This window comes from Umezawaea beigongshangensis (assembly GCF_016464305.1).
Lineage (GTDB): Bacteria > Actinomycetota > Actinomycetes > Mycobacteriales > Pseudonocardiaceae > Umezawaea_A > Umezawaea_A beigongshangensis.
On record NZ_JAEIOJ010000001.1, the window covers coordinates 503,984 to 618,066 of the forward strand.

General features: G+C 73.1%; 107 protein-coding genes (2 of these 107 running past the window's edge). 38 read left to right on the forward strand and 69 right to left on the reverse strand.

Annotated elements, in window-relative coordinates:
- From IMZ35_RS02380 to IMZ35_RS02410, 7 genes are all read right to left on the reverse strand, one after another.
- Positions 1-820 carry the 5' portion of a 3-isopropylmalate dehydrogenase gene (locus IMZ35_RS02380; RefSeq protein WP_199439173.1) on the reverse strand. 221 nt of this gene lie to the left of the window's left edge, so 820 of the gene's 1,041 nt are visible here — the first part of the coding sequence; it begins with the start codon at positions 818-820; its stop codon lies off the left edge, out of view.
- A 931-nt stretch (positions 821-1,751) separates the two neighbouring features.
- Positions 1,752-2,261 carry a hypothetical protein gene (locus IMZ35_RS02385; protein WP_199439174.1) on the reverse strand — a complete coding sequence of 170 codons (510 nt, stop codon included), beginning with the start codon at positions 2,259-2,261 and terminating at the stop codon, positions 1,752-1,754.
- Between the two features lie 140 nt (positions 2,262-2,401).
- The gene (gene serA, locus IMZ35_RS02390; RefSeq protein ID WP_199439175.1) at positions 2,402-4,000 is read right to left on the reverse strand and encodes a phosphoglycerate dehydrogenase; all 1,599 of its coding nucleotides are present in this window, start codon (positions 3,998-4,000) and stop codon (positions 2,402-2,404) included.
- A 303-nt stretch (positions 4,001-4,303) separates the two neighbouring features.
- Positions 4,304-4,570, reverse strand: coding sequence for a DUF397 domain-containing protein (locus tag IMZ35_RS02395; protein ID WP_199439176.1), 267 nt, complete (start codon positions 4,568-4,570; stop codon positions 4,304-4,306).
- Between the two features lie 75 nt (positions 4,571-4,645).
- Entirely contained in the window at positions 4,646-5,659 is a 1,014-nt protein-coding gene (ilvC, locus tag IMZ35_RS02400; protein WP_199439177.1) for a ketol-acid reductoisomerase, read from the reverse strand.
- A 46-nt stretch (positions 5,660-5,705) separates the two neighbouring features.
- Positions 5,706-6,212 (reverse strand): acetolactate synthase small subunit, encoded by a 507-nt coding sequence (ilvN, locus tag IMZ35_RS02405; protein WP_199439178.1) that lies wholly within the window; start codon positions 6,210-6,212, stop codon positions 5,706-5,708.
- Entirely contained in the window at positions 6,212-8,053 is a 1,842-nt protein-coding gene (locus IMZ35_RS02410) for an acetolactate synthase large subunit (protein ID WP_199439179.1), read from the reverse strand. The genes ilvN and IMZ35_RS02410 overlap by 1 nt, the downstream gene beginning before the upstream one ends.
- A 299-nt stretch (positions 8,054-8,352) precedes the next feature.
- Here IMZ35_RS02410 and IMZ35_RS02415 point away from each other — a divergent pair, with 299 nt between their 5' ends.
- From IMZ35_RS02415 to ilvD, 3 genes are all read left to right on the forward strand, one after another.
- Positions 8,353-8,877 (forward strand): PH domain-containing protein, encoded by a 525-nt coding sequence (locus IMZ35_RS02415; protein WP_199439180.1) that lies wholly within the window; start codon positions 8,353-8,355, stop codon positions 8,875-8,877.
- Between the two features lie 69 nt (positions 8,878-8,946).
- Positions 8,947-9,408, forward strand: coding sequence for a vitamin K epoxide reductase family protein (locus IMZ35_RS02420; RefSeq protein ID WP_199439181.1), 462 nt, complete (start codon positions 8,947-8,949; stop codon positions 9,406-9,408).
- Positions 9,409-9,511: 103 nt separating this feature from the next.
- Positions 9,512-11,356, forward strand: a complete 1,845-nt coding sequence (gene ilvD / locus IMZ35_RS02425) for a dihydroxy-acid dehydratase (protein WP_199439182.1) — start codon at positions 9,512-9,514, stop codon at positions 11,354-11,356.
- A 62-nt stretch (positions 11,357-11,418) separates the two neighbouring features.
- Here the strand turns inward: ilvD and IMZ35_RS31615 are convergent, their stop codons facing one another.
- Together IMZ35_RS31615 and IMZ35_RS02435 are read right to left on the reverse strand one after the other, a co-directional pair.
- Complete coding sequence (locus IMZ35_RS31615; RefSeq protein ID WP_307867676.1) at positions 11,419-12,159, reverse strand: DoxX family protein; 741 nt, start codon at positions 12,157-12,159, stop codon at positions 11,419-11,421.
- 90 nt (positions 12,160-12,249) lie between these two features.
- Positions 12,250-13,164, reverse strand: a complete 915-nt coding sequence (locus tag IMZ35_RS02435; protein ID WP_199439183.1) for a 2-hydroxyacid dehydrogenase — start codon at positions 13,162-13,164, stop codon at positions 12,250-12,252.
- Positions 13,165-13,192: 28 nt separating this feature from the next.
- On the opposite strand from IMZ35_RS02435, the gene IMZ35_RS02440 reads away from it, so the two are divergent.
- Positions 13,193-14,155 (forward strand): alpha/beta fold hydrolase, encoded by a 963-nt coding sequence (locus IMZ35_RS02440; RefSeq protein ID WP_199439184.1) that lies wholly within the window; start codon positions 13,193-13,195, stop codon positions 14,153-14,155.
- 9 nt (positions 14,156-14,164) lie between these two features.
- Positions 14,165-15,361: a PQQ-dependent sugar dehydrogenase gene (locus IMZ35_RS02445; RefSeq protein ID WP_307867677.1), complete on the forward strand. Its 1,197-nt coding sequence runs from the start codon at positions 14,165-14,167 to the stop codon at positions 15,359-15,361.
- Between the two features lie 30 nt (positions 15,362-15,391).
- Here the strand turns inward: IMZ35_RS02445 and IMZ35_RS02450 are convergent, their stop codons facing one another.
- The 6 genes from IMZ35_RS02450 to gatC all read right to left on the reverse strand — a co-directional run bounded on the left by IMZ35_RS02450 (position 15,392) and on the right by gatC (position 22,259).
- A complete protein-coding gene (locus IMZ35_RS02450; RefSeq protein WP_307867678.1) occupies positions 15,392-18,037 on the reverse strand; it encodes a CHAT domain-containing protein in 2,646 nt (881 codons plus the stop codon).
- A gap of 57 nt (positions 18,038-18,094) precedes the next feature.
- Entirely contained in the window at positions 18,095-18,451 is a 357-nt protein-coding gene (locus tag IMZ35_RS02455) for a hypothetical protein (RefSeq protein ID WP_199439185.1), read from the reverse strand.
- A 266-nt stretch (positions 18,452-18,717) separates the two neighbouring features.
- The gene (gatB, locus tag IMZ35_RS02460) at positions 18,718-20,220 is read right to left on the reverse strand and encodes an Asp-tRNA(Asn)/Glu-tRNA(Gln) amidotransferase subunit GatB (protein WP_199439186.1); all 1,503 of its coding nucleotides are present in this window, start codon (positions 20,218-20,220) and stop codon (positions 18,718-18,720) included.
- Positions 20,217-20,408 carry a hypothetical protein gene (locus IMZ35_RS02465; RefSeq protein ID WP_199439187.1) on the reverse strand — a complete coding sequence of 64 codons (192 nt, stop codon included), beginning with the start codon at positions 20,406-20,408 and terminating at the stop codon, positions 20,217-20,219. The genes gatB and IMZ35_RS02465 overlap by 4 nt, the downstream gene beginning before the upstream one ends.
- On the reverse strand, positions 20,405-21,925 hold the full coding sequence (gene gatA / locus IMZ35_RS02470) for an Asp-tRNA(Asn)/Glu-tRNA(Gln) amidotransferase subunit GatA (protein ID WP_199439188.1): 1,521 nt from the start codon (positions 21,923-21,925) through the stop codon (positions 20,405-20,407). The genes IMZ35_RS02465 and gatA overlap by 4 nt, the downstream gene beginning before the upstream one ends.
- 34 nt (positions 21,926-21,959) lie before the next feature.
- Complete coding sequence (gatC, locus tag IMZ35_RS02475) at positions 21,960-22,259, reverse strand: Asp-tRNA(Asn)/Glu-tRNA(Gln) amidotransferase subunit GatC (protein WP_199439189.1); 300 nt, start codon at positions 22,257-22,259, stop codon at positions 21,960-21,962.
- 320 nt (positions 22,260-22,579) lie between these two features.
- On the opposite strand from gatC, the gene IMZ35_RS02480 reads away from it, so the two are divergent.
- Positions 22,580-23,233 carry an ACT domain-containing protein gene (locus tag IMZ35_RS02480; protein WP_199439190.1) on the forward strand — a complete coding sequence of 218 codons (654 nt, stop codon included), beginning with the start codon at positions 22,580-22,582 and terminating at the stop codon, positions 23,231-23,233.
- A 69-nt stretch (positions 23,234-23,302) separates the two neighbouring features.
- Here the strand turns inward: IMZ35_RS02480 and IMZ35_RS02485 are convergent, their stop codons facing one another.
- The 6 genes from IMZ35_RS02485 to IMZ35_RS02510 all read right to left on the reverse strand — a co-directional run bounded on the left by IMZ35_RS02485 (position 23,303) and on the right by IMZ35_RS02510 (position 30,151).
- Positions 23,303-24,043: a 3-keto-5-aminohexanoate cleavage protein gene (locus tag IMZ35_RS02485; protein ID WP_199439191.1), complete on the reverse strand. Its 741-nt coding sequence runs from the start codon at positions 24,041-24,043 to the stop codon at positions 23,303-23,305.
- Positions 24,044-24,132: 89 nt separating this feature from the next.
- Positions 24,133-26,265 (reverse strand): NAD-dependent DNA ligase LigA, encoded by a 2,133-nt coding sequence (gene ligA / locus IMZ35_RS02490; protein WP_199439192.1) that lies wholly within the window; start codon positions 26,263-26,265, stop codon positions 24,133-24,135.
- A gap of 39 nt (positions 26,266-26,304) precedes the next feature.
- Positions 26,305-26,991 carry a hypothetical protein gene (locus tag IMZ35_RS02495; RefSeq protein WP_199439193.1) on the reverse strand — a complete coding sequence of 229 codons (687 nt, stop codon included), beginning with the start codon at positions 26,989-26,991 and terminating at the stop codon, positions 26,305-26,307.
- 35 nt (positions 26,992-27,026) lie between these two features.
- Positions 27,027-28,052: a methionine synthase gene (locus IMZ35_RS02500; RefSeq protein ID WP_199439194.1), complete on the reverse strand. Its 1,026-nt coding sequence runs from the start codon at positions 28,050-28,052 to the stop codon at positions 27,027-27,029.
- A gap of 380 nt (positions 28,053-28,432) precedes the next feature.
- Positions 28,433-28,822 (reverse strand): hypothetical protein, encoded by a 390-nt coding sequence (locus IMZ35_RS02505; RefSeq protein ID WP_199439195.1) that lies wholly within the window; start codon positions 28,820-28,822, stop codon positions 28,433-28,435.
- Between the two features lie 66 nt (positions 28,823-28,888).
- The gene (locus IMZ35_RS02510; RefSeq protein WP_199439196.1) at positions 28,889-30,151 is read right to left on the reverse strand and encodes a hypothetical protein; all 1,263 of its coding nucleotides are present in this window, start codon (positions 30,149-30,151) and stop codon (positions 28,889-28,891) included.
- 57 nt (positions 30,152-30,208) lie between these two features.
- Between IMZ35_RS02510 and IMZ35_RS02515 the strand changes: the two genes are divergently transcribed.
- Both IMZ35_RS02515 and IMZ35_RS02520 read left to right on the forward strand, forming a co-directional pair.
- On the forward strand, positions 30,209-30,715 hold the full coding sequence (locus IMZ35_RS02515; RefSeq protein ID WP_199439197.1) for a DUF6584 family protein: 507 nt from the start codon (positions 30,209-30,211) through the stop codon (positions 30,713-30,715).
- Between the two features lie 13 nt (positions 30,716-30,728).
- On the forward strand, positions 30,729-31,619 hold the full coding sequence (locus IMZ35_RS02520; RefSeq protein ID WP_199439198.1) for a serine/threonine dehydratase: 891 nt from the start codon (positions 30,729-30,731) through the stop codon (positions 31,617-31,619).
- 2 nt (positions 31,620-31,621) lie between these two features.
- Here the strand turns inward: IMZ35_RS02520 and mnmA are convergent, their stop codons facing one another.
- From mnmA to IMZ35_RS02555, 7 genes are all read right to left on the reverse strand, one after another.
- Complete coding sequence (gene mnmA, locus IMZ35_RS02525; RefSeq protein ID WP_199439199.1) at positions 31,622-32,716, reverse strand: tRNA 2-thiouridine(34) synthase MnmA; 1,095 nt, start codon at positions 32,714-32,716, stop codon at positions 31,622-31,624.
- Between the two features lie 4 nt (positions 32,717-32,720).
- The gene (locus IMZ35_RS02530) at positions 32,721-33,932 is read right to left on the reverse strand and encodes a cysteine desulfurase family protein (protein WP_199439200.1); all 1,212 of its coding nucleotides are present in this window, start codon (positions 33,930-33,932) and stop codon (positions 32,721-32,723) included.
- A 19-nt stretch (positions 33,933-33,951) separates the two neighbouring features.
- Positions 33,952-35,322, reverse strand: a complete 1,371-nt coding sequence (locus IMZ35_RS02535) for an MFS transporter (protein ID WP_307867679.1) — start codon at positions 35,320-35,322, stop codon at positions 33,952-33,954.
- A 4-nt stretch (positions 35,323-35,326) separates the two neighbouring features.
- Complete coding sequence (locus tag IMZ35_RS02540; RefSeq protein WP_307867680.1) at positions 35,327-36,196, reverse strand: lysophospholipid acyltransferase family protein; 870 nt, start codon at positions 36,194-36,196, stop codon at positions 35,327-35,329.
- Positions 36,193-36,975, reverse strand: a complete 783-nt coding sequence (locus tag IMZ35_RS02545; protein WP_199439201.1) for a GNAT family N-acetyltransferase — start codon at positions 36,973-36,975, stop codon at positions 36,193-36,195. Before IMZ35_RS02545 ends, IMZ35_RS02540 begins: the two co-directional genes overlap by 4 nt.
- Positions 36,976-37,123: 148 nt before the next feature.
- Positions 37,124-38,083 carry an electron transfer flavoprotein subunit alpha/FixB family protein gene (locus IMZ35_RS02550; RefSeq protein ID WP_199439202.1) on the reverse strand — a complete coding sequence of 320 codons (960 nt, stop codon included), beginning with the start codon at positions 38,081-38,083 and terminating at the stop codon, positions 37,124-37,126.
- A gap of 19 nt (positions 38,084-38,102) precedes the next feature.
- Positions 38,103-38,885, reverse strand: a complete 783-nt coding sequence (locus IMZ35_RS02555) for an electron transfer flavoprotein subunit beta/FixA family protein (protein WP_199439203.1) — start codon at positions 38,883-38,885, stop codon at positions 38,103-38,105.
- Between the two features lie 259 nt (positions 38,886-39,144).
- Here IMZ35_RS02555 and IMZ35_RS02560 point away from each other — a divergent pair, with 259 nt between their 5' ends.
- Both IMZ35_RS02560 and IMZ35_RS02565 read left to right on the forward strand, forming a co-directional pair.
- The gene (locus tag IMZ35_RS02560) at positions 39,145-39,987 is read left to right on the forward strand and encodes a DegV family protein (RefSeq protein WP_199439204.1); all 843 of its coding nucleotides are present in this window, start codon (positions 39,145-39,147) and stop codon (positions 39,985-39,987) included.
- A 108-nt stretch (positions 39,988-40,095) separates the two neighbouring features.
- Complete coding sequence (locus tag IMZ35_RS02565; RefSeq protein WP_199439205.1) at positions 40,096-40,239, forward strand: hypothetical protein; 144 nt, start codon at positions 40,096-40,098, stop codon at positions 40,237-40,239.
- A gap of 4 nt (positions 40,240-40,243) precedes the next feature.
- Here the strand turns inward: IMZ35_RS02565 and IMZ35_RS02570 are convergent, their stop codons facing one another.
- Positions 40,244-40,648: a hypothetical protein gene (locus tag IMZ35_RS02570; protein ID WP_199439206.1), complete on the reverse strand. Its 405-nt coding sequence runs from the start codon at positions 40,646-40,648 to the stop codon at positions 40,244-40,246.
- A 91-nt stretch (positions 40,649-40,739) separates the two neighbouring features.
- Positions 40,740-41,642, reverse strand: coding sequence for a coiled-coil domain-containing protein (locus IMZ35_RS02575; protein ID WP_199439207.1), 903 nt, complete (start codon positions 41,640-41,642; stop codon positions 40,740-40,742).
- A 414-nt stretch (positions 41,643-42,056) separates the two neighbouring features.
- Between IMZ35_RS02575 and IMZ35_RS02580 the strand changes: the two genes are divergently transcribed.
- The 3 genes from IMZ35_RS02580 to IMZ35_RS02590 are packed head-to-tail and all read left to right on the forward strand — an operon-like array spanning position 42,057 to position 45,564.
- Positions 42,057-42,803 (forward strand): class I SAM-dependent methyltransferase, encoded by a 747-nt coding sequence (locus IMZ35_RS02580; protein WP_199439612.1) that lies wholly within the window; start codon positions 42,057-42,059, stop codon positions 42,801-42,803.
- Positions 42,800-44,290, forward strand: coding sequence for a 1,4-alpha-glucan branching protein domain-containing protein (locus IMZ35_RS02585; RefSeq protein WP_199439208.1), 1,491 nt, complete (start codon positions 42,800-42,802; stop codon positions 44,288-44,290). The genes IMZ35_RS02580 and IMZ35_RS02585 overlap by 4 nt, the downstream gene beginning before the upstream one ends.
- Before the next feature lie 23 nt (positions 44,291-44,313).
- Positions 44,314-45,564 carry a glycosyltransferase family 4 protein gene (locus tag IMZ35_RS02590; protein WP_199439209.1) on the forward strand — a complete coding sequence of 417 codons (1,251 nt, stop codon included), beginning with the start codon at positions 44,314-44,316 and terminating at the stop codon, positions 45,562-45,564.
- Here the strand turns inward: IMZ35_RS02590 and IMZ35_RS02595 are convergent.
- The gene (locus IMZ35_RS02595; RefSeq protein ID WP_199439210.1) at positions 45,557-46,528 is read right to left on the reverse strand and encodes an ArsR/SmtB family transcription factor; all 972 of its coding nucleotides are present in this window, start codon (positions 46,526-46,528) and stop codon (positions 45,557-45,559) included. The genes IMZ35_RS02590 and IMZ35_RS02595 overlap by 8 nt on opposite strands.
- 139 nt (positions 46,529-46,667) lie before the next feature.
- Between IMZ35_RS02595 and IMZ35_RS02600 the strand changes: the two genes are divergently transcribed.
- Positions 46,668-47,054, forward strand: a complete 387-nt coding sequence (locus tag IMZ35_RS02600) for an SH3 domain-containing protein (RefSeq protein WP_199439211.1) — start codon at positions 46,668-46,670, stop codon at positions 47,052-47,054.
- A gap of 64 nt (positions 47,055-47,118) precedes the next feature.
- On the opposite strand, the gene IMZ35_RS02605 is transcribed toward IMZ35_RS02600, so the two are convergent.
- Positions 47,119-47,871: an acyltransferase gene (locus tag IMZ35_RS02605; protein ID WP_199439212.1), complete on the reverse strand. Its 753-nt coding sequence runs from the start codon at positions 47,869-47,871 to the stop codon at positions 47,119-47,121.
- 50 nt (positions 47,872-47,921) lie between these two features.
- Here IMZ35_RS02605 and IMZ35_RS02610 point away from each other — a divergent pair, with 50 nt between their 5' ends.
- Positions 47,922-48,878, forward strand: a complete 957-nt coding sequence (locus IMZ35_RS02610; protein ID WP_199439213.1) for a nucleoside hydrolase — start codon at positions 47,922-47,924, stop codon at positions 48,876-48,878.
- Between the two features lie 15 nt (positions 48,879-48,893).
- On the opposite strand, the gene IMZ35_RS02615 is transcribed toward IMZ35_RS02610, so the two are convergent.
- Genes IMZ35_RS02615 through IMZ35_RS02635 form a run of 5 tightly spaced genes read right to left on the reverse strand, consistent with a single transcriptional unit; the run spans position 48,894 to position 53,041 of the window.
- Positions 48,894-49,250: an antibiotic biosynthesis monooxygenase family protein gene (locus IMZ35_RS02615; RefSeq protein ID WP_307867683.1), complete on the reverse strand. Its 357-nt coding sequence runs from the start codon at positions 49,248-49,250 to the stop codon at positions 48,894-48,896.
- Between the two features lie 45 nt (positions 49,251-49,295).
- The gene (locus tag IMZ35_RS02620; protein ID WP_199439214.1) at positions 49,296-50,471 is read right to left on the reverse strand and encodes a THUMP-like domain-containing protein; all 1,176 of its coding nucleotides are present in this window, start codon (positions 50,469-50,471) and stop codon (positions 49,296-49,298) included.
- Between the two features lie 2 nt (positions 50,472-50,473).
- The gene (locus IMZ35_RS02625) at positions 50,474-51,382 is read right to left on the reverse strand and encodes a class I SAM-dependent methyltransferase (protein ID WP_199439614.1); all 909 of its coding nucleotides are present in this window, start codon (positions 51,380-51,382) and stop codon (positions 50,474-50,476) included.
- A gap of 49 nt (positions 51,383-51,431) precedes the next feature.
- Positions 51,432-52,211: an enoyl-CoA hydratase/isomerase family protein gene (locus IMZ35_RS02630; protein WP_199439215.1), complete on the reverse strand. Its 780-nt coding sequence runs from the start codon at positions 52,209-52,211 to the stop codon at positions 51,432-51,434.
- Between the two features lie 59 nt (positions 52,212-52,270).
- Positions 52,271-53,041, reverse strand: coding sequence for an ABC transporter ATP-binding protein (locus IMZ35_RS02635; RefSeq protein ID WP_199439615.1), 771 nt, complete (start codon positions 53,039-53,041; stop codon positions 52,271-52,273).
- Between the two features lie 169 nt (positions 53,042-53,210).
- Here IMZ35_RS02635 and glgX point away from each other — a divergent pair, with 169 nt between their 5' ends.
- From glgX to IMZ35_RS02650, 3 genes are all read left to right on the forward strand, one after another.
- Entirely contained in the window at positions 53,211-55,331 is a 2,121-nt protein-coding gene (gene glgX / locus IMZ35_RS02640; protein ID WP_199439216.1) for a glycogen debranching protein GlgX, read from the forward strand.
- Positions 55,332-55,630: 299 nt separating this feature from the next.
- A complete protein-coding gene (locus tag IMZ35_RS02645; protein ID WP_199439217.1) occupies positions 55,631-56,209 on the forward strand; it encodes a cysteine dioxygenase in 579 nt (192 codons plus the stop codon).
- Positions 56,206-56,601 (forward strand): rhodanese-like domain-containing protein, encoded by a 396-nt coding sequence (locus tag IMZ35_RS02650; RefSeq protein ID WP_199439218.1) that lies wholly within the window; start codon positions 56,206-56,208, stop codon positions 56,599-56,601. Before IMZ35_RS02645 ends, IMZ35_RS02650 begins: the two co-directional genes overlap by 4 nt.
- Positions 56,602-56,654: 53 nt before the next feature.
- Here IMZ35_RS02650 and glgP read toward each other — a convergent pair whose 3' ends face one another.
- Complete coding sequence (gene glgP / locus IMZ35_RS02655) at positions 56,655-59,228, reverse strand: alpha-glucan family phosphorylase (protein ID WP_199439219.1); 2,574 nt, start codon at positions 59,226-59,228, stop codon at positions 56,655-56,657.
- A gap of 407 nt (positions 59,229-59,635) precedes the next feature.
- Here glgP and IMZ35_RS02660 point away from each other — a divergent pair, with 407 nt between their 5' ends.
- From IMZ35_RS02660 to glgB, 4 genes are all read left to right on the forward strand, one after another.
- Positions 59,636-61,615 carry a maltotransferase domain-containing protein gene (locus IMZ35_RS02660; protein WP_199439220.1) on the forward strand — a complete coding sequence of 660 codons (1,980 nt, stop codon included), beginning with the start codon at positions 59,636-59,638 and terminating at the stop codon, positions 61,613-61,615.
- Between the two features lie 103 nt (positions 61,616-61,718).
- Positions 61,719-63,524, forward strand: a complete 1,806-nt coding sequence (treS, locus tag IMZ35_RS02665; protein WP_199439221.1) for a maltose alpha-D-glucosyltransferase — start codon at positions 61,719-61,721, stop codon at positions 63,522-63,524.
- Positions 63,525-63,529: 5 nt separating this feature from the next.
- Positions 63,530-64,912 carry a maltokinase N-terminal cap-like domain-containing protein gene (locus tag IMZ35_RS02670; RefSeq protein ID WP_199439222.1) on the forward strand — a complete coding sequence of 461 codons (1,383 nt, stop codon included), beginning with the start codon at positions 63,530-63,532 and terminating at the stop codon, positions 64,910-64,912.
- A gap of 3 nt (positions 64,913-64,915) precedes the next feature.
- Positions 64,916-67,102, forward strand: coding sequence for a 1,4-alpha-glucan branching protein GlgB (glgB, locus tag IMZ35_RS02675; protein WP_199439223.1), 2,187 nt, complete (start codon positions 64,916-64,918; stop codon positions 67,100-67,102).
- A gap of 40 nt (positions 67,103-67,142) precedes the next feature.
- Here the strand turns inward: glgB and IMZ35_RS02680 are convergent, their stop codons facing one another.
- Entirely contained in the window at positions 67,143-67,733 is a 591-nt protein-coding gene (locus IMZ35_RS02680) for a TetR/AcrR family transcriptional regulator (RefSeq protein ID WP_199439224.1), read from the reverse strand.
- 82 nt (positions 67,734-67,815) lie between these two features.
- Here IMZ35_RS02680 and IMZ35_RS02685 point away from each other — a divergent pair, with 82 nt between their 5' ends.
- From IMZ35_RS02685 to IMZ35_RS02695, 3 genes are all read left to right on the forward strand, one after another.
- The gene (locus tag IMZ35_RS02685) at positions 67,816-68,931 is read left to right on the forward strand and encodes a carboxylesterase family protein (RefSeq protein ID WP_199439225.1); all 1,116 of its coding nucleotides are present in this window, start codon (positions 67,816-67,818) and stop codon (positions 68,929-68,931) included.
- Between the two features lie 68 nt (positions 68,932-68,999).
- Positions 69,000-70,388, forward strand: a complete 1,389-nt coding sequence (locus IMZ35_RS02690; protein ID WP_199439226.1) for a neutral zinc metallopeptidase — start codon at positions 69,000-69,002, stop codon at positions 70,386-70,388.
- An 88-nt stretch (positions 70,389-70,476) separates the two neighbouring features.
- The gene (locus IMZ35_RS02695) at positions 70,477-71,934 is read left to right on the forward strand and encodes a neutral zinc metallopeptidase (RefSeq protein ID WP_199439227.1); all 1,458 of its coding nucleotides are present in this window, start codon (positions 70,477-70,479) and stop codon (positions 71,932-71,934) included.
- Positions 71,935-72,100: 166 nt separating this feature from the next.
- On the opposite strand, the gene IMZ35_RS02700 is transcribed toward IMZ35_RS02695, so the two are convergent.
- From IMZ35_RS02700 to IMZ35_RS02715, 4 genes are all read right to left on the reverse strand, one after another.
- Positions 72,101-73,081: a tetratricopeptide repeat protein gene (locus IMZ35_RS02700; RefSeq protein WP_438816810.1), complete on the reverse strand. Its 981-nt coding sequence runs from the start codon at positions 73,079-73,081 to the stop codon at positions 72,101-72,103.
- 19 nt (positions 73,082-73,100) lie between these two features.
- Positions 73,101-73,946: an SCO6745 family protein gene (locus tag IMZ35_RS02705; RefSeq protein ID WP_199439616.1), complete on the reverse strand. Its 846-nt coding sequence runs from the start codon at positions 73,944-73,946 to the stop codon at positions 73,101-73,103.
- A 16-nt stretch (positions 73,947-73,962) separates the two neighbouring features.
- Positions 73,963-75,696, reverse strand: coding sequence for a coenzyme B12-dependent isobutyryl-CoA mutase large subunit (gene icmA / locus IMZ35_RS02710; protein WP_199439229.1), 1,734 nt, complete (start codon positions 75,694-75,696; stop codon positions 73,963-73,965).
- A 138-nt stretch (positions 75,697-75,834) separates the two neighbouring features.
- A complete protein-coding gene (locus tag IMZ35_RS02715) occupies positions 75,835-76,131 on the reverse strand; it encodes an MTH1187 family thiamine-binding protein (protein ID WP_199439617.1) in 297 nt (98 codons plus the stop codon).
- Positions 76,132-76,206: 75 nt separating this feature from the next.
- Between IMZ35_RS02715 and IMZ35_RS02720 the strand changes: the two genes are divergently transcribed.
- Positions 76,207-76,710 (forward strand): MarR family winged helix-turn-helix transcriptional regulator, encoded by a 504-nt coding sequence (locus IMZ35_RS02720; RefSeq protein ID WP_199439230.1) that lies wholly within the window; start codon positions 76,207-76,209, stop codon positions 76,708-76,710.
- A 70-nt stretch (positions 76,711-76,780) separates the two neighbouring features.
- On the opposite strand, the gene IMZ35_RS02725 is transcribed toward IMZ35_RS02720, so the two are convergent.
- From IMZ35_RS02725 to IMZ35_RS02740, 4 genes are all read right to left on the reverse strand, one after another.
- On the reverse strand, positions 76,781-77,104 hold the full coding sequence (locus tag IMZ35_RS02725) for a DUF3817 domain-containing protein (protein ID WP_199439231.1): 324 nt from the start codon (positions 77,102-77,104) through the stop codon (positions 76,781-76,783).
- Between the two features lie 69 nt (positions 77,105-77,173).
- Positions 77,174-78,217, reverse strand: a complete 1,044-nt coding sequence (locus IMZ35_RS02730) for an ABC transporter permease (protein ID WP_307867686.1) — start codon at positions 78,215-78,217, stop codon at positions 77,174-77,176.
- Complete coding sequence (locus IMZ35_RS02735; protein WP_199439232.1) at positions 78,214-79,131, reverse strand: ABC transporter ATP-binding protein; 918 nt, start codon at positions 79,129-79,131, stop codon at positions 78,214-78,216. The genes IMZ35_RS02730 and IMZ35_RS02735 overlap by 4 nt, the downstream gene beginning before the upstream one ends.
- A gap of 86 nt (positions 79,132-79,217) precedes the next feature.
- Positions 79,218-81,578, reverse strand: coding sequence for a GH92 family glycosyl hydrolase (locus IMZ35_RS02740; protein WP_307867687.1), 2,361 nt, complete (start codon positions 81,576-81,578; stop codon positions 79,218-79,220).
- A 523-nt stretch (positions 81,579-82,101) separates the two neighbouring features.
- Here IMZ35_RS02740 and IMZ35_RS02745 point away from each other — a divergent pair.
- Positions 82,102-83,085, forward strand: coding sequence for a LacI family DNA-binding transcriptional regulator (locus tag IMZ35_RS02745; protein ID WP_199439234.1), 984 nt, complete (start codon positions 82,102-82,104; stop codon positions 83,083-83,085).
- Positions 83,082-84,104, forward strand: a complete 1,023-nt coding sequence (locus IMZ35_RS02750; RefSeq protein ID WP_199439235.1) for a class I mannose-6-phosphate isomerase — start codon at positions 83,082-83,084, stop codon at positions 84,102-84,104. The genes IMZ35_RS02745 and IMZ35_RS02750 overlap by 4 nt, the downstream gene beginning before the upstream one ends.
- Before the next feature lie 159 nt (positions 84,105-84,263).
- Here IMZ35_RS02750 and IMZ35_RS02755 read toward each other — a convergent pair whose 3' ends face one another.
- The 7 genes from IMZ35_RS02755 to IMZ35_RS02785 form a co-directional block, all read right to left on the reverse strand.
- On the reverse strand, positions 84,264-85,265 hold the full coding sequence (locus tag IMZ35_RS02755; protein WP_307867688.1) for a hypothetical protein: 1,002 nt from the start codon (positions 85,263-85,265) through the stop codon (positions 84,264-84,266).
- Positions 85,266-85,335: 70 nt separating this feature from the next.
- The gene (locus IMZ35_RS02760) at positions 85,336-85,989 is read right to left on the reverse strand and encodes a response regulator (protein WP_199439236.1); all 654 of its coding nucleotides are present in this window, start codon (positions 85,987-85,989) and stop codon (positions 85,336-85,338) included.
- Entirely contained in the window at positions 85,986-87,653 is a 1,668-nt protein-coding gene (locus tag IMZ35_RS02765; protein WP_229369271.1) for a sensor histidine kinase, read from the reverse strand. The genes IMZ35_RS02760 and IMZ35_RS02765 overlap by 4 nt, the downstream gene beginning before the upstream one ends.
- Positions 87,654-87,770: 117 nt before the next feature.
- Positions 87,771-88,181: a pyridoxamine 5'-phosphate oxidase family protein gene (locus IMZ35_RS02770; protein ID WP_199439237.1), complete on the reverse strand. Its 411-nt coding sequence runs from the start codon at positions 88,179-88,181 to the stop codon at positions 87,771-87,773.
- Between the two features lie 197 nt (positions 88,182-88,378).
- The gene (locus IMZ35_RS02775; RefSeq protein ID WP_307867689.1) at positions 88,379-88,957 is read right to left on the reverse strand and encodes a hypothetical protein; all 579 of its coding nucleotides are present in this window, start codon (positions 88,955-88,957) and stop codon (positions 88,379-88,381) included.
- A 40-nt stretch (positions 88,958-88,997) separates the two neighbouring features.
- Positions 88,998-89,966 (reverse strand): methylmalonyl Co-A mutase-associated GTPase MeaB, encoded by a 969-nt coding sequence (gene meaB / locus IMZ35_RS02780; protein WP_199439239.1) that lies wholly within the window; start codon positions 89,964-89,966, stop codon positions 88,998-89,000.
- 3 nt (positions 89,967-89,969) lie between these two features.
- Positions 89,970-91,157 carry an acetyl-CoA C-acetyltransferase gene (locus IMZ35_RS02785; RefSeq protein WP_199439240.1) on the reverse strand — a complete coding sequence of 396 codons (1,188 nt, stop codon included), beginning with the start codon at positions 91,155-91,157 and terminating at the stop codon, positions 89,970-89,972.
- Positions 91,158-91,277: 120 nt separating this feature from the next.
- Between IMZ35_RS02785 and mce the strand changes: the two genes are divergently transcribed.
- From mce to IMZ35_RS02800, 3 genes are all read left to right on the forward strand, one after another.
- Positions 91,278-91,721 carry a methylmalonyl-CoA epimerase gene (gene mce, locus IMZ35_RS02790; RefSeq protein WP_199439241.1) on the forward strand — a complete coding sequence of 148 codons (444 nt, stop codon included), beginning with the start codon at positions 91,278-91,280 and terminating at the stop codon, positions 91,719-91,721.
- A 196-nt stretch (positions 91,722-91,917) separates the two neighbouring features.
- Positions 91,918-93,249: a crotonyl-CoA carboxylase/reductase gene (gene ccrA, locus IMZ35_RS02795; RefSeq protein ID WP_199439242.1), complete on the forward strand. Its 1,332-nt coding sequence runs from the start codon at positions 91,918-91,920 to the stop codon at positions 93,247-93,249.
- Positions 93,250-93,330: 81 nt separating this feature from the next.
- Positions 93,331-94,617: a coiled-coil domain-containing protein gene (locus tag IMZ35_RS02800; RefSeq protein WP_199439243.1), complete on the forward strand. Its 1,287-nt coding sequence runs from the start codon at positions 93,331-93,333 to the stop codon at positions 94,615-94,617.
- Positions 94,618-94,628: 11 nt separating this feature from the next.
- Here the strand turns inward: IMZ35_RS02800 and IMZ35_RS02805 are convergent, their stop codons facing one another.
- A complete protein-coding gene (locus IMZ35_RS02805; protein WP_307867690.1) occupies positions 94,629-95,333 on the reverse strand; it encodes an alpha/beta hydrolase in 705 nt (234 codons plus the stop codon).
- 203 nt (positions 95,334-95,536) lie between these two features.
- Positions 95,537-95,845: an Rv1322 family protein gene (locus IMZ35_RS02810; RefSeq protein ID WP_199439244.1), complete on the reverse strand. Its 309-nt coding sequence runs from the start codon at positions 95,843-95,845 to the stop codon at positions 95,537-95,539.
- A 50-nt stretch (positions 95,846-95,895) separates the two neighbouring features.
- Here IMZ35_RS02810 and IMZ35_RS02815 point away from each other — a divergent pair, with 50 nt between their 5' ends.
- Positions 95,896-96,285: a hypothetical protein gene (locus IMZ35_RS02815; protein ID WP_199439245.1), complete on the forward strand. Its 390-nt coding sequence runs from the start codon at positions 95,896-95,898 to the stop codon at positions 96,283-96,285.
- Between the two features lie 7 nt (positions 96,286-96,292).
- Complete coding sequence (locus IMZ35_RS02820) at positions 96,293-96,502, forward strand: FmdB family zinc ribbon protein (RefSeq protein WP_199439246.1); 210 nt, start codon at positions 96,293-96,295, stop codon at positions 96,500-96,502.
- Here IMZ35_RS02820 and IMZ35_RS02825 read toward each other — a convergent pair.
- The 7 genes from IMZ35_RS02825 to IMZ35_RS02855 all read right to left on the reverse strand — a co-directional run bounded on the left by IMZ35_RS02825 (position 96,499) and on the right by IMZ35_RS02855 (position 104,244).
- A complete protein-coding gene (locus IMZ35_RS02825) occupies positions 96,499-97,095 on the reverse strand; it encodes a DUF3558 family protein (protein WP_199439247.1) in 597 nt (198 codons plus the stop codon). The genes IMZ35_RS02820 and IMZ35_RS02825 overlap by 4 nt on opposite strands.
- 50 nt (positions 97,096-97,145) lie before the next feature.
- Positions 97,146-98,921: a 3-hydroxyacyl-CoA dehydrogenase family protein gene (locus IMZ35_RS02830; RefSeq protein WP_307867692.1), complete on the reverse strand. Its 1,776-nt coding sequence runs from the start codon at positions 98,919-98,921 to the stop codon at positions 97,146-97,148.
- 131 nt (positions 98,922-99,052) lie between these two features.
- A complete protein-coding gene (gene dhaM / locus IMZ35_RS02835; protein ID WP_307867693.1) occupies positions 99,053-99,760 on the reverse strand; it encodes a dihydroxyacetone kinase phosphoryl donor subunit DhaM in 708 nt (235 codons plus the stop codon).
- A complete protein-coding gene (dhaL, locus tag IMZ35_RS02840) occupies positions 99,757-100,398 on the reverse strand; it encodes a dihydroxyacetone kinase subunit DhaL (RefSeq protein ID WP_199439249.1) in 642 nt (213 codons plus the stop codon). The genes dhaM and dhaL overlap by 4 nt, the downstream gene beginning before the upstream one ends.
- A gap of 1 nt (position 100,399) precedes the next feature.
- Complete coding sequence (gene dhaK / locus IMZ35_RS02845) at positions 100,400-101,401, reverse strand: dihydroxyacetone kinase subunit DhaK (RefSeq protein WP_199439250.1); 1,002 nt, start codon at positions 101,399-101,401, stop codon at positions 100,400-100,402.
- A gap of 224 nt (positions 101,402-101,625) precedes the next feature.
- Positions 101,626-103,155 carry an aldehyde dehydrogenase family protein gene (locus IMZ35_RS02850; protein WP_199439251.1) on the reverse strand — a complete coding sequence of 510 codons (1,530 nt, stop codon included), beginning with the start codon at positions 103,153-103,155 and terminating at the stop codon, positions 101,626-101,628.
- 78 nt (positions 103,156-103,233) lie between these two features.
- Entirely contained in the window at positions 103,234-104,244 is a 1,011-nt protein-coding gene (locus IMZ35_RS02855) for a DUF3558 family protein (protein WP_199439252.1), read from the reverse strand.
- Positions 104,245-104,411: 167 nt separating this feature from the next.
- Here IMZ35_RS02855 and IMZ35_RS02860 point away from each other — a divergent pair, with 167 nt between their 5' ends.
- Positions 104,412-104,570: a hypothetical protein gene (locus tag IMZ35_RS02860; RefSeq protein WP_199439253.1), complete on the forward strand. Its 159-nt coding sequence runs from the start codon at positions 104,412-104,414 to the stop codon at positions 104,568-104,570.
- A gap of 16 nt (positions 104,571-104,586) precedes the next feature.
- Here the strand turns inward: IMZ35_RS02860 and IMZ35_RS02865 are convergent, their stop codons facing one another.
- From IMZ35_RS02865 to nucS, 3 genes are all read right to left on the reverse strand, one after another.
- Complete coding sequence (locus tag IMZ35_RS02865; protein WP_199439622.1) at positions 104,587-104,811, reverse strand: hypothetical protein; 225 nt, start codon at positions 104,809-104,811, stop codon at positions 104,587-104,589.
- Positions 104,812-104,878: 67 nt separating this feature from the next.
- On the reverse strand, positions 104,879-106,564 hold the full coding sequence (locus tag IMZ35_RS02870) for a sodium:solute symporter family protein (protein WP_199439254.1): 1,686 nt from the start codon (positions 106,562-106,564) through the stop codon (positions 104,879-104,881).
- Positions 106,565-106,904: 340 nt separating this feature from the next.
- Positions 106,905-107,564, reverse strand: a complete 660-nt coding sequence (nucS, locus tag IMZ35_RS02875) for an endonuclease NucS (protein WP_199439255.1) — start codon at positions 107,562-107,564, stop codon at positions 106,905-106,907.
- A gap of 309 nt (positions 107,565-107,873) precedes the next feature.
- Here nucS and IMZ35_RS02880 point away from each other — a divergent pair, with 309 nt between their 5' ends.
- Positions 107,874-108,416, forward strand: coding sequence for an NUDIX domain-containing protein (locus tag IMZ35_RS02880; RefSeq protein WP_199439623.1), 543 nt, complete (start codon positions 107,874-107,876; stop codon positions 108,414-108,416).
- Between the two features lie 15 nt (positions 108,417-108,431).
- Here the strand turns inward: IMZ35_RS02880 and IMZ35_RS02885 are convergent, their stop codons facing one another.
- Positions 108,432-109,412, reverse strand: a complete 981-nt coding sequence (locus tag IMZ35_RS02885) for a GlxA family transcriptional regulator (protein ID WP_199439256.1) — start codon at positions 109,410-109,412, stop codon at positions 108,432-108,434.
- Between the two features lie 72 nt (positions 109,413-109,484).
- Here IMZ35_RS02885 and IMZ35_RS02890 point away from each other — a divergent pair, with 72 nt between their 5' ends.
- A complete protein-coding gene (locus IMZ35_RS02890) occupies positions 109,485-110,039 on the forward strand; it encodes a cysteine hydrolase family protein (RefSeq protein ID WP_199439257.1) in 555 nt (184 codons plus the stop codon).
- Positions 110,040-110,084: 45 nt separating this feature from the next.
- Here IMZ35_RS02890 and IMZ35_RS02895 read toward each other — a convergent pair whose 3' ends face one another.
- Entirely contained in the window at positions 110,085-112,112 is a 2,028-nt protein-coding gene (locus IMZ35_RS02895) for a protein meaA (RefSeq protein WP_199439258.1), read from the reverse strand.
- 139 nt (positions 112,113-112,251) lie between these two features.
- Between IMZ35_RS02895 and IMZ35_RS02900 the strand changes: the two genes are divergently transcribed.
- On the forward strand, positions 112,252-112,545 hold the full coding sequence (locus IMZ35_RS02900) for a hypothetical protein (protein ID WP_199439259.1): 294 nt from the start codon (positions 112,252-112,254) through the stop codon (positions 112,543-112,545).
- 7 nt (positions 112,546-112,552) lie between these two features.
- On the opposite strand, the gene murA is transcribed toward IMZ35_RS02900, so the two are convergent.
- Positions 112,553-113,821 carry a UDP-N-acetylglucosamine 1-carboxyvinyltransferase gene (gene murA / locus IMZ35_RS02905; protein ID WP_199439260.1) on the reverse strand — a complete coding sequence of 423 codons (1,269 nt, stop codon included), beginning with the start codon at positions 113,819-113,821 and terminating at the stop codon, positions 112,553-112,555.
- Positions 113,822-113,918: 97 nt separating this feature from the next.
- Between murA and IMZ35_RS02910 the strand changes: the two genes are divergently transcribed.
- Positions 113,919-114,083 carry the 5' portion of a cob(I)yrinic acid a,c-diamide adenosyltransferase gene (locus tag IMZ35_RS02910; protein ID WP_199439261.1) on the forward strand. It continues 408 nt past the right edge of the window, so only the first 165 of its 573 coding nucleotides appear in the window; its start codon is at positions 113,919-113,921; the stop codon falls past the right edge of the window.

Genomic DNA, 114,083 nt, shown 5'->3' on the forward strand with positions numbered 1-114,083 from the left:
CGCTGCCGTGCACCGGCTCGAACATGCTCGGGTTGCGCCGGGTCACGTCGAGGTTGCCGCTGGCGGCCAGACCGATGCCGCCGGTCACCGCGGCGGCGAGGTCGGTGAGGATGTCGCCGAACAGGTTGTCGGTGACGATCACGTCGTAGCGAGCGGGATCGGTCACCAGGTGGATCGTCGCCGCGTCGACGTGCTGGTAGGCCACCGTCACGTCGGGGTGCTGCAAGGACACCTCCTCCACCACGCGCGACCACAGCGAGCCGGCGTGGGTGAGGACGTTGGTCTTGTGCACGAGGGTCAGGTGGCGGCGCGGACGGTTGGCGGCGCGGGTGAACGCGTCCCGCACCACCCGCTCGACGCCGAACGAGGTGTTGATGCTGACCTCGGTGGCGATCTCGTGCGGGGTGTCCTTGCGCAGCAGGCCGCCGTTGCCCGCGTACAGGCCCTCGGTCCCCTCGCGCACGACCACCATGTCGATCTCGGGCGGGTCGGCGATTGGGCTCTTCACACCGGGGTACAGCCTGGCCGGGCGGAGGTTGACGTGGTGGTCGAGTTCGAAGCGCAGCCGCAGCAGCAGGCCGCGCTCCAGGATTCCGCTCGGCACCGACGGGTCACCCACCGCGCCGAGCAGGATGGCGTCGTGCTGGCGGAGTTCGCCCAGCACCGACTCCGGCAACAACTCTCCCGTGGCGTGCCAGCGCGCCGCGCCGAGGTCATAGCGGGTGATCTCCGCTGCTGGAACGACCTCGCCGAGCACCTTGAGTGCCTCGGCGACGACCTCGGGCCCGATCCCGTCTCCTGGGATCACCGCGAGCCGCATCCACACACCTCCCGCGTATCGGTCCCACGAAACGGGACGTCTTCCTGGCGAAAGGTTACCGTCCTGAGCACGTTCCACCGCATCCCGGACACGCTTTCGGGGTGATGTGTCCCGTACTGCGGGACACCCGTTCGGTCCACACGGCACTTTCGTGGTCACCCGGAGGAGACACTAGGCGGACAGAACCCGGACCGGCGGGGCAAATGCCTGTCGATACGGGTCCGGCGGCCGCGATCAGGACGCGCGGCCGTCGCCTCCACCGCGCACCCGCACGACGCGCGCGCTCCCACCGGCGGCGTCGTGCGGGTCGAGCACGAGCAGCGAGTCGGTCCCGTCCTCGCGAGCGCCGCGGCGTCGCGCCGGGAGTCCGGCCGCCGGTCGCCCGTGGTGCCGGCGTTGACGTGCGGGACCGTGTCGACGCCAGGGTCGTGCCGGGTGCCCCGGAGCTCCAGCACGCTCACCGGCGAGCGGTACGCCCCCGAGTCCGAGCCCGGCCCGGCAGCGGCAGGACGCGGTGGGGGGAACTGGCGCGGCACGTCGCACTGGAGCGTCCGGAGGGTGGAGCGGCCGTCTCGACGGTGCCGGGGACGCGCCGCACGCGCGCCAGCACCTGGTCGCCCGGCGCCGCCGGTGCGTCGATCCGGCCGCTGGCGACGCGGTCGGAGCGACGATCGGGCCGGTACCGGTCGAGGTGGACCGCACGCCGGTGGGCGAGGACGCCGCCGGCGTTCCACTGAGGACGGAGCGGTCGTTGCCGCTGCCGACCCGCGCGGAGGAGATCGCGTCACCGGGCGCGGCGACGCCCGGCCCGGCGTTCTCCTCCCCGGTGTGCGCGCCGACGGCGGTGCCGCGCCCACCGCGGCACCCGGTCGACCTCGTGGCTGGAACCCGATCCGCGAGGAGAGCTGTCGTCAACCCGTTCGCCGATCGGTCAACTCGGCCAGTGGACGTCCACCCCGTCCGGTTTCGCGACCTTCCTCTCCCGGGTGGAGAGCCACCACGCCGCGACGAACATCAGGCCGGTGAGCACGCAGAGGTAGGGCACGCCCGTGGTGTTGAGGAGACCGCCGCCCAGGACGCCCACCAACTGCCACACCGCGCCGAACACGCCCAGCCAGACGAGGCCGCGCCACCCGTCGGTCCTGCCCACGACGAGGGCGGCGACGACGGACAGTCCGATCTGGACGATCCACCCGTACTGGAACCAGCTGTCGGGAAAGACGTTCCACCACGTCCGATCCGCGGAGTAGCCGAAGCGGTCGATCATGTCGACCTGCTCCTCGCGGAAGGTGAGGAAGAACGGGTCGCGGATGTCGGAGGGCCACCACGGGAGGAGGAGCAGCATCGTGATCGTGAGGGCCGCGGAGACCCAGGCGAGCGTGCGAGCGGCGACGTCGCCGTTCTCGGCCACCCAGGAACGGGCAGCTGGTCCGGTGTTCATGAGGGTGAATCTTGAAGGTTCACCCGTCCGAGAAGGTGGTCCGGCTCACAGCTCCACCCGATCGGCCCAACGATTCGTGGCACGTGCGAACGGGGCCGCCGTCGCGAGTGCGACGGCGGCCCCGTGAACGGTGGTCCGGACTACTCGAAGTTCACCGCGCGCACCGTGCGGGCGCCGACCGACGCGCCGATCGGGTCGAGCACGGCGGTGTCGACGGGACGGTCCACGCGCAGCAGCATGAAGGCGTCGGCGCCGTCCTTCGTCTGGCTGATCTGCGCGGCCTCGACGTTGACCCCGGCCTCGCCGAGCAGCGTGCCGACGGTGCCCATGACGCCGGGACGGTCCGAGTACTCCAGCAGCAGCACGTTGCCCTCGGCGCGCAGGTCGAAGCTCCGGCCGTTCACGCCGACGAGCTTCTCGACCTGGTCCAGGCCGCTCAGCGTGCCCGACACGGTGATCACCGAGCCGTCGGCCTGCACGGCCCGCACGGTGACGAGGCTGCGGTGGTTGGCGCTCTCCGTCTCCTTCACGGTGTCGACGGCGACACCCAGGTCGGCGGCGAGGTTCGGCGCGTTGACGAACGTCACCTGGCTCTCCACCACACCGGAGAACACCCCGCGCAGCGCGGCCAGCGGCAGCACCGAGACGTCCTCGTTGGACAGTTCGCCGCGCACCTCCAGCGTCACCGACGTGGGCGCCTTCGACGACAGGGCGGCCACGACCGTGCCGAGCTTCTGCACCAGCGACAGGTACGGGCGGACCTCCTCGCCGACGACACCGCCGCCCTGCACGTTGACGGCGTCCGGCACGAACTCGCCGCGCAGCGCCAGCAGCACCGAGCGCGCCACGTCGGTGCCCGCGCGGTCCTGGGCCTCCGAGGTGGAGGCGCCCAGGTGCGGGGTGACCACGACGCCGGGCACGCCGAACAGCGGGCTGGAGGTGGTGGGCTCGGTGACGAACACGTCGATGCCCGCGCCGCCGACCTGGCCGCTGCGGACGGCCTCGGCGAGCGCGGCCTCGTCGATCAGGCCGCCGCGGGCGGCGTTGACGACGATGATGCCGCGCTTGGCCTTCGCCAGCTGCTCGGCGCCGATGAGACCCTTGGTCTCCGGCGTCTTCGGCAGGTGGATGGAGACGAAGTCGGCGCGCTCCAGCAGCTCGTCCAGGCTCACCAGCTCGATGCCGAGCTGGGCGGCGCGGGCCGGGGCGACGTAGGGGTCGTACGCGATGAGCGTGACCCCGAACGCGGCGAGGCGGGCGGCGAACAGCTGGCCGATCTTGCCGAGGCCGACGACGCCGACGGTCTTGCCGAGCACCTCGACGCCGTTGAAGGAGCTGCGCTTCCACTCGCCGGACTGGAGGCTCGCGTTGGCGGCGGGCACCTGGCGGGCGACCGACAGCAGCAGCGCGACGGCGTGCTCGGCGGCGGAGACGATGTTCGAGGTCGGCGCGTTGACGACCATGACGCCGCGCTGGGTGGCCGCGGGGACCTCGACGTTGTCCAGGCCCACCCCCGCCCTGGCGACGACCTTGAGCCGGGTGGTGGCGCCGAGGACCTCGGCGTCGACCTTGGTGGCGGAGCGGACGAGCAGCGCGTCCGCCTCGGCGACGGCCTCCAGCAGGGCGGGGCGATCGGTGCCGTCGACGTGGCGCACCTCGACCTCGTCGCCGAAGACGTCGAGCACGGACGGTGCGAGCTTTTCGGCGATCAGGACGACGGGTCGACTCGTGTTGCTCACGGACGTGGCTCCCAGAGATCAGGTCGGAGGTGGGAGCGCGGGCCACAACGGTCGGACGTCGCAGTCGAAACCCGCGCCGACCGGCCACGACAATGTGTCCGGACTGTTAACGAGTCTAGTCAGCGGACCAGCGGGAGTCCCGCACGGGTAGCCGAGCCCACCAGGTGGGACGGCGAGCAGGACACCCGAGCACAAACCCGACCAAGCCCGCCCACAGCTCAACTCGGGGTGCCTGGACGCTCAGCTCAAGGTGCCTGAACGCTCAACTCAGCGCGCCGGAGGCGCGGCAATCCGGCGCAGCGCTCACCACGGCTCGTCGAACTCGCCGTCCTTCGCCCCCGCGATGAAGGCGTCCCACTCGGCCGGGGTGAAGACCAGGACCGGACCGTCGGGGTGGGCGCTGTTGCGCATCGCCACGTAGGTCACGCCGTCGGTGTGCTCGACGAACGCGATCTCCACGTGCTCCCCGTCCGGGTCGCCCTCGTCGCTGCGCAGCCAGTCCGCCTCGCGCAGGTCGAGCTTGCCGCGCACGTGAGCCTTGTCGTCGTAGATCGGCGCGCTCTCCGTCATGCCCCCAGGTATACCGGAGCCCGTGGCGCTGCACGCCACGGGCTCCGTCTTCGCGCTGAGACCGACAGCCGCAGGTCAGGCGGTCTCGGTGATCGGGCGGTCGACCCAGGACATCAGGCCGCGCAGCTTCTTGCCGACCTCCTCGATCGGGTGCTGTTCGCCCTCGGCCTGGAGCTTCTTGTAGTTGGCCCGGCCGTTCTCGTCCTCGGCGACCCACTCGTTCGCGAAGGTGCCGTCCTGGATCTCGCCCAGGATCTTGCGCATCTCCTCCTTGACCGACGCGGTGATGACGCGCGGGCCGCGGGTGAGGTCGCCGTACTCGGCGGTGTCGGAGATGGAGTAGCGCATCCGGGCGATGCCGCCCTCGTACATGAGGTCCACGATGAGCTTGAGCTCGTGCAGCACCTCGAAGTAGGCGATCTCCGGGGCGTAACCGGCCTCGGTCAGCACCTCGAAACCGGTCTGCACCAGCGCGCTCGCGCCACCGCAGAGGACGGCCTGCTCACCGAACAGGTCGGTCTCGGTCTCCTCCTTGAAGGTGGTCTTGATGACGCCGGCGCGGGTGCCGCCGATGCCCTTGGCGTAGGACAGGGCGAGCGCCTGCGCGTTGCCGGTGGCGTCCTGCTCGATCGCGATGAGCGCGGGCACGCCCTTGCCGTCGACGAACTGGCGGCGCACGAGGTGGCCGGGGCCCTTGGGGGCGACCATGGCGACGTCGACGTTCGACGGCACCTGGATGAGGCCGTAGCGGATGTTGAAGCCGTGGCCGAAGAAGATCGCGTCGCCGTCCTTCAGGTTCGGCGCGATGTCCTGGGCGTAGATGTGCCGCTGCGCGGTGTCCGGCGCCAGGATCATGATCAGGTCGGCCTCGGCCGCCGCCTCGGCGGGGGTCAGCACGCGCAGGCCCTCGTCCTCGGCCTTGGCGCGGGACTTCGAGGTCTCCGGCAGACCGATGCGGACGTCCGCACCGGAGTCGCGCAGGCTCAGCGCGTGGGCGTGGCCCTGGCTGCCGTAACCGATGACGGCGACCTTGCGACCCTGGACGATGCTCAGATCGGCATCGTCGTCGTAGAAGATCTCGACGCTCATGGTGCTGGGCACTTCCTTCCGCAACAGTGGAAAAAATCTTGGGTGTTCAACGCACCGCGGTGGCGGTGATGGAGCGAGCGCCACGACCGATGGCGACCATGCCCGACTGGACGATCTCGCGGAGGCCGTAGGGCTCCAGCATGCGCAGGAGCGCGTCGAGCTTCTCAGACGTGCCGGTGGCCTCGACGGTGACCGCCTCGGGCGAGACGTCGACGACCTTGGCGCGGAAGAGCTGCACGGTTTCCAGGACCTGGCTGCGCACGGTCGCGTCGGCGCGGACCTTGACGAGCAGGAGCTGCCGCTGCACGGAGGCCGGGGTCTCCAGCTCGACGATCTTGATGACGTTGATGAGCTTGTTGAGCTGCTTGGTCACCTGCTCCAGCGGCAGCTCCTCGACGGACACGACGATCGTCATGCGCGAGACGTCGGGGTTCTCGGTGCGACCCACGGCGAGGGACTCGATGTTGAAGCCGCGCCGGGAGAACAGGCCCGCGACGCGCGCGAGGACACCGGGCTTGTCCTCCACCAGGACGCTCAGGGTGTGCCGGGTCATCAGACGTCGTCCTCGTCGAACAGGGGGCGGATGCCCCGCGCTGCCATGATCTCGCTGTTGCCGGTGCCCGCCGCGACCATCGGCCACACCTGGGCGTCCTTGCCGACGACGAAGTCGATGACGACCGGGCGGTCGTCGATCTCCATCGCCTGCCGGATCACGTCGTCCACGGTGTCGCGGGACTCGGCGCGCAGACCGGCGCAGCCCATGGCCTCGCCGAGCAGCTTGAAGTCCGGGATGCGGTGCTTGTGCGTGCCCAGGTCGGTCTGCGAGTAGCGGCCGTCGTAGAACAGGTTCTGCCACTGGCGGACCATGCCCAGGTTGCCGTTGTTGATGACGGCGACCTTGATGGGCAGTCCCTCGATGGCGCAGGTGGCGAGCTCCTGGTTGGTCATCTGGAAGCAGCCGTCGCCGTCGATGGCCCACACCTGCTTGTCGGGCGCGCCGGCCTTGGCGCCCATCGCGGCGGGCACAGCGAAGCCCATCGTGCCGAGTCCGCCGGAGTTGATCCACGACCGCGGGTTCTCGTACTTGATGAACTGCGCCGCCCACATCTGGTGCTGCCCCACGCCCGCCGTGTAGAGCGCGTCCGGCCCGACGAGCTGACCGATGCGCTCGATGACGAACTGCGGTGACAGCGTGCCGTCGGCGGGCCAGTCGTAGCCCAGCGGGAACGTCTCGCGCAGCGAGTTCAGCTGCTCCCACCACGGCGTCAGGTCGACCGGCTTGGCCGCGCCCTCCCGCTCGGCGCGGATCGCGTCGATCAGCTCGGTGATGATCTCCTTGCAGTCGCCCACGATCGGCACGTCGGCGCGGCGGTTCTTGGAGATCTCCGCCGGGTCGATGTCGGCGTGGACGACCTTCGCGTCCGGCGCGAACGACGACAGCTGACCGGTGACCCGGTCGTCGAAGCGGGCGCCGAGCGCGACGAGCAGGTCGGCCTGCTGCATCGCGGCGACCGCGCCGACGCTGCCGTGCATCCCCGGCATGCCCATGTGCTGCGGGTGGGAGTCGGGGAAGGCGCCCTTGGCCATCAGCGTGGTGACCACGGGGATGCCGGTCTCCTCGGCCAGGCGCAGCAGCTCGGCCGACGCGCCGGCCTTGATGACGCCGCCACCGACGTAGAGCACGGGCTTGCGCGACGCGGCGACGAGCTTCGCCGCCTCGCGGACCTGCTTGCCGTGCGGGCGCGTCGTCGGGCGGTAGCCCGGCAGGCGCATCTCCGGCGGCCAGGAGAAGGAGGTTATCTCCTGGAGGACGTCCTTGGGGATGTCCACCAGCACCGGGCCGGGTCGGCCCGTCGACGCCAGGTGGAACGCCTCGGCGATGGCCCGCGGGATCTCCGCCGGGTCGGTGACGAGGACGTTGTGCTTGGTGATCGGCATGGTGATGCCGCAGATGTCGGCTTCCTGGAACGCGTCGGTCCCGATCAGCGGCCGGCTCTGCTGGCCGGTGATCGCGACGACGGGCACGGAGTCCATGTTCGCGTCGGCCAGCGGGGTCACGAGGTTCGTGGCACCGGGACCCGAGGTCGCCATGCAGACGCCGACCCTGCCGGTGGCCTGCGCGTAGCCGGTCGCGGCGTGACCCGCGCCCTGCTCGTGGCGCACCAGGACGTGTCGCACCTTCGTGGAGTCCAGCAGCGGGTCGTAGGCCGGGAGGATGGTGCCGCCGGGGATGCCGAACACGACCTCGCAGCCGACGGCTTCGAGCGAGCGGACGAGCGACTGGGCGCCGGTCACCCGGATCGGAGCTCCGGTCGGCGGGGTCGGTTTGGGCCGCGGTCCAGGACGGGGCGACGAGGACTCGCCGGGAGCCTGTCGCGAGGGTGCGCTGGTCATCTGTTTGCCTCGTGGTTCGGATTGCTCTGGTCCGGGCACGAAAAAACCCTCGCCAACCCGGTGTGCGGGTCGTACGAGGGTCGCGCGTCGACGCAGCTCGGTCTGCCTAGGCGTCGACGCGCCTGGGAAGTACGAGAACGAGCGTGCGCTGCATGGGATGGACGGTAAACGTCCAGAACCGCCAGCGTCAACTCTGCGGGACACCGATCCCGCCATCTGGACACCGGACCAGGGACGACACCCGGTGACACCACCCGGCCGATTGAACACCGCGCGGCGCGGAGTGGGACGATGAGGACGTGTCAGAGGGACAGCCGCGACAGGCGAGGATCATCTTCCGCATTCCGGCGACCGCGCTGCTCGCGGCCGGTCTGGTGATCGTCTGCGCCACTCCCCTGGCGTTCGCGGTGCCCGGTCTGCAAGCCCTCTACCTCCTGCCGATCGGCTTCGCGGTGTGGGTCGTGCGCAACCGCACGGTGGCGGACGGGGAGCGGCTCGTGGCGCGGTCCACGTTCAGCAGCCGGACCGTCCGGTGGGACGACGTGAAGGCGATCAAGCTCTCCGACCGCTGGCTCGGCGCGGTGCTGGCCGACGACTCCGTGGTGACGCTGCCCGCCGTGCGCACGGGGCACCTCGCCGCGCTGGAGGCCGTCTCCGGTGGCCGGGTGACCGACCCCGCCACCGCGCTGGCGCGGGCGAGGGCTGCGGAGGACGACGAGACCGAGGCCGACGGGGCCGGGCCTGACGAGGACAGGACCGACGAGGCGGCGGAACCGGACTCCGGCGAGGACGGGACCGGCGGGGCGAGCGCGGACCACCGCTGACCCTCCGGCGGCACGCCCTCGTTCGTGTTACTCCCCGCGCTCACGGACGGCGAGCGTAGAATGCGCTGCGTGACGTCGCACACGCCTGTTCGCACCCGTGACTGGGCTCCTCTCACGAGCCTGCTGCTCTCCCTCGCCGGGCTCGCGGTGTCGATCTACCTCACGATCGCGCACTACGCCGCCTCCGACCTGCTCGTGTGCGCCGAGAACAGCGTCGTGGACTGCCACGGCGTCACCAGCAGCGAGCAGTCGGAGCTGTTCGGCGTGCCGGTCGCCGTGCTGGGCGCGGCGTTCTTCGCGTTCCTCGTCCTGCTGACGACGCCGCGGGCGTGGCGAAGCACTCATCCGGCCGTGGGCCGGATCCGCCTGGGCAGCACCGCGGTGGGCGTCCTCTTCGTGGTCTACCTGGTGGCGGCCGAGTTCGTGCTCATCGGGAAGATCTGCCTGTGGTGCACCGCGGTGCACGTGATCACCCTCGCACTGGCCGCCGTGCTGCTGGTCGTGGCCCTGCGTCGCCCGGAAGCGGAGTAATCTCTCCTCACCGCCCTCGACGTCCGGCGCCCACGAGGCGCCGTCGCACTTCCGCGCTGCCCCCGTAGCGGGCGGCGAACACCCTCTTGCAGATGGGGGAGCCGTGCCTCAGCTCCGTTCTCGTACGACCACCCACGGACGCAACGCCGCCGGCGCCAGGTCGCTCTGGCGTGCGACCGGCATGACCGACAGCGACTTCGGCAAGCCGATCATCGCGATCGCGAACTCCTACACGCAGTTCGTGCCCGGCCACGTCCACCTCCGCGACCTCGGCGACGTCGTGGCCGACGCGATCCGCGAGGCGGGCGGCGTGCCGCGCGAGTTCCACACCATCGCGGTGGACGACGGCATCGCCATGGGCCACAGCGGGATGCTCTACTCGCTGCCCTCCCGCGAGATCATCGCCGACTCGGTCGAGTACATGGTCAACGCGCACCAGGCCGACGCGATCGTGTGCATCTCCAACTGCGACAAGATCACGCCGGGCATGCTGAACGCGGCGATGCGCCTGAACGTCCCCGTGGTGTTCGTCTCCGGTGGTCCCATGGAGGCCGGCAAGGCCGTGGTCGTCGACGGTGTCGCGATCCCCTCGTCCGACCTGATCACCACGATCTCCGCGTCGGCGAACTCGGCCGTCGACGACAGCGCCCTGGACGCCGTCGAGCGGTCCGCGTGCCCCACCTGCGGCTCCTGCTCCGGCATGTTCACCGCGAACTCGATGAACTGCCTCACCGAGGCGCTCGGTCTCTCGCTGCCGGGCAACGGCTCCACCCTGGCCACGCACGCGGCGCGCAAGGCGCTGTTCCAGGACGCGGGCCGCACGATCGTCGAGCTGTGCCGCCGCTGGTACGAGCAGGACGACGAGTCCGCGCTGCCGCGCTCGATCGCCAACCGCGCCGCGTTCGAGAACGCGATGGCGCTGGACATGGCGATGGGCGGCTCCACCAACACCGTGCTGCACGTCCTCGCCGCCGCGCAGGAGGGTGAGATCGACTTCACGCTCCAGGACATCGACGACATCAGCCGCCGCGTCCCGTGCCTGTCGAAGGTCTCGCCGAACTCCGACTACCACATGGAGGACGTGCACCGGGCCGGTGGAATCCCCGCGCTGCTCGGCGAGCTGGACCGCGGCGGGATGCTCAACCGCGACGTCCACTCCGTGCACAGCCCGTCGCTGGCCGAGTGGCTGGCCGAGTGGGACGTGCGCGGCGGGTCCGCGTCCGAGCGGGCCGTGCAGCTGTTCCACGCCGCGCCCGGCGGTGTGCGCACCACGCAGGCGTTCTCCACGGAGAACCGGTGGTCCTCGCTGGACACCGACGCGGCGGGCGGCTGCATCCGCGACGTCGAGCACGCCTACACCGCGGACGGTGGCCTGGCGGTGCTGCGCGGCAACCTCGCCGAGCGCGGCGCCGTGATCAAGGCGGCGGGCATCGACGAGGAGCTGTGGCACTTCGAGGGCCCCGCGCGGGTCGTGGAGAGCCAGGAGGAGGCCGTCTCGGTCATCCTGAAGAAGGAGATCCAGCCGGGTGACGTGCTGGTCGTGCGCTACGAGGGCCCGTCCGGCGGTCCCGGCATGCAGGAGATGCTGCACCCGACGGCGTTCCTGAAGGGCTCCGGCCTCGGCAAGAAGTGCGCGCTGATCACCGACGGCCGGTTCTCCGGCGGCTCGTCCGGCCTGTCCATCGGTCACGTCTCGCCGGAGGCGGCCGGCGGCGGCCTGATCGGGCTGGTGGAGGACGGCGACCGCATCCTGATCGACGTGCACGAGCGCAGGCTGGAGCTGCTGGTCGACGACGAGGTGCTGGCCGACCGGCGGGCGAAGATGGAGTCCAGCGAGCGTCCGTGGCAGCCGAAGGACCGGGTGCGCCCGGTGACCGGCGCGCTGCGCGCCTACGCCCGGATGGCCACCGACGCCAGCACGGGCGCCGTGCGCGACCCCTCCCGCTAGGCCCCGCGACGCGACGAGGCCCCCGTCACCGGATCAGGTGGCGGGGGCCTCGTCGCGCGGGGTCAGCGGAGAACGAAGTACGTGGCGGCGGCCGCGCCGCCCGCCACGACCAGGCAGACGACGCCACTGAGCAGCGGGCGGCGGAACCAGCCGCGGTTGCGGTCGAGCGCCACGCGGCCCGGCCCGGCGAACAGCAGCGCGAACGCCATCGTCGCCAGCATGACCTCCAGCTCGACGCCGTCGGGCGCGAAGAACCCCTCGCGCCAGCGCAGGGCCAGCACGTTCGCCATGACGGCGAGCAGGCCGGCCGCCGCGAGCGGCGTGAACAGGCCCAGCACCAGCAGGCCGCCGCCCGCCATCTCGGTGACGCCGGTGACCCACGCCAGGACGCGGGACTCGCGGAAGCCCAGGCCGTCCAGGTAGCGGGCGAACCCGTCGATGCCGGGACCGCCCAGGAGGCCGAAGACCTTCATCGAGCCGTGCGCGAGGAACGTGCCGCCGAGGACCAGGCGCAGGACGAGCAGCCCCAGGTCGGGCCCCGCGGTCCAGCGGAACGGGGCGCGCTCCTCCTCGTCCTCGTCGTCCTCGAACGCCCCCCGCGGCTCCTCCAGCGCCGTCGCCGGTGTGTAGCCGGAGTTGTCGAAGGACCTGGTGTCCGGGTCGTAGCTCTGCGGGCGGAACGTGTCGGACGCGTCGTCGAAGTGGTGCACTCCTCCGCCGTCTCCACCCGTGCCGCTCGACGCGTAGAACCCGTCGTCGGAGAAGCCGCTCGAACGGGACGAGCGATCGTCGGAAGTAGCCACGATCCCGCACGGTAGGAGATGCGGATGGTGATGGCGATCATCCACCCGGACCCACCGGTTCAGTCGAACGGCCGATTGCGCTGGCGCGGATCAGTAGTCGCCGCGCACCAGGTTCTCCGGCTCCAGACCTGCCGCGAAGCGCGTCAGCTCCGAGACCACGACCGCGTAGGCGCGCTGATCGCTGCCGCGGCAGCTCCCCGCGACGTGGGGCGTGAGCAGCAGGCCGGGCACGTTCCACAGCGGGTGGTCGTCCGGCAGCGGCTCCGGCTCGGTGACGTCCAGGGCCGCGCGGAGCCTGCCGGAGGACAGCTCGGCCACGAGGGCGTCGGTGTCGACGACGGGACCGCGCGCGGCGTTGACCAGGACCGCACCGTCGGGCATCCGCGCCAGGAACTCCGCGTCGACGAGACCGGTGGTCTCGTCGGTCAGCGGGACCACGACCAGCACGGCGTCGTGGTCGCCGAGCAGGCCGGGCAGCTCGTCCATGCCGTGCACGCCGTCGCGGGCGGTGCGGCCGACCATCGTGACGGTGGCGTCGAACGGCTCGATCCTGCGGCGGAACTGCCGGCCCAGGTCGCCGGCGCCGACGACGAGGACGCGCTTGTCCTGGAGGGTGTCGGTGTAGTGGTAGTCCCAGCGGCGCTCCCGGCGGGCGCGCTCGAAGCCCGGCAGCTCGCGGTAGATCGACAGCAGGGCCGCGACGGCCCACTCGGCGGTGCTGCCGCCGTGCGCGCCGCGGCAGGTGGACAGCAGCACTCCGTCCGGCACCTGGCCGATGAAGCGCTCCGCCCCGGCGCTGAGGAGCTGCACGAGGCGCAGGCGGGGCAGCTGGGCCAGCACCGCGCCGAGGTCGGGGCCCTGGAGGAAGCGGGGAACGAGCACCTCGGCGTCGGCGGCCTCGGGCGGCAGGGGTTCGCCCGGCTGGTAGCGGACCGGCCGGAGACCGTCCACCTCGGACAGCGCCTTCACACCGAATTCATCGGGAACGAGCACGGTGAGCGTCACGCCTGCACGTTACGGCAGACTGCGGCAGATGCAGGAGCACGACGTCGCATCCGCCGACGGCACGCTGATCAGGGTGTGGCGCACCCGACACTCCGGACCCCCGGTACTGCTGTGCCCCGGTCTGGGCACGGTGCCGGAGTCGTGGCCCGCGCTGCTGCTCCCGACCAGCGGGGTCACCGTCCACAGCTGGTACGACCGCGGCACGATGGGGTCGCAGCGCCCGGCCGACCCGACGCGCATCGGGGTGGCCGACAGCGTCGCCGACGCGCTCGCCGTGCTGGACGACGCCGGCGTGCGCCGCTGCGTCGTCGTGGGCTGGTCGATGGGCGTGACGGTCGCCGCCGAGCTGGCGCTGCGCCACCCAGAACGGGTCTCCGGACTGATGCTGATCGGCGGAGCGCCGGGTGACGCGCTGGCCGCCGTGCTGGGCCTGCCGGGTGTGCCGGAGGAGCTGCGACGGCTGATCGGCGTCGGCGGGGCCCACGCCCTGCGCGCCGCGGGACCGCTGCTGAACGGGGTGCTGTCCCGCGTTCCGGTGAACGACGTGACGACGTTCCTGCTGCGGCACAGCGGTCTGGTGCTGCCGTCGAGCGCGCCCGACGCGGTGGCGGCGGCGATCTCGCGGTTCCTCACGCACGACTGGAGCTGGTACTTCACCCTCGCGCTGGCCCTGGGCCGCTGGCCGGCGCAGGACCTGTCCGGCCTGACGTGCCCGGTGACGGTGATCGCCGGGCGGTTCGACGTCCTGGCCTCGGCCGGGAGCGTGGCCAGGTCGATCGGCGTGCTGCCGCAGGCGCGGTTCCGCAGGCTCGCCGCGGGCCACCTCCTGCCGCTGGAGGCGCCGGACGTGGTCGTGGAGGAGCTGGCGCTGCTCCAGGAGCGGGTCGACGCGGTGGAGCGCGTGCTCACCGGCGCCGAACCCGTGCCGCGGCGCACCCGGACCGCGCCGGTGCGGCGGGCGCTCACCTCGCGTTCACGACACCACGCCTAGCCTGGACACGTGTCGTCTTCCGGTCGAACCGTCCGCGCGCTGCTCGTGGGCTCCGCCGCCGGTCTGCTGGTGACGGGCTGCGCGAGCTTCCCCGACCCGCCCGCGCCGTCGAGCTGGAGCGCCCAGGTGCAGCTGACCCCGCAGGCGGGCCCCGAGCCCGAGCTGCCGGGCGAGGTGGCGCCGGGCCCCGGCGGGAACCAGCAGCCGGGACAGACCCAGACCTCCGTGCCGCCGCCGCAGGGGTGCAAGGACTTCGACCCGGCCGTGGTGGGCACGTGCCTGAACCCGGTGTCCGGGGTGGCGCTGATGGACGTGAACCAGTCCACCGGCGCGGTCACGGCGCTGGCCACCGAGCGGACCACGGGCCGCCTGGTGCAGGTCACCAAGGACGTGGAGCCGGTCGTGATCAGCACGCTGGAGGTCGACGCGTCCTCCGACGGCGGCCTCACCGGGCTGACGCTGTCGCCGACCTACGCCGAGGACCGGCTGATCTACGTGTACCTGACGACGGCCGCGGACAACCGCGTGGTGCGCCTGACCCCTGGCGACACGCCGAAGCCGATCCTCACCGGCATCCCGAAGGGCGCGACGGGCAACCGGGGCGCGCTGGCCCACGACGGCGAGGGCGCGCTGCTCGTCGCGACCGGTGACGCGGGGAACCCCGCCGCCGCGGCCGACCCGAACTCGCTGGCGGGCAAGGTGCTGCGCATCGACGGTTCCGGTGCCCCGGCCCGCGGCAACCCCACCGAGGGCTCCCGCGTGCTGACCGGCGGGCTGCGCTCCCCCGGCGGGCTGTGCGTGGCGGCGGACGGCTCCACGACGTGGGTGACCGACGCGGGCGCGAGCGGGGACCTCCTGCACCGCGTCGTGCCGGGCGAGCCGCTGGGCACCCCGGCGTGGACGTGGTCGGAGCGGCCCGGCGTCGGCGGGTGCGCGTCGCTGTCCGACGTGGTCTGGGTCGCCACCAGCACCCTGCCGGGCTCTCTGTCGATCCCGGTGAACCCCGACGGCAGCTTCAGCGGCAAGCCCGAGCAGCAGCCCGCGGAGGAGGCCGAGTTCGGCCTGCTCGGCCCGCTGGTGGCCCTGGACGACCGCACCGCGCTGGTCGGCACCGTCAACAAGCAGGGCAACGGCGAGCCGGTGTCCAGCGACGACCGCGTGGCGATCGTCGTCCGCCAGGGCGGCGGCCAGAACTCCAAGGACTAGGTGGCGCTTCCGCCCGCCCGGAAGCGCGACCTACCCCACTCCCAGGCAGACGAACGGGCGGCGCAGCGGGTCGGCGGCCACGGCGTCGGCCAGCGCCACCGCCGGTGACGCTCCCCCGGCGAGGGCGCGGTGGTAGTCGTTCATGGCCTCCGCCGACGGCTCGTCGCCCACCCTGCTGGTGGCCGCCACGACCGTCCTGGCTCCCCCGGCGAGCAGGGCCCCGGCGAAGCCGAGGACCTCGTCTCCGGGGCGGATGCGGTGCAGCGCCAGCTCGCACGCGGCGAGGACCACCTGTTCGGGCGGCCTGCTCATCCGGCCCATCTCGTGCGCGAACAGCGCGCCGTCGACCAGTTCGAGCCGGGAGAACAGCGCGTTCTCCGGCTCGTGCTCGCCGTGCGCGGCGATGTGGGCGAGCGCGGCCCCGTCCATCGCGGCGAGGACCGCGCCGACCTCGGCGTCGGCACCGCTGAGCAGCCGTGCGCTGGTGTGGTGGGCGGCGAGCCCGGCGATCTCCGCCTCGGCCTCCTGGAGACCGGGACCGCTGATGAGGACGACGCGCTTCGAGCGCACCGGATCGCGCTGCGCCGAGGAGAGCCACGCCGTCGCGGACGGGACGACGACCGACGGCCGACTCCGCAGCGACGGCAGGACGCCCCACGGCACGGCGTGCAGGTCGCCGGTGGGCACGATCACCACGTCCCGGTCGCCGATCAGCGGTCTGATCGGGCGCAGGAGCTGGTCGTCGAGGTGCCGGGCCTCCCGGTTCGCCGAGCGGGCGATGACCCGCGACAGCGAGCGGTCCATCCGGTCGGGAGCGAGCGCGTTCACGTCGGCGTGCAGGCGGCGGGCGTGCTCGGCGGCCGCGATCGCCGATCCCAGCCGCACCAGGTGCACCCGCCCGCCGACGAGGACCACGGCGGCCAGCACGTCGCCCGACGCCACGAAGTCGATCATCGCGCGGTCGCCGAGAGCCGCGGTGACCTCGGCGGCGGTGGCCACCGGACGCGGTCTGCCCCAGCGCTGCGCGTGCCAGCCCAGCCGCACCGCCTCGCGCTGGGCGGTCCGCAGCCGGGCCTCCAGTTCCGTGGTCGGGACGCCGTCGAGCGTCGCGAGCTGCACGGACCGCGCGAGCGAGCGCACCTCGGCGACCCGCTCGGCCAGCCGGGGATCGGCGCTGCCGACCGGCTCGTAGCGGTAGCTCTGCGCGCGGGTCCGCTCCAGCCACCGGAACAACCGCTCGGCCTTCCCCGACGAGCCCGGCCCGTCGAGCACCAGGCGCACCGCCAGCTCGCCGAGCTCCTGCCCGTGCACGGCGGTGCCGGACACCAGTTCCAGGCCGCCCATGCGGTCGCGGATGCGGTCGAGCTCGTCGAAACCGGCGCGGGCCTGCGCCAGGGCGGAGCGCCGGTCGCCGCGTGCGACGGCCAGCTCGGCCCGGCACAGCCTGCGCAGCATCCGGTGGTCCACCGGCGTCAGCAGGCCCGGCCTCGGCACGGTGCGCAGCAGCGCGTCGGCGATCTCGTGCTCCCTGCGGCGCAGTTCCAGCCGGACGGCGAGCAGCCGCGCGAACGCCGCCTCGTCGGGCAGCCGCAGCGCCGCCAGTTCGTCGGCGAGCCGCAGCGCGCGCGTCGGCATCGGCGCGGGGACGCGCGCCGCGCCGAGCACCCGCACCACGTCGATCCGCAGGAGGACCAGGGACGCCACGACGGCCCACGCGTCGCTGCGGCGGCGGCGCATCCTGCGGCGCGCGGACACCGCCGTGCGCCGGGCGAGTCCGAGGTCGCCGTCGAGCACGGCCGCGACGGCGCGGAGCAGCTCGGCCTCGGCGAGGTCCTGCGTGACGGCCTGGCCGCGCAGCTCGGGCAGCACGTCGTCGAGGTGCCGCGCGGCCTCGTCGGACAGCCCGGCCACGAGGACGGCCTCGGCCTGGTCGATGCGCAGCCGCGACAGGGCGCCCGAGCCGAGCGCGCGGTAGCCCCGCTCGGCCGCCTCGTAGTGCCGCAGCGCACCCGGCACGTCCCCGAGGCGACGTGCGAGGTAGCCGGAGACGTGCTGTGCGAACGCGAGCTGGAACGGCAGGTCGTTGGCGGTGGCGAGGTCTCCCGCCCGGCGCAGGTCGCGCAGCGCCGGTGCGCGCAGCCCCAGGTCGGTGTGCGCGACCGCGCGGCCCATGAGCGACTTCACCAGCGACTCGGTGAGCAGGGCTGGATCGTCCGCCCCCGTTCGCAGGCCGTGCAGCTTGTGCTCGATGGCGGAGTCGAGCAGGGCGATGCCGTCGCCGCTGCGCCCCGCGCGCATCAGCAGCACGCCGTGGTTGTGGTCGACGAAGCCGGACAGCACGGCCCGCGCCGGTCCCGGCGGGAGCGTGGCGGCCTCCCGGCGCGCGTGGTCGAGCCCGTCCAGGCCGTCGAGGACGCTGCCGGTCTCGGCGACGGAGAACGCGAGGCTCACCAGGAGGCGGACGCGGGTGCGCGCCCGGTCGACCGACACCGGCGCGTCCGCCGGGCGGGCCTGGTCGAGCAGGGCGAGGGCACGCCGCATCAGGCGCACCGCCTCCGACTGCCGGGCGCGGGCCGCGGACTGCAACGCCCTGTCGTGCAGTCCGCGCACCCGTTCCAGGAGTCGTCGCTCCGCGGCGGCCGACTTCGCGGTCTCCTGGTGCATCGCGTCACCCACCGATCGGGCGAGTCCTTCCGGTGCGGCCTGTCCGGACGGAGCGCCCCGGTCCCGGCGTCACCGGGTGGGGGCGGTCCCCTCGGCGCCGCCCTCGTCGTCCTGCTGCACGGGCCCGCCGGTTCCGTCCTGCTGGACCGGACCGTCACCGCCGAGCACGTTCAGCGGCGGGTTCCCGTCCTGCTGGACCGGACCGTCACCACCGAACAGCGTCAGCGGACCGTTCCCGTCCTGTTGAACCGGACCGTCACCGCCGAGCAGCGTCAGCGGCGGGTTCCCGTCCTGCTGCACCGGACCGTCGCCGCCGTTCACCTGCGACGCGGAAACGGTGCCGTCCTGCTGCACCGGGCCGTCGGTGCCGACCTCGTCCGGATCTCCGAACGTGGTCACGTGCCCGTCCTGCTTCGTACCGGCCATCGCTGACCTTCCCCCCTTCGGTGCGCGAACCGCGGTCCGCCGCACCGCTCGACTTCTCCCTCTCCCGTGGAACGCGCGCTCTACCACCGCGCGCACCGGTGCCGCCCCCCGGCGGCATCTGGCGTCCCCAGAATGGCATAACCACTCAGAGGAACGGGGGCAGGAATTTCCAACCACTCGAACGTATGAAGATCACGTAACTACAGCGGCGGTGTGACGATCCGAACACGGATCGTCACACCGCCGCTGATGCGAACGAGTGGCGCTCAGGAGCAGCGGGAGATCACCAGCTCGCGCACGCGCTTCGCGTCGGCCTGTCCCTTCGTGGCCTTCATGACCGCGCCCACGATGGCTCCGGCGGCGGCGACCTTGCCGTCGCGGATCTTGGCGGCGACGTCGGGCTGGGCCGCGAGGGCCTCGTCCACGGCCGCCTCCAGCGCGGAGTCGTCGGAGACGACCTTCAACCCGCGCGCCTCCACGACCGCGTCGGGCTCGCCCTCGCCCGCGAGAACGCCGTTGACGACCTCGCGCGCCAGCTTGTTCGTCAGCGCGCCCTCGTTGACCAGCACGATCACCCGCGCCACCTGGGCGGGCGCGATCGGCAGCTCGGCCAGCTCGACACCGCGCGAGTTGGCCTGCTGCGTCAGGTAGGACACCCACCACGACCGCGCCTCGGCCGGCGTCGCGCCCGCGTCGACCGTCGCGGCGACGAGGCCCACCGCACCCGCGTTGACCAGGTCGCGCATCTCCGCGTCGGTGAGGCTCCACTCGGCCTGGATGCGCGCGCGGCGCTCTCCGGGCGGCTCGGGCAGCGTGCCGCGCAGCTCCTCCACCCACTCGCGGGAGGGGGCGACCGGCACCAGGTCGGGCTCCGGGAAGTACCGGTAGTCCTCCGAGGTCTCCTTGCGGCGACCCGCCCGGGTCGTGCCGCTGGCCTCCTCGAAGTGCCGGGTCTCCTGCACGATCTCGCCGCCCTCGACGAGCACCGCGCCCTGGCGGCACATCTCGAAGCGGACGGCCCGCTCGACGCTGCGCAGCGAGTTCACGTTCTTGGTCTCGGTGCGCGTGCCCAGCTCGCTCGCGCCCTTCGGCATGAGCGAGACGTTCGCGTCGCAGCGCAGCGACCCCTGGTCCATGCGCACGTCCGACACGTCCAGCGCGCGCAGCAGCTCGCGCAGGGTGCTCACGTACGCGCGGGCCACCTCGGGGGCGCGGGCGCCGGTGCCGCTGATCGTCTTCGTGACGATCTCGATCAGCGGCACGCCGGCGCGGTTGTAGTCGAGCAGGGAGTGCTCCGCGCCGTGGATGCGACCCGTCGCGCCGCCGACGTGCAGCGACTTGCCGGTGTCCTCCTCCATGTGCGCGCGCTCGATCTCCACGCGCACGACCTCGCCGTCGTCCAGCGTCACGTCCAGGTAGCCGTTGAACGCGATCGGCTCGTCGTACTGCGACGTCTGGAAGTTCTTCGGCTGGTCGGGGTAGAAGTAGTTCTTCCGCGCGAACCGGCACCACTCGGCGATCTCGCAGTTCAGCGCGAGGCCGATGCGGATGGCCGACTCGATCGCCTTGCCGTTGACGACCGGCAGCGATCCGGGCAGGCCGAGGCACGTCGGGCACACGTTGGTGTTCGGCTCACCGCCGAAGACGTTGGCGCAGGAGCAGAACATCTTCGTGTTGGTGTGCAGCTCGACGTGCACCTCCAGCCCGAGGACCGGGTCGAACCGGGCCACGACGTCGTCGTAGTCCATGATCTCCGCCACCGCGGTCACCTGATGCCGTCCTTCCGCGCCTCGCGCACGGTCAGCGCGATCCCGGTGACGGCCAGCAGGAAACCCGCCAGTGCGTTGACCAGCGCGAGCTTGTCCTTGTCGCCGCGGGCCGCGCGCAGCGTGGAGACCGCGCTCACCGTCGACACGACCGGACCGACGAGACCGAGCAGACCCTTGGACTTCTTCATCGAGCAGCTCCTGACAACTCGGGCACGCTCAGGATGGGGGCCCCACCCAGAGCGGCGTCGCGGGCGACCTCGTAGGCGGCGGCCACCCGGTACATCCGGTGGTCCTGGAGCGCCGGAGCCATGATCTGCAGACCCACCGGCAGACCGTCCTCGTCGGACTGTCCACAGGGGACGCTCATGGCGGCGTTGCCCGCGAGGTTGGACGGGATGGTGCACAGATCGGCCTTGTACATGGCCATCGGGTCGCCGACGCGATCACCGATCTTGAACGCGGTGGTGGGCGTCGTCGGCGAGATCAGGACGTCGACGGTGGCGAACGCGGCGTCGAAGTCGCGCGCGATGAGCGTGCGGACCTTCTGCGCCGAGCCGTAGTACGCGTCGTAGTAGCCCGAGGACAGCGCGTACGTGCCGAGCATGATCCGCCGCTTCACCTCGGGACCGAAGCCCTTCTCGCGGGTCAGCGACATCACCTCCTCGGCGCTGTGCGTGCCGTCGTCGCCGACGCGGATGCCGTAGCGCATGGCGTCGAAGCGGGCGAGGTTCGACGACGCCTCGCTCGGCGCGATCAGGTAGTACGCGGGCAGGGCGTAGTCGAAGCTCGGGCAGGACACCTCGACGACCTCGGCGCCGAGCGAGCGCAGCTGCTCCACCGCGTTCTGGAACGAGCGCAGCACACCCGGCTGGTAGCCCTCGCCGCCGAACTGGGCGACGACGCCGACGCGCACACCGCTCAGGTCGCCGGAGGCGCCCTCGCGGGCCGCGGCGAGCACCGGCGGGACGGGGGCGTCGATCGACGTGGAGTCGAGCGGGTCGTGCCCGGCGATGACCTCGTGCAGCAGTGCCGCGTCGAGGACGGTGCGCGCGCACGGACCGGCCTGGTCCAGCGAGGACGAGAACGCCACGAGCCCGTAGCGGGACACGCTGCCGTAGGTGGGCTTCACGCCGACCGTGCCGGTGACGGCGCCGGGCTGGCGGATGGAGCCGCCGGTGTCGGTGCCGATCGCCAGCGGGGCCTCGAACGCGGCCAGCGCGGCGGAGGAACCGCCGCCGGAGCCGCCGGGGACGCGGTCGAGGTCCCACGGGTTGCGGGTGGGTCCGTACGCCGAGTTCTCGGTGGAGGAGCCCATCGCGAACTCGTCCATGTTGGTCTTGCCGAGGATGACGACGCCGGCCTCGCGCAGGCGGCGGGTCACCGTCGCGTCGTACGGCGGGAGCCAGCCCTCCAGCATCCTGGAGCCGACCGTGGTGGGGACGCCGCGCGTGGTCAGGACGTCCTTCAGCGCGAGCGGGACGCCCGCGAGCGGGGAGGCGACCGGCCGGCCGGCCGCGACGTCCTCGTCGACCGCGCGGGCCGCGGCGAGCGCGCCCTCGGTGTCGACGTGCAGGAACGCGTGCACGGCCCCGTCGACCTCGGCGATGCGGTCCAGGTGGGCCTGCGCGACCTCCACCGCCGTCACCTCGCCGGAGTGGATCTGCGCGGCGAGTTCGGCCGCGGTCTTGCGGATCAGTTCGGTCATGAGTCCGCCTCCGCGGAGATGAGCACGTCGACGGTCATGCTTCCTCGCCCAGGATGCGGGGCACGCGGAAACGGCCTTCCTCGGCGGCGGGGGCGCTGGCGAGCGCCTGCTGCTGACCGAGACCGGGACGCACGACGTCCTCGCGGAACACGTTGGTCAGCGGAACGGCGTGCGACGTCGGCGGGATGTCGGCTGCGGCGACGTCACCGACGGTGGCCACCGATTGCAGGATGACGTCGAGCTGGCCTGCGAACAGGTCGAGTTCGTCGTCGGTGACGGCGAGTCTCGCCAGACGCGCCAGGTGCGCGACCTCGTCGCGGGAGATGCTGGGCACTCCTTCAACCCCCGTGGTGCGCTGCGAGTGCGCAACGCTGTCGAGTTGGGTTTTTGGACGTCGAGAGTCTATGGCCGGGTCAGCGGGCTTCTCGACCGGGTTGTGGCAGCGTGGTCACCGGGTCGCGGCGCGCTGGAACGCACCCGATCCGATTTTACCGGCGCGCAACGCGGATGGAGGGTCGGAAAGCGATCCTGCGTCTGCGAGAATCATGCGCCGGCAACGGCGTGGAGCGCCACGGGTGCGGAGTCCTGCGCTTCTCGCACCGGTTGACCGGCGCGGGCGGCGAGGTTCCGCGCACTAACCAGGAGGCGTTCACCTTGTCCTTCCTGATCCGGGTCCAGCTCCCGGACCGTCCCGGCACCCTCGGCGCGGTCGCATCAGCGCTCGGCGAGATCGGGGCAGACATACTCAGCGTGGACGTGGTGGAGCGGAGCTCCGGCCTGGCGATCGACGACCTCGTGGTCGAGCTGCCCGGCGGCAGGCTGCCCGACGTGCTCATCACCGCGGCCGAGTCCATCGAGGGCGTGGAGGTCGACGCCGTCCGCCCGTACGCGGGCGTGCTGGACACGCACCGCGAGCTGGAACTCGTCGAGGAGATCGCCGAGGAGCCCAAGAAGGGGCTCGCGGTGTTCACCGAGGGCGTGCCGAAGATCATCCGCGCGGGGTGGGCCGTCGTCGTGGGCCCGCACGCCGGCGGCGTGCGCCGGCTGGCGTCCAGCAGCGCCGCGCCCGAGACGCGCATGGACGACCCGCCGTGGTTCCCGCTGGAGCGGGCGACCGTGCTGGACGGCGAGGACGCGTGGGTGCCGGAGACGTGGCAGGAGCTCGGCACGGAGCTGGCCGCGACGCCGCTGGGCAAGCCGGACCGCGTGCTGCTGGTGGGGCGCCCCGGCGGACCCATGTTCCGCGCGGCGGAGGTGGCCCGCCTCGCCCACCTGGCCGGCATCGTGTCCGTCGTCCTGCCGGACTGAGCCCCGCGTCCGGGGGCGCGAACGCTCCACTCGCAGTGCTCGAACGCTCCACTCGCGGTGCTCGAACGCTCAACTCGGGGCTTGGGCTCGGCGGAGGCGCTGGGCGGCGGTGATCAGGGCGGCGTTGTCCGGGGCGGCGTTGCCGTTCGGCAGGCGCAGGGTGTCCTCCAGGCCCACCCTGGTGTCCAGCTCCAGGCGGGCGGCGTGGATCAGCACGGGCCAGGTGCCGCCCTCCTCGCCGTGCAGCAGGACGGGCAGGCCGATCGGTTCCAGCAGGCGCAGCAGCGCCTCCGCCTCGGCGACGACGGCGGACGCGTCGGGGCCGGTGGTCTGCACCTCGGCGAGCACCCGCACCGCGCCCTCGGGTGGTCCGGTGTCGGCGAGCCGCCGAGCGGCGTCCCGGTGGAACACCCCCAGCTCCACGCCCACCCCGGCCTGCCGCGCGGCCGCGCACACGTCGAGCCAGCCGTCCTCGTGGACGTTGACCGACGCCACGTCGGGCCGCCCGGACGCGAGCCCGGCCCACCCGGCGACCAGCTCGGCCCGCCGCTCGGGGTCGGTCACGATCCACGCGCCGGTGGTCACGCCGATCTCCACGCCGGGCACGGCGGCCCGCACGGTCGCCACCGTCGTCGCCACCTCGGGCCCGGCCAGCACCTCCAGCCCGAGGACGTCGCGGGCGTGCAGGTGCAGCGACACCACGCCCAGTCCGGCCGCCACGACCGCGTCGGCGGCGACCTGCTCCGGGGTCACCGGCAGCGCCGGGTGACAGCCGACCGGTCGGGCACCGTTCAGACACGCCTGCAACATCGCCCCAGACAACCACGGAGCCGGGGCGCGGCGCCCGGCGGCGAGGCCCGAACAGCACGATCGGCGGAGCGGACGGCCCCGTGCGGACCTCACACGGCAGCGGTCGGCTCCCCCGTCGTCGCCACCCGCGCCGCCGCCTCCGGGCCGCTCTCCAGCAGCACGCGGAACCCGGCCTCGTCCAGCACCGGCACCTTGAGCTGCACCGCCTTGTCGTACTTGGAGCCCGGCGCGTCGCCGACGACGACGAACGACGTCTTCTTCGACACCGACCCCACCGCCTTGCCGCCCCTGGCCAGCACCTCCTCCTTCGCCGAGTCGCGGGAGAAGCCCTCCAGGGAACCCGTGACGACGATCGACAGGCCCTCCAGGTTCCGGGGGACGCCGGCGTCGCGCTCGTCCTCGGTGCGCACACCGGCGGCGGCCCAGCGGCGCACGACCTCCTGACGCCACCGCGTCCCGGCCCACTCGCGCACGGCGGTCGCGATGGTCGGGCCGACGCCCTCGGCGGACGCCAGCTCCTCCTCAGCGGCCTCGCGGATGCGCTCCAGCGAGCCGAACTCGCGCGCCAGCGCGCGGGCGGCGGTCGGGCCGACGTGCCGGATGGACAGGGCCACCAGCACCCGCCACAGCGGGCGTCGCTTCACCGTCTCCAGGTTGTCGAGCAGCTTCGCGCCGTTGGCCGACAGCTCGCCCTTCACCGTGCGGAACAGCTCGACCGTCAGCAGCTTCTCCGCGTCGAGGTCGAACAGGTCGCCCTCGTCGGTGTACACGCCGGACTCGACCAGCGCCGCCGCCGCCTCGTACCCGAGGACCTCGACGTCGAGCGCCGAGCGACCGGCGAGGTGCGCGAGGCGCTCGCGGAGCTGGCCGGGGCACCCCTGCGCGTTGGGGCAGCGGATGTCGACGTCGCCCTCCTTCGCCGGGCGCAGCCGGTGGCCGCACTCCGGGCACACCAGCGGCATCACGAACTCGCGCGCGTCGTCGGGGCGCACGTCGACCACCGGGCCGAGCACCTCGGGGATCACGTCGCCCGCCTTGCGGACGACGATGCGGTCGCCGATCCGCACGCCCTTGCGCACGACCTCCCTCGCGTTGTGCAGGGTGGCGCGGGAGACGGTGGACCCGGCGACCTTCACCGGCTCCATCACGGCGTACGGCGTGACGCGACCGGTGCGGCCGACCTGGACCTTGATGTCCAGCAGCGTCGTCATCGCCTCCTCCGGCGCGTACTTGTACGCGACGGCCCAGCGCGGGGCGCGGGAGGTCGTGCCGAGACGGCGTTGCAGCGGCACCTCGTCCACCTTGACCACGACGCCGTCGATCTCGTGCTCGGCGTCGTGGCGGTGCGCACCCCAGTGCTCGACGTGCTCGCCGATCTCGGCGAACGTCGACAGCACCGCGGTGTGCGAGGACACCGGCAGGCCCCAGGCCCGCAGCGCCTCGTAGGACTGGGACTGCCGCGCGGGCTCGAAGCCCTCGCGCGCGCCGATCCCGTGGCAGATCAGGCGCAGCGCACGGCCCGCGGTGACGCGCGGGTCCTTCTGCCGCAGCGATCCGGCCGCGGTGTTGCGCGGGTTCGCGAACGGCGGCTTGCCCGCCTCGACCAGGGCGGCGTTCAGCTCGGTGAAGTCCTCGACGGTCAGGAACACCTCGCCGCGCACCTCGACCAGCGCGGGCACCGGGTACTCGTCGGTGCCGGTGAGCCGCTCCGGCACCTCGCGCACGGTGCGGACGTTCAGCGTCACGTCCTCGCCGGTGCGGCCGTCGCCCCTGGTGAGGGCGCGGACCAGGCGTCCGTTCTCGTACAGCAGGTTGACCGCCAGGCCGTCGATCTTCAGCTCGCACAGGTAGTGCGCGGAGCTCCCGACCTCCTTCTCCACCCGGTCGAACCACGCGCGCAGCCCCTCGGCGTCGAACGCGTTGTCGAGGCTGAGCATCCGCTCCAGGTGGTCCACGGCGGTGAACTCGGTGGAGAAGGTGCCGCCGACGCGCTGCGTCGGGGAGTCGGGGGTCACCAGGCCGGGGTGCTCGTCCTCCAGGCCCTGGAGCTCGCCGAGCAGGGCGTCGAACTCGCCGTCGGTGATGGTGGGCGCGTCGCGCACGTAGTACTGGAACTGGTGGCCGCGGACCTCGTCCGCGAGCGCCGCGTGACGCTCGCGGACGGCCGCCGGGACGTCCTCGACGCCCTGCACCCGCACTGCCGGTTCCTCGAAGCTGCTCACCCGCGCAGAGTATCCAGCCCCACCGACGGTTTCGCGTGGTCAGCCGTGTTCTTCACCCGGCGCGGGCTCGTCGGGCACACCGGCGAGACCGCGGACGAGCGCGCGCAGTTCCAGCAGCCCGATGGTGCCCGCCGGTTCGTTCTCCGCCGTCTCCACGCGACGCAGCCGTTCCCCGGCGAGCCGCTCGCCGAGGGTGGCGTCCAGCGGCAGGAACGTCATGGTGCGCCGGGTCGCCTCGTCCAGCGCGGCCAGCGCGGGGTGGTGCACGGCGACGTCGACCACGCCCTCGGCCTCGTCGACCTGGGCCACGACCCGGACGTCGGCGAGCGCGACGCGGTGCGGGCCGATGTTCACGGTCACGCCGGTCGGGTCGGGCACCGGCGGCACGGAGTCGTGGTACTCCCAGATCATGTCGGCCGGCGGGGCGGCCGCCTTCCACGCGTCGGTCCACCGCCGCAGCCGCGGGTCCTCCTGGCCGCTGAGGACCAGCGCGTAGAGCGCGAGCTGGCCGCGCTCCAGGGAGAAGTGCAGGTCCGGGTGGACGTCGGCGACGAGTTCGCACAGCTCGTTCTCCACCCGGTGCGGCTGGCCGTCGCCGATGGCGGCGCTCACCACGGGCAGCAGGTCGTGCCAGCGCCGCCAGAACCGCTCGGCGGCCTCCTGCGGGCTGGGCAGGTGCACGGCCTCGGCGGGGACGTCGTCGCGACGACGGCGGAACCAGCTCATGCCCGGCATTCTGCCGCGTCGCCGGTGGGTCGGCGTCACCACTTCTCGGGCGGCTCCGCGAACACCCCGGCCAGGTCGCGGGTCAGCGACAGCGCCCGGCGCACCCAGGACGGGTGCGCGCCGGCCAGGCCGCAGGTCGGCGTCGGCACGGCCAGCTCCCCCAGCACCGACCGGGGGAACCCGAGCCGGTCGGCCAGGTCCAGCGCGGGCTTCGCCAGCGAGCGCAGCTCGACGGGGACGCCGGGATCGGTGCTCGGCACGAGCCCCAGCAGCAGCGTCGTGCCCGCCTGCCACGCCTCGCCCAGCGCGTCCCAGGTGGCCGTGGGCGCACCGGCGAGCAGCGTCGCGTCGATCGCGACGGCGGCGGCTCCGGCGTCGCGCAGCAGCGTCACCGGCGGGCGCGGGGCGCACACGTGCACGACGGCGCCGTCCCCCGCCGCGGCGAGGACGGTCGCGAGCGCGTCGCGGGCCTCCGGGTCGTGCACGGGGGCGACGGTGCCGAGCTTCGACGGCGTGGGCAGCAGACCGGCGAGCACGGCCGGCAGGGTGGGTTCGTCGAGCTGGACCACGACGCGGGCGCCGGTGCGCTTGGCCACCTCGTCGACGTGCAGGGACAGCCCCTCGGCCAGCGACGCGGTGAACTCGCGCAGTGCGCCGGGGTCGGTGAGCACGCGGTGCCCGCGCGCCAGCTCGATCCCGGCGGTCAGCGTCCACGGTCCGGCGAGCTGCACCTTCACCACGCCGGGGCGCGCACCGGTCCGCTCCAGAGCCTCCTCGAACGCGTCGAGGTCGCGGCGCAGCAGGTCGACGGCCCTGCGGTGGTCGCGGCCGGGGCGCGCGGTGACCCGGTAGCCCGAGGGGACGACCTCGATCGCCAGGTCGACGAGGAGACCGGCCGTGCGGCCGATGATCTCGGCGCCCACCCCCCGCGCGGGCAGTTCGGGCAGGTGGGGCAGGCCGGGCAGCTCGCCGACGACGACGCGCGCCGCCTCGTCGGGGTCCGTGCCGGGCAGGGAGCCGATGCCGGTGGCGGTACCGGCGGTCCAGGGCGATGCGTCCACGGCGACCAGTCTGTCAGCAGTGGCGGGCGGCGGACCGGACGCGGTCGGCGGGGCGGCACTGTTGACGAAATGGTCTGGACCACCTAACCTCAACCGCCCGGCGTTCCCCGCGCGGAGGACGCCTCCCGATCGCGGTGTGGGGGTACGGCGCGCCCCGTGCCCCCACACCGTCCCGCCGGCGGTGGACGGCACGCGCCGCCCACCGCGCCGACGAGGTCAGCAGCTGCCGCAGCAGCCGCAACCGGGTCCGGTGCACGAGCTGCAACAAGAACATCCGCCCACGACGACCTCCTGTGGTCGAGAACTCGACGATCGGACCGTAGGTCGAGCGGACCTCGTCGAGACACCACCGCCGGAGTGACGGGCTGACACGAACGGGTTCACCGTCGGCGCAGGCCCGCGATCTGGAGCACCACGATCCCGACGACCGCCGCCGCCTGGACGAGGACCACGACCTGTCCCAGCACCGTGATCGGGAACCACCCGGCGAGGGCCGTGAGCGCGCTGTCCACCACCCACAGCAGGTTGCCGATCACCACCACCCGCACCAGCGGGCGGCTGATGCGGGGTCGCGTGCCGATCACGTACACGGCGATCCCGTACACCACGAGGAACGCGCCGACGCCGAGCAGCAGGCCGCGCGGCAGGCCGAGGTCGAGCAGGGGTCCGACGAGCAGGGCCAGGACGCCGAGGCCGCCGGAGGCGATGCCGTCGAGCGTGCAGGCGAAGCGGAGGAGGCGGTCGTCGCGGACTTCAACGGTTGTCGTCATGGCGCCGACGATGGCCCGGCGAGCACTGCCAGATCGACGTCGTGCACTGCCAACAGCTGCCGGTTCTCAGCCCTCGACCTGCGTGGACGTCCCCCGCAGGTCGGCCGCGACCAGCCGGGCGGCGGCGTTCTGCCAGTTGTGCAGCGTCCGCTCGGGCACCTGGGTGACGAACCACGCCAGCGCCCGCTTCGACTCGGCGTCGAGCCCCTCCCGCTTCGTCCTGCGGCTGTAGGGGCGGATGCCGGCGACGTAGTAGAAGTGCAGGGCGTTGTAGTGGCGCCACTCGTCGCTCGTGCCGAAGTCGCCGTCGCGCGGCTTCAGCCGGGCGATGGCCTCCGCCAGCAGCCGCTTCAGCTCGGCGGCCCGCTCCAGCGGCTGGTCCGGCGCTCCGCGCGCGGCGAGCCCGGCGTCGATCACCGGCAGGTTCGTCAGCGGACTCGACACCAGCTTCGCCAGGTCGCCGTAGTGGCTCAGCGCCCGCCGGGTCAGCCGCGCGAACTCCGCCTCGTCCAGCTCCGCGAGCGGACGGCCCGGATCGCGCCGCGGCAGCGCGTCGGCGACCTCGCGCAGCTGCGCCCGCTCCGGCGCCAGGCCGGGCAGCACCAGGCGGTCGGCCGCGGCGGCGAGCGGGTTCGCCAGCACCTGCACGGCGACGGCGGCGCCCACCACGCCGAACAGCAGCGGCTCCAGCGGCGCGTCGCCGAGCAGCAGCGCCACCACGACCTGGCCCCCGAACAGCACGGCCGCCGCCACCGAGACGACCAGCGACCGCAGGAGGTCCCCGCGCAGCGCCTCGCCCTCGTCGAACGCGTCGGTGGCGGCGACGACGCCGCCGAGCAGCAGCAGGTCCACGCCGATCGCGGGCAGCAGCAGCCCCGGCGGCAGCACGTGCAGGCCCAGCAGCACCAGCGCCGCGCCGAGACCGAACACCAGCGTCGCCGCGGCCAGGAGCACGCGGTGCGCCGTGCCCGCGCTGCGCGCCACCAGCAGCACCAGCGCCACCGCCAGCGGCAGCAGCACCAGCGGCGCGGTGACCGGCACGAACACCACCAGCAGCGCCAGCGGCGCGACGCCGTGCCGCCACCACGCGTCCAGCCGCTGGCCCAGCGGGGCGGGCAGCAGCAGCACGACCACGCCGGTCCAGGCGAGCGCGGGCACGCACAGCAGCGCGATCGGCGCGGACGCCGCGGCGTCCAGGGCGAGCGCGACGGCGTAGCCCAGCAGCCCGGCTCCCGCACGGTGCAGCAACGGCTTGCGCGGGTCCCGCGCCACGAGGTAGAGCCCGAGCCACCACGCCAGGGCGAACCCGGCCACCGACACCCCCAGCACGGGCCGACACTACAACGGGTGATGGCAGGGGTTGCGTTCGTTGAGAGCATGTCGGTCATGCCTGTGGAGGTGACGCTGCGACGAGCAGCCGAGGAAGTGACTCGGGGCGATCTGGCCAGCGTGCTGCGAGCGCGGCAGCGGCTGAGCGGTCTCGTCGGCACGTATCCGGGCGAACTGGAGATCCGCGCGCGCCTGGCGCACGTCTACCGCGTGCTCGGCGACTCGGCGCAGGCCGGTCGCTGGAGCTACCTCGCCGAGGTCCGCGACCCCGTCGAGGTGGCGGCGTTCGAGCGCGCCTACCGCGACCCGGTGCGCCGCCTGGTGGCGCTGGCGTGGAGCGGCGACCCCGCCTCGGCCGGCACGGACGCGGCGCGGGCACGGCTGATCGCGCTGCACGACCAGGCGAGCGAGCACCTGCGGCGCGAGGTGCGGCACACCCCGCCGGAGCGCAGGTCGTGGCCGGTGGCGCTGGGGCTCCTGCTGCTGGGCGCGCTGTTCCTGGTGTGCTTCGCGATCGGTCTGGTGACGCTGGTGACGTCCCTGCCCCGGTGGTTCACGGGTTAGGGAAGCTGGAGGCATGACCGACGTCGCAGCAGCCGCAGCCCGGATCGCCCCGCACGCGCGGCGCACACCGCTCCTGCGCACCGAACTGGACGGCCGCCCCCTCGTCCTGAAGCTCGAACACCTCCAGCTCACCGGGTCGTTCAAGATCCGCGGCGCGCTGAACACCCTGCTCTCCGGGGCGCTGCCGGACCTCGTCGTGACCGCGTCCGGCGGCAACCACGGCCTGGGCGTCGCCACGGCCGCGCGGCTGCTGGGCGTGCCGTCCGTGGTGTACGTGCCGACCTCGGCCCCCGCGGGCAAGGTGCGCCGCATCGAGGCCACGGGCGCGAAGCTGATCCGGCACGGCGCGAGCTACGCGGAGGCGGCGCTGGCCGCCCGCGAGGCGGCCAGGGCGCCCGGAGCGTCCTACGTGGAGGCGTACGACTCGCCCGTGGTGATCGCGGGCCAGGGCACCGTGGCGGCCGAGGTCGTGGCGGACGCGCCGGACGTGGACGCCGTCGCGGTCGCCGTCGGCGGTGGCGGGCTGGCCGCGGGCACCGCGCTCGCGGCGGACGGCCGCACGACGGTCGCCGTGGAGCCGGAGCACTGCCGCGCCCTGCACGACGCGCTGGAGGCCGGGCGGCCGGTGGACTCGGCGGTGGACTCCGTCGCGGCGTCGGCGCTCGGCGCGACCCGCGTCGGCGAGGTGCCGTTCGGCGTCCTCTCGACGCGTCCCGTGCGGTCGGTGCTGGTGAGCGACGCGGAACTGCTGGCGGCGCGGGACCGGCTGTGGGACGAGTTCCGGCTCGCCGTGGAACCGGCGGCTGCCGTCCCGTTCGCCGCGTGGCTGGCCGGGCGCGTGCCGGGCGAGCTGCCGTGCGTGGTCCTGTGCGGCGCGAACACCGACTGGCTGCCCGACCGCTGAGGTCAGGCGGTGCCGGTGATCGTGGCGCTCGCCAGGACCAGGTCTCCCCGCTCGGCGTCCGGGCGGTACAGGGCCACGGCCTGACCGGGCGCCACGCCGCGCAGGGCCTCGCGCAGGTGGACGCGGACCTCGTCGCCCACCAGCTCCGCCACGGCGGGCGCGGTGCCGCCGTGCGCGCGGACCTGGGCCACGCACTCCACCGGGCCGTCGCCCAGCGGCACGCCCGACGGCCACGCGGGCGTCGTCGCGACGATCTCGGACACGGCGAGCTGCTCCGCCGCGCCGACGCGCACCGTGCCGGACACCGGCTCCAGGGACAGCACGTAGCGCGGCCGTCCGTCCGGCGCGGGGGCGTCGATGCCGAGGCCCTTGCGCTGGCCGACGGTGAAGCCGTGCACGCCGGTGTGGCGGCCCAGGACCGCGCCGGTGCTGTCGTCGACCAGCAGGCCGGGCTGCTCGCCCAGCCGGTCGCCGAGGAACTTCTGCGTGTCGCCGTCGGGGATGAAGCAGATGTCGTGGCTGTCGGGCTTCTCCGCCACGCCGAGACCGCGCGCGGCGGCCTCCTCGCGCACGGACGCCTTGGTCGAGCCGCCCAGCGGGAACATCGCGCGGGACAGCTGCTCGGCGGTGAGCGAGGCGAGCACGTAGGACTGGTCCTTGCCGTCGTCGGCGCTGCGCCGCAGCTCGACGCGACCGTCCACCGTGGACAGCCGGGCGTAGTGGCCGGTGCACACGGCGTCGAAGCCGAGCGCGACGGCCTTGTCCAGCAGCGCCTCGAACTTGATGCGCTCGTTGCAGCGCAGGCACGGGTTGGGGGTGCGGCCCGCGGCGTACTCGGCGACGAAGTCCTCGACGACGTCCTCGGTGAACCGCTCCGCGAAGTCCCACACGTAGAACGGGATTCCCATCAGGTCGGCCGCGCGCCGGGCGTCGTGGGCGTCCTCGACCGTGCAGCAGCCGCGCGCTCCGGTGCGGAGCGTGCCGGGCTTGGCCGACAGCGCCAGGTGCACGCCGGTCACGTCGTGCCCGGCGTCGACCGCGCGCGCCGCCGCCACGGCGGAGTCCACACCGCCGCTCATCGCAGCCAGTACCCGCATCGCCTCAGACCTCCGTCTCGAAGCTCAGGCTCGTCCTGCCCGAGCGCCGCATCCCCGCCAGCCCCGCCGTGCGGGCGCGCTCCACCACCGGGCCGATCGCCCCGGCGAGGTCGAGCACGTCCTGCCGGGTCGAGGTGTGGCCGAGGGAGAAGCGCAACGAGCCCCGCGCGAGCGCCGGTTCCACGCCCATCGCCAGCAGCACGTGGCTCGGCTGGGCCACACCGGCCGTGCACGCCGAGCCGGTGGAGCACTCGATGCCCCTGGCGTCGAGCAGCATGAGCAGGCTGTCGCCCTCGCAGCCGGGGAACGTCAGGTGGGCGTTGCCCGGCAGCCGCCGCTCGGGGTCGCCGTTGAGGACCGCGTCGGGCACGACGGCCCGCACCGAGCCGATCAGCTCGTCGCGCAGGGCCGCCAGCTCGACGGCGCGCACCGGCTGCTCCACCACGGCCGTCCGCACGGCGGCGGCGAGACCGACGACCGCGGGAACGTCGAGGGTGCCGGAGCGCACGTCGCGCTCCTGACCACCGCCGTGCAGCAGCGGCGTGGCCGGGACGTCGCGGGCGAGCAGCAGCACGCCCACGCCGTAGGGGCCGCCGACCTTGTGCCCGGTCAGGGTCAGCCCGCTCGCGCCGGAGGCGGCGAAGCCGACCGGCACCGCGCCGACCGCCTGCACGGCGTCGGTGTGGAACGGAATGCCGTGCTCGGCGGCGACGGCGGCCAGGTCGGCGACCGGGTTGACCGTCCCGACCTCGTTGTTCGCCCACATCGCGGTGACGAGGGCCACGCTGCCGGGGTCGCGCTCGACGGCCTCGCGCAGCGCGTCGGGGTGCACGCGGCCGTGGTGGTCGGTCTCCAGCCAGGTGACCTCGGCGCCGTCCTGGTCGGCGAGCCACTGCACGGCGTCCAGGACGGCGTGGTGCTCGACGGCGGAGGCGAGGACGCGGCGGCGGCGCGGGTCGGCCTGCCTGCGCGCCCAGAACACGCCCTTGACGGCCAGGTTGTCGCTCTCCGTGCCGCCGCCGGTGAAGACGACCTCGGAGGGCCTCGCGCCCAGGGCGTCGGCGATGTCCTCGCGCGCCTCCTCCACGGCGCGGCGGGCCCGCCTGCCGGAGGTGTGCAGCGAGGAGGCGTTGCCCAGGGTGGACAGCGCCTCCGTCATCGCCGCCACCGCCTGCGGCAGCATCGGCGTCGTGGCCGCGTGATCGAGGTAGGTCATAGGAGTCCCCAGCCTAACGTCATCGCGGGCGGCACCTGCTGCCGGTGAGCACCGCGCCGACCAGGGCCACGGCCGCCATGAGCAGGTCGAGCACGACGACGCCCGTCGTGGGCGCCCGCGTGGACGAGAGGCTCGTCACGAGCACGCCGCCGAGGCCGACCAGCAGCGCGGTGCCGAGCATGTCGCTGATCTGGAGGGCCGAGGAGTTGAAGCCCCGGTCGGCCTCGGTGGACGCGGCCAGGGTGAGCACGCTCAGGCTGGACATCGCCATGCCCATGCCCGCCCCGGCGAACGCCCACAGCGGGGCCGTGGCCCAGGCGGGTCCCCAGGTCGGGGCGATGAACGTCACGCCGGTGATGCCCACCGCGGTCAGCAGGAACCCGCGGCGGACCAGCGTCTCGCGCGGGATGCCGGGGCGCCGCGACTGCCACATCGACCCGCCGGCCCAGCCGAGCGCGGACAGCGTCAGCGGCAGTCCGGCGGCCAGCGGCGAGTAGCCGTGCACGGCGGTCAGGGTGAGCGGGACGAACGCCTCGACGGTGAAGAACGTGCCGGCGAGCAGGCCGCGCGCGAGGATCGTCACGGGCAGGCCGCGCCGGGCGCGCAGCGTGCCCGGCGGCAGCAGCAGGCGCAGCGCGGGCACCAGCACGACCAGGCCGACCACGCCCAGCACGAGGTTCGGCCCCGAGGGGTGCTGGGCGGCCCAGCTGATCGCGGCGACGCCCGCTCCCCCGGCGAGGGCGGCCAGCGGCAGGCCGCGCCGGGCGGGCGCGCCGCCACCGGTGTGCGCCGGCAGGGCGCGCAGCACCGGCACGAGGCACAGCACGCCGAGGACGACGAGCGGCGCGATGGCCAGGAACACCAGGCGCCAGGACAGGTGCTCGGTGAACCAGCCCGCGAGGGCGGGCCCGACCAGCGAGGGCACGACCCACGCGGCCGACAGCGCCCCGAACACGGCCGGCCGGTCCCGCTCGGGGTAGACCAGGCCGATGAGCACGTAGATCGCGACGACCTGCGTGCCGCTGCCGAGGCCCTGCAGGACGCGGCCCAGCAGCAGCACCGCCATCGAGTCCGCGGTGCCCGCGACGAGCAGTCCGGCCAGGAACAGCAGCGGGCCGAGGAGCAGCGACGGGCGCGGGCCGCGCAGGTCGCACAGGCGGCCGGACAGGACCGTGGCCACCACACCGGCTGACAGGTGCGCCACGAAGGGCCACGCGTACAGCTCGGCGGCGCCGAGGTCGGCCACGAGACTCGGCATCGCCGTCCCGACACCCATCGCCTCGAAGGCCACGAGGGTGACGAGGAGGAGCACCCCGATCGTCGGCCCCCTCCGGTCGGAGGCCCAGAGAACACTGCGCCGGGTGGTCGGGAGATCCGTCAGCGATGACACGGAGTCATCGTCCAACCTCGACCCCCGTCGAGGTCAAGCGGTGCGCCGGTGTGCTCGCACACGCCGAGGTGATCCGCTCGGCCTCGCGCTGCGCCAGCGCGGCGAGCGTGCGCCGGTCGGTGGCGCGGCCGGGCGCGATCTCGTCCAGGACGTGCACCTCGACGACGAGCCCGCGGGCGCGCAGGACGCGACGCAGGGAGTCGACCAGGGTGTCCGCCCCGACGAACGCGGGCAGCGTCGTGGACGAGCCGTCGGCCAGGACGTAGCGCAGGACGACGGGCCGCACGGGCACGCCCGCGTCGAGCGCGGCCTGGAACAGCGCGGGCCGGTAGCGGCCGGAGGCGAGACCGCACCACGTGGTCCCCTCGGCGTGGACGCCGACCGCCGCGCCGTCGCGCAGCACGCCGGTCAGCTCCGCCACGGTGCCCGGCAGCAGCGACAGGCGCTCCCGGTCGAGGTAGACCGTGCGGGCCGCCGTGGCGACGGGGCCGAGCAGCGGCCAGTCGCGGATGTCTCGCTTGGCGACCAGCCTGATCGGCTGCACGGCGTCGATCGCCAGTTCGTCCAGCCAGGACACGTGGTTGCTGACGACGAGGACACCGCGTCCGGCCGTGCCCTGGAAGCGGGCGGGGCCGTGCACCCTCAGCCGCACGCCGAACGCGCGCAGCAGCGCGCGGAACCAGCCGCGCACCAGCGCCTCGCGGGAACGGCCGCGCAGCAGGGCGATCCCGAGCAGGACGCCGACGCCCGCGAGGAGCACCGTCAGCGCGAGGAGGGTGCGCAGCGCCGCCAGCGGAGCGGACGCGCGCGGCCCGGACGTGTCGACGCAGCCGGTGCCGCACGGCGACTGCGGCATCCACGCGTGCGCGCTCACGCCGCTTCCCCGAGGAAGTGCCGCAGGTAGCGCTGGTCCATGAGCGCGGGGCGCATCAGGATCAGCAGGTCGGCCACGTCGAAGTCCGGGTCGTGCGCGGGCGGGCCGCACACCTGCGCGCCGAGGCGCAGGTAGCCCTTGAGCAGCGGGGGCACCGCGGTCCGGGCCGGCCGGGCGGTGGAGCTGTGGTCCCACGGGAGGTGCGGCCGGACGTGGTGCTCGGCGGGCGCGTGGTGCTTCGCGCGCACGAGGTCCCAGACCCCGGCGGCGAGGGCGCCACCGTCCGCGAGGGGCACGGAGGCACAGCCCATCAGCCAGGTGTGGCCGGACAGCAGCACGTACCGGACGATCCCGGCCCACACGAGTCCGACGACGGCGCCGTTGCGGTGGTCGGGGTGGACGCAGGAGCGGCCGGTCTCGACCAGCGAGGAGCGGATCGGGTCGAGGGCGGACAGGTCGAACTCGGTCTCGGCGTAGTAGCCGCCCGCCTCCCGCGCGCGGTCGGGCGGCAGCATCCGGTAGCTGCCGACGATCTCTCCCGTCCGGTCCTCGCGGACGAGGAGGTGGTCGCAGAACTCGTCGAAGCGGTCGACGTCGAGTCCGGGCGCGGTGGACTGGAGGGTGGCGCCCATCTCCTGCGCGAAGACCCGGTGGCGCAGGCGCTGGGAGGCGACGACCTCCTCGCCCTCCCTGGCGACGAGAAGCGAGTAGCGCGGTGCGGCGTCGAGGACGTCCACGCCACCGCGAGCGGTGCTGATGAGCAGGTCGGGCTGCGTCATGCCTCAAGGTCTACGCGGGCGATCGCAACGCGCGGCAGGTCGAGCCGATGACGCGTCGGGGGTTGCTGGATGAAGCCGAGGTGCTCGATCTCCGCGCAGAGCGGCGGGGGCGTCCCGTGTCCGGAACGCCCCCGCCGCGTGCACGTGCTCAGCCCTTGCGCTTGCCGACTTCCTCGGTGAGCTGCGGGGCCACCGCGAACAGGTCGCCCACGACGCCGAAGTCGGCGATCTCGAAGATCGGCGCCTCCGGGTCCTTGTTCACCGCGACGATCGTCTTCGACGTCTGCATGCCGGCGCGGTGCTGGATCGCGCCGGAGATGCCCAGCGCGATGTAGAGCTGCGGGGACACCGTCTTGCCGGTCTGCCCGACCTGGAACTGGTTCGGGTAGTAGCCGGAGTCGACGGCGGCGCGAGAGGCGCCGACAGCGGCGCCCAGGCTGTCCGCGAGCTTCTCCACCACGTCGAACTTCTCGGCGCTGCCGACACCGCGGCCACCGGAGACGACGACCTTCGCCTCGGTCAGCTCGGGACGGTCGCCACCCGCGGCGGTCTCGCGACCGGTGATCCGGGTGGCCTTGGCGGCGTCGGTGGCGGGCAGGTCGACGGTCTCGTCGGACGCGGCGCCGGCCGACTCCTCCGGCTCGATCGAGCCGGGCCGGACGGTGATGATCGGCGTGCCGGTGGCCACCTTGGCCTTGACCGCGTACGCGCCGCCGAACACGGACTGGGTGCCGACGCCGTCGGCGTCGACGTCCACGACCTCCGCGAGCAGGCCGGAGCCGGTGCGGATGGCGAGGCGACCAGCGGCCTCCTTGCCGTCCACGCTGGCGGCCAGCAGCACCGCGGCGGGCCGGACCTTCTCGACGAGCAGCGCGAGCGCGTCGACCTGCGGGGTCACCAGGAGGGTGTCGGCGTCGCCGGACTCGGCGGCGTAGACCTTCGTGGCGCCGTAGCGGGCCAGCGCGTCCTTCGCCGTGGCGGCGGTGCCGGGAGCGCCGACCACCACGGCCGACGGCTCGCCGATGCGCCGCGCGGCGGTCAGCAGCTCGAACGTGACCTTCTTGACGTCGCCGTCGACGTGATCGACGAGGACCAGGACCTCGGACATGCGGTTCTTCCTCCTCGTCTCAGATGAGCTTCTGGCCGACCAGGAACTCGGCGACCTTCGTGCCACCGGTCCCGTCGTCCTCGACGCGCTGACCGGCGGTCCGCGGCGGCTTGGGAGCCGCCTCCAGGACCGTGGTCGTGGCGTTGGCGAGGCCGACCTCGCTCGCGTCGATGCCCGCGTCGGCGATCGTCAGCGTGCTGACGGGCTTCTTCTTGGCGGCCATGATGCCCTTGAAGGACGGGTACCGCGGCTCGTTGATCTTCTCGTTGACGCTGACCACGGCCGGGAGGCTCGCCTCCAGGTTCGCGATGCCCGTGTCGGTCTCGCGCTCGGCGCGGACGGTCGTGCCGTCCACCTCCAGCTTGCGGACCTGGGTGAGCTGCGCCCAGCCGAGGATCTCGGCGATCATGGCGGGCACGGCGCCCGCGCGGCCGTCGGTGGACTCGTTGCCCGCGATCACGAGCTCGGCGCCCTCGACGGTGCCGACCAGCGTGGCGAGCACCTTGGCGGTCTGCACCGCGCAGGAGCCGTGCAGCGCCGGGTCGGACAGGTGGACGGCCTTGTCGGCGCCCATGGACAGCGCCTTGCGGATCGCGTCGGTCGCGCGGTCGGGCCCCATGGTGATCACGGTGACCTCACCGCCCTGCGCTTCCTTGATCAGCAGCGCTTCTTCCACGGCGCGCTCGTTGATCTCGTCGAGCACGGCGTCCGCGGAATCGCGGTCGAGGGTGTGGTCGGCGTCGGTGAGCTTGCGCTCGGACCAGGTGTCAGGCACCTGCTTGACCAGGACGACAATGTTCATAGGTCCTCTTCGACCTCCTGCGGACGGGCGGCGACGCGACGGAGCGGCCATGTCGAGGACACCCCGGCCGCCGGATGTTCGTGACCCTGCCACGTCGTCGCCGCAGTGGCGTGGCGGGGTCGGCCACGTCCATGTTACCGGCCAGTAGTAGCGCGGCAAGCACGGGCGAGCGCACGGAGCGCGTGATGGTGCTCACCGTGCGGCGCACGACGCGCGTCCTGGCCGGACCGCGGCCCGGCGACGGCTAGGGTCCCCGCGCATGTACCGGCGAGTGGCAGTCGTGACGGACTCGACGGCGTGCCTGCCGTCGCAGCTCGCGAACCAGCTCGACATCGAGGTCGTGCCGATCCAGGTCCAGATCGGACGGCGCAGGGACGACGAGGTGCGCATCCCCGCCCCCGAGGTGGTCTCCGCGATGCGCGACCACCAGGACGTGAGCACGTCGGCCCCGGACCCCGGCACGTTCCACCGCCGGTACGCCGAGCTGGAGGGGCGGGGCGTGCAGGCCGTGGTGTCGCTGCACCTGTCCGCGAGGCAGTCCGCGACCTTCGAGTTCGCCTGCCGCGCGGCGGGGCACGTGAACGTCCCCGTGCACGTGATCGACACCAGGACCACCGGGATGAGCCTGGGCTACGCCGTCGTGGAGGCGGCCAGGGCGGCGCAGGCCGGTGGTGACGTCTCCCGCGTGCTGGCCGCGGCTCAGCACCGGCTGCACCGCAGCACCGAGCTGATCTACGTCGACACGCTGGAGTTCCTGCGCAGGGGCGGCCGGATCGGCACCGCGGCGGCCGTGATCGGCACCGCGCTGTCGCTCAAACCGCTGCTCACGATGACCGACGGGCAGATCGCGCCCCTCGACCGCGTCATCGGCGCCGACCGGGCGATGCGCAAGATGACGGAACTGGCGGTCGGCCGCGCCGGGACGGAGCAGGTGGACGTCGCGGTGGAGCACTTCGGCGCGGCGGAGAAGGCGGACGAGCTCATGCGCCTGCTGCGCAACCGCATCCCCGGCATGAGGCAGTTCGTGGTCACCGAGGTCAGCTCCGCCATCGGCGCGCACGTGGGCCCCGGCGCGGTGGGCATCACCGTGTCCCCCCTCTAGCAGGTCGTTCCGGCAGGGGGCCGTTCCGGCAGGAACCACCGGCGAGGTTTGCGCGTTGTCCTGTTCGGGTATCTGAAAAGGGACGAACCCGACGACGCTGGAGGGCTCATGGCCTCGCTGTTCAGCAAGATCACGAACTTCACGCGCAGCCCGCAGGGACGTCGCGTCACCGAGCAGGTGAAGCAGATGGCCAGGGACCCGCGCAAGCGCCAGCAGGCGCAGGAGATGATGCGCAAGTTCAAGAAGCGCTGACGTCCTAGCGCTTCTTCCGGTGGCGCGGAGCCTCGACCGTGTCGAGGCGCCGCCGCCCGAAGTCGCTCACGTCCGCCTCGTTCAGCGAGTCGTCCGCCGCCGCAGTCGGCAGCACCAGACGCAGCTGAGCCGGGGCGGACGTCGTGCTGTCCGGGCCGGGGTCGAGAGCGGGGATCACGCCCACGACGGGGTTGCGGTGCACGCCGCCCCCGGCGGGCCCGCCCGGCCGCCGCGGCTCGATCACCGCCTCCTGCTGCGGTACCGGGACGTCGACGGGCTCCACGACCACGGCGCTCCCGCGCGAGAGCGGCACGTCGGTCCGCGAGTGCGTCACCACCATCGTCAGCAGCACTCCCACCAGGAACGACAGCACGCACAGCGCGAACACCGCGAGGACGACCGTCACCACGTGGCGCTCCTCCGGATCAGGACACCGGCCCGCGGACCGGTCGTCGGACGGAGGACCCGCGCGGGGTCCGCGACACCACCGGCACCCCGGCTCACCTGAGGGCCTCCTCCACGCGCTGCGCGACCGGTGTGCCGTCGCGACCGGTGCTCTGCTCGGGCACGACGACCCGCACGCGCTCGGCCGCGTCGCCGAGCACGGCCCTGGCGGAGGCGAACTCCGCGGCGACCCGCTCGCGCAGCTCGACGATCTCCTCGCAGCGCTGACGCACCTCCTCGATGCGGCGCTGCATCTCGCGGCAGACCACGTGGACGAGGAACTCCGCACGCGTCCTCGTGAGCGCCTCCTGCTCGGCGAGGTGCCGCGCCACCTCGGCCCGGCGGCTGCTCGTCGCCAGGTCGAAGTCCCGCTGGGCCGCGGCGATCCGCTCCCGCGAGTCGGCGCGCGCGCGTTCGCACTCCTCGGCGGTGTCGCTCAGCAGCCGCTCCGCGTCGGCCCGCAGCTGCTCCTCCTGCTCCAGGCGGTGCTCCTCCAGCCAGATCTCGCGCTCGTCGAGCAGGGCGGCCCGGCGCGCGCACGCGGCGTGCAGCGCGGCGACCTCCTCCTCGGCCTCGCGGCGCAGGGCGGCCAGCTCGACGGCGGTGCGCTGCCGCAGCGCCTGCACCTCCTGCTCCGCGCGCAGGCGCAGATCGGCCGACTCGTCCTCGGCGAGCAGCAGCATCCGGTGCAGCCGCTCGGTGGCTCCGGAGGTGGTGCCCGGCGACATCTCCAGCCGCTCGATGCGCGCGCGGGCGTCCTCCAGGTCTCTCCTGGTCATCTCCAGCAGCTTGCGCAGGTCCGCGGCCTGGGCCAGCGCCTCCGCGCGGTCGGCGCTCGTGAACCTCAGCTGCTCTTCCAGGTGCTCGACGTGGTCGAGGACCTGACGGCGGTGAAAACCGCGGTAGGCCACGTCGAAGCCCGCGTGCAGCGGGACCACCTGCTGCTCTTCAGCGCCCACGCCGACCACCTGTTCGCCTCGGAAAAGATGTCGGCCGACCCTAACCGCACACCCCGGCGCCAAGCAGCGGAGAAAACGGGGTTTCAGCACGTCGGAGGCAGGAGCCGACACGCCCGTTTCCAGGCGAAACAACACCGATCACGGGGCGGAGGAGATCAACAGCGCACCACCCGATCGTGTGGACGCGCACTCTTTTCACGATTGCCGGAAGAATTCCGAAAATTGTTCGGATACATCGTCCTGAACGCCGCGGGCCCGTTTCCCGGCGGCGGTTCCCACCGCGGAGGCGTCCCGTCTCCCACCAGCCCGCCGACGGTGCCGGGGGCGGACCCGACGCCTCCTCGACCTTCCCGAGCGGCTCTGCGGACACCAGAATGCTACCGACGAGTAACACTCAACTACCCTGTGCGGGTGATGGTCGAGCCGCTGCCCCTGACCGGTGAGCGCACGGTGCCGGGGATTCCCGAGGAGAACTACTGGTTCCGCCGCCACGAAGCGGCGTACCTGGACCTGCTCGACCTCTGCACGGACGCCGTCGTGCTGGAGGCCGGCTGCGGGGAGGGCTACGGCGCCGCGCTCGTCGGACGCCGGGCCGCTCGCGTCCTCGCCCTCGACTACGACGAGGCGACCACCGCCCACGTCGGACGGGCCCACCCGGGCCTCGCCGTGCTGCGCGGCAACCTCGCCTCGCTGCCGCTGCGCGACGGCGCGGTGGACGTCGTGGTCAACCTCCAGGTCATCGAGCACCTGTGGGACCAGGAGGGCTTCCTCGCCGAGTGCGTGCGGGTGCTGCGGCCCGGTGGGACCCTGATCGTCACCACGCCCAACCGCATCACCTTCTCCCCCGGCCGCGACACGCCGCTCAACCCGTTCCACACCCGCGAGCTGGCCCCGGCCGAGCTCGACGGGCTGCTGCGCGACGCCGGGCTGCGGGTGCGGCGGCTCGCCGGGCTGCGGCACGGGCCGCGTCTGCGCGAGCTGGACACGCGGTTCGGCGGGTCGATCATCGACGCGCAGGTGGAGGTCGTCGTCTCCGGCGACGGGCACTGGCCGGACGACCTGCTCGACGCGGTCACCTCGGTCACCAGCGACGACTTCGAGATCACCCCCGACGACCTGGACGCGAGCCTGGACCTGATCGCCGTCGCGGTGCGCCCGTGAGCGGCGAGGGCACCTTCTGCCTGGTGCTGCACAGCCACCTGCCCTGGCTCGCCCACCACGGCGCGTGGCCGGTCGGCGAGGAGTGGCTCTACCAGGCGTGGGCGCACTCCTACCTGCCCGTGGTGGACCTGCTGGAGCGCTTCGCCGCCGAGGGGCGGCGCGACGTGCTCACGCTGGGCGTCACGCCGGTGCTCGCGGCGCAGCTGGACGACCCGTACTCGCTGCGCGGCGTGCACGACTGGCTGGGCGACTGGCAGGTGCGGGCGCAGTACGCGGGCACCCGCTGGGCCGAGAAGGACCTCTCCTCCTACGAGCACCGCAACGCCGCGCGAGCGCTGGAGCTGTTCGAGACGCGCTGGCGGCACGGCTTCTCCCCGCTGCTGCGGCGACTCGTGGACTCGTCGGTGGTCGAACTGCTCGGCGGTCCGGCGACGCACCCGTTCCAGCCGCTGCTGGACCAGCGGGTGCGCGGGTTCGCGCTGCGCACCGGCCTCGCCGACACCGCGCTGCGGGTCGGGTCGGCCCCGGAGGGCATCTGGGCGCCGGAGTGCGGCTACGCGCCGGGCCTGGAGCGCGACTACGCGGCGGCGGGCGTGCGGCGCTTCCTCGTGGACGGTCCCGCGCTGCGCGGCGACACGGCGAGCGCGCGGCCGGTCGGCGACTCGGACGTCCTGTGCTTCGGCCGCGACCTGGAGGTGTCCTACCGGGTGTGGTCCCCGAAGGACGGTTACCCCGGTGACGCCGCGTACCGCGACTTCCACACCCACGACCACCCCACGGGCCTCAAACCGTCGCGGGTGACCGGCAAGCAGGTCGCGCCGCAGGACAAGCGGCCCTACGAACCGGCGCTGGCCGCCGAGGCGGTGCGACGGCACGCCGCGGACTTCGTCGGCGTCGTGGTGCGACGGCTGCGGGCGCTGCGCGAGCGCGACGGCAGGCCCGGCCTGGTCGTCGCCGCCTACGACACCGAGCTGTACGGGCACTGGTGGCACGAGGGCCCGGCGTGGCTGGAGGCGGTGCTGCGCGCCCTGCCGGAGGCGGGCGTGCGGGTGACGACGCTGCGCGGGGCGGTGGAGGCCGGGCACGTCGGCGCTCCGGTGCAGCTGCCCGCGTCGTCGTGGGGCAGCGGCAAGGACTGGCGCGTGTGGGACGGCGAGCAGGTCGCCGACGTCGTGCACGCCAACGCCGCCCTGCAGCGGGACCTGCTGGCCCTGGAGCGGCCCCGGTCCGGATCGCGGGACCCGGTGCTGGACCAGTGCGTGCGGGAGGCGCTGCTCGCGCTGTCCAGCGACTGGGCGTTCATGGTCACCAAGGACTCCGCCGCGGACTACGCCCGCCACCGGGCGAAGACGCACGGCGAGCGGTTCGCCGAACTGGCCTCGCTGATCCGCTCGGGGCGGGCCGGGGCCGGACCGCGCCGAGCCGCCGAGCTGCGGGCCGACGACGGCCCGTTCGGGCACCTGGACGCCAGGGATCTCGTGTCGTGACGACGAGAAGACGGGGATGCGCCGTGCGCGTGCTGATGCTGTCCTGGGAGTACCCGCCGGTGGTGGTCGGCGGTCTGGGCCGTCACGTGCACGCGCTGGCCGCCCAGCTCGCCGCGCAGGGGCACGAGGTGGTCGTGCTGTGCCGCCAGCCCTCGGGCAGCGACGCCTCGACCCACCCGACGAGCGAGGAGGTGACCGGGGGTGTGCGGCTGGTCCGCGTCGCCGAGGACCCGGCGCACCTGGTGTTCGAGCGCGACCTGGTGGCGTGGACCCTCGCGCTGGGGCACGCGATGGTCCGCGAGGGGCTGCGGCTGCTGCGGGACTGGCGGCCGGACGTCGTGCACGCCCACGACTGGCTCGTCGCGCACGCCTCCATCGCGCTGGCCGAGGCCGCGGGCGCACCGCTCGTGGCGACCGTGCACGCCACGGAGGCCGGACGGCACAGCGGGTGGCTGTCGCAGACGCTGAACCAGCAAGTTCACTCGGTGGAGTGGTGGCTGGCGAACCGGGCCGACGCGCTCATCACGTGCTCCTCGGCGATGCGCGCCGAGGTGGCGCACCTGTTCGAGGTGGACCCCGGCACGGTGACCGTGCTGCACAACGGGATCGAGCCGCGCCGCTGGCGGGTGCGCCGGGCCGAGGTGGCGGCGGCGCGCGAGCGCTTCAGCCCGGACGGGGCTCCCCTGCTGCTGTTCTTCGGGCGGCTGGAGTGGGAGAAGGGCGTGCAGGACCTCGTGGCGGCCCTGCCGCGCGTCCGCCGCCACCACCCCGGCACGCGCCTCGTCGTGGCCGGTGGCGGGAGCCACGCCGGGTGGCTCGTCGAGCAGGCCCGCAAGCACCGGGTGCTGCGGGCCGTGGACTTCGCCGGTCACCTGCCGGACGGCGAGCTGGCCGCCGCGCTGACCGCGGCCGACGCCGTGGTGCTGCCCAGCAGGTACGAGCCGTTCGGGATCGTCGCGCTGGAGGCCGCCGCCGCGGGCACGCCGCTGGTGGCGTCCACGGCGGGCGGGCTGGGCGAGGTCGTGCTGGACGGCGAGACGGGGCTGTCGTTCGCGCCGGGGGACTCGGCGGGGCTGGCCCGCGCGGTGCGCGCCGTGCTGGACGACCGCCCGGCGGCGGCGCGGCGGGCCAGGGCGGCCAGGGCCAGGCTGGCGACGGACTTCGACTGGGCGAGGATCGCGGCCGGCACCGCGGAGGTCTACGCGCGCACCGCGCCCCGCGAGCGCCCGCCCCTGCCCCGCCCGAAGATCCCGACCGGCAACGTGTTCAGCTGATCCGGTCCAGCAGCGTCAGCCCCAGCCGGGTGAGGGAGTGCACGACGCTGCCGCCGCACCGCGCGGACCTGATCAGCCCCGCATCGCGCAGCACGCACGTGTGGCGGCTGATCGACGCCGGTGAGGTGCCCACGCGACGCGCCAGCTCCGTCGTGGTGCCCGGTGCGCGCACCGCGAGCAGCGTGGCGGTGCGGGTCGGGCCGATGAGCGCCTGGAGGGGGCGGTGGTCCCCCGGCGTGAGCCGCGACCAGCGGTCCTCGTCGCAGATCGGGTAGACCAGCACGGGCTTGCGCCGCGGGTCGGCCAGCGTCACCGGGTTGCCCCGGCAGAAGTACGACGGCACGAGCACGACGCCGCGCCCGGCGAGGTGCAGGTCGCGGTCCTCGCAGTAGTCGACCTCCAGCACCGGCGGTGTCCACCGGGCGCGCGGGCGCAGTCCGTCGAGCAGCCCCGGCACGCCGCCGGAGAGCAGGTCGCGGGCACGCCGGGCGCGGTCGGCCGCCACGCTCTGCGCGACGAGGTCCCGGCACGGGGCGATGGCCAGCTCGTCGTGCTCGCGCAGGGCGTCGACCAGCCGGGCGAGCGCGCCGCGCTCGCCGCGTACGAGCGGCGCGACGAACCTCGGCAGGGGCGCGAGGGCGTCCAGCCGCCGCAGCTCGGCGACGAGCCGGCGGCTGGGCGTGCCCGCGACGGCCTCCAGCCCGGCGGCCAGCCCGTCCGCGGCCTCGTGCGGGGTGAGGAAGTCCGGGAAGTACCGCGCGCGGGGCGCGAGGGCGCTCAGCAGCCGCGCACCGGCCGACCCGCGCACGCCGTCGCGCACGGCCCGCACCCAGGGCAGGTACCCCGGTGGCCGATCGCGCTCGCGCAGCCTGATGACGCTCAGCACGACCTCCCACAGCGGATCTGGCGCCCCCGCCACCGTCGTGCGCACGAGGTCCTCGTGCGTGAAGTGGATTCGAAGCACGGTCCCCTCCCTCCCCCGACCGGTACGTCGCCCGCCGTGACCAGGACGTTTCCACTCGTGCGGAAAGGCGTCGCGAGCCGTGCGAGCACGGCGGCAGGCTGGAGCGCGTCAGAAGGAACCGACTGACGAGGGGGACACGATGAGGACGACGATCCAGCGAGCGGCGGGGGCCGTGGCGGTCGGCGCGGCGGCGGTGGTGCTCGTGGCGACACCGGCGAACGCGGCGCCGAAGGGGGACGGGCAGCTCGGCGTGGCGCACGCGCCGTGCGGCACCAGCGGGCCGAACCTGGACCCGACGATCACCACCGGCGCGACCGCCGGGTCGCGGCTGCGCACCGGCTCGGCCACGAACTGCACGGCGGTCGGGACGAACCAGCCGAGCCACCGGCTCGACTACTACTGCTACACGCGGGGCAACGACGGGGCGACCTGGACGTACCTGCACAACCTCACCACGGGCGTCCGGGGCTGGACCCGCGACGACCTGCTGCCCGGCAACGGGAGCTCCTACCACTGCGGTTTCTGACCCGGCCGCGGAGCACCACCGGTGACCGGCGCCGCGTCCGCCACGGCGGGCGCGGCGCCGCGCGTCACGCCCCCAGGGAGCGCTTCAGCGCCTCGTCGGCCTTGCGGGCCATGTCCGCCACGGCGGCGCGGCGCGCGGCGTCGGCCTCGTAGTCGGCGCGGCGGTCGCGCACGACGCGCGCCGGCGCTCCCACGGCGATGGCGAAGTCCGGCACGTCACCGCGCACCACGGCGTGCGCGCCGAGCACGCAGCCCCGACCCACGCGGGTGCCGCGCAGCACCGTCACCTTCGCGCCGAGCCAGCAGTCCGGCCCGATGCGCACCGGCGACTTCACGATGCCCTGGTCCTTGATGGGCAGGGTGATGTCGGCGGTCACGTGGTCGAAGTCGCAGACGTACACCCAGTCGGCGACGAGGGTGGCCGCGCCGATCTCGACGTCGAGGTAGCAGTTGACCGTGTTGTCCTTGCCGAACACGACCTTGTCCCCGATGCGCAGCGAACCCTCGTGGCAGCGGATGGCGTTGCCGTCGCCGATGTGGACCCAGCGGCCGATCTCCAGCCGCCCGTAGCCGGGACGGCAGTGCACGTCGACGCGGCGGCCGAGGAACACCATGCCGCGCAGCACGACGTGCGGGTTCGCCAGCCGGAACCGCAGCAGCCGCCAGTACCGCACCAGGTACCAGGGCGTGTACGCGCGGTGCCGCAGCACCCAGCGCAGCGACGCGAGGGTGAGGAACCTGGCCTGCGCGGGATCGCGTCGGGACCGGCGCCACGAGCGCACCCTCTCCGACACCGGAGCGCCCCACATACTGGTCATGGACCCGGACCGTAGTCGAGAGCCGCGCCGGTGCGGCAAGATGGGGCCACGTGAGCACTCCGCTGATCGTCGACACGGACCCCGGCGTGGACGACGCCTTCGCACTCGCCCTCGCCGCCGCGAGCCCCGAGGTGGACCTGATCGGCGTGACGACGGTCTTCGGGAACGTCCCGCTGGCGCGGACCACGGACAACGCCCTGCGCCTGCTCTCGCTGTTCGGGCGCGACGACGTGCCGGTGGCCGCCGGGGCCGACCGGCCGCTGGTGCACCCGTTGCAGTGGCCGGCGCACGCGCACGGCTCCGACGGCCTGTCCGGGCAGGCGGACACGCTGCCCCCGCCGGGCCGCGACGTCGACGGCCGGGACGCCGTGACGCTGCTCGTCGACCTGCTGACGGCCGCGCCGGCCCCGGTGACGATCGTCGCGGTCGGCCCGCTGACCAACGTGGCGCTGCTGCTCGCGGCCCACCCCCGCCTGCGGAGCCGGATCGCCCGGCTGGTGGTCATGGGCGGCGGCATCGCGGGCGGCAACGCCACCCCCTCGGCGGAGTTCAACATCGCCAGCGACCCCGAGGCGGCGCGGCGCGTGCTGGTCGAGGAGGACCTGCCCACGGTGCTGGTGCCGCTGGACCTCACGATGCGCTGCGCCGTCGACACCACCTGGCTGGGCGAGCTGGCGGCGTCCGGCCCCGTCGGGCGCACCCTCGTCGGGCTCACGCCGACCTACCGGGCCTACTACCAGCGGTCGCTGGGCTTCGACGGCCTGGTGATGCACGACGCCGTGGCCGTGGCCGAGGCCGTGCGGCCGGGCGTGCTCACCCCGGCCCGCTACCCGCTCGACGTCGACTGCACGTTCGGTCCCGGCCGGGGCGCGGTGGTCCCGGACCGGCGGCCCCGCTCGGTCAGCGAGGAGTTCGGCGTCGACCAGGACCGGGCGGTGGACTTCGCCGTGGACACCGACCTCGACGGCCTGCGCTCCTTCGTGCTGGAGCGGCTGAAGACCCTCTGACCCCCGGCGGGACGATCAGTCCGCTGTCCGGCTCCGCACGAACCCGTGGCTCCGCTCCACCTTCGCCACGTGCAGCGTGTAGCTCTGGTACCACTCGTCCCGCCCGCGCCGCTGCGCCGCGCGGTGCTCGGCGTCGCTCCGCCACCGCGCGAGGGCCTCGGCGTCGCGGAAGTAGCCGACGGTGATGCTCAGCCCGCCGGGGGTCTGCGCGTGGTCCATCCCCAGGAACCCGGGGACGTCCTTCACCAGTTCCTCCAGGCGCGCGCTGGTCTCGCCGTAGCCGTCCTGCTCCCCGGTCCGCACCGAGGTGAAGACGACCGCGTAGTACGGAGGTTCGCACGCCTCCACGGGCGTTGCGGGGTAATCGCTCACGGCGCCACCGTAGGACGGAGCGGCCCCGGCGGTCCAGCGTCTTCCCTAGGTCCGCTCGGCCCGGCACAGCAGGGCGACGGGACGCGACCCGATCCGGGTCAGCACGACGGTGGCCTCCTGCGACCCGGCGAGTTTCAGCCTGCGGCGCAGCGTGTTCGGGTCCACGTCCAGGCCGCGCACGAGGATCTCCAGGCGGCCCACGTCGTGCGCGCGCAGCCGGGCGCGCAGCGCCTTCTCGGTGTACGGGCCGTGCTCGACCACCCGGAACGCCCGCACGCCGGGCGGCGGGGTGTCGCCGCTGAGGTGGGCGATCCGCTCGTCGAGCTGCCACAGGCCGTGCCGCGCGGCGTAGTGCCTGACCAGGCCAGCGCGCACCACCGCGCCGTCCGGGTCCACGATCCACCCGCCGGGCGGGGCCACCGGGCAGTCGTCCGGTTCGGCGTCGGTGATCGTCTGGTCGGGGCGGTCGTGCCGCAGCACGGTCGCGCGGCGCGTCACGCCGGGCGTGGCCAGACCGCGGGTCCACAGGCACGCCTCGCGCACCTGGCCGTCCAGCGACACCAGCTCGACCTCGTCAGCCCACGGCGCGACCGCGAAGTCGATGCCGGGCGCGCACTTCACGGCGAGGTCGACGTGCGCGTGCGCCGCGGCCAGCTCGTCCAGCGGGGGCGCGAAGTCCGAGGGCCGCCAGGTGCGCCGCCCGCCGGAGTCGCGCCGCGCCGGGTCGGCCACGACGGTCCCGGCGCGGGACACGGGCCGCAGCGCGTCGGCGCGCACCAGCAGCGGGTCCACCCCCGCGATCCGGGCGTTGTGCCGGGCCATCGCCAGGCGCACCGGGTCGAGGTCGGAGCCGACGACCGGCGAGGCCACCCCGGCCAGCACCGCGAGGTCGGCGCCGATGGAGCAGGTGACGTCGTGCACGGCACGCCCGGCCAGCCGCCGGGCCCGGTGCCGTGCGACGGGGGTGGCGGTGGCCTGCTGGAGCGCGTCGTCGGTGAACAGCCACTCCGCCGAGCCGTCCAGCTTGGACTCCGCGCGCCGCCGCAGCAGCACCGTCTCCAGCACGGCGGCGGCGCGGTCACCGGCGACGCGCCGGGCCGCCGCGACGTCGGCGAGGTGCGTGGCCGGCGTCAGCGGCAGGCGCGCGACCTCGGCGAGAGCGGCGCGCCCGGCGTCCGACGCCAGGTGCGCCACGTCGTCGAGCGTGAAGGAGTAGCCCACCTCTACAGCGGCTTGCGGCCGGTCACCGACACGTTGTAGAAGAGTTCGCGGGGCAGCACCTTCGCCAGGACGTTCTCGTCCACCCAGGACAGCCGCTGCCAGGAGCGGTAGGCGAACATCGCCCAGCCGAAGCCCAGCTTCTCGCGCGGCACCGCGGCCTCGAACGTCCGCACGGGCCAGCCGAACAGCGCCGCCGACAGCTCCTCGGTGACGGCCCGCACCTCGACCGCGCCCGCCCCGCGCGCGGTGCGCTCCAGGTCGCCGGGGTCGAAGGTGTGCAGGTCGACCACGGCCTCCAGCGCCGCGGCGCGGGAGGACTCGTCCAGCTCCTCCTGGGGACGCCGCCACGAGTTCAGCGCCGGCACCCTCGTCACGGTGGTGGTGAGCCACCAGGTGAGCTGGCCGAGCTTGCGGGCGTAGGTGTTGCCGATGTTCGTGGGGTCGCCCGCGAACACGAACTTCCCGCCCGGCTTCAGGACGCGCAGCACCTCGCGCATCGCCGTGGCCACGTCGGGGATGTGGTGCAGCACGGCGTGCCCGACGACCAGGTCGAACGTGTCGTCGTCGTAGGGGATCGTCTCGGCGTCGGCCACCCGGCCGTCCACCGGCAGGCCCAGGTTCTCCGCGTTGCGCAGCGCCACCTGCACCATGCCGGGCGACAGGTCGGTGACCGAGCCCTTCTCGACCACGCTGGCCTGCATCAGGTTGAGCAGGAAGAACCCGGTGCCGCTGCCCAGCTCCAGCGCGTGCGCGTAGGGGCCGGTGTCACCGGCGGCGGCGCGGAACCGGTCGCGCGCGTAGGTGGTGCAGCGCTCGTCGTAGGAGATGGACCACTTCTCGTCGTAGGTCCCGGCCTCCCAGTCGTGGTACAGCACGTTGGCGAGCTTCGGGTCGCGCCAGGCGGCCTCCATCTCGGCCTCGGTGGCGTGCGGGTTGGGCTGCGGGTCGTCCACCACGGGATCACTTGCCACTGAACCGGGCCTTTCCGGGACCGTTCTCGATGAACGAGGACATGCCGATCGCCCTGTCCTCGGTGGCGAACAGCGCGGCGAACAGGTGGCTCTCCAGCTTCAGCCCGCTGGCGAGGTCGTTGTCGAGGCCGCCGTCGATCGCGGCCTTCGCCGCGGCCAGCGCCAGCGCGGGCCCGTTCACGAACTGCCCGGCCCACCGGCGCGCGGCGGCGAGGACGTCGTCGGGCGCGACGACCTCGTCGACCATGCCCAGCGCCAGCGCCTCCTCGGCGCCGACGAAGCGGCCGGTGTAGATCAGGTCCTTGGCCCGGCTCTGGCCGATCAGCCGCGCCAGGCGCTGGGTGCCGCCCGCGCCGGGGATGATGCCCAGCAGGATCTCGGGCTGGCCGACCTTGGCGTTGTCGCCGGCGATGCGCCGGTCGGCGGCGAGCGCGAGCTCGAAGCCGCCGCCCAGGGCGTAGCCGGTGATCGCCGCGACGACGGGCTTGGGGATCTCGGCGACGGCGCTGATCGACGACGACAGCCCGGCGGCGCGCGCGGTCATCTCCGCGTGCGACATCCGGGCGAACTCCTTGACGTCGGCGCCGGCGGCGAAGACCTTCTCGCCGCCGAAGACGATCACGGCGCGCACGTCGGGGCGCTCGGCGGCCTCGACCGCGGCCCGCCGGATCTCCTCCTGGACCTGCTTGTCGAGCGCGTTCATCGGGGGACGGTCCAACCGGATGGTCCCGACACCACCGTCCACTTCCAGCCTGACGAACTCAGCCACAGGTCCTCCTCGACCGCACGGGGGCTACCTCGACGGCACGTTACCGCCTGGTAGCGGGCTCACCCGGACCGACGCCTGGCGAAGTAGCGGTCACCGGCCCGCTGGAGTTCCAGCGGCTGCGCGAACGTGCGGGACAGGTTCTCCTCGGTGAGCACGTCGTCGAGCAGGCCCTGCGCCACGACGCCGCCCTCGCGCAGCATCAGCACGTGGGTGAAACCGGGCGGGATCTCCTCCACGTGGTGCGTGACCAGCACCATCGCCGGGGCGTCCGGGTCGAGCGCGAGCTCCGACAGGCGCGCGACGAGGTCCTCGCGGCCACCCAGGTCGAGCCCGGCGGCCGGTTCGTCGAGCAGCAGCACTTCGGGGTCGGTCATCAGCGCGCGGGCGATGAGGGTGCGCTTGCGCTCGCCCTCGGACAGCGTGCCGTAGGTGCGGTCGGACAGGTGCGAGATGCCCAGGGTGCCGAGCAGCTCCACGGCACGCCCGGTGTCGAGCGAGTCGTAGGTCTCCCGCCAGCGGCCCAGCACGCCGTACCCGGCGCTCACCACGACGTCGACGACCTTCTCGTCGGCGGGGACGCGCCCGTTGAGGGCCGCGGAGCACAGGCCGATGCGCAACTTCAGCTCGGAGGTGTCGGTGCGGCCGATCCGCTCGCCGAGCAGGTGGACGATTCCCCCGCTCGGGTGCAGTTCGGCGCTCGCGAGCCGCAGCAGCGTGGTCTTCCCGGCGCCGTTCGGGCCGAGCACCACCCAGCGCTCGTCCAGCTCGACGCTCCAGTCCACACCGCTGACCAGCGTGTTCTTGCCCCGCCGGACGGACACGCCCGCCATGTGCACGACCAGATCGGTCACATCGACGTCGGTCTCATCGGCTGTCCTCACCGCGCCCTGCCTCGCCCCGTGGTCGCTCACCGGGCCATTCTTTCCGACGGGTCCCGGCGACGCCTCCGCCGGGGTGCCGTCGCGCCCGGCGGCCGGTGATCCCTGCAAGGATCGGGGCATGGCCACCCGACCAGCGTCCGACACCCTCGTACTCGCCGGCCGACCCTTCCCGCTCGGCGCACACCCCGAGGCCGGTGGCGTCAGATTCGCCGTCACCTCGGCCGTGGCCGACGCCGTCGAGGTGTGCCTGATCGGCGAAGACGGCGCAGAACGCCGCATCGAGCTGACCGAGCGCACCTTCGGCGTGTGGCACGGCCTGGTACCGGGAGCGACTCCCGGCCAGCGCTACGGCTACCGCGTGCACGGCCCCTACGACCCGTCCCGCGGCCTGCGCTGCAACCCGAACAAGCTCCTCGTGGACCCCTACGCGACGAGGATCACCGGCAGCCTGACCGACCTCGACGCCGCTCTCGGCTACGTCGGCGACCCGATGCACGGCCCGGCGTCGGTGGTGGACTCCCTGGGCAGCGTCCCGCTGTCCGTCGTCAGCTCGCCCGGCGGGCCCGACACCGGCATCAAGCCGGAGGTGCCGTTCGAGGAGGCGGTGATCTACGAGCTGCACGTCAAGGGGTTCACCCGGCTCCACCCGGAGGTGCCCCCGCACCTGCGCGGCACCTACCTCGGCATCGCGCACCCCGCGGCGATCGAGCACCTCGTGCGGCTCGGCGTGACCAGCGTGGAGCTGCTGCCGGTGCACGCGTTCGCCGACGAGCCGTCCCTGGTGCGGGCCGGCCGGCACAACTACTGGGGCTACTCCCCGCTGGGCTACTTCGCGCCGCACGCGGCCTACGCGAGCGAGCCGGGGCGGGAGATCGAGGAGTTCCGCACGATGGTGGCCGCGCTGCACGCGGCGAACATCGAGGTGATCCTCGACGTGGTGTTCAACCACACCTGCGAGGGCGGGCCGGAGGGCCCGACCCTGAGCTTCCGCGGGTTCGACGCCCCGAGCTACTACCTGCACGCCGCGGGCGGCAGCACCGTCGACATCACCGGCTGCGGCAACACCCTGGAGGCCGGGTCGCCGACGGTCGTGCGGCTGGTGACGGACTCGCTGCGCTACTGGACGACCGAGCTGGGCGTCGACGGCTTCCGCTTCGACCTCGCCAGCACGCTGGGACGCCCCGGCGGCGGGTTCTTCGACCGGAACTCCGCGATGCTGACGGCGATCACCACCGATCCGGTGCTGGCGCGCTGCAAGCTGATCGCGGAGCCGTGGGACGCCACCGGCGACGGCTACCGGGTGGGCGACTTCGGCGCGCAGTGGGCCGAGTGGAACGGCCGCTACCGCGACACCGTGCGCGACTTCTGGCGCGGTCAGACCGGGGTGCGCGACCTGGCCTACCGGCTGTCCGGCTCCTCGGACCTCTACGCCGACGACCTGCGCCGCCCGTGGCAGTCGATCAACTTCATCACCGCGCACGACGGCTTCACGCTGCGGGACATGGTGTCCTACAACGACAAGCACAACGAGGCCAACGGCGAGGACAACCGCGACGGCACGAACGACAACCGGTCGTGGAACCACGGTGTCGAGGGCGACACGACCGACACCGAGGTGCTGACGCTGCGCGCCCGGCAGGCCCGCAACCTGCTCGCGACGCTGCTGCTGTCCACCGGCACGCCGATGCTGACGGCGGGCGACGAGATCTGGCGCACCCAGAACGGCAACAACAACGCCTACTGCCTCGACGACGAGACGGCGTGGGTCAACTGGGCGTCGTCGGCGGACGCGGAGTCCATGCTGGCCTTCGCGCGCCGCGCCGTGCACCTGCGGGCGAACAGCCCGGCGCTGCGGCAGCCGGAGTTCTTCGACGGCCGCACCACGCCCAGCGGCGATCCCGACCTGATCTGGTTCCGCCCGGACGGGGAGGAGATGGCGGAGACCGACTGGTTCGACGAGGGCCGCCGCACGCTGGGCATGTGGATCGACGGGTCGAACAGCCAGTCCCGCACGCGCGACGGCGAGCTGATCAGCGACCACTCGTGGCTGCTCCTGCTGCACGCGGACGGCCGGCCCACGGAGGTCGTGCTGCCCGGTCCTGAGTACGGCGCGACGTTCGAGCCGATGCTGGACACCACCACGGCCGACGGCACGCCCGCGCTGCCGGGTCCGCTGGTGGCGGGGACGTCGCTGACGCTCGCCCCGCGCTCCCTGCTCCTGCTGAAGGCGCCGCGCTGACCGCGCCGCCGCACGGGGCCCGCGTCCCGTTCCGAGTCGTGGGACGAGATGCGGACCCCGTGCGGCGCGTGCCACGCTGAGCGGCGTGCACCTCTCGCTGCTCGCCTGGCGCGACCGCACGGTCGACCTGCTCCTGGTCGCCTCGTGCGCATGTCGCCCGACGCGGCGCGGCCGGTAGCGGGACGCACGTCCCGCACACCGCTGCCCCTCGGCGACGACACCCGAGAGGTGCTTCTCCCCGCGTCGCGTCACTCCGCTGCCCACGCACCCCGCACCCCGCAGCCAGCAGGAGCAGACACGTGACCTCGACGATCTCCGACTCCGACGTCCACCCGGCCGTCGACTCCCCCCGCCTCCGCGACCTGATCCGCCCCGGCCGCGAGCTGTGGACCCCGGACCAGCTGCGCGAGCTGACCTCCACCGTCGCGAGCGAGTCCGCCGCCGCGCTGGCGGGCGTGCTGCGGTACGTGCCCGAGCAGCGCTGGTGGACGCGCCTCGGCCTCACCACCGGCGTGGAGCTGTGGCTGCTGTCGTGGCTGCCCGGCCAGGGCACCGAGCCGCACGACCACGGCGGCGCGGCGGGCTCGTTCACCGTGCTGACCGGTGAACTGCACGAGGAGCACCGCTACCCCGGCGGTCCGATCCGGACGGCCACCCGGACCGCGGGAACCGCGCTGGGCTTCGGCTCGGGCCGCGCTCACCTGCTGCGGAACGTGAGTTCGGCCGGTGCCGCCACCGTGCACGCCTACTCGCCGCCGCTCGTGCCCACGCGCGAGTACGCGAGCCTGGCCGACATCCCCCCGGTGATCCCGCGACTGTCCGCCCGGCGACTGCCGCTGGCGACGCTGAGGCGACTGGCCGATCTGGAGGGTCCGTGAGCGAGATCGACGACTTCCTGGAGCAGGCGCGCGCGGAGATCGAGCGCGTCGATCCGCGGGAGGCCGACCGGCTGCGCCGCGAGGGCGCGCTGATCGTCGACATCCGTCCGCTGCACGACCGGGTCGCCGAGGGCGAGATCCCCGGCTCGGTGCCGGTGGAGCGGATCGTCCTGGAGTGGCGGCTCGCGCCGGGCAGCGACCACCGGCTGCCGGGCGTGACCGAGGACACCCGCGTGGTCGTGCTGTGCAACGAGGGCTACTCGTCGAGCCTCGCGGCGCGGGACCTGCGCCGCCTGGGGCTGCGCCACGCCAGCGACCTCGTCGGCGGCTTCCGCGCGTGGGCGCGGGAGGGTCTTCCGGTGCGCGAGGGCGGCACCCCCGCCGTCACCTGAGCCGGGTGGCCGTCCGGACCCGCGGACGGCCACCCGGTCGCTCAGCCGGCCGCTCAGCCGGCGAGCACCACGCGGCCCAGCTCGGCCCTGGAGGCCAGCAGGTCGTGCCGCGGCAGCACGCGCACCGTGTAGCCGAGCGCCCCCGCGTGCGGCAGCGGCACCTCGACCTCGTAGTTGCCGTTGCCCGCGTAGCGCATCGTCCGGGGCACGAGGTCGTACAGCTCGTCGGAGTCGCCCACGCGGCCGAACACCACCTGCACGTCGACCTCCGACGGCTCCAGACCCGCCAGCTCCACCAGGGCGCGCACCCGTGCGGGTGCGCCCAGCAGCGGCGTGGACGTCGCCGTCAGGTCCAGGTCGGACTCCAGGACGCGCACGCGCGTCCAGCTCGCCCGCAGCCGGTGCCGGTAGTCCGCGACCTCCTTGGCGCCGCGGAACCCGTCGCGCACGACCGACTCCGCGGACGCGGCGGCTGGCGCGTAGAGGCTCTCCACGTACTCGCGGACCATCCGCGAGGCCTGCACGGCCGGGCCGAGCGAGGCGAGCGTGTGCCGCACCATCGACATCCACCGCGCGGGCACGCCGTCGGCGTCGCGGTCGTAGAACAGCGGGGCCACCTGCTGTCCCAGCAGCTCGTAGAGGGCCGTGGCCTCCAGGTCGTCGCGGCGGTGCGGGTCGGTGACGCCGTCGGCGGTGGGGATGGCCCAGCCGTTGCTGCCGTCGTACAGCTCGTCCCACCAGCCGTCGCGGATCGACAGGTTGAGGCCGCCGTTGAGCGCCGACTTCATGCCCGACGTGCCGCACGCCTCCAGCGGCCGCATGGGGTTGTTCAGCCACACGTCGCAGCCCCAGTACAGGTAGCGGGCCATCGACATGTCGTAGTCGGGCAGGAACACGATCCGGTGCCGCACGCCCGCGTCGTCGGCGTAGCGCACGATCTGCTGGATCAGCGCCTTGCCGCCGTCGTCGGCCGGGTGCGACTTGCCCGCCACGACGAGCTGGACGGGCCGCTCGGGGTGCAGCAGCAGGGCGCGCAGCCGCTCCGGGTCGCGCAGCATCAGCGTGAGCCGCTTGTAGGTCGGCACGCGGCGGGCGAAGCCGACGGTCAGCACGTCGGGGTCGAACACCGAGTCGGTCCAGCCCAGCTCCAGCGCCGACGCACCGCGCTGCAACCACGACGCGCGGACCCGGCGGCGCACCTCGTCGACGAGGCGTCCGCGCAGGGTGCAGCGCAGGTCCCACAGGCCCTGGTCGGTGACCGGCTCGAAGCCGAGCGGGCCCGAGCCCGGATCGCCGTCGGAGTCGCCGAGCAGCCGCGACATCTCCGTGGCCGCCCAGGTCGGCCCGTGCACGCCGTTGGTGACCGAGCGGATGGGGACCTCGGTGACGTCGAAACCGGGCCACAGGCCGCGGAACATCTCGCGGCTGACCTCGCCGTGCAGCTTGGACACGCCGTTGGCCCGCTGCGCGAGCCGCAGGCCCATGTGGGCCATGTTGAACAGGCCGGGGTTGTCCTCCGCGCCGAGCGCGAGCACCCGCTGGGTGCTGACGCCGGGCAGCAGCGTCTCCGAGCCGAAGTAGTGCTGGACCAGGTCCACCGGGAAGCGGTCGATGCCGGCCGGGACGGGCGTGTGGGTGGTGAACACGGTGCCCGCGCGGACCGCGGCGAGCGCCTGGTCGAAGTCCAGGCCCTCGGAGGTCACCAGCTCGCGGATGCGCTCCAGGCCGAGGAACCCCGCGTGACCCTCGTTGGTGTGGAACACCTCGGGCTGGGGGGTGCCGGTCAGCTCGCAGTAGGTGCGCACGGCCCGCACCCCGCCGACTCCCGCGAGGATCTCCTGGCGGATGCGGTGGTCCTGGTCGCCGCCGTAGAGGCGGTCGGTGACCCCGCGCAGGTCCTCGTCGTTCTCCTCGACGTCGGAGTCGAGCAGCAGCAGCGGGATGCGGCCGACCCGCGCCTTCCAGATCTTGGCCCGCAGCACGCGGTCGCCCGGCATGGCGACGTGCACGAGCAGCGGCGCCCCGGACGGCTCGGTGAGCAGCTCCAGCGGCAGGCCGCGCGGGTCGAGGACGGGGTAGTGCTCGATCTGCCAGCCGTCCAGCGACAGCGACTGGCGGAAGTAGCCGGAGTGGTACAGGAGGCCGACGGCGATCAGCGGCACGCCCGAGTCGGAGGCGGCCTTGAGGTGGTCGCCCGCCAGGACTCCCAGGCCGCCCGAGTAGTTGGGCAGCGCCTCGGTGACGCCGAACTCCATCGAGAAGTAGGCGATCGACCGCGGGAAGACGGGACCGGGCGAACCGTGGTCGCGGCGCTGGGACGTCTCCTCCTGGCGTCGCTGGTACCACCGGGGACCGGTGGTGTAGCGCTCCAGGTCGTCGGCCAGCGCGCGACAGCGGGTGAGGAACTGCTCGTCGGAGGCCAGGAGCTCCAGTCGCTCGGGGGCGACCTCGGAGAGCAGCCGGAGCGGATCGCCACCAGTGTCGTTCCACACGGTCGGGTCGACCGACGCGAACAGGTCCTGCGTGGGCGGGTGCCACGTCCAGCGCAGGTTGGTGGCGAGCACGCCGAGGGAGGCCAGGGGCTCCGGCAGGCTGGCTCGGACGGTGAACCGGCGAAGTGCTCGCATGGCGGTGGACCCTATCCCCCGGCCGCGTCGATCAACAGGATCTCCGGCCCGGCGGTCGCGACGCCGTCGAACTGTCCAGAACGGCGGAACGACTCGTCCGGAACGGGCGTTTCCGGACAAGTCCACCCGAACGAGACCATCGTGCGCGGAGCGGAGGCGAAGGTTGTTCAGAACCACTCGGAGCGCGCAGTCCGGCGACACACGGGCGACACCTCGGTTACCTCTCGGTGACCACTCTGGACACCGCGTCCCACTGGGCAGACAGTTGACACTCGGAAGTGTGCGAACGCCCCGGTACGGGTAAGCCTCGTCGGAGAGTCCCGGTGGCAGGCGCCGTGATCGAACCGGGCAGACTGAGAGGGGCCGCGGCTGTGCCGCGCTACACAAGGGCGAGAGGGGCGCTGCCCATGACCGGTCGGCTCGGCATCGACGACGTGACCCCGGCGGTGAGCTGCGGGCTCCACCCCGCGAAGGCGGTGGTCGGCGAACACGTTCCGGTGACCGCCACCGTGTGGCGGGAGGGGCACGACGTGGTCTCGGCGACGGTGTCCTGGCGCGGCCCCGGCGACCGGGTCGCCCGGCAGACCAGGATGGTGGAGCAGGGCGACGGCCTCGACCACTTCGCCGCCGTGATCGTCCCGGACACCGAGGGCGCCTGGACCTACCGCGTCGACGCCTGGAGCGACCCGTGGGCCACTTGGCTGCACACCGTCGAGGTGAAGATCGCCGCTGGTCAGGGTGCCGGTGAGCTCGCCAACGACCTGGAGTCCGGCGCGCTGCTGCTGGACCGGGTGTCGCGGCGGCCCGACCGGAGGCGCGACCGGGTGCTGCTGGCCGGCGCCGGCGCCGCCCTGCGCGACCTCGGCCGCTCGGTGGCCGAGCGCGTCGCCCCCGCGCTGTCCACCGAGGTGCAGCGGATCATGCACGAGCACCCGGTGCGCGAACTGGTCACCAAGGGCCGGCCGCTGAAGCTGTGGGTCGACCGCACCCGCGCCGCCTTCGGCTCCTGGTACGAGTTCTTCCCCCGCTCCACGGGCGGCGTGGACGAGACCGGCCGCCCGGTGCACGGCACGTTCACCACGTCCGCGCAGGCGCTGGACCGCGTGGCGCGGATGGGCTTCGACGTCGTCTACCTGCCGCCGATCCACCCCATCGGCCGGGTGAACCGCAAGGGCCCCAACAACTCCCTCGTCGCCGAGGAGCACGACGTCGGCTCGCCGTGGGCCATCGGCGCCGACGAGGGCGGGCACGACGCGATCCACCCGGAGCTGGGCACCCTGGAGGACTTCGACGCGTTCGTGGCGCGCGCGGAGGAACTGGGCATGGAGGTCGCGCTCGACCTCGCGCTCCAGGCCGCGCCGGACCACCCGTGGGTCCTCAAGCACCCCGAGTTCTTCACCACGCGCCCCGACGGGTCGATCGCCTACGCGGAGAACCCGCCGAAGAAGTACCAGGACATCTACCCGATCAACTTCGACAACGATCCGCAGGGCATCTACACCGAGGTGCTGCGCGTCGTGACGCACTGGGTCGAGCACGGGGTGCGGATCTTCCGGGTGGACAACCCGCACACCAAGCCACCGGACTTCTGGGCCTGGCTGATCAAGACGGTCAAGGACGCGCACCCCGACGTGCTGTTCCTGGCCGAGGCGTTCACCCGGCCCGCGCGGCTGTGGGGCCTGGCGAAGCTGGGCTTCACCCAGAGCTACACCTACTTCACCTGGCGCACGAGCAAGGAGGAGTTGACCGAGTTCGGCGTCGACCTGGTCGAGCACTGGGACGAGGGCAGGCCGAACCTGTTCGTCAACACCCCCGACATCCTGCACGAGTCGCTCCAGCGGGGCGGCCCCGGCATGTTCGCCCTGCGCGCCGCGCTCGCGGCGACGCTCGCGCCGACCTGGGGCGTGTACTCCGGGTACGAGCTGTTCGAGCACGAGGCCGTCCGCGAGGGCAGCGAGGAGTACCTGAACTCCGAGAAGTACGAGCTGCGCCCGCGCGACTTCGAGGCCGCGCTGGCCGAGGGCAGATCGCTGGAGCCGTGGCTCACGAAGCTCAACGCCGCACGCCGCGCGCACCCCGCGCTCCAGCAGATGCGGACGCTGCGCTTCCACCACGTGGACAACGACGCGCTGCTCGCCTACTCCAAGCAGGACCCGGCGACCGGCGACACGGTCGTGGTCGTCGTGACCCTCGATCCGCAGAACTCCCAGGAGGGAACCGTCTGGCTCGATCTGCCCGCGCTCGGCTTCGAGTGGCACGAGCGGCTGATCGCGCACGACGAGGTCACCGGTGAGACCTGGGACTGGGGCCAGGCCAACTACGTGCGTCTGGACCCGCTCCGCGCGGTCGCGCACGTCGTGGGCGTGCAGCGCAGGCTGAGCAGCTAGTCGGCGCGAGTCGGTCACCCGCTGCAGGACAGGCCCCGCGCGCCACGAGGCGCGCAGGGGACGATCGAACGTACCCCCGATGAGGTGGGACGAGGTGGAGCTCATGGACGAAGATCCCCGACCCGACGCAGCCCTCGGCCTGGACGGCGTGCCGCACACAGGTGAGTCGATCACCGCGGACGGCATGCTGGTCGAACCGCAGGCGGAGGACTTCCGCTCCGCCCAGCAGGCCCCGAGCAACCCCGAGTGGTTCAAGGGCGCCGTGTTCTACGAGGTGCTGGTCCGCGCGTTCAGCGACTCCAACGGCGACGGCACCGGCGACCTGCGCGGTCTGGCCAGCAGACTGGACTACCTGGAGTGGCTGGGCGTCGACTGCCTCTGGCTGCCGCCGTTCTACGCCTCTCCGCTGCGCGACGGCGGCTACGACATCAGCGACTTCCGCGCCGTGCTGCCGGAGTTCGGCTCGGTCGAGGACTTCGTCTACCTGCTCGACGAGGCGCACCGCCGCGGCATCCGCGTGATCACCGACCTGGTGCTCAACCACACCTCCGACGCCCACCCGTGGTTCCAGCAGTCCCGCACCGAGCCCGACGGCCCGTACGGCAACTACTACGTGTGGAGCGACGACGACTCCGGCTACCCCGACGCGCGGATCATCTTCGTCGACACCGAGACGTCGAACTGGACCTACGACCCGGTGCGCGGGCAGTTCTACTGGCACCGCTTCTTCTCCCACCAGCCGGACCTGAACTTCGAGAACCCGGACGTCCAGGAGGCGATGCTCGACACGCTGCGGTTCTGGCTGGACCTCGGCATCGACGGCTTCCGGCTCGACGCGGTGCCCTACCTGTTCGAGCAGGAGGGCACCAACTGCGAGAACCTGCCGCGGACCCACGAGTTCCTGAAGCGCTGCCGCAAGGTCATCGACGACGAGTACCCCGGCCGGGTCCTGCTGGCCGAGGCGAACCAGTGGCCCTCCGACGTGGTGGAGTACTTCGGCGACCCCGCCGAGGGCGGCGACGAGTGCCACATGGCGTTCCACTTCCCGCTGATGCCGCGCATCTTCATGGCGGTGCGCCGCGAGTCGCGCTTCCCCATCTCCGAGATCCTCGCCCAGACCCCGAAGATCCCCGACGGCGCCCAGTGGGGCATCTTCCTGCGCAACCACGACGAGCTGACCCTGGAGATGGTCAGCGACGAAGAGCGCGACTACATGTACGCGGAGTACGCCAAGGACCCGCGGATGAAGGCCAACATCGGCATCCGCCGACGACTGGCGCCCCTGCTGGAGAACGATCGCAACCAGCAGGAGCTGTTCACCGCGATGCTGCTGTCGCTGCCCGGCTCCCCCGTCCTGTACTACGGCGACGAGATCGGCATGGGCGACAACATCTGGCTCGGCGACCGCGACGCCGTGCGCACCCCGATGCAGTGGACGCCCGACCGCAACGCCGGGTTCTCCGGCTGCGACCCGGGCCGCATCTACCTGCCGGTGATCATGGACCCGATCTACGGCTACCAGGCGATCAACGTCGAGGCGCAGCTCAACAACGCCTCGTCGCTGCTGAACTGGACCCGGCACATGATCGAGGTCCGCAAGCAGCACCACGCCTTCGCCGAGGGCGAGTTCATCGAGCTGGGCGGCTCCAACCCCAGCGTGCTGGCCTACAAGCGCCGCTGGATCCGGCCGAACGGCCAGCAGGACGTCGTGCTGTGCGTGAACAACCTGTCCCGCTTCCCGCAGCCGGTGGAGCTGGACCTGTCCGAGCACCGCGGGAGCACGCCGGTGGAACTCACCGGTGGCGTGCGCTTTCCCGAGATCGGTGAGCTGTCGTACCTGCTGACGCTGCCGGGCCACGGCTTCTACTGGTTCCAGCTGGTCGAGCCGGGCGACGACGAAACGAGGTGAGTTCCGTGACCGATCCCCACGAGCTGGTCGGCGAACTGGTCGCCGAACTGCCCGAGTGGCTGCCGTCGCAGCGGTGGTTCGCGGGCAAGGACCGTCCCGTCACCGCGGTGCGCGCCCTGAGCACGACAGAGCTGTGCGACGGTGATCCCGCGCTGCTGCACGCGATCGTCGAGGTCGAGCAGGGCGACCGGCGCGAGCCCTACCAGCTGCTCATCGGCAGCGGCGGCCACCTCCCCGAGCAGGCCGGCGCGAGCTGGATCGGCACCGGCGGAGGCAAGGCCTGCTACGAGGCGACCCACGACCCCGACCTGACCGGGCACCTGCTGGACCTGATGGCGCGCGGCGAGCGGGTCGGCTCGCTGAGCTTCGAGCACGAGCCCGGCGTCGAGCTGACCGAGGGGCTGCGCGCCCGCCCGATCACCTCCGAGCAGAGCAACACGTCGCTGGTCTACGGCAGCCAGTACATCCTGAAGCTGTTCCGCAAGCTCAGCACCGGCCCCAACCCGGACCTGGTGCTGCACCGGGCGCTGCGGGAGGTGGGCTGCGAGCACATCGCGCAGCCGCTGGGCTCCATCACCGGCGAGCTGAACGGCGAGCCGGTGACGATCGGGCTGCTCCAGCAGTTCATGTCCGACGCCGTGGACGGCTGGGCGATGGCCACGACGAGCGTGCGCGACCTCATGGCCGATCCCGAGCTGCGGCCCGAGGAGCTGGGCGGCGACTTCGCGGGCGAGGCGCGGCGCCTCGGGCAGGCCGTGGCGCACGTCCACGCCGACCTCCAGCGCGCCCTCGGCCAGCAGGAGGCGGACACCGCGGAGTTCGACCGCACCGTCAGCGCCATGCTGACGCGGCTCGACACCGTCGCGCGGGACGTGCCGGAGCTGGCGGAGCACGCTCCGGCGCTGCGCCGGGCCTTCGAGCAGATCCACGACTCGACCGCGCCGGTGTTCATGCAGCACGTCCACGGCGACCTGCACCTCGGACAGGTGCTGCGGACCGTCAGCGGCTGGCTGCTGATCGACTTCGAGGGCGAGCCCGCCGCGCCGGCGGCCGAGCGCGCCGCGCTGCGCTCGCCGCTGCGCGACGTGGCCGGGATGCTCCGGTCCTTCGACTACGCGGCGCACCAGATGCTCATCGGGCACCCGGAGGACGCGAAGCTCGCCGAGCGGGCCCTGGAGTGGGCGCAGCGCAACCGCGCCGCGTTCTGCGAGGGCTACGCGGAGGCCGCGGCCGACTCGATCGGCGACCCTCGCGGACACGGCGAGCTGCTGCGGGCCTTCGAGCTGGACAAGGCGGTCTACGAGGTCGCCTACGAGCACGCGAACCGGCCGGAGTGGGCGGCGGTCCCGCTGTCGTCCATCGCCAGGATCACCACAGGAGGCGAGTAACCCGTGAACGCTGTCCCAGCCGAGGTTCCCGACGCGGCGCCGTCGCCGCAGGACGTCGACCGGCTGCTGGCGGGGTCCCACCACGACCCGCACTCCGTCCTCGGCGTGCACCACGTCGGCGACGGCGTGGTCGCGAGGGCGCTGCGGCCGGGCGCCAGCTCCGTGACGGTGGTGGCGGGCGATCTGCGCTGCGAGTTGAAGCGCGTCGTGGACGGGCTGTTCGCGGGCGTGCTGCCGGAGCACCCCGGCGACTACCGGCTGGAGGTCGACTACGACGGTCACGTGGTGACCACCGACGACGCGTACCGGTGGCTGCCGACCGTGGGCGAGCTGGACCTGCACCTGATCGGCGAGGGCCGCCACGAGCGGCTGTGGGACGTCCTGGGCGCGCACCCGCGCAGCTTCGACACCCCCGGCGGCACCGTGGACGGCGTGTCGTTCGCCGTGTGGGCGCCCACCGCGCGCGGTGTGCGGGTGATCGGCGACTTCGACGGGTGGGACGGGCGCGCGAACCCCATGCGGTCGCTGGGCTCGTCGGGCGTGTGGGAGGTGTTCCTGCCGGACGTGCGGGTGGGCACGCACTACAAGTTCCGCATCCTCGGCTCGGACGGCGCGTGGCACGAGAAGGCCGACCCGATGGCGTTCGCCACGGAGCACCCCCCGGCGACGGCGTCGGTCGTGACGCGGTCGGAGCACGTCTGGGACGACGCGGAGTGGGAGGCCAGGCGCGAGGCCACGAACTGGACGAACGCGCCGATGAGCGTCTACGAGGTGCACCTCGGTTCGTGGCGACCCGGCCTCGACTACCGGGAGCTGGCCGAGCAGCTCGCCGACTACGTGGAGGAGACGGGCTTCACGCACGTGGAGCTGCTGCCGGTCTCCGAGCACCCGTTCGGCGGGTCGTGGGGCTACCAGGTCACCTCCTACTACGCGCCGACGTCGCGCTTCGGCACCCCGGACGACTTCCGGTACTTCGTCGACCGGCTGCACCAGCGCGGCATCGGCGTGATCGTGGACTGGGTGCCGGCGCACTTCCCGCGCGACAGCTGGGCGCTGGCCCGCTTCGACGGCACGCCGCTGTACGAGCACGCCGACCCCCGCCGCGGCGAGCAGCCCGACTGGGGCACGCTGGTGTTCGACTTCGGTCGCAACGAGGTGCGCAACTTCCTCGTGGCCAACGCGCTGTTCTGGATCGAGGAGTTCCACCTCGACGGGCTGCGCGTGGACGCGGTGGCGTCGATGCTGTACCTGGACTACTCCCGCGAGGAGGGCCAGTGGCTGCCGAACCAGTACGGCGGCCGGGAGAACCTGGACGCCGTGCGGTTCCTCCAGGAGCTGAACGCGACCGTCTACAAGCGCCACCCCGGCGTCGTGATGATCGCCGAGGAGTCGACGGCGTGGCCGGGCGTGAGCCGCCCGACGCACCTGGGCGGGCTGGGCTTCGGGTTCAAGTGGAACATGGGCTGGATGCACGACACGCTGCACTACCTGAGCCGCGAGCCCGTGCACCGCTCCTTCCACCACAACGAGATGACCTTCTCGCTGGTCTACGCGTGGAGCGAGAACTTCGTGCTGCCGCTGTCGCACGACGAGGTCGTGCACGGCAAGGGCTCGCTGTGGCAGCGGATGCCGGGCGACGACTGGAACAAGGCCGCCGGGCTGCGCACGCTGCTGGCGTTCATGTGGGCCCACCCCGGCAAGCAGCTGCTGTTCATGGGCGGTGAGTTCGGCCAGGAGCAGGAGTGGTCGGAGTCGCGGTCGCTGGACTGGCACCTGCTGGACCAGCCGCTGCACCGCGGTGTGCTGACCCTGCTGAGCGATCTGAACCGGGTCTACAAGAACGCCCCCGCGCTCTACAGCGCGGACAGCAGGCCCGAGGGCTTCCGGTGGATCGACGCGAACGACTCGGGCGGCAACGTGCTGAGCTTCCTGCGCATCGGCGAGGACGGCTCGCAGCTCGCGTGCGTCGCGAACTTCTCCGGCAGCCCGCACCACGACTACCGGGTGGGTCTGCCGTCGGCGGGCCGGTGGCGCGAGGTCGTCAACACCGACGCCGCCGTCTACGGCGGTTCCGGCGTGGGCAACATGGGCGTGATCGAGGCGGAGAACCACCCGTGGCACGGCCTGCCCGGCTCGGCGGTGCTGCAACTACCGCCCAACGGCGTCCTCTGGCTGGCCCCCGAGGTCTGACGGGCTCCGGTGGGCGGGCTCCGGCCCGCCCACCGGGCGGTCAGTCGTGCTGGGCCGGTGGGTCCACGGCCCACTGCACGAGCGTCCACAGCCGCTCGGCCATCTCCCGCGGCGAGCACGCCTCCGCCGCGTCCCGCACGACCCAGCTGATCATGTAGACGACACCGCCGCCGGACATGAAGTCCGCGAGGTCGCGCACCGGCGGCCTGGTGCGCCCCTCGGGGTGGGGCGTGCTCTGCATCATGTGCTCGGCGTAGCCCGCGAAGGCGCGGTACATCTGCCCGACCAGCGTGAGCGCCGGGCTGCCGGTGAACAGCCTGCGGTAGAAGACGTCGTGCTCGCGCAGGTGCTCGGCGAGCCGCACCAGCCCCGGCGGCACCTCGTCCTGGCCGAAGCTGGGGAACGGGTCCGACGTGAGGGCGAGGACGCCGCTCAGGCGCGTCACCGCGGCCTCGGTCAGGATCGCGTCGCGGTCCGTGTAGTGCAGGTAGACGGCCTGCCGGCTGAGCTGCGCCTCCTTCGCGATGTCCGTGAAGGAGATCTGGTCCAGCCCCCGCTCGTCCACGAGCCGCACGGCCGCGTTCAGCACCGCCGCTCTCGATCTCCGCACCCGCGGGTCCAGCTCCGTCACGACCCCCACCCCTCGCTCGGTGGGCCGACTTTACAGACGGCCAGTACTTGACACGTGTCAACGACTGGTCGAAGGTCGTCGTGTGAGGGCGCGAGGGGTGGAGGAGCAGCTCACCGGGGAGGTCGTCGCGGAGAAGGTGTGCGTCGTCACGGCCGGCGGTCTCGTGCGCGGCACGCGCGACGGGGACGTGATCACCTGGCGGGGCGTGCCGTACGCGGAACCACCGGTGGGACCGCTGCGGTTCCGCGCCCCGGTGAACCGCAGGCCGTGGACCGGGGTGCTCGACGCGCGCGACCGCGACGCCGACGACTGCCTGACCGTGGACGTGGTGACCCCGGCCGACCAGGACGCCGACCAGCGCCCGGTCGTCGTGTCGCTCGACGGCGCCGGCGCCGACCTGGTCCACCCCGGCGGGATCGTCCACGTGTCCGTCAGCTCCCGCTCCGGTCCGCTGGGGTTCCTGGACCTGTCGCGCTTCTCCACGCCCGAACGGCCGTTCCAGAGCAACGTGGGCGTGCGCGACCAGGTGGCGGCCCTGCGGTGGGTGCAGCGCAACATCGCGACCTTCGGCGGCGACCCGGACAACGTGACGGTGTTCGGGGTCTCCACCGGCGCGGACGCCGTGACGACCCTGCTGGCCGCGCCGTCCGCGCGCGGCCTGTTCACCGGAGCGGTCGTGCAGAGCGCGTCGGTGACGCCCACCCCCGACTCCGACACGGCGGCCGAGCAGGCGCGGGAGTTCCTGCGCGCCCTCGACGTGTCCCCTGGCGACGCCGCGGAGGTGCTGCCCGAGGTGAGCGCGGAGCGCCTGGCCGAGGTGTCGACGGCGGTCGGCCCGTTCGCGCCCGTGGTGGACGGCGACGTCCTGCCCCGTCATCCCGTGGACGCCTGTCGCGACGGCACCGCGAACCCCGTGCCGCTGATCATCGGCTCCGACGCGGCCTGCCACCGGCAGAGCGCGGCGCTGGCGCGGGCCCACTCGCGGCACGCCGCCACCTACAGCTACCACTACGACTTCCGGTCGCCCCTGCTGCGCATGTTCGGTCTCCGGCAGGACCTGGCGGACCGGATGCGGGCGCACTGGCTGTCGTTCACCCGCAGGCGCGCGCCGCTGGAGACGTGGCCGGTGTACTCGGAGACGTCCCGGCGGGTCCTGGTGTTCGACAAGACGGACCGCGTGGAGCTCGACGTCCGCTGACCTCTCCCCCTTCTCGCCCTCCGGTCCGAAACCAGCCGTCCGATCTCCGAACCCGGCATGATGGAGCGATGCAGCACGTGCCGCGACGCCTCGTGAGGACAGTCCTGCTCGTCGTGGTCGCCGTGCTGGCGGCCGGGTGCACCCGGGCCGTCGCGGGACGACCCGTGGCCGGTTCGGTGGTCCGCACCGAGGGCGCGGACACCGGAGCCGTCAACGGCAGCGACGGCGGTGAGGTGGACCAGCTCGCGGCGACCGCCGTGCAGGACGTGGAGGCGTTCTGGGCGCAGGAGTTCCCGTCGACGTTCGGCGAGCCGTGGGAACCGCTGAGGGGCGGCTACTACTCCGTCGACACCTCCGACGAGAGCGCGAAGCCGCCGCCCTGCGTGGAGAAGGCGTCCGACGTGGAGGGCAACGCGTTCTACTGCCCGACCGCCGACGCCATCGCGTGGGACCGGACGGCGCTGCTGCCGGTGCTGAGGGACCGCTTCGGCGACGCGGCCGTGGTGGTCGTGCTGGCGCACGAGATGGGCCACGCCGTGCAGCGCCGCACCGGCATCACGCCCGAGGTGGAGCAGCAGCGGCCGGAGCAGTACCCCACGATCCTCACCGAGGCGATGGCCGACTGCTACGCGGGCGCGTTCGTCCGCTGGGTGGACGAGGGCCGGTCCGAGCACCTGGAGATCGGCGCCGACGCGCTGGACTCGGCGCTGGGCGCGCTGATCACCTTCCGCGACCCGGTGGGCACCTCGCCCGCCGACACCCAGGCGCACGGCAGCGCGTTCGACCGGGTGTCGGCGTTCCAGGACGGCTACGAGCGGGAGGCGCGGTTCTGCTCGGAGATGTCGGTCGACAACCGGGTCTTCACCCAGCGCAGCTTCACCAGCAGCGACGACCGGGCACGGGGCGGCAACCTGCCCTTCGACGACATGCTGAACGAGATCACCCCCGACCTGAACACCTACTTCGCGAACCTGGTGGGGCAGCGCGGCAGGACGTGGCAGCAGCCCACGTCCACCCCGACGCGCCAGGAGCCCGACTGCTCGGGCGACCAGGGGCCGGTGGCGTGGTGCCCGGACGGCGCGGAGATCGAGGTGGACGTCGCGGAGGAGCTGCCGGAGCTGCACGAGGAGCTGGGCGACTACGCGACCGGCACGCTGCTGGCGAGCCGCTACGGCCTGGCCGCGCTGTCGGCGCTGGGCGAGCCGGTCGAGGGCGAGGACGCGGGCCAGGAGGCGCTGTGCCTGGCCGGCGCCTACACCTCCGAGGTGTTCACCCGCACGTCGCAGGGGTTCGGCCTGTCCCCCGGCGACCTGGACGAGGCCGTGCAGGTGCTGCTGAACCACGACTACGCGGCTCGCGACGCGGCGGGCGAGACGTCGCTGGAGCGGGGCTTCGAGCGGGTCGCGGTGTTCCGCGCCGGCGTGTTCGAAGGGCTCGAATCCTGTGGCCGGGAGTGACCGACCTCGTCACTCCTCCTCGGCTGTCACCTGATCGGATATAGGCTGCGGCGAAGCCAGATCGCTGACTCGGGACGGTGCTTGGAACATGCTGGGGCGTGCAACTCGAACCAGGCGGTCGGCCGCGGTGCTCGCGACGGTCGCCGTCGCGGCACTGCTGGCGGGGTGCTCTCAGGTCGTTCCGGGGACGGCGAGCAGCGAGCGACCCGATCCCACGAAGGTCTCCGGCCTGGACATCACCACCGGGGAGAGCGGCGCCAAGCCCGGTGCGCCCGACGCCGACCTGCGGGTGGAGAACGGCGACGGCGGCGAGATGGACCGGCTGGCCATCAACGCGCTGGCCGACGTGCAGAAGTACTGGGCGGAGCAGTTCCCCGAGCAGTTCGACGGCGCGGTCTTCGAGCCGGTGAAGCGGCTGGTGTCCTACGACTCCGGCGGCCGGGGCGTGCAGCTGTGCCGCACGAACACCGCGGGGCTGGTCAACGCGTTCTACTGCTCCCTGGACGACACGATCGCCTGGGACCGCGGCGAGCTGCTGCCCATGCTGAACGACTCGTTCGGCCCGATGGCGGTGGTGACGGTGCTGGCGCACGAGATGGGCCACGCCGTGCAGTTCAAGCTGGGCAGCAAGAGCGGCATCGACCAGGCGACTCCGACGATCATCAAGGAGCAGCAGGCCGACTGCTACGCGGGCAACTTCTTCCGCTGGGTCGCCGAGAACAAGTCGGAGCACTTCCAGATCTCCACCGGCCCCGGCCTGAACAAGATCATGGCGACGCTGTTCTTCATCCGCGACTCCGCGGGCACGAGCTTCGAGAAGGACGGCGCGCACGGCAACGCGTTCGACCGCGTGTCGGCGTTCCAGTTCGGCTTCGCGAGCGGCCCGAAGCGGTGCGCGCAGATCGACGAGGCCGAGATCCAGGAGCGGATCACGCAGAAGTCGTTCGACTCGAACGACCAGGACTCCGGCCTCGGCAAGGGCAACATCAGGGTCGACGACCGGGCCAACCTGGACAGCCTGGAGAGCAGCCTGCGCGACGCCTTCAAGCAGACCGGCGCCACGCCGCCCGCGATCCAGGAGACCCCGGCGGACTGCACCGACGCGGAGACGACGAGCCCGGCGTCCTACTGCCCGGCGACGAACCAGATCTCGCTGAACATGAAGGACCTGGTCGCGATCGGCACCCCGGCGCGCAAGGGCCAGTCCGGCGGCATCGGCGACTTCGCGGCGTTCGCCGAGATCGCGTCCCGCTACGCGCTGTCGGTGCAGAAGGCCAGCGGCTACTCGCTCGACGGACCGGCCACGGGACAGCGCACGGCGTGCCTGACCGGCGCGTGGGCCGGGACGACCGTGGAGGGGGGAGGCTCGCTGAAGCTGTCGCCCGGCGACCTCGACGAGGCCGTGGCGGAGCTGCTGGCCGAGGACAGCCTGATCGCGGCGGACGTGAACGGCGAGGTCGTGCCCTCGGGCTTCGCCCGCGTGGAGGCCTTCCGCGACGGCTTCTTCGACGGAGACTCGGGCATCTGCACCCGCAAGTACCGCTAGCCCGACCCGAGTTGAGCGTTGGAGCACCACGAGTTGAGCGTTGGAGCACCACGAGTTGAGCGTTGGAGCACCACGAGTTGAGCGTTCGTGCTTCGAGCCGGGCCCGAGTGCTCAACTCGTGGTGCCCGAGTGCTCAACTCGTGGTGCCTGAACGCTCAACTCGTGGTCAGTAGAGGGCGCTGGCCAGGTTGCGGCGGGCCGTGGAGACCCTCGGGTCGTCCGAGGGGAACAGCTCGAACAGGCCCACCAGGTGTTCGCGGACCCGGTTGCGGTCGTCGCCGAACACGCGGCGGACCGTGTCGACCAGGCGGGCGAACGCGGCCTCGGCGTCACCGGCGGCCACCAGGGCGTCGGCGGCGGCGAGCTGGGCGTCGAGATCGTCCGGCGCGGCGTCCGCGCGACTCACGGCGTCGCCGTCGACCGACTCGGCGCGGGCGGTGAAGCGCACCTGCGCCAGCGCCGCCTTCGCCTCCTCGTTGTTCGGCTCGGACACGAGGATCTGCGCGTAGGCGGCCTCGGCCGCGGCGTAGTCCCCGGCCTCGAAGGCCTCCTCCGCGGCGGTGAACCGGGGGTCCTCCGGCTCCTCCACGGGCTCGGCGGAACCGGCGTTCGCCTCGGCGGCGCGGATGCCGGGCAGGCGGTCGCGCAACGCGTCGAGCAGTCGCGCCACCCACTGCTGGAGCTCGGGGTCGGGCAGCGGACCGGCGAAGGCGTCGATCGGCTGGCCACCGGCGACGGCGACGACGGTCGGCACGGACTGCACGCCGAACGCCTGCCCGATGCGGGGGTTCTGGTCGAGGTCCACGTTCGCGAGGAGCCACGCACCGCCACCGGCGGCGGCGAGGCGCTCCAGCGACGTGGTGAGGACCTGCGACTCGGGGCTCCAGGTCGCCGTGAGGTTCACGACCACCGGCACCTGGAGGGACTGCTCGACGACGGACTGGAACGTCTGCTCGCTGACCTCGACGATCCACGGGCTGCTGTCGCCGGCCGCACCGGCGCCGGGAGCGGGTGCTCCCGGCGCGGCGGCCTGAGCGGTCGGCCTCTGGCGCACCGCGTCGGCCCTGGCCTTCAGCGCTCCGAGATCGACCGCGCCCGACAGCGCGGCGGACAGTGCGGCGGTCTTGCGTGGGTCTGGCCTCGTCACGTCTTCCATCCTGGCACGGTCAGTCGGCGCCCATCTCACGGACCGGGTCGAGCGCCATCGGATTGACCTTCAGGGCGTCGTTCTGCCGGGCGATGCGCAGGGTGAGCGGCGTGAGCAGGACGCGCAGCCGCTCGGTGTGCCGCGCGCCGAGGCTGGTCCACGGCTGCTCGGCGACCTCGTCGGTGCGCCGCTCGACGTCGGCCCGCAGGGCGGCGCCGGCGCTGGTGAGACCGCCGTAGAACAGGCCGCGGTCGGCGAGCGCGTGCCGGGCGCGCTGCCAGCTCGCCTCCGGCCAGCCGCGGGCCCCGCGCAGGTACTCGGCGTCCAGCCCGGTGTCCGCGCCGAACAGCACCAGCGCCTCGCACGGCCCGATCCCGGCGGCCACGAGCGCGGCGACGTGCCCGTCCCCGCGCGCTTCACGCAGCACCGTGCACGCCTGCCACAGCACGAGGTGCGGTTCCTCCGGCCACGGCAGCGCCCGGTTGGCCGCGGCGAGCGGGCGACCGGCGGTGCAGGTCACCTCCGCGGCCTCGCGCGCCAGCGCGGCCGCCTCGGCGACCTCGGGGCCGGTCACGTCGTCGCCGAGCATCCGGCGCAGGGCCGCGTCGGCTCCGGCGAGCCTGGCCTCCAGGTACCGCTGCGGGGACGCGGTCGCCCACACGGCGGGCACCGCGCGGGCGACCTTCGCCGGGTGGAACGTGTAGAACAGCGCCGTCACCAGCTCCGGCGACGCCGCGCCCAGCGGCGCGGCGCGCGTGCCGAAGTAGCCCGCCCAGCCCCCGCGGGAGCCCGTGGCGGCGTTGGCCGCGAGCGACTCGGGCGTGAAGTACGTGACGTCGTGGTAGGTCTCAAACCGCACCCACATCCGCCGCGCGAGCACGTCAGAACCTCGCGGGTTCGGTGTAGACGCCCCACTCCGCCCTCAGCACGTCGCAGATCTCGCCGAGCGTCGCCTCCGCGCGCGCGGCCCGCAGCATGGGCTCGACGAGGTTGCCGTCGCCGCGGGCGATCTCCGCCATCTCGGCGAGCGCCGCGTCCACGGCGGCCTGGTCGCGGTGGGCGCGTCGCTGCGCCAGCACGCGGTTCTGCTCGCGCTCGACCTCGTGGCTGACGCGGAGGATCTCCAGGTCGTCGGAGACGGACTCGGTGTGGCAGTTGACGCCGACCATCTTCTTCTCGCCCTTCTCCAGGGCGATCTGGTGGGTGAACGCGGAGTCGGCGGTCTCACCGGTGAACCAGCCGTCCTCGATGCCGCGCAGGATGCCCGAGGTCATCTCGCCGATCGGGTGCTGCCCCGACGGCACGGCGGCGGCTGCCATCTCCTTGATCCGGTCGAAGATCTTCTCCGCCTCGGCCTCGATCCGGTCGGTCAGCGCCTCGACGTACCAGGAGCCGCCGAGCGGGTCGGCGACGTTGGCGACGCCGGTCTCCTCCACGATCACCTGCTGGGTGCGCAGCGCGATCTGCGCGGCCTTCTCCCCCGGCAGCGCGAGCACCTCGTCCAGGGCGTTGGTGTGCAGCGAGTTCGTCCCGCCGAGCACCGCCGCCAGCGCCTCGATCGCGGTGCGCACGATGTTGTTCTCCGGCTGCTGCGCGGTGAGCGACACCCCGGCGGTCTGCGTGTGGAACCGCAGCTGCTGCGCCTTGGCGGTGGTCGCGCCGTAGACGTCGCGCATCCAGCGCGCCCAGATCCGCCGGGCGGCGCGGAACTTCGCGATCTCCTCGAAGAAGTCGACGTGCGCGTCGAAGAAGAAGCTCAGGCCGGGGGCGAACGTCTCCACGTCGAGCCCGCGGGACAGGCCCAGCTCGACGTAGCCGAACCCGTCGGCGAGGGTGAACGCCAGCTCCTGCGCGGCCGTCGACCCGGCCTCCCTGATGTGGTAGCCCGACACGGACAGCGGCTTGTAGGCCGGGATGTGCCGCGCGCAGTGCTCCATCAGGTCGCCGATGAGCCGCAGGTGCGGCTCCGGCGCGAACAGCCACTCCTTCTGGGCGATGTACTCCTTGAAGATGTCGGTCTGGAGCGTGCCGTTGAGCTTGCCGACGTCGGCGCCCTGGCGCTCCGCCGCGACGAGGTACATGACGAAGATCGGCACGGCGGGACCGGAGATGGTCATCGACGTGGTGACCTCCTCCAGCGGGATGTCGCGGAACAGCACGTCCACGTCGGCGGCGGAGTCGATCGCCACGCCGCAGTGGCCCACCTCGCCGAGCGAGCGCGGGTCGTCGGAGTCGCGGCCCATCAGGGTGGGCATGTCGAAGGCCACGGACAGGCCCCCGCCGCCGCGCGACAGGATCATCTTGTAGCGCTCGTTGGTCTGCTCGGCGTTGCCGAAGCCGGCGAACTGCCGGATCGTCCACGCCCTGCCGCGGTAGCCGGTGGGGTGCAGGCCGCGGGTGAAGGGGTACTCGCCGGGCCAGCCGATGCGTTCGAAGCCCTCGACGGTCTCGCCGGGACGGGGACCGTAGACGGGGTCGACCTCGACACCGGACAGCGTCGTGAAGTCGGCGTCGCGGACGCGCCCTGCCTCCTCGGCCTTCGCGTAGGCGGCTCGCCACCGCTCGCGCCCGGCCTCCACGTCGGCGTACCTGTCGTCGTATCCCGGTGCGGGCACGGCTGCCCTCCCTCGTCGTCGCTGAGGCTCGTCGTCGTCGAGGAAATAGTAGGACTTCCGACTATCGGCCGCCACAGTGGCCCCGGACACACGAACGGCCCGCGACGCACGGGGCGTCGCGGGCCGCTGGGACGTGCGTCACGGGGCGAGGTGGGCCTCCACCCTGGCCACCTTCTCGGTCAACTGGTCCACGTGGCCGGGGCGGATGTCGGCCTTCAGGACGAGGCTCACCCGCGGCGCGGTGGCCTGCACGACCTCCGTCGCCCGCTTCACGACGGCCATCACCTCGTCCCACTCGCCCTCGACCAGGGTGAACATGGCGTTGGTCTCGTTGGGCAACCCCGACTCCCGCACCACCCGCACCGCCGCCGCGACCGCTTCCGCGACGCTGTCGGACTCCCCGCCGAGCGGGCTGACGCTGAACGCGACGAGCACTGCCACCTCCACGACCGTTCGACTTCGCCTGCCGTTGTCCATCATGCGCCGTACCCACTGGTAGCTTCGACGGCCATGACCTCCCGGCCCCTGCCGTTCGACCCGATCGCCCGCGCGGCCGAGCTGTGGGAGAAGCGCATCGGCCCGTCGACCTCGATGGCGGCCGTCACGAGCGTCATGCGCGTGCAGCAGATCATCCAGTCCGCGGTGGACGCCTCGCTCAAACCGCACGGCCTCACCTTCGCCCGCTTCGAGGCGCTGGTGCTCCTCACGTTCTCCCGCGCGGGCAGCCTGCCGATGCGCGTCATGGGCGAGCGGTTGCAGCTGCACCCGACGAGCGTCACGAACATCGTCGACCGGCTGGAGGGCGACGGCCTGGTGCGCCGCGTCCCGCACCCGACGGACCGCCGCACCACGCTGGTGGAGATCACCGACGCGGGCCGGGCGCGTCGCGAGGCGGCGACCGAGGCCGTGACGGGCGTCGACTTCGGGCTCTCGGGCCTGACCGAGCGGCAGACCGAGCAGCTCACCGACCTGCTGTCCAAGGTGCGCCGCGCCGCGGGCGACTTCGACGAGTAGCGCGCGAACCGCTCGCGCGCCGGCGGATTCGCGCGGCGCCCCGCCCCGGTGCGCGGGGCGGGGCGACGGCTCAGTTCTCGGCGGTCCGAGCGCCGGAGGGCAGGCGGCCGGTGCGCGACGCCCAGCGCTCGAACACGATCGTGCCGAACGGCGGGATGCTCGCCACCAGCGCGAGGACCGTCGTGCGGACGTCCCAGCGCAGCGGGCCGTGCGCCAGCAGCGCCACGAGCACGTACGCCACGAAGACCGCTCCGTGCACCGGGCCGAACACCTTGACGCCGATCTCGTTCTCGACCACCACGTACTTGAAGAACATGCCGATCAGCAGACCGGCCCACGACACCGCCTCGGCGAGCGCGAGCAGGCGGAAGCGTCCGGCGGGGCTGGCGAGCACGGGGCTCTCCCTTCACTGGGGGCGATTCGTCCCATTGTGGAGAGTGAGAGCGCTCACCGCCCCACCGGGTCAGTCCTCCCAGCGGAAGACGCGCGTCGCCACCAGACCCACGACGAGCGTGAAGCCGATCAGCACCGCGGAGGGCACCGCCAGCGCCTCGATCCCCTTGCCGCGCACCAGGACGTCGACCATGCCGTCGTTCATGTGCCGCAGCGGGAAGACCAGCGACACGGTCTGCAACCAGTCCGGCGCCTGCTCCACCGGGAAGAAGGTGCCGCCGAGGAACGACATCGGCAGCACGACGGCGTTCGCCGCGCCGCTGGCCGCCTCCTCGGTGCGGCAGAACGCGCCCACGAGCATCCCCACGGAGAAGAACGCGAGCGTGCCGAGGACCAGCAGCGGGATCGCGAGGTACCACTGCCCGGAGAGCGTCAGGCCGAACACCGGCAGCACGGCGACGGCCACGAACACGACGCCCTGGAGCAGGGCCGTGCCGATGCTGACCAGCACGCGCGAGACGAGCACGGTGCCGACGCCCACCGGCGCGAGCCGGATGCGCCGCAGCACCTGCTTCTTGCGCCACGACACCAGCGTCAGCGCCGCGCCGAACACCGCGGAGATCGACACGCCCCAGGACAGGATGCCCGGCGTGAGGTACTGGATCGGCTTGAGGGAGACGTCCTCGACCGGCCGCTGGTCCAGCACGAACGTGCGCGGCTGTCCCGTGGCGGCGAGGTTGGCCTCGTTCACCACGCCGGACACGATGCCGGTGACGACGCCGGCCGCGGCCCGGTCGCTCGCGGCGAACCGCAGCCGCACGTCGTCGCCGTCCTGCGCGACGACGGCGGGCAGGTCCCCGTCGACGACCTGCCGCACCGCGGTGTCCAGGTCGTCGAAGCGCTGGAGCTCCAGCGCTTCGCCCGCGCCGAGCGCCGCGATCACCGGGCCGTCGCCGACCACGCCGATCTTCGTCCTCTCCCCGCCGCTGCCGCCGAGCAGCAGGCCGAAGATCACCAGGAACATCAGCGGGAACACGAACATGAAGAAGAGGGACGTCCTGTCCCGGTAGAAGCCCTTGATCATGGCGATCGACAGGCTCGTGAACGCGGTCACGCCCGGTACTCCCGTCCGGTCAGGTCGAGGAAGACGTCCTCCAGCGTGGCGGTGCGCACCTGGAGGCCGTCGAGCGCGCCGCGCTCGGCCAGCGCGGAGAGCACCGGCGCGGGGGTGCGGGTGGACAGCGACAGCGCGACCTCGCTCTCGACGACGTCGTCCACGCCGGCCAGTGCCCTCGCCTCCGCGATCGGCAGCGCGCCGCGTTGCAGCAGCACGGTCGTGGGCGCGTCGAGCCCGCGCACGAGCGCCGCGGGCGAGTCCATCGCGAGCACCCGGCCGCGGTCCACGATCGCCACCCGGTCGCAGAGGATCTCCGCCTCGTCCAGGTGGTGCGTCGTGAGCACGACGGTCTTGCCGCGCTGCTGGATGGCGCGCAGCACGTCCCACAGGTTGCGACGCGCCTGCGGGTCCAGCGCGGCGGTCGGCTCGTCGAGGAACACCACGTCCGGGTCGTGCACGAGTGCGCACGCGATCGACAGGCGCTGGCGCTGACCGCCGGACAGCTCGTTCTCCTGCACGTCCGCCTTGTCGGTGAGCCCGACCAGCTCCAGCATGTCCGCGACGACCGCCTCGCCCACGCCGTAGAGCGAGCCGAACGTCCCGAGCTGCTCCTTCGCGGTGAGCCTCTCGAAGAACGACGACGCCTGGAGCTGCACGCCGATGCGCGGCAGCAGCGCGGAGTTGCGCGGCCACGGGTCCTGCCCCAGCAGCCGCACGAAGCCGGAGTCGGCCTGGCGCAGCCCCTCGACGATCTCCAGGACGGTGGTCTTCCCCGCCCCGTTCGGTCCCAGGATGCCGAAGAACTCGCCCTCGGCGACGGTGAACGACACACCGTCCACGGCGACGAGGTCGCCGTAGCTCTTGCGGACGTCCTGCACGACGACGGCAGGACCCCGTTCCCCCTCGGTCATGGGTGGACGGTAGAACGCCGCGTCCGGCGGTGTCGGCGCTTCGCCGCACGTCGATGCGAAAGTCGCGGCCGATCGCGACTTTCGCCTCACCTCCGGTCGCGGTGCGGGTGCGGCTCGTCCCGGTCCGCGCACGGCGAGGGCGGGACGCTGTCCGGCGAGGTGCCCCACGCGACGCGCTCCGGGTCGGTGGTGAGCGAGAAGTCCAGCACGGTCCCGCGCCGCACCCGCTCCAGGTCGACCCACACGGCGTCGCTCGCCCGGCCGTCCACCCGCAGCGCGGCCACGTGCTGGAGCACCGACGGGTCGGCGCCGGGCGCCCTGATCTCCAGGTCGCGTCCGCCGTGCTGGTGCACGACGGCACGGCGGAAGCGCGGCGCGTGGAGCACGAACTGACCGGTGCCGTTGACCACGGGGTAGAGCCCCAGCGCGCTGAAGACGTACCACGCGGACATCTGCCCGAGGTCGTCGTTGCCGGTGACCCCGTCGGGGGCGTTGACGAACAGCGTCTGCGCCGCCCGCACGACCTGCGAGGTCTTCCACGGCTGGCCGGTCAGCGCGTACGTCCACGGCACGTGCAGGTCCGGTTCGTTGTTCGGGTTGTAGCGGAACTGGTCGTAGTAGTCGTAGGGCCCCACGACCCACTTCTCGCGCGCGGTCGCCGCCGGGTCGGCCACCAGGTCGGCGTGGGCGAAGAAGTCGTCCAGCCGGGCGTGCACGGCGTCCGCGCCGCCCATCTGCCGCACGAGCCCCGGCACGTCGTGCTGGACGAGCCACTGGTACTGCCACGCCGTCCCCTCGTGGAAGCCGTCCTGGCCCTGCGGGGAGAACGGCTCCAGCCACTCGCCGCCCGCGCGCTTCGGGCGGGGGAAGCCGGTGAAGCCCCGGTCGGTGACGGTCGGGTCCCACAGCAGCCGGTGGTTGCGCCCCCGCTCGCGCAGCGCGTCGGCGTCGGCGTCCTTCCCCAGCGCCCGCGCCATGATCGACAGCGAGCAGTCGGCCAGCGCGTACTCCAGGGTGGCCGACGCGCCGTGCCGCGGGTCGGCGTCCTGACCCTTGATCGGGAAGTCCTCGTCGTACTGGACGAAGCCGTGCTCCAGGTAGTTCGGGTTGCCGGAGCGCCCGGCGAACGGCGAGTCGGCCGGCGGCACGCCGTTCACGTTCCGCGCCAGCGCCTCGTACGCCTCCTCCTCCAGCCCGGCCAGCGCGCCGAAGCGCCACAGGTCGACCAGGAACGGCGTGACCGGGTCGCCGGTCATGGTGTTGGTCTCCTGGTTGGCGTAGGCCCAGCGCGGCAGCCAGCCGCCCTGCTCGCCGATCGCCAGCACGGACCGCGCGACGTCGCGCGCCCGGTCGGGCCGCAGCAGCGCCAGGAGCTGGTTCTGCGCGCGGTAGGTGTCCCACAGCGAGAAGTACTCGTAGTAGGTCCAGCCGTCGGCCAGGTGGACCCGGCCGTCGAACCCGCGGTAGCGGCCGTCCGCGTCGCTGCCGGTGAGCGGCTGGAGCAGCACGTGGTAGAGCGCGGTGCAGAAGACGGTGCGGTCGTCGGCGTCCTCGGTCTCGATCTCGACGCTCGACAGCTCGCGCCGCCAGGCGTCCTGCGCGGCCCGCTTCAGCTCGTCGAACGACCTGCCCCGCACCTCGGCGAGGTTGCGGTCCGCGCCCTCGGCGTCGACCTGGGACAGCGCGGTGGCCGAGGTGACCGGCGGACCGTCGGGGAAGACGACCCACGCGCCGCGCAGTCCCCCGCCCCCGGCCGACTCGCGCGAGCCCGGCGCGCCGCCCTCCGGCGACCACGTGCCGAAGCTCGTGAACGGCCGATCGAACCGCGTGGTGAACCACGTCGTGTAGGGCTTGCCGCCGCAGAACGCCTGTGCCGTCACGGTCCCGGCGATCGTGCGGTCGTCCACGACGCGGACGCCGCTCGCGCTCACCGGCTCCCGGTCGTTGGCCTGGCCGACGTTGACGAACACGTTGCCGCCACCGGCGTCGAAGGTGAACCGCTCCACGCCGACCCTGGTGGTGGCGGTGCTCTCGACGGTGATGCCGCCGTAGCCGGTGAGCCGCACGCGGTAGTGGCCGGGCTCGCCCACCTCGCCGTCGTGCGTGTACGGCGAGCCGTAGCGGCGGTGGTCGAACGCCGCGGGGTCCGCCGGGTCGAACGCGCCGCCCGGCCCGACGTCGCCGGTGGTGGGCAGCACCGGGACGAGGCCGCCCTGCTCCCAGCAGCCCGCGCCGGACAGGAAGAAGTGGCCGAAGCCGCGGATCAGCGGGTCGTCGTGGTGGTAGCCCGCGTAGTGCGAGCCGACGGGGCTGGACTGCGCCTTGCCGAAGGGCATCGACGCGCCGGGGAAGGTGTTCCCCTCCTCGCGGGTGCCGATGAACGTGTTCACCGACCTGATCGGGTCCGCCGGTGGAGTGGCCCCGGCGGCGGGCGTCAGCGCGTTCACGCCTCCATCATCGCCGCGACGGCCGCGAACGACAGGACGAGTCTCGCGCGGCTCACGCGGAGAGTCCCACCCGGAGAGGCTCACGCGGAGAGGACGTGGAACGCGGCGCCGGGGAGAGGCCACCGGCCACCACGGCCGACGCGGTGCGAGCCGTCCCGAACCGCCTCGCTGCTCCGTCCGCGCGCGTCGCCTCCCGCACGGCGTCGCGCGGACGTCCGAGAAGGTCTGACAACGCTGACAGGAACCGGACAGGTCCTCCCGCGGTGCTCGGAGCACCGCCGGGAGTGCTCGTGCCGCGTCACGACCCCGACCTGGTGTTCTCCGGTTCCGCACGCCCGAACCGCTCCGGGAACGGGAAGATTCCCCCACTGGTACATCCGGGGCACGTCCTCGCTTGACCGGTTCGGAAGCGTTGACAGGCACCGCGGAGTGCGTGTCCAATTCACCGACCATGACAACGTTGTCCGCCACCGGTGCGACATCCGGCCACCCGTCAGGCGCCCGCAAGGTGCGCCGGGCGACCATGAACGACGTGGCGCGGCTGGCCGGCGTGAGCATCAAGACGGTGTCCCGCGTCGTGAACGACGAGCCCGGTGTCCACCCGGCCACCGCGGAGCGGGTCCTCGCCGCCATCGACCAGCTCGGCTTCCGCCGCAACCTCAGCGCGCGCAACCTGCGCCGCGGCTCGTCCACCGGGACCATCGGTCTCGTCCTGGAGGACGTGGGCAACCCCTTCTACTCGGGGGTCACCCGCGCCGTGGAGGAGATCTCCAGGGTGCGCGGCAGACAGGTCATCACCGGCTCCTCCGACGAGGACCCCGGCCGCGAGCGCGAACTCGCGCTGGAGTTCTGCTCGCGCCGCGTCGACGGCCTGCTGATCGTCCCGGCCGGGTTGCAGCACGGCTACCTCGTCCCGGAGATGCGCGCCGGAACCCCCGTGGTGTTCCTCGACCGCCCCGCCGGTGACGTCGTCGCCGACACGGTGCTGGTGGACAACATCGGCGGCACCGTCGAGGCCGTCGCGCACCTCGTGGCCCAGGGCCACCGGCGGATCGCCTTCCTGGGCGACTCCCCCGACATCTTCACGGCCAACGAGCGGTTGCGCGGCTACCGCGAGGGCTGCGCCCGCTCGGGGATCGGCTACCACGAGGACCTGGTCGCGATGGGCCCGCACGACCAGGGGAGCGTGGGCCGCGCGCTGCACCGGCTCACCACCGGGCGCGACCCGGCGACGGCCGTGGTGACCGGCAACAACCGGATCACCGTGCACGCCCTGCGGTCCCTGTCCTCCTGGTCGGCCCGGCCCGCGCTCGTGGGCTTCGACGACTTCGAGCTCGCCGACCTGCTCTCCCCGCCGGTGACCGTGATCGCGCACGACGCGAGCGCGCTCGGCAAGGCCGCCGCAGACCTGCTGTTCGCCCGGTTGGACGGCGACAGCTCGCCACCGCGCCGAGTCGTGCTCCCGGTGCGGTTGGTACCACGTGGATCAGGGGAGGTTCGTGCGTGAGTCCTGGTGACATCCGGCCCGTCGAGTTGCCGGCCAACCAGCCGAAGCAGTTCTACCGGGGCGGTGCCTCGATCGCCGAGCTGCGCGGCCGGTCCGCCGCCGCGGACTTCGGGCCGGAGGACTGGGTGGCGTCGACGACGACGCTGTTCGGTCGCGAGGACGCGGGGCTGAGCACGCTGCCCGACGGGAGGCCGCTCCGCGACGCCGTGGCCGCCGACCCGGTGAGCTGGCTGGGAGCCGGGCACGTCGAGGTCTTCGGCGCGGACACCGCCCTGCTGGTGAAGCTGCTCGACGCGGGGCAGCGGCTGCCCGTGCACGTCCACCCGTCGAACGAGTTCGCCGAGACCCACCTGGGGTGCCGGCACGGCAAGACCGAGTCGTGGATCGTCGTCGGCACCACCGGTGACGAACCGCTGGTGTACGCGGGCTTCCGCGAGAACGTGGACGCGGAGACCGTGGCCCGCTGGGTGTCCGAACAGGACTCGGCGGCGATGCTGGAGTCGCTCAACCCGCTGCGCGTCGAGCCCGGCGACACGGTGTTCGTCCCGGCCGGGCTGCCGCACGCCATCGGCGAGGGCGTCTTCATCGTGGAGCTCCAGCAGCCGACCGACTTCTCCGTGACGCTGGAGTGGGACGGCTTCCTGCCGAACGCCGACTCGGGTCACCTCGGTCTCGGCTACGACAAGGCGCTCGCCTGCGTCGACCGCTCCGGCCGGGCGGGCGACCTGGAGTCGCTGGTGACGCGCACCGCCGGGTCGGCCACCGGCGTGGTGAACCTGTTCTCCGCACAGGCCGACCCGTTCTTCCGCGCCGACCGGCTGCACGTGTCCGGCTCGCTGGAACTCGACGCGTCCTTCGCCGTGCTGGTGGTGCTGGAGGGTTCCGGCACCGTCGGCGGGCTGGACGTGCGCCGGGGCAGCACCGTCGTGGTCCCGCACGCCGCGGGCGACCTGGTCGTGGAGGGCGAGCTCGTCGCGATCCGCTGCAGGCCGCCGCTGTCGCCAGCTCCCCGGAGGTGAGCCGTGTCCCCCGCCCGCGCCGGTGAGGTCGTGTCGCTGATCGGCGACGGCGGGACGGGCGGGTCGACGCCGGTGACGTGCCCGTCCGGCGTGGTCGCTCGCCACCGGCGGTCCCGCTGAGCGCGGCCGTGGGCGGCGGATCGGCCGCCCACGGCCGCGCTACGGCGTCAGGTACTTCGCGGCGACCTTCTGGTACTCGTCGTCGATGTCCTCGTCGAGCACCGCGACGAAGCTCCACGGGATGTCGTGCACGTGGTCGCGCATCCCCCGCAGGTGCGCCTTCGCGCGCGGCCCGTCGTCGGCGAGGGCGAACGCGGCGGCGAACAGGTTGTGCGCCTGGAGCGTGCGGGGGTGGGGGCGCGGGTCGCGGGTCCAGAGGTCCGACGCGGCGGCCAGTTCGGCGCGCACCCGCCGGAAGTACGTGGTCTTCAGCCTCGCGGCGGCGAAGGCGCTGCGGTCCTCCACCGCCACGCTCATCCGCTCCAGGTACACCTCGAAGTGCGCGAGGGCGAGCATCGCGACCAGCGGGTCACCCGGTTCGGCCTTGTCCACGCAGCCCTGCGCGAACGCCATCATCTCCTCGTGGGAGCCGCCCCACTTCGGCGCGAGGATCTGCAACCGCACCCAGTGCGCCGGGTACAGCGTCGAGCAGCGGGAGATGATCTCCCGCCACACCTCGTCCTTCTGCTCACGGCTGACCTGCAACCCCATTCCGGCGGTCTGCAGCTGCGACCACGGGACGGCGTCGCCCGGCAGCAGCCGCGCGGCCCGGTGCAGGGGTTCCACCGCCTTGCGCAACGTGGAGAAGAAGACCTTGAACCGGTCCTCGCCGACCGCCTTGGCCGACCCGGTGCCGCGCACGGCCCACGCCTCGCCGATGTAGGCCGACCCGGCCAGCAGCCACAGGTCGGGGTCGTCGTGCTTCTGGGCCGTGTCCAGGATCTCGTCGGCGTGGCCCACGGCCTCGTCGCGGAGGACCTCCAGGCGGAGCTGGCGCAGTTCGGGCTGGTCGCGCGTCTCGGCGAGGACGGTCGTCGCCGCCTTCAGGTGACCGTCGGCCAGCTCCTCGACCGCCGCGTCCAGGACCACGTCCTCGTACGTGTGATCACGCACGATCTCGCGCGGCTCGGGCGCGGGCTTCTTCCTCCGGAAAATCCCCACCCGACCGACACTACTTACCGGTCGGGGCGCTGCCCACGTGAGCGGTCGCGGAGCACGGTCGCCGGAGCGGTCAGAGGCGGCGCGTCCGGTTCTGCCTGCGGCGGGCCGCGTAGACACCGGCCTCGGTGCGGCGGTCGAAGCCGAGCTTGTGCAGCAGCGAGGAGACGTAGTTCTTGACGGTCTTCTCCGCGAGGTAGAGGCGCTGGGCGATCTGCCGGTTCGTCATGCCCTCGGCGATCAGGTCGAGGATGCGGCGCTCCTGGGGGCTCAGCGAGGCGTAGCGGGGGTCCTCCTCGGGGCCGCCGCGCAGTCGTTGCAGGACGGTCGCGGTCACGTCGGCGTGCAGCAGCGACCCGCCGGAGGCCAGGGTGCGCACGGCGGCGACGAGGTCGTTGCCGGAGACCTGCTTGAGCATGTACCCGGCCGCGCCGGCCATGATCGCCCCGAACAGCGCCTCGTCGTCGGAGTACGACGTCAGCATCAGGCAGGCGGGCGGGGGCTGGAGCATCGAGCGGATCTCCCGGCAGACCACGACGCCGTCGCCGTCCGGCAGACGCACGTCGATGATCGCCACGTCCGGTCTCAGCTCCCTCGCGAGCGTCGTCGCCGCCTGTGCGGAGTCGGCCTCGCCCACCACGTCGATGTCCGCCTCGACGGCCAGCAGCTGCTGCAGACCGCGCCGGACGATCTCGTGGTCGTCGACGAGCAGCACCGAAATCGTCATCGCCTCTCCCGTGTCTCCGCGGCTCCGGACAGCGGAACCGACCAGTTCACCGCGACTCCCCCGGCAGGCCGCGACTCGATCGAGCAGGCGCCGCTCCAGCGGACGGCGCGGGCGGCCATGTTGCTCAGGCCCCCGCTGTGGTCGGACGGCGCGTCCGGGAGCCCGCGCCCGTCGTCCTGGACCACGAGCCGCAGCACCGTCCCGGCGCGGTCCACGGCCACCTGCACGTCGACCTGGGCCGCCCCGGCGTGCCGCGCGACGTTGGCCAGCGCCTCGCGCAGCGTCGCCAGCAGGTCGGGCCGCACCACGTCGGGCACGAGCGAGTCGAGCGGGCCGTCCATCGCCACGGTGGGCTCGAAGCCGAGCAGCGCGGTGGACTCCTGCACCGCGCGCAGCAGCTGACCGCGCAGGCTCACGACCGACGCGGGCGGCTCGTGCAGGGAGAAGATGGTGCGCCTGATCTCCCTGATCGTGCGGTCGACCTCCTCGACGAACCCGGTGAGCCGTTCGAGGACGACGGGCCGCTCGGCCAGCCCGTTGAGGCCCTGAAGACCCAGGCCGAGGCCGAACAACCGCTGGATGACGAGGTCGTGCAGGTCGCGGCCGATCCGGTCGCGGTCCTCCAGCACGGCGAGCCGCTCGCTGTCCTCCTGCGCCCTGGTGAACTCCAGGACCAGCGCGGCCTGCCCGGCGAACGCCCCGACGAGCTCCAGCTCCACGTCGCCGAACGCCGGGGCGCCCCGCTCGCGGGCGACGACGAGCACCCCCAGCACGCGGTCTCCCGCGGCGAGCGGGACGAACAGCATCGCGCCGAGCTTGGCGACGTCGTCGGCGATGGCGGCGTCCAGCCCGGCGGGCTGCGGGTCCGGCAGCACGTCCAGTCCCTCCAGCACCTGGGGACGGCCCGTGGTGAACACCCCCCACGACCTGGTGCTCGACCGCGACACCACGACGCCCTCCGCGGCGGCTCCGGCCCCGCCGTCGACCACCTCCAGCACCAGGTCGCCGTTGTCGTCGGGCAGGACGACGGCGGCGACGAGCGCCCCGGCCGCGAGCCGGGCGCGGCTGGCGACGAGGGTGAGCGCGGCGTGGCCCGAGGTCCCCGTGAGCAGTGCACCGGTGACCTCGTTGGACGCGCGCTGCCACACCTCGCGCTGCTGCGTCCGCTCGTAGAGGCGGGCGTTCTCCACGGCGTTGCCCGCGGCGGCGGCCAGCGCCAGGACGATCTCCTCGTCCACCACGTCGAACCCGCCACCACCGGCCTTGCCGGTCAGCTTCAGCGTCCCGAACAGCTCCCCGCGGACGTGGACGGGCACGGTGAGCACGGCGGGGAGCTGGCCGGGACGCTCGCCCGCGCTGGTGCGGCGGACGCCCTCCTCGACCACCTCCAGCCGGTCGGCGGGCTGCGTGGTGACGGTCAGCGTGCCGCGGGTGGCGCCGGTGAGGTCGCAGGCGAAGTCGACCGCGCGGCGCAGCACCTCCTCGGTGGACAGCTCGCCCGCGAGGGAGACGACGGCACCCAGCAGCCGGTGCAGCAGGTCCTGACCGACGCGCACCTCGGTGGTGCGGTCGGCGAGCTGCCGCAGGAGGGTGTCGAGCCGGACCCGGTGAACGTCACGCCCCGCGCTCGGCACCTCCTGGTGGCCAGGGTGCTGGTCGGTCAACGTCCACTCACCTCTCGACGAGCGCCTGCTGCGCGCGCCGAGGGTAACTCCTCTCAGTAGTCACCGGGGCAGATTTCCCGCTACTGGAGCAGCAAAAAATTACTCTGGGTGGCGTATTCAGGGTGCTGGTCGCGGGATGCGCCGCCCGCTGACCAGCTCCAGAGCGATCACGATGTAGTGGTGAGGACGGTCCGGGAAGCGCACGGGGAGGTTCAGCTCGTCCAGCGCGCTCAGCACCCGCGCGTCGCCCGCCTCGGTGGCGTGGCCGACGACGGTGACCGTCCACCCCTCGCGGAGGTCACCGTCGACGTCGTCGACCTCGAACGCCACGACGGCGCCGCGCACCGCCGCCGCCGCGCCGCCCTCCGGCGCGCGGACCACCACCGCGCCGTCGTGCACCGCGAAGGCCACGGGCAGCACGGCGGGCAGTGCTCGATCGGTGTAGACGAGCCGACCGATGCGCTTCGACTCCAGGAGTCGGAGGCACTCGGTCCGCACCAGCACTTCCAGCCCTGCGGAGTCGAACATGTCACCTCGATCCGGAAGGGGCGGCAGCACACGGTCCACCAGCCGGTCCGGTGCGGCCCAGAGCCACAAGGCCCCCTTCGGCCCGGCGGAGCCGATGACGGGCACAACGACCCCGATCATCCCTGCCGGACGACCCTGCCGGACGACCGCGGCGCGGACGTCACCTGCTGCGGTGACGAGCGTCGTCCGTCGGCGGGTCAGCGGAGACCGACGGTGAACCCCTCGTCCTGCACGCCGCGGTACAGGCGCGGGGCGAACTGGAGCATCGCGCGCTCGATCACCGGAACGAGGTTCGCCGCGTCACCCAGCGGGAGGCGGTAGCCGTTGCGCACGGTGTGCTGCTCCCACAGGTGCTCCATGTGCGGGTGGCGCGGCCGGAACGAGCCGGGGTCGGCGGGGAAGAGGTCCAGCCGCACCATCGTCCTGCGGACGAGCGCGTCGGACAGCTGCACGACCCGCTCGCGGGTGCGGGAGAGCGACACGGCGCCCAGCTCCTGCCACGGCACGGCCCAGCCGACGCCCCGCGGGTCGTCCCAGCGGACGCCCTGCGGCTCGAAGACCAGCGTGCGGGGACGGGAGACCCGCTTCCAGTTCACGACGCCCAGCACGGCGACGCCGGTGAACAGCAGACCGATCACCAGGAAGATCAGGCCGCCGACGACCTGGCCGTCCACGAGCGCGCTCACGGCCCCGACCAGCGACAGCACGCCCAGCACACCGGCGACCCCGCCTCCGAGCAGCACGCGCCGGGTGTCCCTGGCGCCGATGTCGATCACGACCGGGGGTGGACCTTGGTGGGGGTGCACGTCCGGCAGGCTACCGCCGCACGACGTCCTGGACGAGGTGCTCGGCCGCGGCGAACGGGTCGATCTCACCGGCGGCGACCCGCTTCGCGAGCTGCTCCAGGACCGTGCCGCCGGTCGGGTCGCCGAAGCGGGAGCGCAGCCGGGCCAGCGCGATGGCCTGGATCTCGCTGCTCGCCCTGCGGGTGCGGCGCCGCTCCAGCTCACCGTGCGCGGTCGTCCAGGCGTGGTGCGCGTCGAGGGCCTCCACGACGTCCTCGACGCCCTCGCCGCGCGCGGCGACCGTCTTCACGATCGGCGTCCGCCACGCCGGGCCCTCGCGGTCCCGGCGGCCCAGGGAGATCATGTGCTTGAGGTCGCGCACGGTGGCGTCCGCGCCGTCGCGGTCGGCCTTGTTGACCACGAACACGTCGGCGATCTCCAGGATGCCGGCCTTGGCCGCCTGGATGCCGTCGCCCATGCCGGGCGCGAGCAGCACGAGCGTCGTGTCCGCGAGGGAGATCACCTCGACCTCCGACTGGCCGACGCCGACGGTCTCCACGAGCACGACGTCGAACCCGGCGGCGTCGAGGACCCGCAGCGCCTGCGGCGTCGCCCACGCCAGGCCGCCCAGGTGCCCCCTGGTCGCCATGGAGCGGATGAACACGCCGGGGTCGGTCGCGTGCTCCTGCATCCGGACGCGGTCGCCGAGCAGCGCGCCGCCGGAGAACGGCGACGACGGGTCGACCGCCAGCACGCCCACCCGCTGTCCCCGCGCGCGGAACGCCGCGACCAGCGCCGCCGTCGAGGTGGACTTGCCCACACCGGGCGAGCCGGTCAGCCCGATCACCCTGGCGCGGCCGGTGTGGGGGGCGAGCGCCGCGGCCACCTCGGGCAGCCGGGGGCTCGCGTCCTCCACGAGGGAGATGAGCCGGGCGACCGCGCGCGGCTGTCCCTCGCGCGCGCGGTCGACCAGGTCCTTCACGTCCGAGGTGCGTGCCACACCTCAGACCTTAGGCACGCGCACGATCAGGGCGTCGCCCTGGCCGCCGCCACCGCACAGCGCGACCGCGGCGACACCGCCGCCGCGGCGTCGCAGCTCCAGCGCGGCGTGCAGCGCGACGCGGGCGCCGGACATGCCGATCGGGTGGCCCAGCGCGATGGCGCCGCCGTTGACGTTGACCCGGTCCTCGTCGAGGCCGAGCAGCCGGGTGGAGACGACGCCGACGGCGGCGAACGCCTCGTTGATCTCGACCAGGTCGAGGTCGGCGGGCTCGACGCCCTCCTTGGCGCAGGCCACCCGGATGGCGTTGGCCGGCTGCTCGTGCAGGCTCGCGTCCGGCCCGGCGACGACGCCGTGGGCGCCGATCTCGGCGATCCAGGTCAGGCCCAGCTCCTCGGCCTTGGCCCGGCTCATGACGACGACGGCCGCGGCCCCGTCGGAGATCTGCGAGGCCGACCCGGCGGTGATGGTGCCGTCCGCGGCGAACGCGGGGCGCAGCTTCCCGAGGCTCTCGGTCGTCGTCTCGGGACGCACGCCCTCGTCGGTGGCGAACTCGACCGGCTCTCCCCCGCGCTGCGGGATGCTCACCGGCGCGATCTCCTCGGCGAAGACGCCCCTGGCCGCCGCGGCGGCGGCGCGCTGGTGCGACCGCGCGGAGAACGCGTCCTGCTCCTCGCGGGTCACACCGTGCCGGGAGTTGTGCTTCTCGGTCGAAACACCCATCGCGACCTGGTCGAACGCGCAGAACAGGCCGTCGTGGGCCATGTGGTCGACCACGGTGACGTCGCCGTACTTGTACCCGGCGCGCGACTTCGGCAGCAGGTGCGGCGCCTGCGTCATCGACTCCTGGCCACCGGCCACCACGACGTCGAACTCGCCGGCGCGGATGAGCTGGTCGGCGAGCGCGATGGCGTCGAGACCGGACAGGCAGACCTTGTTGATCGTCAGCGCCGGGACGCTCATCGGGATTCCGGCGGCGACGGCCGCCTGCCGGGCCGGGATCTGGCCCGCGCCCGCGGTCAGGACCTGGCCCATGATCACGTACTGCACCTGCTCGGGCGCGACGCCCGCCCGCTCCAGCGCCGCCCGGATCGCGACGCCGCCCAGCTGGGCACCGGAGAAGTCCTTGAGGGAGCCGAGCAAGCGGCCCATCGGGGTACGGGCACCGGCGACGATGACGGAACCGGACACAGCGGCCTCCACGGTGCTAGCGGTTGTTAACTTCGCACGATACCGGCGGCTACCGATTGGTAACGCTGTGAGGCGCGGCACAGCGCCACCTGCACCGATTCGGCAAATACCCTCGGGCTCATGGACGAACTGCGCGGTATCGCCACGGCCGTCGACCACGTCGGCGTCGCCGTCCCCGACCTGGACGTCGCCATCGCGTTCTACCGGGACACCTTCGGTCTGGTGGTGGCCCACGAGGAGGTCAACGAGGAGCAGGGCGTGCGGGAGGCCATGCTGCGCGCCCCCGGCGACGACGGCACGGGAACGGCCGTGCAGCTGCTCGCGCCGCTGTCGGAGACCTCGACGATCGCCAAGTTCATCGACCGCTCCGGCCCCGGACTCCAGCAGCTCGCCTACCGCGTGTCCGATGTGGACGCGGCGGCCGAGGCGCTGCGGGCGCGGGGGTTGCGGCTGCTCTACGACGAGGCCCGCCGCGGCACCTCCGGCAGCCGGGTGAACTTCGTCCACCCGAAGGACGCCGGAGGCGTCCTGGTCGAGCTGGTCGAGCCCGCGCGGACGTCCTGACCCCTGGCTGGTCGGAGGCCGCGGGCACCGGTCCGCGGCACCCTCCCGCTCGCCGGACGGGGGCACGCGACCCGCCCCAGTGCGCTCGCTCACACATCGCCAACTGGATCGTTTACTCGTCGGTAACCTCCTGCCACCTGCGAGGACGGGACTTTCTCCCGTCCCGAACGACCTACCCCCCAGTGGAGGGAACGCCGTGCAGAAGATCCTCGACGCCATCGCGGCCGACGAACCGGACGCCCTCGCCACGCTCCCCCTCCCCGAGAGCTACCGGGGTGTGACCGTGCACGCCGACGAGACGGAGATGTTCGCCGGGCGGACCACCGCGGAGAAGGACCCGCGCGAGTCCCTGCACCTGGACGAGGTCGCCACGCCCGAGGTGGGCCCCGGCGAGGCGCTGGTGGCCGTGATGGCGAGCGCCATCAACTACAACACCGTCTGGACGTCGATCTTCGAGCCGATGTCCACGTTCGGCTTCCTCGAGCGGTACGCCAAGAGCTCGCCGCTGGCTCAGAAGCACGACCTGCCGTACCACGTCGTGGGCTCCGACCTGGCCGGGGTCGTCCTGCGCACGGGGCCCGGCGTCACCGCGTGGAAGCCGGGCGACCGGGTCGTGGCGCACTGCCTCGACGTGCGGCTGGAGCACCACGCCGGGCACGACGACACGATGCTCGACCCCGAGCAGCGCATCTGGGGCTTCGAGACGAACTTCGGCGGTCTCGCCGAGCTCGCCCTGGTCAAGGCCAACCAGCTGATGCCCAAGCCGGAGCACCTGACCTGGGAGGAGGCCGCCTCGCCCGGCCTGGTCAACTCCACCGCCTACCGCCAGCTCGTCTCCCCCCGCGGCGCCGCGATGAAGCAGGGCGACACCGTGCTGATCTGGGGCGCGTCCGGCGGCCTCGGCTCCTGCGCGACCCAGTTCGCGCTCAACGGGGGCGCGACGCCGGTGTGCGTCGTGTCCAGTCCGCAGAAGGCGGAGCTGGCCCGCAGGATGGGCGCCGAGCTGATCATCGACCGCAGCGCGGAGGGCTACCGGTTCTGGAAGGACGAGAACACCCAGGACCCGACGGAGTGGAAGCGCTTCGGCGCGAAGATCCGCGAACTGACCGGGGGCGACGATCCGGACATCGTGTTCGAGCACCCCGGCCGGGAGACCTTCGGCGCCAGCGTGTTCGTGGCCAAGCGCGGTGGAACGATCGTGACCTGCGCCTCCACCAGCGGGTTCAACCACCAGTACGACAACCGCTACCTGTGGATGAACCTCAAGAGGATCATCGGCTCGCACTTCGCCAACTACCGCGAGGCGTGGGAGGCGAACCGCTTGATCGCCAAGGGAAAGATCCATCCGACGGTGTCCAAGGTGTACTCACTGGAGGACACCGGACAGGCCGCCCACGACGTGCACCGCAACGCCCACCAGGGCAAGGTGGGTGTGCTCTGCCTCGCACCCGCGGAGGGCCTGGGCGTGCGCGACACCGAGCTGCGGGAGCGTCATCTCGGTGCCATCAACCGGTTTCGGGGCGTGTGAAACGGCTGTCTGCAAGAAGAACCACCGTGTCGGGCGGTCGGCAGGTGTCTGCCGCCCGACACGAACGGGTAGCGTGAGGGCATGGGCCTCGCCGACGACCGTGACCTCGTACCGCTGGGATCCGGCTTCGACATCGTGAAGCGCGGGTACGACCGCGCTCAGGTGGAGGACCACCTGGAGCGGCTCGACTCGGACCTCCGGCTGCTCGCGGCCGACCGCGACGCGGCCGTGTCGCAGACCAACGACCTGGCCCGCCAGCTCGAAGCCGCGCGCTCCGAGATGACGGAGCTGCGCACGTCGGTCGACCGGCTGTCGCTGCCGCCCACGACCCTGGAGGGGCTCAGCGAGCGCCTGCAGCGGATGCTGCGCCTCGCCCAGGACGAGGCCAACGAGATCAAGGCGCGCGCCGAGGCCGAGGGCGGGCACATCCGCACGAAGGCCGAGAACGAGGCCAGCGCGCTGCGTGCCCGCTACGAGAAGCTGCTCGCCGAGCTGGACCACCGGCGCGGCGAGATGGAGGCCGAGCACCGGGGCGTGCTGGAGAAGGCGCGCAGCGAGGCCGCGGAGATCGTCGGCGCGTCCCGCACGGCGGCGGAGACCCTGGAGCGGGAGTCCGAGCAGCGGCGGACCACCGTCGAGGAGGACTTCGAGATCGCCATGGCCGCGCGCCGGGGCGAGGCGATGCGCACGCTGGCCCAGCAGGAGGCGGCGAGCAAGGCCGAGGCCGAGCGCAGGCTGCGCGAGGCGACCGACGAGGCGGCCCGCGTCCGCGCGCAGATCGCGCAGGAGCAGACCGCCAGCAAGGCCGAGGCCGAGCGGCTGGTCCGGGACGCGACGCAGGAGGCGTCGCGCATCCGCACCGAGGTCACCCAGGAGCAGACCGCGAGCAGGGCCGAGGCGGAACGCCTGGTCAGGGAGGCCACCGAGGAGGCCAACCGCAGGCGGCACGACTCGATCACCGAGGCCACGGCGCGCGTGCAGGAGGCGACCGACGAGGCGCACCGCCGCGTGCGGGAGGCCACGGAGGAGTCGAACCGGCGGATCACGCAGGCCACCCAGCGCGTGGACGCGCTGCGGAACCTGCGCAACCGGCTCTCCCAGCAGCTGCACGCCGTGCGCAGCGCGTTGCAGGAGGTCACACCACTGCTCGACCCGCTGGACCTGGAGCGCGAGTCGGCCGTCGCGGTGGCCGACGCACCCCCCGTCCAGAAGGCCGGTCCGCAGCGGTCCGAGGCCGACAGGACCGGCGCGCCCGAGCCCGTGGCGGCGACCGGGCCCACGGCCGCGGTGCCCGCCGAGCAGCAGCCGCAGCCCTCCGTCGACGGCCCCACCCAGAAGATCCAGCGCCCGCAGGCCGTCAAGCCCTGACCGGCGGGCCGTCAGCCCGGCCAGGTCACCGGCAGCGGCACGGGCACCTCGGGGGCCACCGCCGAGACGACCGCGTCGAGCACCTCCTCGGCCCGGCCCACGAACAGGTGCCCGGCGCCCGCGAACTCCACGATCCGCGCGGTCGGCAGGTCGGCGAAGCGCTCGCGCGCCTCGTCGGGACGCAGGTGGTCGTCCAGCTCCGGCACCAGGCACACGACGGGTTTGCCCGCCCGCGCCCAGGCCGCCCGGTGCTCACCGCCGCTCCAGCGCAGCGGCGGTGAGACGAGCACCGCGCCCCGCACCAGCGGGTCGCAGCCGTGCACCAGGGCCAGGTCGGTGCCGAAGGACCAGCCCAGCAGCCACACGTCGGGCAGGTCGTGGAACTCGGCGAACTCCAGCGCGGCGGCCACGTCGTGCCGCTCGCCGTTCCCCCGGTCGAACGCGCCCCCGCTGCGGCCGGTGCCGCGCGTGTTGAAGCGCAGCACCGCGAGACCGGCGAGCGCGGGCAGCCGGGCCGCGGCCTTGCGGTGCAGGTGGGAGTCCATCGTGCCGCCGTGCGTGGGCAGCGGGTGCAGGCAGATCAGCGTCGCTCGCGGCGCCCGGTCGACCGGCAGCGCCAGCTCGCCCTCCAGCACCAGTCCGTCCGCGGTCGTCAGCTCGACGGCGTCGCGCCGCGCGGGGAGCACGGTGTTGGGTCCGATCCTGTTCGCGAGCACCCCGCGATGGTAGGCACGGCGGTGTGATCGCCGAACTCGTGCTCGTGCCGCACGACCTGCTCGACGCTCACCGCGGGAGCGTGGTCGTCGTCGGCACCCGCGGCACGTGCCCGTGCGGGCCGGGCCGGGACGTGCCCCCCGCCGGTGGTCCACCGGGTCCGCACGACGCCCAACTGCTCGACGCTCAGCGGCCACCGCCGAGGTCAGAAGCGCCTGCGGGTCGGGCGGCGGTTGCCCCGCGCGTTCCAGCAGCCCTGGTGCCAGTGGCGGCGGTCCTCCACCGAGCCGTGCTCCGCCGCCGGCCAGGCCACCACGTGCGGCGTGCCGGGCCTGATCTCGTGGTCGCAGCCGGGACAGCGGTAGGACTTGGTGGTCTGCGCGCCGGGCACGGTGCGCACCGTCCACTCGCCGTCGGGGGCGGACTCGGTGCGGGCCCAGCCCGCGCCGCCCCCGAGGGAACGCGGCTCGTCAGAACCCGGCGCGGGACGTCGGGGATGGTTGCGGCGCGGCACGGGGGACCACAGTATCCGGAGTGCGCGCCCGCATCCCCTACGGTCGTGGGATGAGCAGTTCATCGGCGGACGTCCGAACGCGCGCGCGGATCGCCGTGACGCTGGTGCTGATCGCCGAGGTGCTGGCCATGGTCCTGCCCGCCGTCGACGGCACGTTCCCCGACCTCGGCGGGGAGACCGGGCGCGGCAACGCGCTGCGCTGGGAGCGCGAGGGCGTCGTGGTGGCCTCCAGCTCGGTGCTGCTGGTCGTCACGGCCGCGACGCTGCTGCCGCTGTGGCTGCGGCCGCGGTCGTCGAGCTGGCTGTTCCTGTTCGTCGGCACGCACGCGGCGGTGGTGGGACTCGGCTGGGCGCACCGGCTGCCGGTGCTGGCGGGCGTCGCCGCGGTGTCCGCCGTCCTGGTGACCACCCTGCACCTGATCGCGGTCGACCGGGGATGATGGGCGGGTGCCCACCTACGAGTACCGCTGCCGGTCCTGCGGGTCGACCTTCGACGTCAACCGGCCCATGAGCGCGTCGTCCGACCCCGCGCAGTGCCCCGAGGGCCACGACGACACGGTGAAGCTGCTGTCGATGGCCGGACTGGGCGGCAGCGGGAGCGCCGGAGCCCCCGCCGGTGGTGGCGGAGGCTGCTGCGGCGGAGGCTGCTGCGGTTAGGCCGGTTCCTTCGACAGGAGGACCTCGGCGGCCTTGCGGCCCTGCTCGCAGATGCCGCCGTACTTGTTCGAGCCGTCGATGGCGATGATGCCCAGCCCGCCGCCCGCGTACTCCAGGACGAGCACGCAGGAGGGCTGCACGTCCGGGTCCTCGCTGCGGTCGAGGTAGAAGACGGTGCGGCCGCCCACGTCGTAGGTGGCCGTCTGCTCGTCCAGGGTCAGCGCCTTGCCCTCGCGGAAGCGCAGCGAGATGCCGACCTCCTGCACCGCGCTCTCCTTGAGCTGGGTCTGCCAGCTGCACGACTGCTCGTACTCGGTGTCGTACCCCGTCTTCGTGGGCGGCGCGGACTTGTCCGCCACCTCGTAGGGCAGGTCCTTCCAGGACAGCAGCTCGCACAGGTCGAACGACGCCGGTTCCGGCGCGCTGGAGGAGTTCGGCGTCGACCTGCTGGTCGACGGCGCGGGGGTGTCGGTCTCGAAGGGCGGCACCACGTCGCCGGGAATCCCGGCCACGGGCGTGCCCTGGATCGAGTACGCGCACCCGGACGAGAGGCAGAGGACCGCCACCACCAGTGAGATCACCGCACGCCGCATGGCACCAGCTTCGCAAACGCCGGTGCCACGCGTGACGGCGGGGAGCGCGATCAGGTGTGGTCCCGGAAACCCTTGCCGGTCTTGCGGCCCAGGCGGCCCGCCGTGACCAGGTGCTCCAGCAGGGGCGCGGGGGCGAAACCGGCCTCGCGGAACTCCCGGTAGAGCGTGCGCTCGATGGCCAGCGACACGTCCAGCCCCACGACGTCGAGCAGCTCGAACGGGCCCATCGGCAGGCCGCAGCCGATCTTCATGGCGGTGTCGATGTCGTCGGCCTCCGCGTAGTGGGCCTCCAGCATCTTCACCGCGTCGTTGAGGTACGGGAACAGCAGCGCGTTCACGACGAACCCGGCGCGGTCGCCGCAGTGCACCGGCCGCTTGCCCAGGTCGAGGCAGACCTGCCGGGCGGTGGCGACGACGACCGGGTCCGTGGTGATGGTCCCGACGACCTCGACCAGCTTCATGACCTGCGCGGGGTTGAAGAAGTGCAGGCCCACGACGTCGGCCGGCCGCGAGGTCGCGGCGGCGCACTCCACGACCGGCAGGGACGAGGTGGTGGTCGCGAGGACGGCGCCGGGCTTGCAGACCTCGTCCAGCGCCGCGAACACGGCCCTCTTGACCGCCAGGTCCTCGGCGACCGCCTCGACCACGAGGTCGCAGTCGGCCAGCTCCTCGAAGTCCACCGCGAGCGCGATGCGCGCGAGCACGGCGTCGCGGTCGACCCCGGCCAGCCTGCCGCGGCTCACGGCGCGGTCGAGGGACGCGCGGAGGCGGCCCTGGGCCGCCTCCGCCCGGTCGAGGGCGCGGGCGCGCAGCACCACGTCGTAACCGCTCCTGGCGAACACCTCGGTGATGCCGGTGGCCATCGTCCCGGTGCCGATCACCCCGACGCGCCGCACCCGGCGGACCGCCGCGGCGTCCCGCGTCGCGGCGGGCGTCCGCGCGTCGGGCACGACGGTGTGCGAGTGGGGCGCGTCGTAGGTGTAGAAGCCGCGCCCGGTCTTGCGGCCCAGCAGGCCCGCCGTGATCATCTGCTTGAGCAGCGGAGCCGGGGCGTGCAGCCGGTCGCGGGACTGGTGGTACATCGTGTCGAGGATCTCGTGGGCGGTGTCCAGGCCGATGAGGTCCAGCAGGGCCAGCGGGCCCATCGGGTAGCCGCAGCCGTGCCGCATGGCCGCGTCGAGGTCCTCGCGGGTCGCGTAGCGGGACTCGAACATCCGCACGGCGTGGTTGAGGTAGCCGAACAGCAGCGCGTTGGCGATGAACCCGGCGCGGTCGCCGATCACGACGGGCGTCTTGCCGATGCGCTCGGCGAACGCCACGACGTCGGTGACCACCTCGGGCTCGGTGACGACGGTCCGCACCACCTCGACGAGCTTCTGCACCGGCGCGGGGTTGAAGAAGTGCAGGCCGACGACCTTGCCCGGCCGGCTGGTGTGCACGCCGATCTCGGTGATGGACAGCGACGAGGTGTTGGACGCGAGGACGGTGCCGGGACCGACGACGCGGTCGATCTCCGCGAACACCTCGGCCTTCAGCTCGACGCGCTCGGGCACGGCCTCGATCACCAGGTCGCACCCGGCGAGGTCGGCGAACGACGTGGTGAGGGTGATCCGCTCGAACAGCTCCGCGCGGGCGGCGCCGTCGAGCTTGCTGCGGGCGACGGCGCGGTCCGTGGAGCGCTCCAGGTGCTCGCGGGCACGGCTCAGCGCGTCGGAGTCCACGTCCACCGCCACCACGGGAAGGCCCTCGCGCGCCAGCACCTCCACGATCCCGGCCCCCATGGTGCCGAGCCCGACCACGCCGACCGTGCCGAACGAGTGCGCCACTGCACTACCTCCCACGTCACCGGGTGCTACCAGCGGGTAACTTGTGGCGACTATCCCACGAACCCGGCGTGGCGAGCCCGTGAGCTGCACCATCGGGATCGAGCAAGGGATCGGTCCAGCGACCGGACGGCCTACTCCTCGAAGTTGCGCTCCGCCAGCCCCCGCACGCGCCTGATCGCCTCCTCCGCCTGCGGCCCGCTCGCGGTCACGGCGACCCGCGCGCCCCTCCCGGCACCGAGTCCCATCAGGGCCAGCACGCTCGCCGCGTCGGCCTGGTGGCCGCCGTACCGGACGACCACGCGCGCGTCCAGCTCCGCCACCGTGCGGGCGAGCAGCGCGGCGGGACGCGCGTGCAGCCCCACCTCGTTGGTCAGCAGGACCTCCGCGCTGGTCGGACCGCCCGCGACGGCGGGCTGCTCGCGCGGCGGTTCGGCGGGAACGGCGGTGGGCCCCGCCGCGGCGGCCGACCGGGCGGCCTCGGCGACCGTCGCCAGGCCCGCGCCGCTCTGAGCGGCGACGGCCGCGGCGACCGCGCCCTCCACCAGCGGCGCGTCGACCACGAGCACGGCGTCCGGGTCCGCCGCGGTCTCGGCCGCCAGCTCCGCGGCCATCCCGGCGCTGCCCAGGTCGTAGAGGACGGCGGCTCCGGCGCCCGAGTCCGCCGCGCTCAGGGCGCGCGACACGGCGTCGGGGTCGGTGCCGATGCCTCCGTCTGCCGTGCCGCCCACCGGCAGCACGGCGACCTGCGGAGCCATCTGCGCGGCGACCTCGACGACACCGGCGGCGAGCTGACGGCTGTGCGACACGACGACGAGGCCGACCCTCGCGGAGGCGGTCACCCGGCGCTCCCCGCCGCGTGGTCGGCGAACGCCCGCAGCAGCAGCGACGCCGACCGGGCACCGGGGTCGAGGTGCCCCGCGCTGCGCTCGCCGAGGTAGGACGCCCTGCCCTTGCGGGCGACCAGCGGCACCGTCGACTCGGCGCCCTCCGCGGCGGCGTCGGCGGCGGCCCGCAGCACCCCGGCGACGTCGGCGCCGCCACCCGCGGCCGACTCGGCCGCGGCGACGGCCGGTGCCAGCGCGTCCACCACCGTCTTGTCCCCGAGCTGGGCCCCGCCCCGCGCCACGACGCCGTCCAGCGCGGCGCGCAGCGCCGCGGCGACCGTCGCGGCGTCCAGCTCCTCCGCGGCGCCGACGGCGCGCGCCGCGCGCAGGAACCCCGTGCCGTAGAGCGGACCGGCGGCGCCGCCGACCGTGGAGATCAGCGTCTTCGCCACCACCTCGAGCACGCCGCCGGGCGACGACGGCACGCCGGCGTCCAGCGCGGCCACCACGGCGGCGAACCCGCGCCCGAGGTTCTCGCCGTGGTCGGCGTCGCCGATCGGCCGGTCGAGGTTCACCAGCTCGTCGCGGTGCCGCCGCACGACCCCGGCCGCCGCCCGCACCGCGTCGGCCACGTCCTTCTCCGCGCACCCCACGTCAGATCCCCCACCGCAGCGCCGCCGTGCTGACCGGCGCGTCCCACAGCTCCACCAGCTCGTCGTCGAGCTTCAGCAGCGTCAGGCTCATGCCCTGCATCTCCAGACTCGTGACGTACGGACCGACCAGCCGCCGCTCCACGCGCACCCCGCGCTCGGCGAGCAACCGCTCGGCGACGCCGTGCGCGACGTACAGCTCGATCAGCGGCGTGCCGCCCGTGGAGTTGGTGAACAGCAGCACCCGGTCGCCCTCCCCGAGGGGCATGTCCTCCAGGATCGGGTCGAGCAGGTGGCGCACGGCGTCGTCGGCCGTGCCCACCGGCACCCGCCGACGCCCCGGCTCGCCGTGGATGCCGATGCCGACCTCCATCTCGTCCTCGCCGAGGGCGAAGGTCGGCTCGCCGACGTGGGGCACCGTGCAGGAGGTGAGCGCGAGCCCCATGGAGCGCACCCGGTCGAGCACCCGGTGGGCGAGCTCCTCGCAGGTCTCCAGGCTCGCGCCGCGCTCGGCGGCCGCGCCGACGATCTTCTCCAGCAGCACGGTGCCGCCCACACCGCGGCGACCGGCCGTGTGGAGGGAGTCCCGCACCGCCACGTCGTCGCCGATCACCACCGTGCGCACCTCGACGCCGTCCGCGGCGGCCAGCTCCGCCGCCGTCTCGAAGTTGAGCACGTCGCCGGTGTAGTTCTTCACGATCAGCAGGGTGCCGACGCCGCCGTCGGTCAGCGACACGGCGGCGGCCACCTGGTCGGGCGTGGGCGAGGTGAACACCGCGCCGGGGCAGGCGGCGTCGAGCATCCCGTGACCGACGAACCCGCCGTGCAGCGGCTCGTGGCCGGAGCCGCCGCCGGAGACGATCGCCACCTTGCGGGGCACGGGGGCCTCGGCGCGCACGATCACGGCCGGGTCCTCCCGCACCCGCAGGAGGTCCGGGTGCGCGAGCGCCATCCCCCGCAGGGCGTCGAGCACCACGGTCCCCGGATCGTTGATGATCTTCTTCATCGGGCCTCCGATCGTCGCTGATCGGGTTCTTCCTACTCCTCCGGCCCGACGGCGGGAACGGCACGAGCACCCGACGTCGTCACCGGTCGCACGACCGGGTCGGGTTCCACGGCGCGACGACGCGACAGCGGTGACCCTCCGCAGCAGAACACCGGGAAGGAGCACCGCGCCGGGCACCGAATCACTCCGCGGTGGACGGCACCTCGCTCGATCGGGCCAAGTCCTCAGCGACCGTGCAGCAGCCGCACGAGGCGCACGACGTGCCGCAGGGTGCGGCTGCCCCTGTCGTAGCTGGACGGGTTGAGCGGGGCCCCGAAGCGCTTGCGCGCGACCGACTGCGGCGCGGCGAACTCCCGCAGGCCGTCCTCGCCGTGGACGCGGCCGAAGCCCGAGTCCCCCGAACCGCCGAAGGGCAGCGAGGGGATTCCGGCGAAGGCGAGCACGGAGTTGACCGACACCATGCCGGCGCGCATCTTCCCGGCCAGTTCGTCACCGCGCGAGCGGGAGAACACCGCGGCCCCGAGGGCGTAGCGGCTCGCGTTCGCCCGGCGCACGCCCTCGTCGGCGTCGGCGACCCGGTTGATCACCAGTACCGGGCCGAACGTCTCGTCGGCGACCGCGGCCGAGTCCTCCGGCACGTCGAGGAGCACCACGGGCTCGACGAACGGGGGCCGCACCGACTCCACGCCGCCCACGACGGCCCGCCCGCCCCGCTCCAGGGCGTCGCGCACGTGCGAGCGGACGATCTCGACCTGCGAGGGCATGGTGATCGGCCCCAGGTCGGCGTCGGGATCGCCGCCCGGCCGCAGCCGGGCCGCGCGGGCGGTCACCAGCGCGGTGAACTCGTCGGCGACGGCGTCGGCCACGTAGACCCGCTCCACCCCGGCGCAGGTCTGGCCCGCGTTGGTGAACCCGCCGAACACGACGGCCTCGGCCGCCGCCCTCAGGTCGGCGTCCTCCGCGATCACCACGGCGTCCTTGCCACCGCACTCCACCAGCACGGGGGTGAGCGTCTCGGCGCAGGCCGCCATGACGCGCCGGCCCGTCGCCGTGGAGCCGGTGAACGCGAGCTTGTCCACGCCGGAGCGGCACAGGGCGGCACCCGTCTCGCCGAACCCGGTGACGACCTGGAACACCGGCCGCCCCGGCACGACCTCGGCGAACGTGTCGGCGAGGAAGCGGCCGACGCCCGGCGTGTACTCGCTGGGCTTGAACACCACCGCGTTGCCAGCGGCGAGGGCGTGGGTGATGGAGCCCATCGGGGTGAAGGCCGGGTAGTTCCACGGCCCGATCACGCCGACCACGCCGTACGGCTTGTACTCGACCGTGGCCGAGTGGTTGGCCAGGAGAACGCCGGTCGCCACCCGGCGCTTGCCGAGCACGCGCCCGGCGTTGCGGGTCGCCCAGTGCAGGTGGTCGATCAGCAGCACCAGTTCGATGCGGGCGTCGTCGGCCGACTTGCCCGTCTCGGCGCTGATCAGCGCGAGCAGCTCGTCGAGGCGGGCCAGCAGGAGCTTCCGCCACGCGGTGAGCAGCGGGGTGCGCCCGGCGAAGCCGAGGTCGCGCCACCAGGCGGCGGCGGGCCGGGCCGCGCGGACGGCCTCGGCCACGTCGTCGGCCGAGTGCACCGGGTGGTGGGCGAGCACCTCGCCGGTGCGCGGGTCCAGCGAGGCGAACTGCTCCTCGCCAGCTGCGTGAGCGGTCCGGTCGTCGACCGGAACCGCCTGCGGACCGTCGGGGGCGGTCTGCGTCATCGACCCTCCAGGTGCTCACCGCGAACTGCGTATTACCCGACAGTAACGGGTAGCCGCCCGCGCGTCAGCCCCCGCGGTTCAGGGCTTGGGGATCTTCGGCAGCAGCGCCTTGGCGAACGCCTGCGCCCTGGCGCACCGGTCGAACTGCGACTCCTTCGGGCCCGAGGACTTGACCTCGACGAGCTCGCCCTCGGTCCCACCCGACTCGCGCTGGAGCCAGAACACCTCGCAGCTCGGGAACGCGCCGTCGTCGGGGAGCTGGAACGCCGGCGTGCCGTTCAGGTCGACCGGCTGCTGCCCCGGCTCGAAGGCGTTGCCGTCCGGCACGAACGTGGTGCGGAAGTTGACCGAGATCTCGGCGGTGCGCGAGATCCACGAGCAGTTGTGCAGCCCGTAGGGGTAGGTCTTGGGGGCGTCGCCCGCCGCCTCCGCGACCACGCCCTGCTCGGGCAGCGCGCACGGGTCGAGCGAGACCAGCGAGCCCTTGGCGGGAGTGATCTTCTCGGCGCCGTCGGCGATCTGCCGCACGACCGACTCGGCGACCGCGCGGCCGGGCACGCACGGATCGCCCTCCTTGTAGCCGATCTGCACGGTGATCCCGAGTCCCGGCTCGTCCTGCGTGATGACGTGGACGAAGCACGCGGTGTCGTCGAGCGTCTGCTCCACGCTGGGCAGCCCGCCGATCTTGCGGTCCGCCTTCTCGACCTCGCTCGTCATCGTCTCGCCGAGCTTGATGCTGATGCTCAGGTCCTCGCCCTGCTTGTCCACCATGTAGTTGGCGCACTCGCTGAAGCTCGACGGGGTCGTGTCGGCCGGGCGGCCCAGCGAGCGCAGCACCTCGTTGTCGAACAGCGCGCACGGGTCGAGCAGGCGCAGCTGGTCGGGGGCGAACGCGGGGTCGGCCCGGCCGGCGCCCCGGTTGCCGCCGCTGGTCGGCGTGCCGGACCCGGTGACGTTCTCCGCGACGGGGACGGTGCTGCGCGGGTAGGTCTTCTTCGCGAGGTCGGGACCGGTCGCGCACCCGCTCAGGACGGTGAGCGCGCAGACGACGGCGGCGACCGCGGTGGCGCGGTGGTGGGGACGGGTCACGGAGTGCACGGTAGCGACCGTCACGCGTGGACGTGAGAGGAACTGCCGAAAGCGAAATGCCTGGTCACACGTAGCGTGGCTGAGGTCACGCAGAGGTTCGGGAACGATACAGAAGATCGACGCGCTGCACTGGGTGCAAGGACATCACCGCTGAGAGGAAAGATCTGTTGACGATGCAGGACGGCCGTCCCCGCACCACCGTGCGCCGCAACCGCTCCGTCCAGGCCGACCGGCTCGGCCGCGCGATCCGCTGGATCGACGACTGGACCGTCGAGGCGTTCAACCCGGTCTACCCGCGCTCGCGCGTGGTGCGCGCACGCGGGTAGACCGAGCACCGGGAGATCAGTGGCCGGTGGCGTCGGAGTCGACGTCGCTGGCCTTCGTGCCGTCCGGGGGCACGACGACCGGTCGCAGCTTCGCCCACACGGCGAACAGCGCCGAGAGCAGCGCCATGCCGATGCCGGACCACAGGTTGATGTTCATGTCGCCGGCCTTCGCCAGCTCCGTCTCGTCGGTGAACCAGGCCCCGACGACGACGAGCACGACGCCGTAGACCGCGAACAGCATCGCGATGACGAGACGCAGGTCGAACAGACCCGCGGAGTGTGACTTCTGCTCGGACACGACGACTCCCTCAGCCGAAGACGATGTTGAGGACGACGGTCAGCACGAGCACGCCACCGCCGAGGAGGGCGGGCGAGCGGTACCAGCCCGCGTCGTCGCCCGTGGTGGAGTGCTGCCGGTCGGCCTTCGGAGTGAGGCTGTAGACCAGACCGCCGAGCCGCTCCTCGGGCACCGGCTTGGTGAACAGCGTGACCACGACGCTCACCAGGATGTCGACCACGAACGCCACACCGGCACCGACGAAGCTGGCGCCCTGGCCCGGCAGGTCGATCACACCGACCTCGGCGAGCAGGAAGATCGCGACGGCGCCGAACGTTCCGGCGACCAGACCGGCCCAGCCCGCGGCGGCGGACATCCTCTTCCAGAACATGCCGAGGATGAAGGTGGCGAACAGCGGCGCGTTGAAGAACGAGAACAGCGCCTGGATGTAGTCCATGATGTTGCCGTAGCCCGACGCGATGAACGCCGTGCCGATGGCGATCACGGTGCCGCCGACGGTGGCCAGCCGGCCCACCCGCAGGTAGTACTCGTCCGGCTTGTCCTTCTTGACGTAGTCCTGCCACAGGTCGTAGGTGAAGACCGTGTTGAAGGAGCTGACGTTCGCGGCGACACCGGCCATGAACGAGGCCAGCAGACCCGTGATGGCGATGCCGAGCATGCCGTTGGGCAGCAGTTCGCGCATGAGCAGCGGCAGGGCGTCGTTGTACTCGACGCCTCCGCCGGTCGCACCGGCCTTGAGCTCCTGCATCTGCGGCACGACCACCGCGGCGATCATGCCGGGCACGATGATGACGGCCGGGATGAGGGCCTTGGGGTACGCGCCGATGATCGGCGTGCGCCGCGCGGCGGACATGCTCTTGGCCGACAGCGCGCGCTGCACCTCGGCGAAGTTCGTCGTCCAGTAGCCGAAGGACAGCACGAAGCCCAGGCCGAACACGATGCCGATGACCGACAGCACCGGGTTCTGGATGCCGGTCAGCTCCGTGGCCGGGTAGGCGGAGAGCTGATCGGCGCCGCCGGGACCAGCGGTGATCTTCTCCTTGAGGCCGTCCCAGCCGCCGACCTTGCTGAGACCGGCGATCGTGAGCGGCAGCAGGGCCGCGACGATCACGAAGAACTGCAGCACCTCGTTGTAGATCGCGGCCGACAGGCCGCCGAGGGTGGTGTAGGCGAGCACGATGACGGCCGCGATCACGATCGACAGCGGGATCGGCCAGCCGAGCAGCAGGTTGAGCAGCAGCGCGAGGGCGTAGAGGTTGACGCCCGCGATGAGCACCTGGGCCGCGGCGAAGCTCAGCGCGTTGACCAGGTGCGCTCCCGTGCCGAAGCGCCGTCGCAGGAACTCCGGGACGCTGCGCACCTTGGAGCCGTAGTAGAACGGCATCATGACCAGGCCGAGGAAGACCATGGCCGGGATCGCGCCGATCCAGTAGTAGTGCACGGTCGGCAGGCCGTACTGAGCGCCGTTGGCCGCCATGCCCAGCAGCTCGATGGCGCCGAGGTTCGCCGAGATGAACGCGAGTCCGGTCACCCAGGCGGGGAGCGACCGGCCGGATAGCAGGAAGTCGAGACTGGTGGACACGGAGCGGCGGGCGAGCACGCCGATCCCGAGCACCACGACGAAGTAGATGACGAGCAACGCGTAGTCCAGCGGAGTCGCGTCCAGGCGAAGATCCGCGTCGGCCAGCACCGTCACCGGCCCACCTCCAAGTCCAACATTCCCCAACAAGAAGCCGCACGAACGACCAGCAATCGAACGTTACCGCACAGTAGAGCGAGTGCTGCGATCGGACCGTAGTCTCCTGATCACGGAACCGCAGATCATCGATCACTCCACCGGGGATGGACCGCGCCGCGGCAGGGGCCGACTTCCCCGCGTCCGGATCGGCGAAACCACACCGGCGCCGATCCGTGCCGACGGTCACCGGACCGGGTGCCGACCGATCGGTGCGCGGGCGCGCGGCAGCCGCTCGGCGGGGTGGGGATCACCGGCCGACCGGTGGTGCGGCGCGGACGCCGTCGACGGCGCTCGCGCCTCAGAACAGGCGCAGGTCGTCGCTCTCGATGCCGCGCAGCTCGTCGTAGTCGAGCACCACGCAGCGGATGCCCCGGTCCTCGGCGAGCGTCCGCGCCTGCGGCTTGATCTGCTGCGCGGCGAAGATCCCCCGCACGGGGGCGAGCAGCGGATCGCGGTTCAGCAGCTCCAGGTAGCGGGTGAGCTGCTCCACGCCGTCGATCTCGCCGCGCCGCTTGATCTCCACCGCCACCGACTTCCCGTCGGCGTCGCGGCACATCAGGTCGACCGGGCCGATCGGCGTGGGGAACTCCCGGCGCACCAGGCTCCAGCCCTCGCCCAGCGTGGTCACGTGCTCGGCGAGCAGCTTCTGCAGGTGCGCCTCGACGCCGTCCTTGACCAGACCCGGCTCGGCGCCCAGCTCGTGCTTCGAGTCGTGCAGCACCTCGTCCAGGGTGATGACGAGCTTCTCCCCCGCCTTGTTCTGCACGGTCCACAGACCGGGGTCCTCGATGAGCCAGCACGGCGGGCTCATCCAGTTCAGGGGCTTGTAGGCGCGGTCGTCGGAGTGCACCGAGAGCGAGCCGTCGGCCTTGATCAGCAGGAGCCGCTGGGCCATCGGCAGGTGGGCGGTGAGGCGGCCGACGTAGTCGACCTGGCAACGAGCGATGACGAGGCGCACCGCGACAGGCTACGGGGTCCGGTCACGCACCGGACGGGTGCCGTCGCCCGCCGTGTCGTCCCTCCCGCGCACGCTGCTGCCGGCCGCGTCGTGCTCGTCACCGCCTCGGTGGCGCTGACCGTCCTCCGCGGACGGGCGCGCGTCCTCGCGGTCACGGCTCGCGGGTTCCGCGCGACGGGCTCGTGCCGCCGCCGGGCGCCGGCCCGCGCCCGTCACGTGGCTCGCGTCCGGTCTCCGGACCGCTCTGGGACCGATCGTCTACTTCGGATACGGTCGTCGGCGATCTGCCCCGTCCCCGGAGGGATGACGATGGAAGCGCTCGGCTCGCGCGAGGTGTACGCGAACGCGTGGATGACCGTGCGGGAGGACCGCATCCGCAGGACGGACGGGACCACCGGCGTCTACGGCGTGATCGACAAGCCCGACTACGCGCTGGTGGTCCCCCTCGACGGCGAACGGGTCCACCTGGTCGAGCAGCACCGCTACCCGCTGGGGATGCGGCGCTGGGAGTTCCCGCAGGGCACCGCGCCCGACCGGGCCGACTCCGACCCGCTGGAGCTGGCCGCGCGCGAACTGCGCGAGGAGACGGGCCTGCGCGCCGGGCGGATGGTGGAGCTGGGCACGCTGGACGTGGCCCCCGGCATGTCCAGTCAGCGCGGCCGGGTGTTCCTCGCGACGGACCTCGTCGAGGGCGAGCCGGAGCGCGAGGCCGAGGAGCAGGACATGCGCACCGCCTGGTTCGCGCGCGGCGAGTTCGAGGCCATGATCGCGCGCGGGGAGATCACCGACGCGCAGACGGTGGCCGCCTACACGCTGCTCCTGCTGCACGAGCACGCCCAGCCGCCCACCTGAGTCGGCGCGGCCGGCTCAGACCGGCGACGCCACCGCCGCGGGGTGCTCCGGCACGCGGAACGTGCGCCGGTAGGCGTCGGGGGTGACGCCCAGCTCGGCGCGCAGCCTGCGTCGCAGGTTGGCCGGTGTGCCCAGGCCCGACCTCTCGGCCACCCGGTGCACCGGCAGGTCGGTGGTCTCCAGCAGCCGCTGGGCCAGGCGCACCCGCTGCACCCGCAGCCAGCGCCCCGGCGTGCTGCCGGTGGCGGCGAGGAACGCGCGGTGGAACGTCCGCTCGCTCAGCCCGGAGTGCCCGGCCAGGTCGTCGACGCCGATCGGCTCGGCCAGCCGCGGCACCGCCCAGTCGACGGTGGCGGCGACGCCGGGCCGGTCGGGACGCGCCGGGACGGGCGCCTCGACGTACTGGCGCTGGCCGCCCTCGCGCGCGGGCGGCATCACCAGGCGGCGGGCCAGCGCGGCGGCCACGTCCGCCCCGAGGGCGCGGCGCACGAGGTGCAGGCACAGGTCGGCCCCGCCCAGCACACCGGCCGACGTGTGCACGGACCCGTCGGAGGTGAACAGCACGTCGGGACGCACCAGGGCCGCCGGTGCGGTGGCGCGCAGCGCGTCGAGCAGCCGCCAGTGCGTCGTCGCCGCCCGTCCGTCGAGCAGTCCGGCCGCGGCGAGGACGAACGCCCCCGAGCACAGGGCGGCGACCGTCGCGCCCGCCGCGTGGGCGGAGCGCAGCGCGCGGACCGCGCCGGGCGGCACGGGGGCGTGCGGGTCGGCACGGCCCGGCACGACGACCAGGTCGCACCCGGCCAGCCCGGACAGGCCGTGCGTGGCGGGCAGCGAGCCGACCGGGTGCAGCGGCAGCGAGCGGCGACCGGCGGAGCAGAGCCGCAGCTCGAAGGGACCGATTCCCGCGTCCGCGCGGTCCACGCCCCACACCTCGCTCGCCACGGCGACGTCGAAGGTGCGGGTTCCCGGCAGGATCAGAACGCCCACGGTGCGCATGGCAGAAAAGTACTCCAGCGCGCAGCTCCTGCCACTGTCGCGCACCCCGGCCCCGCGACGATCCTCGACGTCATGACAACGGCTCTGATCCTCATCGACGTGCAGCGCGGCTTCGACGACGCGGACTTCTGGGGACCGCGCGACAACCCCGGCGCGGAGGCGAACATCGCCGCCCTGCTCGACGGGTGGGCGTCCGCGGGTCTGCCGCTGGTGCTGGTGCGGCACGACTCGGTGCACCCCGGCTCTCCCCTGGCCGCGGGCACGCCCGGCAACGCCTTCAAGCCCGAGCTCGACGGGGCGCGACCCGACCTGGTGTTCGCGAAGAACGTGAACTCGGCGTTCCACGGGGAGGTGGACCTGCACGCGTGGCTGGGCCGGCGCGGCATCGCGGACCTGGTCGTCGCGGGAGTCCAGACGAACCACTGCGTCGAGACCACGGCGCGGGTCGGCGGCAACCTGGGGTACCGCGTCCGCGTCCCGCTGGACGCCACGTTCACCTTCGACCTGGCGGGTCCGGACGGCGTGGCGCTGACCGCGGCCGAGCTGAGCAGGGCGACGGCGGTGAACCTGCACGGCGGCGGCTTCGCGGAGGTCACCACGACGAGGGCCGTGCTCGCGGCGCCGTGAGCCCTCCCCGCGCGGGCCACCGGGGGGAGGTGGCCCGCGCGGGGGTCAGGACCCGGCGGGCAGGCCGTGCGCCTCGCGGACGACGCTCACGATCTCGTCCATGATCTCGGTCAGCTCGTAGTCCTTCGGCGTGAACACCCGCGCCACACCGCGTCCGCGCAGCACGGCCGCGTCCTGCGGCGGCACGATGCCGCCCACGACGACCGGCACCTCCCCCGCGCCCTGCGCGCGCAGGCCCTCCACGACCGCGGGCACGACCTCCAGGTGCGATCCCGACAGGATCGACAGCCCCACGACGTGCACGTCCTCCTGCACGGCCGCCGAGACGATCTGCGCCGGGGTCAGCCGGATGCCCTGGTAGACGACCTCGAAGCCCACGTCCCTGGCGCGCACGGCGACCTGCTCGGCGCCGTTGGAGTGCCCGTCCAGACCGGGCTTGCCGACCAGGATGCGCAGCCGCTCGCCGATCTCCTCGCCGGTGGCGCGGACCCGCTCCCGCACGCGGGTGATCTCCGTTCCGGCCTCGCCCGACGCGGACGCGGCGGACACGCCGGTCGGGGCGCGGTACTCGCCGAACGTCTCGCGCAGCGCGGAAGCCCACTCGCCGGTCGTCGCCCCGGCGCGCGCGCACGCGATGGTCGCCTCGACGAGGTTCGCGTCGGTCTTCGCCGCCGCGCGCAGTCCGTCCAGCGCGGTGTCCACAGCGGACTGGTCGCGGTTCTCCCGCCACGCCCGCAACGCCCGCACGGCCTCGGCCTCCACCGCCGGGTCGACGGTCTCGATCGACGCGGCCCCCTCGACCTGCAACGGGCTGGGTTCGGTGGTGGCGAAGCGGTTCACGCCCACCACGACGTCCTCTCCGGACTCGACGCGCCTGCGCCGCTCGGCGAGCGAGGACACCAGCTGCGACTTCATGTAGCCGCTCTCCACGGCCGCGACCGCACCGCCCACCGCCTGCACGCGGTCGATCTCGGCACGCGCCCCCGACACGATCTCGTCCACCTTGGACTCGACCACGCGGGACCCGGTGAAGAGGTCCTCGTACTCCAGCAGGTCCGTCTCGTGGGCGAGTACCTGCTGCATCCGCAGGGCCCACTGCTGGTCCCACGGCCGGGGCAGGCCGAGCGCCTCGTTCCACGCCGGGAGCTGGATCGCGCGGGCGCGGGCGTCGCGCGACAGGGTGACGGCGAGCATCTCCAGCACGATGCGCTGGACGTTGTTCTCCGGCTGCGCCTCGGTGAGACCGAGCGAGTTGACCTGCACGCCGTAGCGGAACCGCCGCTGCTTCGGGTCGGTGATGCCGTAGCGGTCGCGGGTGATCTCGTCCCACAGCTCGGTGAACGCGCGCATCTTGCACATCTCCTCGACGAAGCGCACGCCGGCGTTGACGAAGAAGGAGATGCGCCCGACCACGTCGCCGAACCGCTCCGGCGGCACCTGCCCGGAGTCGCGCACCGCGTCGAGCACCGCGATGGCGGTGCACATCGCGTAGGCGACCTCCTGCGCCGGCGTCGCGCCGACCTCCTGGAGGTGGTAGCTGCAGATGTTGATCGGGTTCCACCTCGGCACCGCGGAGACGGTCCACGCCACGAGGTCGGTGATCAGCCGCAGGCTCGGTCCCGGCGGGAACACGTAGGTGCCCCGCGACAGGTACTCCTTGACGATGTCGTTCTGCGTCGTGCCGGTGAGCGACGCGCGCACCTGCTCCGCGTCGATCCCGGCCTCGGCGCCCTGCTCCTCGGCGACGCAGACGTACAGCGCGAGCAGCCACATGGCGGTCGCGTTGATGGTCATGGAGGTGTTGGCCCCGGTGAGCGGGATGTCGGCGAAGAGCTGCCGCACGTCGCCGATGTGGCTGACGGGCACGCCCACCTTGCCGACCTCGCCCCCGGCCAGCTCGTGGTCCGGGTCGTAGCCGGTCTGGGTGGGGAGGTCGAACGCGACCGACAGGCCGGTCTGCCCCTTGGCGAGGTTCCTGCGGTAGAGGGCGTTGGACGCGGCGGCAGAGGAGTGGCCCGCGTACGTGCGCATGACCCAGGGGCGGTCGCGCTCCTGGTCGGCCGGGTACGGCACGGAAACCTCCCGAGGGCCGGGGTTCACGACGGTGTGCCCGTAGCGTACTGGCGAGTAACCTCACCGCCACGTGCCGTTGCTCACTGAATCGTGACAAGGTCACCGAGCGTCCGCTGGCCGTCGAGCGCACCATGAACGGGTGACGCTCCTGCTGGTCCTGCCCCTGTTCCTCGCGCTCGGTCTGCTCGCGCTGCTGCTGCGCTGGGCCTTCGGCGACGACCGCAGACCCGTCCCCGACTTCTCCGGCGGCGACCTCGGACTGCTCCAGGAGGTCGCGGTGGCGCCGGACGCGCTGGCGCACGCGCTGACCGGGCGGCTGCGCCGGGCGGGCATCAGGGCGACCACGGCGACCGGACCGGACACCGCGTCCCGCCGGGTGCTGGTGTTCCCCTCCGACGTGCCCGACGCCCGCCTGGTGCTGCGCGACCTCTGAGGAGCTCTCAGTCGCTGATGCGGTCGACCTCGGCGCCGAGCTTGCGCAGGTTCTCCACGAAGCCGGGGTAGCCGCGCTCCACGTGGAAGATCTCCCACACCTCGGTGACGCCGTCCGCGCACAGCCCGGCGAGCACGAGACCCGCGCCGGCGCGGATGTCGGAGGCCCACACGGGCGCGCTGGACAGCCGCTCGATGCCGCGCACGACCGCGTGGTGGCCGTCGGTGCGGGCGTCCGCGCCCAGGCGCTGCATCTCCTCGATGAAGCGGAACCGCGCCTCGAACAGGTTCTCGGTGATCATCGACGTGCCCTCGGAGACCGTGGACAGCGCGATGGCGAACGGCTGGAGGTCGGTGGCGAAACCGGGGTAGGGCAGCGTCACGAAGTCCACCGAGCGCGGGCGGCCCTCCATCACGACGCGGAAGCCCTCGTCCTCGCCGCCCTCGAACGTGGTGACCTGCGCGCCGGCCATCCGCAGCTTCTCCAGCACCAGGTCCAGGTGGTGCGGGTTCACCCCGCGCACCCGGATGTCGCCGCGCGTCATGGCGGCGGCGAACGCCCAGGTGGCGCCGACGATGCGGTCGCCGACGACCCGGTGCTGCGTGGGCCGCAGCGACTGCACGCCCTGCACGGTGAGCGTGGACGTGCCAGCGCCCTCGATCTTCGCGCCCATCTCCTGGAGCATCACGCAGATGTCGATGATCTCCGGCTCGCGGGCGGCGTTGTCGATGATCGTGGTGCCCTCGGCCAGCACGGCGGCCATCAGGATGTTCTCCGTGGCGCCGACGCTGGGGAAGTCCAGCCAGATCTGCGCGCCGTGCAGCCCCTCGGCCTCGGCGACGACGCAGCCGTGCTCGATCTCGCTGTGCGCGCCGAGCTTGCGCAGGCCGTTCTGGTGCATGTCCAGCGGCCGGGAGCCGATCGCGTCACCTCCGGGCAGCGCCACGACGGCGCGCTTGCAGCGGCCGACCAGCGGTCCCAGGACGCACACGGAGGCGCGGAGCTTGCCCATCGCCTCGGAGTCCGCGCGGTGGTTCAGCTCGGCCGGGGTCGTGATCGTGGCGACGTCGCCCTCGATCGTCACCTCGCAGCCGAGGCTGCGCAGCACGTCCGCCATCAGGGGGACGTCCAGGATCTCCGGGCAGTTGGTGATGGTCGTGGTGCCCTCGGCCAGCAGTGCCGCCGCCATCAGCTTGAGCACGCTGTTCTTGGCGCCGACGACGTCGACCTCGCCGACCAGTCGTGCCCCGCCCTGAACCCGGAAGTGCTCACTCACCACGCAACTCCTAGCGCTCTGCCCCTGAGGGGCAATCCTACGGACGTACTGGATCGAGTCCGATACCGGCGGTCCGGACCCGCTCTAGAGTGCGGGTATGGCCGTACACCTCACCAAGATCTACACCCGGGTCGGCGACGACGGCACCACGGGCCTGGGCGACTTCTCCCGCGTCCCCAAGACCGATCCGCGCATCACCGCCTACGCCGACGTGGACGAGACGAACGCGGCGCTCGGCGTGGCGCTCGCCCTGGGGCAGCTC

Excerpts from the sequence above, each read along its gene's own strand:
- IMZ35_RS02580 (WP_199439612.1), top strand. The coding sequence starts at position 42,057 with ATGGTCGAGCCGCTGCCCCTGACCGGTGAGCGCACGGTGCCGGGGATT.
- IMZ35_RS02760 (WP_199439236.1), bottom strand. The coding sequence starts at position 85,989 with ATGACGATTTCGGTGCTGCTCGTCGACGACCACGAGATCGTCCGGCGC.
- IMZ35_RS02440 (WP_199439184.1), top strand. The coding sequence starts at position 13,193 with ATGCAGGAGCACGACGTCGCATCCGCCGACGGCACGCTGATCAGGGTG.
- IMZ35_RS02635 (WP_199439615.1), bottom strand. The coding sequence starts at position 53,041 with ATGGCGGGCGTGTCCGTCCGGCGGGGCAAGAACACGCTGGTCAGCGGT.
- IMZ35_RS02605 (WP_199439212.1), bottom strand. The coding sequence starts at position 47,871 with ATGACCAGTATGTGGGGCGCTCCGGTGTCGGAGAGGGTGCGCTCGTGG.
- mnmA (WP_199439199.1), bottom strand. The coding sequence starts at position 32,716 with ATGCGGGTACTGGCTGCGATGAGCGGCGGTGTGGACTCCGCCGTGGCG.
- IMZ35_RS02395 (WP_199439176.1), bottom strand. The coding sequence starts at position 4,570 with ATGACGGAGAGCGCGCCGATCTACGACGACAAGGCTCACGTGCGCGGC.
- IMZ35_RS02660 (WP_199439220.1), top strand. The coding sequence starts at position 59,636 with ATGACCGGTCGGCTCGGCATCGACGACGTGACCCCGGCGGTGAGCTGC.
- IMZ35_RS02410 (WP_199439179.1), bottom strand. The coding sequence starts at position 8,053 with ATGACCAGCGCACCCTCGCGACAGGCTCCCGGCGAGTCCTCGTCGCCC.
- IMZ35_RS02735 (WP_199439232.1), bottom strand. The coding sequence starts at position 79,131 with ATGACCGAGGGGGAACGGGGTCCTGCCGTCGTCGTGCAGGACGTCCGC.
- IMZ35_RS02515 (WP_199439197.1), top strand. The coding sequence starts at position 30,209 with ATGCCTGTGGAGGTGACGCTGCGACGAGCAGCCGAGGAAGTGACTCGG.
- IMZ35_RS02465 (WP_199439187.1), bottom strand. The coding sequence starts at position 20,408 with ATGAAGAAGTCCAAGGGTCTGCTCGGTCTCGTCGGTCCGGTCGTGTCG.
- IMZ35_RS02495 (WP_199439193.1), bottom strand. The coding sequence starts at position 26,991 with ATGAGCTGGTTCCGCCGTCGTCGCGACGACGTCCCCGCCGAGGCCGTG.
- IMZ35_RS02880 (WP_199439623.1), top strand. The coding sequence starts at position 107,874 with ATGGAAGCGCTCGGCTCGCGCGAGGTGTACGCGAACGCGTGGATGACC.
- treS (WP_199439221.1), top strand. The coding sequence starts at position 61,719 with ATGGACGAAGATCCCCGACCCGACGCAGCCCTCGGCCTGGACGGCGTG.
- IMZ35_RS02600 (WP_199439211.1), top strand. The coding sequence starts at position 46,668 with ATGAGGACGACGATCCAGCGAGCGGCGGGGGCCGTGGCGGTCGGCGCG.
- IMZ35_RS02885 (WP_199439256.1), bottom strand. The coding sequence starts at position 109,412 with ATGCGCACCGTGGGCGTTCTGATCCTGCCGGGAACCCGCACCTTCGAC.
- IMZ35_RS02385 (WP_199439174.1), bottom strand. The coding sequence starts at position 2,261 with ATGAACACCGGACCAGCTGCCCGTTCCTGGGTGGCCGAGAACGGCGAC.
- IMZ35_RS02745 (WP_199439234.1), top strand. The coding sequence starts at position 82,102 with ATGAACGACGTGGCGCGGCTGGCCGGCGTGAGCATCAAGACGGTGTCC.
- IMZ35_RS02815 (WP_199439245.1), top strand. The coding sequence starts at position 95,896 with ATGAGCAGTTCATCGGCGGACGTCCGAACGCGCGCGCGGATCGCCGTG.
- IMZ35_RS02865 (WP_199439622.1), bottom strand. The coding sequence starts at position 104,811 with ATGCTGTTCGCGGTCTACGGCGTCGTGCTCGTCGTCGTCGGGGCCTGG.
- IMZ35_RS02545 (WP_199439201.1), bottom strand. The coding sequence starts at position 36,975 with ATGACGCAGCCCGACCTGCTCATCAGCACCGCTCGCGGTGGCGTGGAC.
- IMZ35_RS02560 (WP_199439204.1), top strand. The coding sequence starts at position 39,145 with ATGTACCGGCGAGTGGCAGTCGTGACGGACTCGACGGCGTGCCTGCCG.
- glgP (WP_199439219.1), bottom strand. The coding sequence starts at position 59,228 with ATGCGAGCACTTCGCCGGTTCACCGTCCGAGCCAGCCTGCCGGAGCCC.
- IMZ35_RS02720 (WP_199439230.1), top strand. The coding sequence starts at position 76,207 with ATGACCTCCCGGCCCCTGCCGTTCGACCCGATCGCCCGCGCGGCCGAG.
- IMZ35_RS02455 (WP_199439185.1), bottom strand. The coding sequence starts at position 18,451 with ATGGCCGGTACGAAGCAGGACGGGCACGTGACCACGTTCGGAGATCCG.
- IMZ35_RS02770 (WP_199439237.1), bottom strand. The coding sequence starts at position 88,181 with ATGTTCGACTCCGCAGGGCTGGAAGTGCTGGTGCGGACCGAGTGCCTC.
- IMZ35_RS02530 (WP_199439200.1), bottom strand. The coding sequence starts at position 33,932 with ATGACCTACCTCGATCACGCGGCCACGACGCCGATGCTGCCGCAGGCG.
- IMZ35_RS02695 (WP_199439227.1), top strand. The coding sequence starts at position 70,477 with ATGCTGGGGCGTGCAACTCGAACCAGGCGGTCGGCCGCGGTGCTCGCG.
- gatA (WP_199439188.1), bottom strand. The coding sequence starts at position 21,925 with ATGACCGAACTGATCCGCAAGACCGCGGCCGAACTCGCCGCGCAGATC.
- IMZ35_RS02625 (WP_199439614.1), bottom strand. The coding sequence starts at position 51,382 with ATGGAGGCCGCCTGGCGCGACCCGAAGCTCGCCAACGTGCTGTACCAC.
- IMZ35_RS02850 (WP_199439251.1), bottom strand. The coding sequence starts at position 103,155 with ATGACGCAGACCGCCCCCGACGGTCCGCAGGCGGTTCCGGTCGACGAC.
- IMZ35_RS02505 (WP_199439195.1), bottom strand. The coding sequence starts at position 28,822 with ATGACGACAACCGTTGAAGTCCGCGACGACCGCCTCCTCCGCTTCGCC.
- IMZ35_RS02565 (WP_199439205.1), top strand. The coding sequence starts at position 40,096 with ATGGCCTCGCTGTTCAGCAAGATCACGAACTTCACGCGCAGCCCGCAG.
- IMZ35_RS02800 (WP_199439243.1), top strand. The coding sequence starts at position 93,331 with ATGGGCCTCGCCGACGACCGTGACCTCGTACCGCTGGGATCCGGCTTC.
- IMZ35_RS02705 (WP_199439616.1), bottom strand. The coding sequence starts at position 73,946 with ATGTGGGTGCGGTTTGAGACCTACCACGACGTCACGTACTTCACGCCC.
- ilvC (WP_199439177.1), bottom strand. The coding sequence starts at position 5,659 with ATGAGCGTCGAGATCTTCTACGACGACGATGCCGATCTGAGCATCGTC.
- IMZ35_RS02890 (WP_199439257.1), top strand. The coding sequence starts at position 109,485 with ATGACAACGGCTCTGATCCTCATCGACGTGCAGCGCGGCTTCGACGAC.
- IMZ35_RS02520 (WP_199439198.1), top strand. The coding sequence starts at position 30,729 with ATGACCGACGTCGCAGCAGCCGCAGCCCGGATCGCCCCGCACGCGCGG.
- mce (WP_199439241.1), top strand. The coding sequence starts at position 91,278 with ATGGACGAACTGCGCGGTATCGCCACGGCCGTCGACCACGTCGGCGTC.
- glgX (WP_199439216.1), top strand. The coding sequence starts at position 53,211 with ATGGCCACCCGACCAGCGTCCGACACCCTCGTACTCGCCGGCCGACCC.
- IMZ35_RS02555 (WP_199439203.1), bottom strand. The coding sequence starts at position 38,885 with ATGAACATTGTCGTCCTGGTCAAGCAGGTGCCTGACACCTGGTCCGAG.
- IMZ35_RS02690 (WP_199439226.1), top strand. The coding sequence starts at position 69,000 with ATGCAGCACGTGCCGCGACGCCTCGTGAGGACAGTCCTGCTCGTCGTG.
- IMZ35_RS02550 (WP_199439202.1), bottom strand. The coding sequence starts at position 38,083 with ATGTCCGAGGTCCTGGTCCTCGTCGATCACGTCGACGGCGACGTCAAG.
- ilvN (WP_199439178.1), bottom strand. The coding sequence starts at position 6,212 with ATGACCCGGCACACCCTGAGCGTCCTGGTGGAGGACAAGCCCGGTGTC.
- dhaK (WP_199439250.1), bottom strand. The coding sequence starts at position 101,401 with ATGAAGAAGATCATCAACGATCCGGGGACCGTGGTGCTCGACGCCCTG.
- IMZ35_RS02825 (WP_199439247.1), bottom strand. The coding sequence starts at position 97,095 with ATGCGGCGTGCGGTGATCTCACTGGTGGTGGCGGTCCTCTGCCTCTCG.
- IMZ35_RS02485 (WP_199439191.1), bottom strand. The coding sequence starts at position 24,043 with ATGTTGCAGGCGTGTCTGAACGGTGCCCGACCGGTCGGCTGTCACCCG.